This is a genomic window from Pseudomonas sp. 5P_5.1_Bac1 (genome assembly GCF_025466015.1).
GTDB lineage: Bacteria > Pseudomonadota > Gammaproteobacteria > Pseudomonadales > Pseudomonadaceae > Aquipseudomonas.
Map to the genome: position 1 here is coordinate 1 of NZ_JANLNX010000097.1, position 83593 is coordinate 83593.

General features: G+C 63.7%; 83 protein-coding genes and 1 pseudogene. 28 read left to right on the top strand and 56 right to left on the bottom strand.

All coding sequences use genetic code 11. The annotated features are described in order from the left end of the window. From NTD82_RS20965 to NTD82_RS21015, 11 genes are all read right to left on the bottom strand, one after another. Nucleotides 1–798: acetaldehyde dehydrogenase (acetylating) (locus NTD82_RS20965; RefSeq protein ID WP_262130069.1), on the bottom strand; the 798-nt coding region annotated here is incomplete at its 3' end. Then, nucleotides 795–2654 (bottom strand): feruloyl-CoA synthase, encoded by a 1860-nt coding sequence (locus NTD82_RS20970; RefSeq protein ID WP_262130070.1) that lies wholly within the window; start codon nucleotides 2652–2654, stop codon nucleotides 795–797. The genes NTD82_RS20965 and NTD82_RS20970, both read right to left, overlap by 4 nt. 106 nt (nucleotides 2655–2760) lie before the next feature. Then, on the bottom strand, nucleotides 2761–3543 hold the full coding sequence (locus NTD82_RS20975; protein ID WP_262130072.1) for a 2-keto-4-pentenoate hydratase: 783 nt from the start codon (nucleotides 3541–3543) through the stop codon (nucleotides 2761–2763). Nucleotides 3544–3570: 27 nt separating this feature from the next. Further along, nucleotides 3571–4542, bottom strand: coding sequence for an NAD(P)H-dependent flavin oxidoreductase (locus NTD82_RS20980; RefSeq protein WP_262130073.1), 972 nt, complete (start codon nucleotides 4540–4542; stop codon nucleotides 3571–3573). A gap of 43 nt (nucleotides 4543–4585) precedes the next feature. Next, nucleotides 4586–5398, bottom strand: a complete 813-nt coding sequence (gene hcaB, locus NTD82_RS20985; RefSeq protein WP_262130075.1) for a 3-(cis-5,6-dihydroxycyclohexa-1,3-dien-1-yl)propanoate dehydrogenase — start codon at nucleotides 5396–5398, stop codon at nucleotides 4586–4588. Nucleotides 5399–5432: 34 nt separating this feature from the next. Continuing rightward, nucleotides 5433–5954, bottom strand: coding sequence for a 3-phenylpropionate/cinnamic acid dioxygenase subunit beta (locus NTD82_RS20990; protein WP_095159701.1), 522 nt, complete (start codon nucleotides 5952–5954; stop codon nucleotides 5433–5435). 12 nt (nucleotides 5955–5966) lie between these two features. Next, entirely contained in the window at nucleotides 5967–7316 is a 1350-nt protein-coding gene (locus tag NTD82_RS20995) for an SRPBCC family protein (RefSeq protein ID WP_262130076.1), read from the bottom strand. A gap of 41 nt (nucleotides 7317–7357) precedes the next feature. Next, complete coding sequence (locus tag NTD82_RS21000; RefSeq protein ID WP_095159699.1) at nucleotides 7358–7711, bottom strand: non-heme iron oxygenase ferredoxin subunit; 354 nt, start codon at nucleotides 7709–7711, stop codon at nucleotides 7358–7360. Beyond that, the gene (locus NTD82_RS21005; RefSeq protein ID WP_262130077.1) at nucleotides 7708–8556 is read right to left on the bottom strand and encodes a protocatechuate 3,4-dioxygenase; all 849 of its coding nucleotides are present in this window, start codon (nucleotides 8554–8556) and stop codon (nucleotides 7708–7710) included. Before NTD82_RS21005 ends, NTD82_RS21000 begins: the two co-directional genes overlap by 4 nt. 4 nt (nucleotides 8557–8560) lie before the next feature. Next, on the bottom strand, nucleotides 8561–8857 hold the full coding sequence (locus NTD82_RS21010) for an extradiol ring-cleavage dioxygenase (protein ID WP_095159697.1): 297 nt from the start codon (nucleotides 8855–8857) through the stop codon (nucleotides 8561–8563). A gap of 5 nt (nucleotides 8858–8862) precedes the next feature. Continuing rightward, complete coding sequence (locus NTD82_RS21015; protein WP_262130078.1) at nucleotides 8863–9678, bottom strand: alpha/beta fold hydrolase; 816 nt, start codon at nucleotides 9676–9678, stop codon at nucleotides 8863–8865. A gap of 303 nt (nucleotides 9679–9981) precedes the next feature. On the opposite strand from NTD82_RS21015, the gene NTD82_RS21020 reads away from it, so the two are divergent. The 6 genes from NTD82_RS21020 (at nucleotide 9982) to NTD82_RS21045 (ending at nucleotide 17015) form a co-directional block, all read left to right on the top strand. Continuing rightward, entirely contained in the window at nucleotides 9982–10563 is a 582-nt protein-coding gene (locus NTD82_RS21020; protein WP_095159695.1) for a TetR/AcrR family transcriptional regulator, read from the top strand. 395 nt (nucleotides 10564–10958) lie between these two features. Continuing rightward, a complete protein-coding gene (locus NTD82_RS21025) occupies nucleotides 10959–11996 on the top strand; it encodes a branched-chain amino acid ABC transporter permease (protein WP_262130079.1) in 1038 nt (345 codons plus the stop codon). Then, nucleotides 11996–13762, top strand: a complete 1767-nt coding sequence (locus NTD82_RS21030) for an ABC transporter permease subunit (protein ID WP_262130080.1) — start codon at nucleotides 11996–11998, stop codon at nucleotides 13760–13762. The genes NTD82_RS21025 and NTD82_RS21030 overlap by 1 nt, the downstream gene beginning before the upstream one ends. Beyond that, a complete protein-coding gene (locus NTD82_RS21035; protein ID WP_095159692.1) occupies nucleotides 13759–14520 on the top strand; it encodes an ABC transporter ATP-binding protein in 762 nt (253 codons plus the stop codon). The genes NTD82_RS21030 and NTD82_RS21035 overlap by 4 nt, the downstream gene beginning before the upstream one ends. Nucleotides 14521–14574: 54 nt before the next feature. After that, a complete protein-coding gene (locus NTD82_RS21040) occupies nucleotides 14575–15711 on the top strand; it encodes an ABC transporter substrate-binding protein (RefSeq protein WP_095159691.1) in 1137 nt (378 codons plus the stop codon). A gap of 32 nt (nucleotides 15712–15743) precedes the next feature. Beyond that, a complete protein-coding gene (locus NTD82_RS21045; protein ID WP_262130082.1) occupies nucleotides 15744–17015 on the top strand; it encodes an OprD family porin in 1272 nt (423 codons plus the stop codon). 115 nt (nucleotides 17016–17130) lie between these two features. Here the strand turns inward: NTD82_RS21045 and NTD82_RS21050 are convergent. The 3 genes and pseudogenes from NTD82_RS21050 to NTD82_RS21060 all read right to left on the bottom strand — a co-directional run. Next, nucleotides 17131–17469: pseudogene (locus NTD82_RS21050) on the bottom strand (M20/M25/M40 family metallo-hydrolase); the annotation flags it as partial. 52 nt (nucleotides 17470–17521) lie between these two features. Then, nucleotides 17522–18709 (bottom strand): NnrS family protein, encoded by a 1188-nt coding sequence (locus tag NTD82_RS21055; protein WP_262130083.1) that lies wholly within the window; start codon nucleotides 18707–18709, stop codon nucleotides 17522–17524. Between the two features lie 13 nt (nucleotides 18710–18722). Beyond that, the gene (locus NTD82_RS21060) at nucleotides 18723–19166 is read right to left on the bottom strand and encodes a hypothetical protein (protein WP_262130084.1); all 444 of its coding nucleotides are present in this window, start codon (nucleotides 19164–19166) and stop codon (nucleotides 18723–18725) included. A 141-nt stretch (nucleotides 19167–19307) separates the two neighbouring features. Here NTD82_RS21060 and NTD82_RS21065 point away from each other — a divergent pair, with 141 nt between their 5' ends. From NTD82_RS21065 to NTD82_RS21095, 7 genes are all read left to right on the top strand, one after another. Next, a complete protein-coding gene (locus NTD82_RS21065) occupies nucleotides 19308–19919 on the top strand; it encodes an NAD(P)H-binding protein (protein WP_262130085.1) in 612 nt (203 codons plus the stop codon). Between the two features lie 4 nt (nucleotides 19920–19923). Beyond that, nucleotides 19924–20277, top strand: coding sequence for a hypothetical protein (locus NTD82_RS21070; protein ID WP_262130086.1), 354 nt, complete (start codon nucleotides 19924–19926; stop codon nucleotides 20275–20277). A 109-nt stretch (nucleotides 20278–20386) separates the two neighbouring features. Next, nucleotides 20387–20899, top strand: a complete 513-nt coding sequence (locus NTD82_RS21075) for a sigma-70 family RNA polymerase sigma factor (protein WP_262130087.1) — start codon at nucleotides 20387–20389, stop codon at nucleotides 20897–20899. Then, the gene (locus NTD82_RS21080; protein ID WP_095159684.1) at nucleotides 20896–21819 is read left to right on the top strand and encodes a FecR family protein; all 924 of its coding nucleotides are present in this window, start codon (nucleotides 20896–20898) and stop codon (nucleotides 21817–21819) included. Before NTD82_RS21075 ends, NTD82_RS21080 begins: the two co-directional genes overlap by 4 nt. 77 nt (nucleotides 21820–21896) lie before the next feature. Beyond that, nucleotides 21897–24266, top strand: a complete 2370-nt coding sequence (locus NTD82_RS21085; protein ID WP_262130088.1) for a TonB-dependent siderophore receptor — start codon at nucleotides 21897–21899, stop codon at nucleotides 24264–24266. A 305-nt stretch (nucleotides 24267–24571) separates the two neighbouring features. Then, complete coding sequence (locus NTD82_RS21090) at nucleotides 24572–25669, top strand: carboxynorspermidine decarboxylase (RefSeq protein ID WP_095159682.1); 1098 nt, start codon at nucleotides 24572–24574, stop codon at nucleotides 25667–25669. A gap of 26 nt (nucleotides 25670–25695) precedes the next feature. After that, entirely contained in the window at nucleotides 25696–26931 is a 1236-nt protein-coding gene (locus NTD82_RS21095; protein WP_095159681.1) for a saccharopine dehydrogenase family protein, read from the top strand. A gap of 62 nt (nucleotides 26932–26993) precedes the next feature. Here the strand turns inward: NTD82_RS21095 and NTD82_RS21100 are convergent, their stop codons facing one another. Continuing rightward, nucleotides 26994–27704, bottom strand: coding sequence for a metallophosphoesterase (locus tag NTD82_RS21100; RefSeq protein ID WP_262130089.1), 711 nt, complete (start codon nucleotides 27702–27704; stop codon nucleotides 26994–26996). A gap of 202 nt (nucleotides 27705–27906) precedes the next feature. Between NTD82_RS21100 and NTD82_RS21105 the strand changes: the two genes are divergently transcribed. Further along, nucleotides 27907–29073 (top strand): GGDEF domain-containing protein, encoded by a 1167-nt coding sequence (locus NTD82_RS21105; RefSeq protein WP_262130090.1) that lies wholly within the window; start codon nucleotides 27907–27909, stop codon nucleotides 29071–29073. 10 nt (nucleotides 29074–29083) lie between these two features. On the opposite strand, the gene NTD82_RS21110 is transcribed toward NTD82_RS21105, so the two are convergent. The 3 genes from NTD82_RS21110 to NTD82_RS21120 all read right to left on the bottom strand — a co-directional run bounded on the left by NTD82_RS21110 (nucleotide 29084) and on the right by NTD82_RS21120 (nucleotide 33185). Further along, nucleotides 29084–31636: a TonB-dependent siderophore receptor gene (locus NTD82_RS21110; RefSeq protein WP_262130091.1), complete on the bottom strand. Its 2553-nt coding sequence runs from the start codon at nucleotides 31634–31636 to the stop codon at nucleotides 29084–29086. Between the two features lie 98 nt (nucleotides 31637–31734). Next, the gene (locus NTD82_RS21115) at nucleotides 31735–32706 is read right to left on the bottom strand and encodes a FecR domain-containing protein (protein ID WP_262130093.1); all 972 of its coding nucleotides are present in this window, start codon (nucleotides 32704–32706) and stop codon (nucleotides 31735–31737) included. An 11-nt stretch (nucleotides 32707–32717) separates the two neighbouring features. Beyond that, complete coding sequence (locus NTD82_RS21120; RefSeq protein ID WP_262130135.1) at nucleotides 32718–33185, bottom strand: sigma-70 family RNA polymerase sigma factor; 468 nt, start codon at nucleotides 33183–33185, stop codon at nucleotides 32718–32720. Nucleotides 33186–33418: 233 nt separating this feature from the next. Between NTD82_RS21120 and NTD82_RS21125 the strand changes: the two genes are divergently transcribed. Continuing rightward, nucleotides 33419–34834, top strand: coding sequence for a hypothetical protein (locus NTD82_RS21125; protein ID WP_262130095.1), 1416 nt, complete (start codon nucleotides 33419–33421; stop codon nucleotides 34832–34834). Nucleotides 34835–34876: 42 nt separating this feature from the next. Here NTD82_RS21125 and NTD82_RS21130 read toward each other — a convergent pair whose 3' ends face one another. From NTD82_RS21130 to NTD82_RS21155, 6 genes are all read right to left on the bottom strand, one after another. After that, nucleotides 34877–37297 (bottom strand): TonB-dependent siderophore receptor, encoded by a 2421-nt coding sequence (locus NTD82_RS21130; protein ID WP_262130096.1) that lies wholly within the window; start codon nucleotides 37295–37297, stop codon nucleotides 34877–34879. A 100-nt stretch (nucleotides 37298–37397) separates the two neighbouring features. After that, complete coding sequence (locus tag NTD82_RS21135) at nucleotides 37398–38240, bottom strand: FecR family protein (RefSeq protein ID WP_262130097.1); 843 nt, start codon at nucleotides 38238–38240, stop codon at nucleotides 37398–37400. After that, complete coding sequence (locus NTD82_RS21140; protein WP_095159676.1) at nucleotides 38237–38770, bottom strand: RNA polymerase sigma factor; 534 nt, start codon at nucleotides 38768–38770, stop codon at nucleotides 38237–38239. Before NTD82_RS21140 ends, NTD82_RS21135 begins: the two co-directional genes overlap by 4 nt. Before the next feature lie 85 nt (nucleotides 38771–38855). Next, nucleotides 38856–39476: a LysE family translocator gene (locus tag NTD82_RS21145; protein WP_262130099.1), complete on the bottom strand. Its 621-nt coding sequence runs from the start codon at nucleotides 39474–39476 to the stop codon at nucleotides 38856–38858. A 10-nt stretch (nucleotides 39477–39486) separates the two neighbouring features. Continuing rightward, nucleotides 39487–39894 carry a DUF2000 domain-containing protein gene (locus tag NTD82_RS21150; RefSeq protein ID WP_262130100.1) on the bottom strand — a complete coding sequence of 136 codons (408 nt, stop codon included), beginning with the start codon at nucleotides 39892–39894 and terminating at the stop codon, nucleotides 39487–39489. A 51-nt stretch (nucleotides 39895–39945) separates the two neighbouring features. Continuing rightward, nucleotides 39946–40800 carry an AraC family transcriptional regulator gene (locus NTD82_RS21155; protein WP_262130101.1) on the bottom strand — a complete coding sequence of 285 codons (855 nt, stop codon included), beginning with the start codon at nucleotides 40798–40800 and terminating at the stop codon, nucleotides 39946–39948. A gap of 79 nt (nucleotides 40801–40879) precedes the next feature. On the opposite strand from NTD82_RS21155, the gene NTD82_RS21160 reads away from it, so the two are divergent. Then, nucleotides 40880–41335: a MaoC family dehydratase gene (locus NTD82_RS21160; RefSeq protein WP_095159712.1), complete on the top strand. Its 456-nt coding sequence runs from the start codon at nucleotides 40880–40882 to the stop codon at nucleotides 41333–41335. Nucleotides 41336–41416: 81 nt separating this feature from the next. On the opposite strand, the gene NTD82_RS21165 is transcribed toward NTD82_RS21160, so the two are convergent. Beyond that, nucleotides 41417–41863: a multidrug/biocide efflux PACE transporter gene (locus NTD82_RS21165; RefSeq protein ID WP_262130102.1), complete on the bottom strand. Its 447-nt coding sequence runs from the start codon at nucleotides 41861–41863 to the stop codon at nucleotides 41417–41419. Nucleotides 41864–41951: 88 nt separating this feature from the next. Between NTD82_RS21165 and NTD82_RS21170 the strand changes: the two genes are divergently transcribed. Next, complete coding sequence (locus NTD82_RS21170; RefSeq protein WP_262130103.1) at nucleotides 41952–42872, top strand: LysR family transcriptional regulator; 921 nt, start codon at nucleotides 41952–41954, stop codon at nucleotides 42870–42872. 26 nt (nucleotides 42873–42898) lie between these two features. Here NTD82_RS21170 and NTD82_RS21175 read toward each other — a convergent pair whose 3' ends face one another. Beyond that, on the bottom strand, nucleotides 42899–43105 hold the full coding sequence (locus NTD82_RS21175) for a hypothetical protein (protein WP_262130104.1): 207 nt from the start codon (nucleotides 43103–43105) through the stop codon (nucleotides 42899–42901). Between the two features lie 565 nt (nucleotides 43106–43670). Between NTD82_RS21175 and NTD82_RS21180 the strand changes: the two genes are divergently transcribed. After that, nucleotides 43671–44867, top strand: a complete 1197-nt coding sequence (locus tag NTD82_RS21180) for an MFS transporter (RefSeq protein WP_262130105.1) — start codon at nucleotides 43671–43673, stop codon at nucleotides 44865–44867. On the opposite strand, the gene NTD82_RS21185 is transcribed toward NTD82_RS21180, so the two are convergent. Further along, nucleotides 44868–45650, bottom strand: a complete 783-nt coding sequence (locus tag NTD82_RS21185; protein ID WP_095159667.1) for an SDR family NAD(P)-dependent oxidoreductase — start codon at nucleotides 45648–45650, stop codon at nucleotides 44868–44870. It lies immediately after the preceding gene. A gap of 311 nt (nucleotides 45651–45961) precedes the next feature. On the opposite strand from NTD82_RS21185, the gene NTD82_RS21190 reads away from it, so the two are divergent. Beyond that, the gene (locus NTD82_RS21190) at nucleotides 45962–46867 is read left to right on the top strand and encodes an NAD-dependent epimerase/dehydratase family protein (RefSeq protein WP_262130106.1); all 906 of its coding nucleotides are present in this window, start codon (nucleotides 45962–45964) and stop codon (nucleotides 46865–46867) included. 73 nt (nucleotides 46868–46940) lie between these two features. On the opposite strand, the gene NTD82_RS21195 is transcribed toward NTD82_RS21190, so the two are convergent. The 9 genes from NTD82_RS21195 to NTD82_RS21235 form a co-directional block, all read right to left on the bottom strand. Then, nucleotides 46941–48113, bottom strand: coding sequence for a maltoporin (locus tag NTD82_RS21195; RefSeq protein WP_410017075.1), 1173 nt, complete (start codon nucleotides 48111–48113; stop codon nucleotides 46941–46943). A 324-nt stretch (nucleotides 48114–48437) separates the two neighbouring features. Then, nucleotides 48438–49418, bottom strand: a complete 981-nt coding sequence (locus NTD82_RS21200) for a transketolase family protein (protein ID WP_262130109.1) — start codon at nucleotides 49416–49418, stop codon at nucleotides 48438–48440. Nucleotides 49419–49420: 2 nt separating this feature from the next. Then, nucleotides 49421–50299, bottom strand: coding sequence for a transketolase (locus NTD82_RS21205; protein ID WP_095159663.1), 879 nt, complete (start codon nucleotides 50297–50299; stop codon nucleotides 49421–49423). Between the two features lie 38 nt (nucleotides 50300–50337). Continuing rightward, nucleotides 50338–51456, bottom strand: a complete 1119-nt coding sequence (locus NTD82_RS21210; RefSeq protein ID WP_095159662.1) for an LLM class flavin-dependent oxidoreductase — start codon at nucleotides 51454–51456, stop codon at nucleotides 50338–50340. Between the two features lie 80 nt (nucleotides 51457–51536). After that, a complete protein-coding gene (locus NTD82_RS21215; RefSeq protein ID WP_095159661.1) occupies nucleotides 51537–52334 on the bottom strand; it encodes an SDR family NAD(P)-dependent oxidoreductase in 798 nt (265 codons plus the stop codon). 11 nt (nucleotides 52335–52345) lie between these two features. Then, nucleotides 52346–53842 (bottom strand): sugar ABC transporter ATP-binding protein, encoded by a 1497-nt coding sequence (locus tag NTD82_RS21220; protein WP_095159660.1) that lies wholly within the window; start codon nucleotides 53840–53842, stop codon nucleotides 52346–52348. Between the two features lie 10 nt (nucleotides 53843–53852). Continuing rightward, entirely contained in the window at nucleotides 53853–54788 is a 936-nt protein-coding gene (locus tag NTD82_RS21225) for a substrate-binding domain-containing protein (RefSeq protein WP_095159659.1), read from the bottom strand. 44 nt (nucleotides 54789–54832) lie between these two features. Next, nucleotides 54833–55816, bottom strand: a complete 984-nt coding sequence (locus NTD82_RS21230) for an ABC transporter permease (RefSeq protein WP_262130110.1) — start codon at nucleotides 55814–55816, stop codon at nucleotides 54833–54835. A 46-nt stretch (nucleotides 55817–55862) separates the two neighbouring features. Next, entirely contained in the window at nucleotides 55863–56381 is a 519-nt protein-coding gene (locus tag NTD82_RS21235; RefSeq protein ID WP_095159657.1) for a flavin reductase family protein, read from the bottom strand. Between the two features lie 210 nt (nucleotides 56382–56591). Here NTD82_RS21235 and NTD82_RS21240 point away from each other — a divergent pair, with 210 nt between their 5' ends. Beyond that, nucleotides 56592–57524 carry a LysR family transcriptional regulator gene (locus tag NTD82_RS21240; protein WP_262130112.1) on the top strand — a complete coding sequence of 311 codons (933 nt, stop codon included), beginning with the start codon at nucleotides 56592–56594 and terminating at the stop codon, nucleotides 57522–57524. Nucleotides 57525–57526: 2 nt separating this feature from the next. Here the strand turns inward: NTD82_RS21240 and NTD82_RS21245 are convergent, their stop codons facing one another. The 6 genes from NTD82_RS21245 to NTD82_RS21270 all read right to left on the bottom strand — a co-directional run bounded on the left by NTD82_RS21245 (nucleotide 57527) and on the right by NTD82_RS21270 (nucleotide 64335). Continuing rightward, on the bottom strand, nucleotides 57527–59044 hold the full coding sequence (locus NTD82_RS21245; protein ID WP_262130113.1) for a xylulokinase: 1518 nt from the start codon (nucleotides 59042–59044) through the stop codon (nucleotides 57527–57529). A gap of 37 nt (nucleotides 59045–59081) precedes the next feature. Then, the gene (locus NTD82_RS21250) at nucleotides 59082–59987 is read right to left on the bottom strand and encodes a LysR family transcriptional regulator (RefSeq protein WP_262130114.1); all 906 of its coding nucleotides are present in this window, start codon (nucleotides 59985–59987) and stop codon (nucleotides 59082–59084) included. Between the two features lie 171 nt (nucleotides 59988–60158). Further along, nucleotides 60159–61133, bottom strand: coding sequence for a Bug family tripartite tricarboxylate transporter substrate binding protein (locus tag NTD82_RS21255; RefSeq protein WP_095159654.1), 975 nt, complete (start codon nucleotides 61131–61133; stop codon nucleotides 60159–60161). Between the two features lie 35 nt (nucleotides 61134–61168). After that, nucleotides 61169–62671, bottom strand: coding sequence for a tripartite tricarboxylate transporter permease (locus NTD82_RS21260; protein ID WP_262130115.1), 1503 nt, complete (start codon nucleotides 62669–62671; stop codon nucleotides 61169–61171). 9 nt (nucleotides 62672–62680) lie between these two features. Then, nucleotides 62681–63166: a tripartite tricarboxylate transporter TctB family protein gene (locus tag NTD82_RS21265; RefSeq protein ID WP_262130116.1), complete on the bottom strand. Its 486-nt coding sequence runs from the start codon at nucleotides 63164–63166 to the stop codon at nucleotides 62681–62683. A gap of 86 nt (nucleotides 63167–63252) precedes the next feature. Beyond that, nucleotides 63253–64335, bottom strand: a complete 1083-nt coding sequence (locus NTD82_RS21270; protein WP_095159652.1) for an LLM class flavin-dependent oxidoreductase — start codon at nucleotides 64333–64335, stop codon at nucleotides 63253–63255. A 255-nt stretch (nucleotides 64336–64590) separates the two neighbouring features. Between NTD82_RS21270 and NTD82_RS21275 the strand changes: the two genes are divergently transcribed. Continuing rightward, entirely contained in the window at nucleotides 64591–65199 is a 609-nt protein-coding gene (locus NTD82_RS21275) for a cysteine dioxygenase (RefSeq protein WP_262130117.1), read from the top strand. Then, nucleotides 65196–66779 carry a rhodanese-related sulfurtransferase gene (locus NTD82_RS21280; protein WP_262130118.1) on the top strand — a complete coding sequence of 528 codons (1584 nt, stop codon included), beginning with the start codon at nucleotides 65196–65198 and terminating at the stop codon, nucleotides 66777–66779. Before NTD82_RS21275 ends, NTD82_RS21280 begins: the two co-directional genes overlap by 4 nt. Before the next feature lie 111 nt (nucleotides 66780–66890). Here NTD82_RS21280 and NTD82_RS21285 read toward each other — a convergent pair whose 3' ends face one another. Beyond that, the gene (locus NTD82_RS21285; protein WP_175650918.1) at nucleotides 66891–67520 is read right to left on the bottom strand and encodes a LysE family translocator; all 630 of its coding nucleotides are present in this window, start codon (nucleotides 67518–67520) and stop codon (nucleotides 66891–66893) included. A 135-nt stretch (nucleotides 67521–67655) separates the two neighbouring features. Here NTD82_RS21285 and NTD82_RS21290 point away from each other — a divergent pair, with 135 nt between their 5' ends. Together NTD82_RS21290 and NTD82_RS21295 are read left to right on the top strand one after the other, a co-directional pair. Then, nucleotides 67656–68138, top strand: coding sequence for an Lrp/AsnC family transcriptional regulator (locus tag NTD82_RS21290; RefSeq protein WP_175650919.1), 483 nt, complete (start codon nucleotides 67656–67658; stop codon nucleotides 68136–68138). Nucleotides 68139–68255: 117 nt separating this feature from the next. Continuing rightward, nucleotides 68256–68711 carry an HIT family protein gene (locus NTD82_RS21295; protein WP_262130119.1) on the top strand — a complete coding sequence of 152 codons (456 nt, stop codon included), beginning with the start codon at nucleotides 68256–68258 and terminating at the stop codon, nucleotides 68709–68711. A 110-nt stretch (nucleotides 68712–68821) separates the two neighbouring features. Here the strand turns inward: NTD82_RS21295 and NTD82_RS21300 are convergent, their stop codons facing one another. From NTD82_RS21300 to NTD82_RS21310, 3 genes are all read right to left on the bottom strand, one after another. Then, entirely contained in the window at nucleotides 68822–69181 is a 360-nt protein-coding gene (locus NTD82_RS21300; protein WP_262130120.1) for a cupin domain-containing protein, read from the bottom strand. Next, nucleotides 69178–69786: a GNAT family N-acetyltransferase gene (locus tag NTD82_RS21305; protein ID WP_262130121.1), complete on the bottom strand. Its 609-nt coding sequence runs from the start codon at nucleotides 69784–69786 to the stop codon at nucleotides 69178–69180. The genes NTD82_RS21300 and NTD82_RS21305 overlap by 4 nt, the downstream gene beginning before the upstream one ends. A 431-nt stretch (nucleotides 69787–70217) precedes the next feature. Then, entirely contained in the window at nucleotides 70218–70496 is a 279-nt protein-coding gene (locus NTD82_RS21310; RefSeq protein WP_262130122.1) for a hypothetical protein, read from the bottom strand. 319 nt (nucleotides 70497–70815) lie between these two features. Between NTD82_RS21310 and NTD82_RS21315 the strand changes: the two genes are divergently transcribed. Beyond that, a complete protein-coding gene (locus tag NTD82_RS21315) occupies nucleotides 70816–71235 on the top strand; it encodes a GIY-YIG nuclease family protein (protein WP_262130123.1) in 420 nt (139 codons plus the stop codon). A gap of 198 nt (nucleotides 71236–71433) precedes the next feature. On the opposite strand, the gene NTD82_RS21320 is transcribed toward NTD82_RS21315, so the two are convergent. From NTD82_RS21320 to NTD82_RS21350, 7 genes are all read right to left on the bottom strand, one after another. Further along, the gene (locus tag NTD82_RS21320; RefSeq protein ID WP_262130124.1) at nucleotides 71434–72009 is read right to left on the bottom strand and encodes a hypothetical protein; all 576 of its coding nucleotides are present in this window, start codon (nucleotides 72007–72009) and stop codon (nucleotides 71434–71436) included. 358 nt (nucleotides 72010–72367) lie between these two features. Then, a complete protein-coding gene (locus NTD82_RS21325) occupies nucleotides 72368–72919 on the bottom strand; it encodes a YfbU family protein (RefSeq protein ID WP_262130125.1) in 552 nt (183 codons plus the stop codon). Between the two features lie 9 nt (nucleotides 72920–72928). Then, complete coding sequence (locus tag NTD82_RS21330) at nucleotides 72929–73201, bottom strand: hypothetical protein (RefSeq protein WP_262130126.1); 273 nt, start codon at nucleotides 73199–73201, stop codon at nucleotides 72929–72931. Between the two features lie 451 nt (nucleotides 73202–73652). After that, nucleotides 73653–74273, bottom strand: a complete 621-nt coding sequence (locus NTD82_RS21335) for a tyrosine-type recombinase/integrase (RefSeq protein ID WP_262130127.1) — start codon at nucleotides 74271–74273, stop codon at nucleotides 73653–73655. 201 nt (nucleotides 74274–74474) lie between these two features. After that, nucleotides 74475–75476 carry an NAD(P)H-quinone oxidoreductase gene (locus tag NTD82_RS21340; RefSeq protein WP_262130128.1) on the bottom strand — a complete coding sequence of 334 codons (1002 nt, stop codon included), beginning with the start codon at nucleotides 75474–75476 and terminating at the stop codon, nucleotides 74475–74477. Further along, complete coding sequence (locus tag NTD82_RS21345; RefSeq protein WP_145598469.1) at nucleotides 75477–75809, bottom strand: carboxymuconolactone decarboxylase family protein; 333 nt, start codon at nucleotides 75807–75809, stop codon at nucleotides 75477–75479. 11 nt (nucleotides 75810–75820) lie between these two features. Then, the gene (locus tag NTD82_RS21350; RefSeq protein ID WP_262130129.1) at nucleotides 75821–77257 is read right to left on the bottom strand and encodes an NAD-dependent succinate-semialdehyde dehydrogenase; all 1437 of its coding nucleotides are present in this window, start codon (nucleotides 77255–77257) and stop codon (nucleotides 75821–75823) included. A gap of 221 nt (nucleotides 77258–77478) precedes the next feature. On the opposite strand from NTD82_RS21350, the gene NTD82_RS21355 reads away from it, so the two are divergent. Next, on the top strand, nucleotides 77479–78405 hold the full coding sequence (locus tag NTD82_RS21355) for a LysR family transcriptional regulator (protein ID WP_262130130.1): 927 nt from the start codon (nucleotides 77479–77481) through the stop codon (nucleotides 78403–78405). Nucleotides 78406–78481: 76 nt separating this feature from the next. On the opposite strand, the gene NTD82_RS21360 is transcribed toward NTD82_RS21355, so the two are convergent. From NTD82_RS21360 to NTD82_RS21370, 3 genes are all read right to left on the bottom strand, one after another. After that, nucleotides 78482–78733 carry a DUF2790 domain-containing protein gene (locus NTD82_RS21360; protein WP_262130131.1) on the bottom strand — a complete coding sequence of 84 codons (252 nt, stop codon included), beginning with the start codon at nucleotides 78731–78733 and terminating at the stop codon, nucleotides 78482–78484. A 255-nt stretch (nucleotides 78734–78988) separates the two neighbouring features. Beyond that, nucleotides 78989–79396 (bottom strand): DUF3224 domain-containing protein, encoded by a 408-nt coding sequence (locus tag NTD82_RS21365; RefSeq protein WP_262130132.1) that lies wholly within the window; start codon nucleotides 79394–79396, stop codon nucleotides 78989–78991. 129 nt (nucleotides 79397–79525) lie between these two features. Then, nucleotides 79526–80005 carry a GNAT family N-acetyltransferase gene (locus NTD82_RS21370; RefSeq protein WP_262130133.1) on the bottom strand — a complete coding sequence of 160 codons (480 nt, stop codon included), beginning with the start codon at nucleotides 80003–80005 and terminating at the stop codon, nucleotides 79526–79528. Nucleotides 80006–80577: 572 nt separating this feature from the next. Between NTD82_RS21370 and NTD82_RS21375 the strand changes: the two genes are divergently transcribed. Both NTD82_RS21375 and NTD82_RS21380 read left to right on the top strand, forming a co-directional pair. Continuing rightward, on the top strand, nucleotides 80578–81936 hold the full coding sequence (locus NTD82_RS21375) for an 8-oxoguanine deaminase (RefSeq protein ID WP_095159649.1): 1359 nt from the start codon (nucleotides 80578–80580) through the stop codon (nucleotides 81934–81936). A gap of 131 nt (nucleotides 81937–82067) precedes the next feature. Continuing rightward, complete coding sequence (locus NTD82_RS21380) at nucleotides 82068–83582, top strand: nucleobase:cation symporter-2 family protein (RefSeq protein ID WP_262130134.1); 1515 nt, start codon at nucleotides 82068–82070, stop codon at nucleotides 83580–83582. The last annotated feature ends 11 nt before the right edge of the window (nucleotides 83583–83593 follow it).

Below are 83593 nucleotides of genomic sequence, written 5' to 3' on the forward strand. Positions count from 1 at the left end.
GCCGGAGAACACGCCGAGACCGGGGATTTTCAGGTCGCGAACGTCCTCGAATTGGACCTTCTGCTTGAGCCGGTAGCCCGGCACATAGGCCTGCACCGCCTGCGCCATCTCTTCGATGGACGCTTCGACCTGCGTCCGATCGGCCGCTTCGGACAGCACGAAAACGGTGTCGCGCATGATCAGCGGCGGCTCGGCCGGGTTCATGACGATGATCGCTTTACCCTTGGCTGCGCCGCCGATCACTTCGATGGCGCGGGAGGTGGTTTCGGTGAATTCGTCGATATTGGCGCGGGTGCCAGGGCCGGCGGATTTGCTGGCGATGGAGGCGACGATTTCCGCGTAATGCACCTTCGCCACGCGGGACACCGCAGCGACCATCGGAATGGTGGCCTGGCCGCCACAAGTGACCATGTTGACGTTGAGTTGGTCGAGGTTCTGTTCCAGGTTCACCACCGGCACGCAGTACGGACCGATGGCGGCCGGCGTCAGGTCGATCAGGCGGATGCCGGGTTTGATCGAGCGCAGGAAGGCGTCGTTCTTGACGTGGGCGCCGGCGCTGGTGGCATCGAAGACGAAGTCGATATCGGCAAACGCCGGCATGCGGGTCAGGCCGTCAACACCTTCGTGGGTGATGGCGACGCCCATCCGCGCCGCCCGTGCCAGGCCGTCGGAGGCCGGGTCGATGCCGACCATCGCAGCCATCTCCAGGTGCTGGCCGTGGCGCAGGATCTTGATCATCAGGTCGGTGCCGATGTTGCCGGAACCGATGATGGCGACTTTCAGTTTGCGTTGACTCATACCGCTTCTCCGTAGACTTCGGCGAGCAGGATCACGTCCTGGCCGAGGGTATCGGCGTACAGGCGCTGGACCGCGTCGGCGCGCAGCGTCAGGGCGGCGCGCTGGTTGATGTAGCCCTTGTCGGTGATTTCGCCGTCATTCAGGCTCGGTGGGGTGTCGAGGATCATCAGCCGCACCGCGTGCTGCGACGACGCCGGGAAGTCCCTGGCCAGAGCCTTCAAGCCGGCGCACAGGGCCAGGCGCACTTCCGGCTGCAGCGCCAGTTGCGCGCCGCTCATGGACTCGCCGGCCTTGCCGAGCAACTCGCGCAGGGCCGGGGTCGGGTAGACCAGCGCACCGATCACGTCGCGGTCGTGGCCGCAGATCACACAATCGCTGGCATAGGGCGCCAGGGCGCTGACCAGCCGCGGGCGCAGGGTGCCCACCGACACCCAGGTGCCGCTGCTGAGCTTGAAGTCTTCGGTGACCCGGCCATCGAACAGAATCCCCAACTCGGGCCGCTCTGGGTCCACCAGCCGGCCGGCATCGCCGATGCGGTAGAAGCCCAGTTCATCGAACGCGGCCTCGGTGCTCTGCGCGTCGTTGAGGTAACGCGGGAACACCGACGGGCCGCGCACGCGCATTTCCAGCTTGTCGCCACTGGGCACGAAACGGATCTGCGTGCCCGGCACCGGCAGGCCGATATTGCCGGCCTTGTCCAACTGAAAATGCACACTGGTGACCACCGGCGAGGTTTCCGTCGAACCCCATTCGGTGGCGAAGAACAGCGGTGCCTCGCGGACTTCGGCGGCGCGGGCCACCAGGCGCTGCCAGGAACTTTGCGGCAACGCGGCGGCGGCGTAGAACAGCAGTTCCAGCCGGCCGAACAAGGCGCGGGCCAGCGCTTCGTCGCGCTCCAGGTACGGCAGCAGCGACTCGTAGCCGCGCGGCACGTTGAAGAACAGCGTCGGCTTGACCGACTTGATGTTCTCCACCGTGCGGTCGATCTGCCCCGGCAGTGGCCGGCCGTCGTCGATGTACAGGGTGCCGCCGTTGCGCAGCACCAGGTTGAAGTTGTGGTTGGCACCGAACACGTGGCTCCACGGCAGCCAGTCCAGCACCACCACGTCGATCCGCTCAATGAAGGGCCAGCACTGGGCGATGGCCTGCTGGTTGGCGCAGAGCATGCCGTGGGTGTTGATCACCGCCTTAGGCGAACCGGTGGAACCGGAGGTCAGCAGGTAGCGCGCCGGGGTGTCGCCGTCCACGCGGGCGAAGGCGTCCATCACCGCCGGGCTTTCGGGCTTGTACAGCAACGGCAGGGCCAGCCCGTCGGGGATTTCCTGGGCGTTGCGCGCCGCCACCACCGGGCAGCGCGGCGCGACCAGCTCGATGGCGCGGCAGAAGGCATCGCCGTCGTTGACGAAGATCAGCGCCGGGTCCAGCACGTCGATAATCGCCTTGAGCTTGGCGCAGCCGCTGCCGGTGTTGCGGGCATAGGCCACCGACACGGTGGACACCGGAATGCCCACGTGCATGGCCGCCAGGGTCAGCAGCGCCTGGTCGATATCGTTTTCCGACAGCATCAGCACCGGGCGTCCCGGCGCGGTGTCCAGCTCCAGCAGGCCTTGGGCCAGAGCGCCGACACGCTGGCGCACTTCACGGTAGCTCAGGGTGAACCAGCCACCGTTGCGGCGTTCCGCCAGGTAAGCGCGGTCGGGGGTCGCGTGCGCCCAATGCTCCAGCCATTCGCCGATGCAGCGCGCATAAGGTTGCAGGGGCTCGGCCGAGCCGAGAATGAAACTGCCGTCCGCGCCGGGCTCATAGAGCACGCGCGCCGGCGCCAACCGCGTCGGGTCGTTGAAGATGTCGTACATGGCACGCCCTCATGAGTTCGGCGGGTCAGGTGCCCACCGCTCACTGATTTATTGTTGTGACGTTCGCCAGCCTGACGGCCGGCCTCAAGGTGTTGGCTCGTTCGTCTCAGGCGAAGCGGCAGCTCACTTCGCCCAGCCGGGTCAGACGCAGGCGCAGGCTGTCGCCAGCAGCGACCTGGACCATCGGCCCGAGTGCGCCGGACAGCAGCACATCGCCGGCCTGCAACGGACGTCCGGCCTCGGCCATGGTCCGTGCCAGCCACAGGCAGGCGTCCAGCGGGTTGCCCATGCAGGCCGCACCGACGCCGATGGCCACCTGGGCACCGTTCTTCTCCAGCAACATGCCTTCCAGCGCCAGGTCGAGGCCGGCCAGGCTCACCGGCGTTTTGCCCAGGACATAAAGGCCGGAAGAGGCGTTGTCGGCGACGGTGTCGACCAGGGTGATTTTCCAGTCTTCGATCGCCGAATCGACGATCTCCAGCGCCGGCAATACATGGTCCACGGCGCGCAGCAGCTCGGCCAGGGTGGTATCGGCGTGCGGCAGGTCACGGCCGAGGACAAAGGCAATCTCGCCTTCGGCCTTGGGCTGAATCAGCCGCGTGCTGTCGATGGTCTCGCCGTCGCGAACTTCCATGTCGGCGAAGAGCATGCCGAAGTCCGGTTGATCGACACCCAGTTGCTGCTGCACCGCCAGCGAGGTGAGACCGATCTTGCGCCCGCTCAGACGCCGGCCGGCGGCCAGGGCGGCCTGGGTGTTGAGTTCCTGGATGGCGTAGGCGTCGGCCAGGCTGTTGATGTCGAATCGCTCGGAAATCCGCCCGCACGGGGTGCGGGTCTGCCGGGCGCGGGCCAGCGCTTCGGCGGCCGGTTGCAGGGAAGGATGAGTCATCGTGTTTCTCCTGAAGGCAAGTTCGGCTTACAACGCGCGAGCGCGGCTTTCCTGGTAACCCTGGTGCAGTTCATCCACCAGTTCGGCGACGCTGTAGTGGCGGCTGATTTGCCCGACCCCCTGCCCCGCCGACCACACGTGTTTCCAAGCCTTGTTGGCGCTGGCGATGTTGCCGGAGAAATCGATGCTGGCGCGGGCCTCGGTGGCCGGATCGATGCCGGCTTGCTCCAGCGACGGGCGCATCCAGGTGGCCAACACGCCGCTGACCGCCTTGGTGGTGACCACGTCGTCCAGCGAGCACGTCACCAGCATGTCGCGGTAGGCGTCTTCCACCAGGCTTTCCGCGGCGGCCACCAGCCGCGTGCCGACCAGCGAGAAGTCGCAGCCGAGCACTTGCGCGGCGTGGATATCGCGACCGTTGGAGATGGCCCCGGCCAGACCCAGCGGCCCGTCCCAGAACTGCCGCACTTCGCCTGCGAAGGCGAACGGGTTGTAGTTGCCGGTGTGGCCGCCGGCGCCGTTGCAGACCAGCACCAGGCCATCGACGCCGGCGTCCGCCGCCTTGCGCGCCAGGGCCGGGCTGATCACATCGGCGATCACCACGCCGCCGTAGGCGTGCACGGCATCGAGCACGCGCTTGGGACTGCCGAGTGCGGTGGAGACGATTGGCGGCTGGTAGCGTTTGACCAGTTCCAGTTCGGCGTCGAAACGGTCGTAGGTGCTGTGCACGATCATGTTCAGCATCCACGGCGCGCGGGCCTCACCGCGCTGACTGGCGGCCTCGCGCTCGGCGACGATCTCGCCGAGCCACTGGTCCAGTTGCTCGACGGTGCGGGCATTGGGTGCCGGGAAGCTGCCGATGATCCCGGCCTGGCAGCAAGCCGAGACCAGTTTCGGCCCGGAAACCAGGAACATCGGCGCGGCCAGCACCGGCAGGTTGAGGCCGGCGACCAGGTCCAGCAGGTGTTGTTGCGGTGCACTAAGGCTTCTGTTGCTCATCACGCATCTCTCTTGTTTATTTTGTAGAGCACGCTGGCTGGGTTCAGGTCTTGCGATGCTTGGCCGCCCCGCTGCTACGGATTTCCCAGCCGCCATCGCTGTGGATGATGTTGGCGGTGGTCAGCCCGGCGTTCTCCCGCGAGGCCAACAGCACGTAATGGCCGGTGTGGTCCTCGGGTTCGGCGATGCGCTGCAGCGGCACCGCCTGGGCGGCGCCGGCTTCGAAGCCGGGAATCTGGTTCAGCGGCACGCTGCGGCTGTTCAGGCCTTCCAGGCTCTTCATCGGCGTGTTGGTGGCGCCGGGGGCGACACCGTTGACGCGGATGTCCGGCGCCAGCTCGTAGGCCAACTGGCGGATCATCCCCACCAGCGCATGCTTGGCGGTGACGTAGAGAATGCCACCTCCGCCGGCATAAAAGGCGCTGTTGGACAGGGTAAAGATCATGCTGCCGCGGGTTTCGCGCAGCGCCTCGGTCGCCGCCTGGGCGCCGAGCAGGTAACCCTGGACATTGATCGAGAACAGCTTCTGGAACGCGCCTTCGAAATCTTCCGGGGCGATCCGGTCGAGCCGGGTGAAGTAGTCGAACACCGCGGCGTTGCCGACGAAGGTGTCGAGCTTGCCGAAGGCTTCCAGCGTGGCCGCCACGGCGCGCTGGTTGTCCTGCCAGCGCGAGACATCGCCCTGCACGGTGATCACCGCGTCGCCCAGCTCGGCGGTGAGCGCCGCCAGTTGCGCGGCGTCACGGCCCATGACCGCGACCTTCGCCCCTTCGGCGACATAGCGCCGCACGATGGCGCTACCGATGCCGCCAGTGCCGCCGGTGACCAGTGCGACCTGGTTGTTTAGCCAACCCATAAATCAATCCTCGGAAATTCAGCAACACGGGGTGTCACAGGAAGGTATTGATGTTCTTGCACAGCAACATCGCATTGGGGATCAGGATCTTGCGCTTGAGCAGCTTCAACCCGTCCGCCTCGACCCGCAGCACGTCCTCGCGGCGGCCGGTGATCTGCGACTGTTCATCAAGCCCGCGGCTGCGCACGTTGATAAAGCAGGAATAGGCGCGGTACTCGCCCGGCGCCTCGCCGGCATACACCTCGATATTGCTGACCAGATGCACATTGCGCGTCGGCGGGTTCTCGGCCCAGGCCGACGGCTGCTTGAAGCGCGACACCCGGCGTTGCAGCTCGCGGATGCCGTCGTCGAAGAAGGCCATGTGCTCCAGGGTGTAGGGCCCGGACTTGTCCTCGCGGCGACGGTTCTCGATGCCGGGCATCCAGTAGTGGATCGCCTCGCTCAGGGTCTGCAGCCATTCGTCCCAGCACTCGTTGTCCAGCAGGCGCGCTTCGCGCAGCAGGAATTGCTCGACGCGGCGCACGTCTTCGAAGGTCAACTGTTGTTCCAGTGTCATGCGGGCTTCTCCTCAGCGCATCTTGCCGTTGCGGTCCGGGACATCTGCCCAGGTCGGCGCTTGCAGCAGGTCTTTCCAGCGCTGGTAGAACGCCCGCGCATTGCATTCGTTGAGCTGGCCCTTGAACACGTTGCCCGGCAGCTCGCTGTTGTCGATCCGGCTGTCCATGCCCAGGCCGACGTACAGGTCCTGGTAACGGGTGACCACGCCGCGAGCGGTCTTGGTGCAGTACTCCCAGTTCTCGCCGTCGTCCATTTCGAACACGCCAGTGGGCGAGAAGGTCATCATCGCGCCGCGGCGCCATTTGTCCTTGATGTCCTGCGGGGCGTTCTTGTTGACGATCACCCAGGTGAACAACTCGATCTTGTGCGGCCCGCGTGGCTGCCAGATGCGCACGGTGTTCTGCCCCGGCAGGAAGGAGAAGTTGGGGAACACGGTGAACGAGGAAATCGCCCCGATCAGCTTCGAGCGGAACTCGCCCAAACGTTCGGCGACCTTGGGCCGCAACACGTGCAGGTATTTGTTGATATCGCGCTCGCCGAGGGTCGCGGCGTTGCCCACCACATCGGTGGCGAACTCGTAGCCGTGGCCGTTCCAGTTCACCGAGTACGACTCCGGCAATTCGCCGACATTGGTCACCGGCCCGCCGAGCATGGCCTTGGCTGCCGAGTCGTGGGTCCAGCCGCCATGAAGGATGTCACCGACGAAATTTTCCGCGGCGATCTTCCAGTTGCAGTCGATGGTGGAACGGATGCAGCCGCCGAGGAATTCGCTGCCGCCCTCGTCCATGTCGAGCATCACGTCGAGGTACCAGGTCATCGGCCCGAGGTACTCCTCGAGGGTCGGTGCGTCGGCGGCGAAGGTGGCGAACACCAGGCCCTTGTAGGTGCCGACCCGGGCTTCGCGCAGGCCGTGTTTCGACTTGTCGAAGTTGCTCTCTTCGTAGCACTTGGATTCGTGCATGCCCATCAGCCGGCCACCGTCGGCGCCGAACGACCAGCCGTGGTAGTTGCAGATGAAGCCGCGGGCGTTGCCGGCCTCGGCGAAGCAGACCTTGTTGCCGCGGTGCGGGCAGGAATTGAGGAAGACTTTCAGCGAGCCGTCCTTCTGCCGCACCACCAGCACTTCGTCCTCGCCCATGGAGGTGGTCAGGTAGTCGCCGAATTTCGGCAGTTGCGATTCGTGGGCAACGAACAGCCAGCAGCGGGCGAAGATCTTCTCCATCTCCTGCTCGTAGATGGCCTCGTCCCAGAACACCTTGCCCGACAGCCGGCCTTCTTCCATGTCGCAGATGCGATCGAGGTTATCCAGGCTCGGGGTGGATTCGATGGTTCTGAGCGGTATGTATTTATTGTTATCCATGGTTCGGACTCACACAGGAATGCGGTGGGACAGCGACGACGTCAGACCGGGCTCTCGGCCGCAGCCAGTGCCTCGTCGGCTTCAAGGGCGACGTCGGCGTACACCTCGCGGTCGGTGACGATGATCTTGTAGGTGCGCAGGTGCCGTTCGCAGGGGAAGGTCACCGCCTTGCCGCTGGGGATGTGGAACTGGCCCCAGTGCACCGGGCAGGTGATCAGGTCGTCTTCCATATCGCCCTCGGCCAGCGAGGCGGTGGCGTGGGTGCACATGTCGGTGGTGGCGTAGAAGGTGCCGCCCAGGTTGTAGACGCAGATCGCGTCGCCTTCGGCCTGCTCGACCTTCTTCAGTTCGCCCGGCGCCAGCTCGTCGCGCTGGCACAGCAATACACGGCTCATGCCCGGCCCTCCTTCAGTTGTACAAAGCCCAGGCCGGTGACCCAGGCCGGCACCGCTTCATAAGCGATCACCTCGCCGACCGGCTGCTCCAGCGCGGCCATGGCACAGGCGAAATTGCGGATTTCCATGGCGCCGTTGCCGGCGCGGCGGAGGATTTCTTCGTCGCTGTAGGCACACAGGCCTTCCAGGTCGCCCTTGACCCCCAGTTCGAGAATCTCGCGATCGAAGTCTTCGGCGACCTTACCCATCTCGACGGTGCCGACCCAATGGCTGATGCCGCCGCTGCCGATGATGACCACGCGCTCGTCGGCGTCGAAGGCTTCCACCGCCGCGCGCAGTTGCCGGCCGAGGTCGGCCGAGCGCTTCAGCGAGATGTACGGATCGACGCCGCAAGCCAGGTACACCGGGATGCTCGGCAAGGTCTTGCCCAGCAGTTGCTCGGCGGGCTGCACCACCAACTGGTGCGGGATCGAGAACGAATGGTCGACGGTGAAACTGCGCGCCACGCTCCAGTCCACGCCCGTGGCGTCACCGTGGGCGACGATGTGTTCGGCCAGCGCCTGGTGGTTGGCCACCACTCGGCGTTGCAGGCCCGGCAGGCGGTCGATCGGCCCGTCGACATCACCGGTGCCGATCACGTAGCGCGGCAGGCAGTGAGTGCCGAACAGAATGTAATGGTCGCAACCGACGATGATCACCGCGGTCGGCTCCAGCTCGGCGAGGCGCCGGGCGCAGTCGGCGTAGGCTTGCCACACCGCCTCGCGCTGGGCTTCGGGCGGCGCATTGGGCGCCACGAACATGACCGGGTCGTGCGGCATCCAGAAGCCGCCTACTATCTTGCCCATCTCATCACCCCTTGAGCGCGGCGGAGAAACCCGCGCTGAGTTCATCGGTGCAGCCGAGGCGCTGCTTGTAGATCGCCATGTCGCGCTCCACGGAAAGTTCCTGCCAGAAGCCCATGGTCAGCATCGGGTTGACCCCGGCGGCCTGCAGCCCGGCGACATCGAAGCCGAGGATCATCGCGGCCTCGTCTTCGGCCAGCTCGAAGCGGGCCAGAAAGCCCGCGGCGTCCTGGCGAAACCGCTCTTTGGCGGCGCGCTCGACGCACAGTTGCCAGAGCACGCGCTCCATTACATTTCGGCTCATGGCGCTTACTCGCTGAGGAAGTCGCGGACCAGCGCGGCGAAGCGCCGAGGCTGTTCGCTCTGCACCCAGTGGCCGCAATGGCCGAACAGGTGCAGGTCGGCGTTCGGCACGCTGTTGGCGATCAGCAGGCCGCATTCCGGCGGCACCACACGGTCTTCGCGGCCATGCACCACCAGGGTCGGCGCGGTGATTTTCGCCAGCGCCGCAGCGGGGAATGCCTTGACCAGGGTCTGGCCTTCGGCGGCCGGTCGCGGGATCAGTTTGCGCAGGGCGTCCTGGGCGCCAGAACGCGCGCTGGCCTCGAAACGCGACTGCACCAATTCGTCAGTAATCAGGGATTTGTCGTAGGGGAACAGCTCCATCAGGCGGCGCATGTTCTCCAGCGACGGCTCGTATTCCCAGGCGCCACGCAGGCCGGGGGTCTGCACGAACTCGCCGGCAGGAGTGCCGAGCAGCACCAGTTTGTCGACCCGCTCCGGAGCGAACACCGCCAGGCCGATGGCCACGGCGCCGCCGAAGGAGTTGCCGATAAAGGAGGATTTCTGGATATCCAGCGCATCCATGATGCCCAGCAGGTGGTTGACCCACAGCTTGATGTCGTACTTGGCGTCGGCCTGGAATTCGGTGAAACCGAAGCCGGCGATGTCCGGCACGATCACCCGCCAGCGGTCGGCAAACACCGGGATGGACTTGGCCCAGTTGGTGCCGCCGGACACGCCTGGACCCGAACCGTGCAGCAGGAACAGAGCATCGCCCTGACCGGCTTCGTAGTAGTGGGTGTTGTGCCCTGCGGCCAGCAGCGTCTTGGCAATTGCGCTCATCGAGGTCTCCGTTTTTATTCTTAACATACAGATGTGTATTCGAATGCTATGGATGGTTTTGACGTGCGTCAACGAAAAAAACGCGGAACGGTGCAAAAATATGCAGGTCAACCTACAGATGTGTATTTAAACAAATGGGCAAATTCGGCAGACTGCCGGTGCCCCGTAGCGCGCTCTGGCTGCGCCGGCGGCAATAGCCTCGGCATTGCGCCGGGCGCTAGAATGCCCTCCTTAGCGCCCCGGGCCGGGCCACGATCCTGCCGCCCTGGCGCCTTCCAGCTCGATGAACAAGGCCCTTACACAATGTCATCACGCACCAACCTCACCCGCGAAGACTGGATCCACGCCGCCCAACATGTGCTGGTCAGCAGCGGCGTCGATGCGGTCCGGGTCGATACCCTGGCCAAGGAACTGAAAATCACCCGCGGCAGCTTCTACTACCACTTCAAAAGCCGCGGCGAACTGCTCGAAGGCATCCTCGGCAACTGGCGTGCGCGCGCCACCGAAGACGTGATTCTCAACCTGCGCAACGCCCACGCCTCGCCGCTGCAGCAGTTGCAGCGCCTGCTGGAATTGCCGTCCCACGGCCAGACCGCCAAGGAAGCCGCCGCCATCGAACTGGGCATCCGCGCCTGGGCCCGCCGCGACAAACAGGCGCGCCAGGCCATCGACGAAGTGGACAGCCATCGCCTGAACTACATCGAAGGCTTGCTGATCCAGGCCGGCGCGCCCGCCGATGAAGCGCAGGACCGCGCCTACCTGATCTATGCGTACCAGATCAGCCTGTCGCTGCTGCACAGCGACGATACGTCCGAGCAGCGATTGGACCGTAGTCAGCGCATGGCGGGGTTGTTGTTGCCGCAGGGCGCTGCCGTTCCGGCCTGAGACAAAAATGCGAGGCACCCAGTGGGAGTTGGCTTGCCAACTCCCACAAAATGAATGACCCGCAACGCCATCGCAGTACGCCTGAAAACCGCAAAAAGATACATAACTGTATCTTTCGATTTCAAAACCCCCTCTTTCTCCCTCCCCCTATTGACAAACCTCCGTCATGACCCGCTAGTCTATACATACACATTCGCATGTGTATTCCGATAAGGTCACCCACAGCCCACACCGGGGCTGGACCCTAAGACAATAAAAATACAGTTGGGTATCTCACTATGTTCTCGCATGCGCGCACCGGCCGCCCCGCCGATCTACCGCCTCCCCCCGACCTGACCGACAGCCCGTCCGCGCGGCCCGGCCTTCCCTACCCCATCGCTCGCTGAGGGTTGTTCATGGATCTCTCGATACTGGCGTTTCTCGGCCAGGACGGCCTCACTACGGGTGCGATTTATGCGCTGGTGGCCCTGGCGCTGGTCCTGGTGTTCTCGGTCACCCGTACCATCCTGGTGTTCCAGGGCGATTTCGTGACCTACAGCGCCCTGACCCTGGCGACCCTGCAACTGGGCCTGCTGCCCGGCACGTTGTGGCTGCTGATCGGCCTGTCGTTGCTGGCCTGCACGCTGGATGCGGCGATCGCCATGCGTCACGGCCATTACCGGCGCCTGCCGGGCCTGGCGCTGCGTTACCTGAGCGTGCCGGCGCTGCTCTGGCTGGTGCTGGGCAATCTCGATCTCGCCGCCCTGCCCGGCGTGGTGCAGATCGTCGTCACCCTGGCCCTGGTCACGCCGTTGGGCCCACTGCTGTATCGCCTGGTCTACCAGCGCGTGGCGGAAACCTCGGTGCTGTTGCTGCTGATCATCTCGGTGGCGGTGCACATCGCGCTGGTCGGCATCAGCCTGTGGATGTTCGGCGCCGAGGGCGTGCGCACCCAGGCGCTGACCGACGCCAGTTTCATGCTCGGTGACCTGCCGGTAAGCCTGCAAAGCCTGCTGGTGATCGCTTGCGCACTGGCGCTGATCGGCCTGCTCTACGCCTTCTTCGGCCACAGCCTGTACGGCAAGGCCCTGCGCGCCACCGCGCTGAACCGTAACGGCGCGCAACTGGTGGGCATCCCGACGCAACTGGCGGGCCAGAGCGCCTTCGGCCTGGCGGCGTTTATCGGCGCGGTGTCCGGCGTGCTGATCGGGCCGCTGACCACGCTGTATTACGACTCCGGTTTCCTTATCAGTCTCAAGGGCTTCGTCGCCGCGATCTTCGGCGGCCTCGCCAGTTACCCCATCGCCGCCTGCAGCGCGTTCTTCGTCGGCGTGCTGGAAAGCTTCGCCAACTTCGGCGCCTCGGCCTTCAAGGAAGTCATCGTGTTCACCCTGGTGATCCCGGTGCTGCTGTGGCTGTCGCTGAAACACCCTCATCTCGAGGAGCAACACTGATGACCCGTCGCCTGCTTCCCCTGATCCTGCTGCTGGCGGCCATGTGCCTGGCGCCAAGCGTGCTGCCGCCGTTCCACGTCACCCTGCTCAACTACATCGGCCTGTACAGCCTGGTCGCCATGGGCCTGGTGCTGCTCACCGGCATCGGCGGCATGACCTCCTTCGGCCAGGCCGCGTTCGTCGGCATCGGCGCCTACGCCACCGCGGTGCTGTGCACCGAGTACGGCCTGTCGCCCTGGCTCGGCCTGCTGGCCGGGCTGGCGATCACCCTCGCGGTGGCCACCAGCCTCGGCCTGCTGACCCTGCGCCTGGCCGGCCACTACCTGCCGATCGGCACCCTGGCCTGGGGCCTGGCGCTGTTCTACCTGTTCGGCAACCTGCCGGGCCTCGGTGGTTTCGGCGGCATCCAGGACCTGCCGGCCATCGAGCTGTTCGGCTGGCGCATCAGCAGCGCCGCCGACTTCAGCCCGCTGCTCGGCCTGATCCTCGCCGCCAGCCTGTGGCTGCTGCACAACCTGCTCGACAGCCGCCAGGGCCGGGCCATCCGCACCCTCAAGGACGCCGCCGGCATGGCCGAGGCGATGGGCATCCCCACCGCCCGCAGCCGCTTGCAGGTGTTCCTGATCGCGGCGCTACTGGCCTCGCTGTCCGGCTGGCTGTACGCCCACCTGCAACGGGTGGTCAACCCGACACCGTTCTCGGTGGTGATGGGCATCGAATACCTGTTCATGATCGTCCTCGGCGGCGTCGCCAGCCTCTGGGGTGCGCTGCTCGGCGCGGCCCTGCTGACCCTGATCAAGCAGGTGCTGCAGGATGTCCTGCCGCACCTGTTCGGCCAGGCCGGCAACTTCGAAATGATCTTCTTCGGCGTGCTGATCATCCTCGTCCTGCAATACGCCCGCGGCGGCCTGTTGCCGCTGTTGCAGGCGGCACTGCCGAAGCGCCGCCGCAGCACCGCGCTGCCCGCCGAAGCTGCCGCCCTGCCCCGGCGCAGCATGCCCGCCCACGGTCAGCCGCTGCTGGTGGCCGAAGGACTGATCAAACGTTTCGGCGGCCTGGTCGCCAACAAGGACATGGGCCTGGCGATCAACAGCGGCGAAGTCACCGCGCTGATCGGCCCCAACGGCGCCGGCAAATCCACCCTGTTCAACCTGCTCTCCGGGGTGCTGTCGCCCAACGCCGGGCAGATCAGCTTCCTCGGCCAGCGCATCGACGGCCTGGCGCCCCGCGCCATCGCCCGCCTTGGGGTCAGCCGGACCTTCCAGCACGTGCGCCTGCTGCCGGAGATGAGCGTGCTGGAAAACGTCGCTCTCGGCGCCCATATGCGCGGCGAAGCCGGCCTGCTGCGCTCGATGCTGCACCTGGAGCGCGCCGAAGAAGCCAGCCTGCTGGCCGAGGCCGCGCGGCAGATCGAGCGGGTCGGCCTTGGCGAACACCTGCACACCCCGGCGGGCAGCCTGGCGCTGGGTCAGCAACGCATCGTCGAAATCGCCCGGGCGCTGTGCAGCGACCCGATCCTGCTGCTGCTCGACGAACCCGCCGCCGGCCTGCGCTACGGCGAGAAACAGGCCCTGGCGCAACTGCTCGAACAACTGCGCGGCGAAGGCCTCGGCGTGCTGCTGGTGGAGCACGACATGGACTTCGTCATGGGCCTGGCCGACCACATCGTGGTGATGGAATTCGGCCAGCGCCTGGCCTGCGGCACCCCGCTGGAAATCCAGGAAAACCCGGCGGTCCTGGCCGCCTACCTCGGAGGTGTGGAATGAGCCGCCTGCTGGATGTACGCAACCTGTCGATCAACCACGGCAAGGTGGAAGCGGTGCGCAACCTCGACCTGCACCTGGACGAGGGCCAGATCGTCAGCCTGATCGGCCCCAACGGCGCCGGCAAAACCACCTTGATGGCGGCGCTGATCGGCCTGCTGCCGTCCACCGGCGAGGTGAGTTATGCCGGCCAGCCGTTGCAGGCCCACCACGGCGTGGCCCAGCGCATCGACAAGGGCATGGCGCTGGTGCCGGAAAGCCGCGAGCTGTTCGGCCTGATGAGCGTCGAGGACAACCTGCGCCTCGGCGCCTTCAGCCGCCACCGCCAGGGTCATCGCGATCATCAGCAGACCCTCGACGAAGTCTTCGCGCTGTTCCCGCGGATGCGTGAACGCCGCGAACAGGCGGCCTGCACGCTCTCCGGCGGCGAGCGGCAGATGCTCGCCATCGGCCGCGCGCTGATGGCCAAGCCACGCCTGCTGATGCTCGACGAGCCGAGCCTGGGCCTGGCGCCACGGGTGATCGGCGAGATCTTCGACATCTTCAAGACCCTGCGCGAACGCGGCGTTTCCATCCTGCTGGTGGAACAGAACGCCCGCGCCGCACTGAAGATTTCCGACTACGGCTACGTCCTCGAAGTCGGCGACATCGTCCTGCACGGCGACGCCACCGACCTCGCGCAGAACCCCCGGGTGGTCGAGAGCTACCTGGGCCGCAAATCCTCATCCACCGCCACGGAGGCCGCCCGCGCCACCGGCTGACACACGGTTTTTCCGCACCACCCAACGCCATAACAACAATAGTCAGGAGCTTGCATGAAACCCTTCCTCCCCTTGCTGCTGGTCGCCGCGATGTCGGCCGCCGCCCAGGCCGACGTCACCGTCGGCGTGATCCTCTCCACCACCGGCCCCGGCGCTTCGCTGGGTATTCCTGAACGCAACACCATCGCCCTGCTGCCCAAGGAAATCGCCGGCCAGGCGGTGAAATACGTGGTCCTCGACGACGGCAGCGACAGCACCGCCGCGGCGAAGAACGCGCGCAAGCTGGTCAGCGAAAACCAGGTGGATCTGCTGATCGGCTCCACCACCGTGCCCACCTCGGCGGCCGTGGCGCAGATCGCCAAGGAAAGCCACACCGCGCAGATCGCCCTCGCTCCTTACACGCCGCCGAGCGGCGAGCAACAGTGGATCTTCACCATCGCCCAGACCAACACGCTGATGGCCGAAGCCCTGATCGAGCACATGAAAGAAGCCGGAGTGAAGACCCTCGCCTACATCGGCTACAACGACGTCTGGGGCGAGGACTGGCACAAGGTGCTCAGCGAACTGGCGCCGGCTTCCGGCATCACCCTGGTGCGCGACGAGCGCTTCAACCGCACCGATTCCTCGGTCAGCGGTCAGGCCCTGAAAGTCATGAGCGCCAAGCCCGACGCCGTGTTGATCGGCGCCACCGGCACCCCGGCCGCGCTGCCCCACACCGAACTGCGTCGCCTCGGCTACAAGGGCACCATCTACCACACCCACGGCGCCGCCAACTCGGCCTTCCTGCGCATCGGCGACAAGGCCCTGAATGGCGCGATCCTGCCGGTAGGCCCGGTGGTGGTGTGGGACAAATTGCCGGAAACCCACCCGTCCAAAGCCGTCGCCAGCGACTACGCCCAGCGCTATGAAGCGCAATACGGCGCGGGCAGCCTGTCGCCATTCGGCGCCTACCTGTACGACGCCATGCGCCTGGTCGAAGCTGCGGTGCCTGCCGCACTGAAAACCGCCCAGCCGGGTAGCGCCGAATTCCGCCAGAGCCTGCGCGACCAGCTGGAAGGCACCAAGGACGTGGTCGGCACCCATGGCGTCTACAACCTCAGCGCCACCGACCACTTCGGTCACGACCAGCGCGCCCGCGCCCTGGTGACCGTGAAGGACCAACAGTGGGTCCTGCTGCACGCCCCTGAATGAACCCCGAAAACAACAATAAGAAAGGCCACACCATGAACCGACTCAACACCGCTGTCGCCCTCGGCTCGCTTTGCGCCCTCAGCCCGGTCCTCCAGGCCCAGGGCTTCTTCGAAGACAGCAAGGCGACCGTCACCGCCCGCAACTACTACTTCGACCGCGACTACAAAGGCACCTCGGCGCAATCGGCGACCCGCGAATGGGCCCAGGGCTTCATCCTGCGCTTCAACTCCGGCTACACCGAAGGCCCGGTGGGCTTTGGCCTCGATGCCCAGGGCTTGCTCGGCATCAAACTCGATTCCAGCCCCGACCGCACCGGCACCGGCCTGCTGCCATTCGACAGCACCGACCGCCATCCCCGCGACGACTACTCGGAGCTGGGCCTGACCGGCAAGATCAAGGTGTCCAAGACCGAGCTGCAGGGCGGCACGCTGATGCCGATCCTGCCGATCCTGTTCGCCAGCCCGACCCGCCTGCTGCCGCAGACCTTCCGTGGCGTGAACATCAAGTCGCAGGACATCGACAGCCTGACCCTCAGCGCGGGTCGCCTCGACCGCATGAACCAGCGCGACTCCACCAACGACCAGAAGATCTCCATCGCCGCGCCCAACCGCCGCTTCAACGGCGCCGCGCAGTCGGACGCCTTCAACTACATCGGTGGCGACTACCAGTGGTCCGAGCCGCTGACCCTCAAGTACTACCACGCCGAACTGGAGGACATTTACAAGCAGGACTTCGTCGGCTTCATCGACAACCGCGCGCTGGGCGGCGGTCGCCTGAAGACCGACGTGCGCTACCACATCAGCCGCGAAGACGGCCCGGCCAAGGCCGGCGAAGTCGACAACCGCACCTTCGGCATCATGGCCACCTACAGCCAGGCCGGACACAGCCTTGGCCTGGGCTGGATGCAACTCAACGGCAACACCTCCATGCCCTACATCGCCGGTTCCGAGCCGATGGTGGTCAGCGAAGGTGCGCTGAGCAGCGAGTTCCTCAACCCCAAGCAACGCACCTGGCAAGTCCGTTACGACTACGACTTCGTCGCCATGGGCGTTCCCGGCCTGAAAGGCATGCTGCGCTATCTGGACGGCAGCCATATCGAACTGCCAACAGCGTTGGGCGGGTCGGGACTGAACGAAAGCGAGAAGGATATCGAGCTGTCATATGTGGTGCAGAGCGGGCCGCTGAAGAACGTCGCCGTACGCTTGCGACATGCCTGGTACCGCAACGACTTCGCCCCGGCGGCGTCGTTCCGCGATGACAACGAGCTGAGGGTGAACATCGACTACACGCTGGCGTTGTTCTGATGAAATGGGCCCCCGCCTGATGCGGGGGCTTTTGTTTACGGGTGTGGGCGCGAGCTTGCTCGCGAAAGACCGCAAACAGTCTCGGAGCACCCAGCTCAACGGATTTCGAAACAACTCAAGAAAGCCGCCGCACCACTACCTCAAGCAGCACCTCGGCGCCGTCAATCAATGCTGTGTCATCGGTGTGTTCCCGTGGGTTGTGGCTGATGCCACCACGGCTGGGCACGAAGATCATTGCCGTCGGAGCGATGCGGGCGATCATCTGCGCGTCATGGCCGGCGCCGGAGGTCATGCGCCGGTGACTCAGGTCCAGGCGTCGGGCGCTGGCCTCGATGGCGTCGGCCAGCCCCGCGTCGAACACTACCGGCTCGAAGCGCACCAATTGCTCACGACTGACGCTGACACCCTCTTCTTTCGCCAGCCGATCAAGCGCCTCGACAAAGCGCTGCTCGGCCTGATTTCACACGCGCTCGCCTTGCCGGGCATTTCGGAGTTGACCGGCTGTGCTAGCCGGGGTGCCCATCCACCCGCGCCCGCATCAACATTGGTCCATAACCCCGAACGAACAAGCCAAACGCCAGCGCCCAGCACAACGCCGCCAACCCCAGCCCGGCCGGCGTATTCAACGGCACCAGGAACACCCGCGAGACTCCGGCGACATTCAGCAGCACAAACGCCACACTCATCCCCGCCGGCGGCTGCAATGGCCGGCCGGTATGGCCAAGGCTGACCCGGGCGATCATCGCCAGGATCAGCCCGGCCATGGCACCCACCGTCAGGCAGTGCACTGCCAGGCTCGGATTCAGCGTCACGCCGAGATGCCACAGGGTCATGCCCAGGCACGCCAGCACCAGCCAGGCATACGCCAGGTGCAGCGACCACAGCAGCGGCACCCGCCACAATCCGCGATCATGCCAGCGCAGCAGGCGAATGCCGTGGCCCAGGGTCAATCCGGCGAACAGCAGGCCGAGCCACAACGAGGGCGTCAACGCCGGCCCCGCGGCATACAGCAACGCCACCAGCGCCGAAACGCCGAGCAACAGCCAGTCCAGCCATGGCCAGGGTGCGACTGCGGCGGTGCGACCCAGGCCGCGTTGGGTGAAGAAGGGAATCACCCGCCCGCCGATCAGACCCATCATCGCCGCCACCAGCCATAACCCGCCGAGCACGCCCTGGCGCTGCAAGCCGTCGTCGCCGTTGAGCAACCCGGCCACGGCGATGGCGTCCACCAGAGTCAGCAACAACAGCAGCGCCACCAGCGGGTAATTGCGTTGCTGCTTGACCCGCCACAGGCTGCGGCCCATGAGCAGCGCCAGCAACAGCGGAAAGCCCAGTTCCAGCAAGGCCAGCAAGGGCAACGGCAGATTGGCCAGCCAGGCGACCCGCCCCGCCAGCCACAACAACGCCAGCACCCCGAGCGGCTTGCCGCTCACACCCGGCTGGCCGGTCCAGGTCTGCACCGCGGTGAGCAGAAAGCCGGCGACGATTGCCAGGCCAAAACCGAACAGCAATTCATGCCGGTGCCAGGCCAGCCAGCCGCCCGCCGGCTGCCAGTCGAGGCTGCCGCCCAGAGCGATCAGCCACAGCGGCACGGCGATCAACGCCAGCAGGCTGCCACCGAGGAAGAACGGGCGGAATGCCAGGCGCAGCAGTGGCGTGACAGCCAGCGCCTTGTTGCGGTCGATCACTTGCATCGCGGCCTCCGGCTTACCACGTCAGAAAGAACATGCCCTTGGCCAGCAACACAATCACCAGCAAATGGGTGAACACGCTGGCATGAATGAACGTCACCGCCCGCGCCGTCATGCGGCCACTGCGGAACAACCACAGAGCCGTGAGGAAATGCCCGAGCACGCTGACGCCGGCCACGATCTTCAGCGTCAGCAAGGTGCCAAACGACGACTCCCACGGCGCCGCCAGCAACGGCAGATAGCGTTCGCGGACCATCCCCACCCCGGCGCCGAACAGCACCAGCAACACCCAGGGCATCACTTGCCGGGCGCGCTGACCGATGGCGTGTTCGAGCATCATCATCAGCCGGTCGGGCAATTGCCGGCGAATGCTGCCGAGAAACAGCACCTCGAAGAACACCGTGCCGATAAATACCAGCGCGGCGAGCAGGTGCAGGGTCAGTAACAGGGAATAGGTCATGGCGCCCCGGGGGTCAGGCTTCGTGGTCCGCGCAGGCTAACGCGCCGGGGCCGGGCGGCCGTTGACGCCAATCAAGCCGTTGGAACTCGGCGGTCACGCGGCCTTCGATATGTATAACCGCGCCCATTGGAGGGAGCCGCCATGCACAACCTCGAAACCCCGCGCCTGAAACTGGGCGTGTTCCTGCCCCACGACAGCCTCGGCCAGGCGCTGATCGCCGCCGCGCTGCACCGCCAGCACGAAGTCACCGCCGTGCTCGACGACCTCAACCAACTGACCGCCCGCCCCGGCCTGCGCTGCAAGCTCGGCAGCCTCGACTCGGCACCGACGGTGAACCGCGCCATCGCCGGGCTCGACGTGGTGTTCGCCTGCCTCGGCGGCGAGTTGCAGGACGACCTGCCGGTGCAATGCGGCCACCTGATCGACGGCGCCCTGAGCCTGGGTCGCGCCGGCGTGCCAAGGCTGCTACTGATCGGTCATTGGCAATGGCTGGTGGACGCCGACACCGCCGATGACGAAGCCCTCGGCGCCGGCCTGCGCCGCAGCCTGGAGGCCAGCGGCCTGGACTGGACGCTGGTGGAAGCGCCGGCGCTGGTCGACGGTTTGCGGGTCGATGACTTCAGCGGCACGGCGGCCACTGGCAACCCCGACGCCCAGCGCGCCTTCGACTGTGCCGAAGCGCTGATGGACGAAGTACGCCTCGGCCTGCACCGTCATCAATGCCTGCGCCTGCGCGCCCCCAACGGAGGTTAATCCCATGTCCGGACCCGACGCCCTTAGCCAGACCTTCGGCACCGTGCTGCTGGCCATGGCCTTCAGCGCTTTCATCCTGTTCGTGCGCGGCTATCGCCCGGCGGGCGTCAGCGGCCTCTGGTACGACCTGGTGCTGGGCTTCATCGCCTTGTGGCTGGCGCTGTGGCCGGAAGTGATCACCTGGGTTCAGGCCATGACCCTGGTCAGCGGGCTCGGCTTGTTGCTGCAGATCATCGCCACCGCCGCCGGCTGCATTCTCGGCGCGTTGCTGGCCAAGGCCCTGCGGCTGGTGCTGCTGGAACGGCGGCGGCCGCGTCCATCCGCCAGCAAGACGAGCCACCGCCGCCCGCAACGCTGACCGTCAGTCGCGCTTATGATAGTGATTCCTATTTGCGCAAATCCTGTCGGATCATTATCCTCCCGTCACCCGCCGGAGCCCCGGCGGGCTGTGGGGATTGTCGGGCAGCATGAACTGGAATCGAATCGATCTGCGCTGGGCCTATACCGATCTGCTGCTGAGCCTCGGGCGGCGGACCGGTTGCATGCAACTGGCCTATGACGTGCTGCATGACGCGTTCATCCGCTACCTGCTGGCCGACCGCCAGACCCGTATCGACCAACCCAACGCTTACCTGCGCCGCGTCGCGCAGACGGTGTTGATCGACTATTTCCGGGTGAGCGGGCGTTTCTGCTCGCTCGACGAATCCGAGGGCCTGGCTGCGGCCTACGAGTCCGACGGCGAGCACTTTGCCCCGTCCGCCGAACACCTGGCCGACATGCAGCAGCGCCTTGAAGCTCTGCAACGGGTCATCAATTGCCTGCCCGCCCGCTGCCGCGAGGTGTTCTGGCTGGCACGAATCGAAGGCCATCGCCAACCGGACATCGCGCGCATGCTCGGCATCAGCCTCAGCGCCGTCGAACGTCACTTGATCCGCGCCCTGCTTGACCTGCGTGCCGCCCGCGAGAGGCTGATGCCATGAGCAGCGTTCGCGAACAGGCCGCCCGTTGGTTCACCCGGCTGATGCACCTGCCGGACGATCACCCCGAGCGCCAGCGCTTGCGCCAGTGGCTCGACGCCGACCCGCGACATGCCGCCGAGTACCAGGCGTTCTGCGACCTGTGGGGCGACTTTTCTTCCACCGCCAGCACCCAGGCGCTGGCCGGGGAGCTGGAGCGTCAGCACGGTCGGCGCACGGTGCTGCGTCGCGGCGCCTTGGGCCTGCTGGGGTTGCTGGCGGTCGGCCTGACCTGGCGCCTGTTCGGCGGGCGCGGCGAATTCGAGCAGACCTATGTCACGGTAATCGGCGAGCGCCGTCGCGAGCGCCTGCCCGACGGCAGCGAGCTGTACCTGGATGCTGATACCCGCCTGCGCGTGCAGTTCGACCAGGGCCGACGTCAGGTCTGGCTGCTGCAGGGCCAGGCGATTTTCGATGTTGCCCACGAGGCCGCGCGCACCTTCGCAGTGGACGCCGGGCTCGCCCGCGTCAGCGTACTGGGCACGCGCTTCGTGGTGGCGCGGGATGCACGGGAGTTGCGCGTCAGCGTCGAGCGCGGCTCGGTGCGGGTCGACAACGCGCAAGGCGCGCTGGTGCTGAAGGCCGGCCAAGTCGCCAGCACCCTGCTCGACCGCGGGCCGACGCTGCTGCCGATCACCGCCAGCAACGCGTTCGCCTTCGCCCAGGGCCGGCTGGTGCTGGAGCAGGCCAGCGTCGAGGAAATCGCCAGCAGCCTGTCGCGCTATCGCCGCCAACCGGTACGCGTGCGCCCCGGCAAAGGCCGGCCGGCGATCAACGCGGTGGTGCAACTGGACGACATCGAAGGCTTCCTCCAGGCATTGCCGTCCATCGCGCCCATCGAGGTCAGCCACGCCGAGGACGTGACCTGGCTGCGGGCGCTGTGAGTTTTTTTGCAACGGCACATCAGGGATTTCACCCGCCCCTCCGTCAGTGGGTATCCAACACTGACATGAGACCTTCCATGCCCCACGCAACCTTGACAACCCTGGCGCTGGCCGTCGCCCTGAGCATCGCCGGCCAGGCCTGGGCTACACCGATGGATATCGACTTGCCGCGCCAGCCGCTGGCCACGTCGCTGCGCCAACTGGCGGAAACCGCGCAACTGACCCTGGCGGTGGACAACAGCATCATCCCCGACAGCCTGGCCCCCGCCGTGCGCGGCCGGCTCGAACCGCTCGGCGCCCTGGCGCAACTGCTCCAGGGCAGCGGCCTGAACTTCCGCCAGCAAGGCAACACCCTGGTGATCCGCCGCGCCGACGACAGCGCCCTGGAACTGGACGCCACCAACGTCAACGGCCTCGGCGCGACAGAAGCCAGCGAAGGCTCCCACGCCTACGTCAACGGCCCGGCGCGCACCGCCACGAAAATGGCCCTGACGCCCCGCGAGACGCCGCAGTCGGTTTCGGTGATCACCCGTCAGCGCATGGATGACCAGAACCTGCAGAGCCTCGACGACGTGGCGCGCACCACCACCGGCATCACCTACACCAAGCTCGGCACCGACCGTTCGACCTATTACGCCCGCGGCTTCGAGGTCAACGACCTGCAGTTCGACGGCATCCCGAGCAACATCTCGGAAAACTACTCGATGGACGTTATGTCCACCGCCAACATGGCGCTCTACGACCGGGTCGAAGTGGTGCGCGGCGCCAACGGCCTGATGCAGGGCACCGGCAACCCGTCGGCGGCGATCAACCTGGTGCGCAAGCGCCCCACCGCCGACTTTCGCCTGGGCGCCGAACTGGGCGCAGGGTCCTGGGACAACTACCGCGGCCAGGTGGACGTGTCCGGCCCGCTGGACGACGGTGGCCACCTGCGCGGTCGCGCCGTCGCCTACTACAACAGTGCCGACAGCTACCGCGACGGCGCCGGCAAGGACAACCAACTGCTCTACCTGATCGGTGAAATGGACCTGAGCGACAGCACCGTCTGGAGCCTCGGCATGACCCTGCAGCAGGACAACAACAACGGCTACGACTGGGGCGGTTTCAACACCCGCGCCGACGGTTCGTTCTACCCACTCTCGCGCTCGACCTCGCTGGCCGGCAACTGGGCCCACCTGGACCGCAACAACCGGGTGCTGTTCAGCGACCTCAAGCATCACTTCGCCAATGGCTGGGACCTGACCCTGGCCCTCAACGCGGTGTGGTCCGACGCACAGTTCCTGTCCTCGTACCCGGCGCGGGTCAGCGGCAACAACTACCGCCTGGTGGTTTCCCAGGCCGACTACGAAGACCGCCAGCTAGGCGTGGACCTCTACGCCACCGGGCCCTTCAACCTGTTCGGTCGCGAGCATCAACTGATGCTCGGCGCCAACACCCGCAAGGATGATTTCGATGTGGGCATCCATACCGCCCGCAACACACCGACCATCAACATCAATGACTTCGACTACGGCGCCATTCCCGCCCCGGTGCTCAACGCCACCCAGTCCGACTACAACTACGTGCGCCAGGAACGCGGCCTGTACGGCGCCACCCGCTTCAGCCTGAGCGACGACCTGAGCCTGATCGTCGGCACGCGCCTGAGCTGGTCGGACTACAAGGTCAGCAGCCCGGCCACCAACGACCGCTACCGGGAAAACGGCCGCGCCGTGCCGTACGCGGGCCTGGTCTACGACCTCGACCGCCATCACAGCCTCTACGCCAGCTACACCGAGATCTACAAGACCCAGAGTTACTACGGCACCGGCAACCGTCTGCTGGAACCGGTGGAAGGGGAAAACTACGAAGTGGGCATCAAGGGCGAGTACTTCGACGGCGCGCTCAACACCTCGCTGGCGCTGTTCCAGACCGACCTGATGAACATGCCCGAGTCGATCGCCGGGGCGCGGATCTGCGGCGTGACCGGCACCAGCACCTGCTATGAAGAAGGCGGCGAGGTGCGCAACCGCGGGTTCGAGATCGAAGTGTCCGGCCAGCCGCTGGAAGGCTGGAACCTGAGTGCCGGCTACACCTACAGCGACCCGGAATATGTCGCCGGCAACAATAAAGGCAACGACTACTACACGCGCATCCCGCGTCGCCTGCTCAAGGTGTCCAGCGACTACAGCCTGCCGGGTGTGCTCGACCAGTGGCGCGTGGGTGGCGACGTCTATGCCCAGAGCCGCACCTCCACCTCCGCCGCAGCCTACAACATCGAACAAAGCGGCTACGCCCTGCTCAACCTGCACGCCAACTACCAGATCAACCGCCAGTTGAGTGTGCAGTACAACCTGAACAACGCACTGGACAAGACCTACTACCAGTCGCTGCCGACCTCCAATGACTGGGGCGGATTGTTCTATGGGGACCCTCGTAACTTCGCGGTCACACTTCGCTATCAGTATTGATTTGCAGCAACCGGACCCCTCGCGAGCAAGCTCGCTCCTACAGAACGAACGACCCCTGTAGGAGCGAGCTTGCTCGCGAGGCGGCACCAACAAAACCACGCCATGCACAGGGTGGCCTTCATCCGATCCAACACCAGCCACCCCCAACATCGCGTAACATCCAGCAACAGGTTGGCCAGCCAAACGCCAGCACGGCGTGCGCCCAACCCATTGACTCAGCTAAATCCGCGTTCCGCCCTTTCGATATGTATCGAGTACGGGCACAATGCGGATCTTTTTTTGGCCGGCCTTCCCGGAGCCTCGTAGTGATCAAGACACCGTACTACCTCATCGACAAACAAAAGCTGCTGGGCAATATGGAAAAGATTGCCTACGTGCGCGAAAAATCCGGGGCCAAGGCCCTGTTGGCACTCAAGTGCTTCGCCACCTGGTCGGTGTTCGACCTGATGCAGCAATACATGGACGGCACCACCTCGTCCTCGCTCTACGAGCTCAAGCTCGGCCGGCAGAAGTTCGCCGGCGAAACCCACGCCTACAGCGTGGCCTGGGCCGACGACGAGATCGAGGAAATGCTCGATAACTGCGACAAGATCATCTTCAACTCGATCAGCCAGTTGCAGCGTTTCGCCGACGCCTCCGAAGGCAAGGTCCGCGGTCTGCGGGTCAACCCGCAGGTGAGCAGCTCGGACTACCTGCTGGCCGACCCGGCGCGTCCATTCAGCCGCCTCGGCGAATGGGACCCGGTCAAGGTCGAGGCGGTGATCGAGCAGATCTCCGGCTTCATGTTCCACAACAACTGCGAGAACGGCGACTTCAGCCTGTTCGACAAGATGCTCGGCACCATCGAGGAACGCTTCGGCCACCTGCTGCACAAGGTCGAATGGGTCAGCCTCGGCGGCGGCATCCACTTCACCGGTGAAGGCTACGCGCTGGACGCTTTCTGCGAACGCCTCAAGTCGTTCTCGGAAACCTACGGCGTGCAGGTCTACCTCGAGCCGGGCGAAGCAGCCATCACCCAGAGCGCGTCGCTGGAAGTCACCGTCCTCGACACCCTCTACAACGGCAAGCACCTGGCCGTGGTCGACAGCTCAATCGAAGCGCACATGCTCGACCTGCTGATCTACCGCCTCAACGCCAAGCTGGCGCCAAGCCAGGGCGAGCACACCTTCATGGTGTGCGGCAAATCCTGCCTGGCCGGAGACATCTTCGGTGAGTACCAATTTGATCGTCCGCTGGCCATCGGCGATCGGCTGTCGTTCGTCGACGCCGCGGGTTACACCATGGTCAAGAAAAACTGGTTCAACGGCCTGAAAATGCCGTCCATCGTAGTGAAACAACTTGACGGTAGCGTTGAGCTGGTTCGTGAGTTTGGTTTCGAAGACTACCTGTCCAGCCTTTCCTGAGCTGGCAGATAAGGAGAGATAGAGAATTGAAGAAGAACGTTCTTATCATTGGTGCAGGAGGTGTCGCCAAGGTGGTGGCCCACAAGTGCGCGCAGCATAACGATGAACTTGGTCGTATTGCCATCGCGTCGCGCAACATCTCCAAATGCCAGGCCATCATCGATAGCGTCAAGGCCAAGGGCAGCCTGAAACAGCCCGCCGACATCAAGGCCTTCGCCCTGAACGCCCTGGATGTCGAAGCGACCAAGGCACTGATCCGCGAGACCGAATCGCAGATCGTGATCAACGTCGGCTCCGCGTTCCTCAACATGTCGGTGCTGCGTGCCTGCATCGATACCGGCGTGGCCTACCTGGACACCGCCATCCACGAAGAACCGGGCAAGATCTGCGAGACACCGCCGTGGTACGGCAACTACGAGTGGAAACACCTCGAAGAGTGCCAGCAGAAGAACATCACCGCCATTCTCGGCGTGGGCTTCGACCCGGGTGTGGTCAACGCCTATGCGGCACTGGCCAAACAACAGTATTTCGACCGCATTGATTCGATCGACATCCTCGACGTCAATGCCGGTTCCCATGGCAAATATTTCGCCACCAACTTCGACCCGGAAATCAACTTCCGCGAGTTCACCGGACAGGTATGGAGCTGGCAGAACAGCCAGTGGACCAGCAACACCATGTTCGAAGTGAAGCGCACCGACGACCTGCCGGTCGTGGGCTCGCAGAACCTGTACCTGACCGGTCACGACGAAGTGCACTCGCTGTCGAAGAACCTCGACGTGCCCAACGTGCGTTTCTGGATGAGCTTCGGTGAGCACTACATCAATGTCTTCACCGTGCTGCGCAACCTCGGCCTGCTCTCCGAGCAACCGGTGAAAACCGCTGAAGGCCTGGAAGTCGTGCCGCTGAAACTGGTCAAGGCCGTGCTGCCGGATCCGTCCTCGCTGGCGCCGGGCTACACCGGCAAGACCTGCATCGGCGACCTGGTCAAGGGCACCAAGGACGGTCAACCGCGCGAAGTCTTCATCTACAACGTGGCAGACCACGAAGAAGCCTACGCCGAGACCGACAGCCAGGGCATTTCCTACACCGCAGGTGTTCCACCAGTGGCCGCGGCCCTGCTGGTAGCCCGTGGTCAGTGGGACGTGCAACGCATGGTCAACGTCGAGGAACTGCCGGCTGAGCCGTTCCTCCACGCCCTCGACGAAATGGGTCTGCCGACCCGCGTCAAGGACGAGAACGGCGACCGCCCCTGGGCGTGATCCGGTCTGACCGCTGAACACGAAGGGCGCCATTGCGGCGCCCTTTGTCGTTGTTGGGCAGACTAACTGATGACCTTTCCGTTCAGGTCCATCACCGCCCGGAACGCGACACCGTAGGCTGCAAACCCCATCCGGCTCCATTCGGCCCGGTAATCCAGGCTGTCGTGGTGATGACCATGAACGACCTGCTTCGCGCCAAGGGCCAAGGCCAGTTCGTTGATTTCCAGGTAGCCGTAGGGATGGCAGTCTGGCGCCTCGTGACAAACCAGGAGGTCGGCCTTCTCCATCGCCAGGGCAAAATAGTCGTCAGGGTAAATCGCCGAGAGGGCCTGCTGCTGCTTGTTCGACACGATGTCCACATGCTGCGGTCGAAGCGCCAGCCGCTCAAGGTAGTCCTGATAGTTCTGCACGCCCGTTTCCGGATCACCCGGACGCCATACCGCGGACTCGAACGTTCCTCCAAGGCCGGCGATGCGCAGGCCCGCAACCTCGGCGACCCGCCCGTGCAGGTTGCGCTCCGCCAGGCTGTTGCCGTGCAGGTTGTGCCAGAACGCGGGCCTGTCGCTGTCGTGGTTGCCATGGATAAACCAGACCTCCGTCAGATCGAGGATCGGGCGAAGGATCATGTCCAAGGGCAAATCGCACTCGAGGTCCCCGAGGAAAACCACAGCTTCGGGGCGGTGCAGCTTCATAAGCCGGATGACATGCTCGAAGAGGCCGTGCACATCCCCCAGAAACCAGATCGATCCTTCGACGCTTGCTGATCTTTCCATTCACTCACTGCTTCATGTGGGTTGTCGCCCGCGAGTATTCACTAGCCGTGGGTAGACAGCAAAGTGCCAAGATCCCGGCAACCCCGCACAGCAAAGCCCTTGGCTTATACGCATAACGGCAAATACGGGAAATGCTCTGAAAAATCGTTTCAACCCCTTACAATCGCCGTCTTTCAGGCAGAACAACAAGGCCAGTCCATCCATGGCGCTCGACCCACCTACCCTGCTGGTACTCACCACCGTACTCGCCGCCTCGGCCGCACTTTACCTCGCGATCGAATGGCGCAGCGTGCGCGAATCTTCACTGCTGTTCTGGAGCGCGGGATTCGCCACCATCACCGTCGGCTGCACCCTGTCGTTGCTGCGCAGCAACGGCTTTCTGCTGATCGGCATCTGGTTCGCCAACGGGCTGTTGGTGCTTGCCCACTGGTTTTTTCTGCTGGGCGTGTCGCGCTTCACCGACACCCGGCTTTCCCGCGCCTGGTACCTGATCTTCGCCACCTGGCTGGCGCTGTTGGCGCTGCCGGAAAACCAGGCCTGGTCGAAGCTGATGATGCTCGCCAACTCGGCGCTGGTCGGCCTGCTGGCACTACGGGCCAGCCTGCTGCTGCGGCCCCACGGCAAGTCCCTGAGCGTCGGCGCGGTGCAGTTGCGCTACGTGATGCTGATCCATGGCCTGTTCTATTTCATCAAGGCTGGCCTGGCGATCGTGCCCGGCACGCTGATCGACCTTGCCTCCTTTCGCGGCGAGATCATCCAGGTATCGCTGGTCGAGGGCGCAATGGCGATCATGCTGATCGCCCTATCGATGACCGGCAGCGAACGCTACCGCCGCGAACAACGCATCGCCCGCCTGGCCGCCCGCGACCCGCTGACCGCCCTGTACAACCGCCGCGCCCTGGAAATGCGCGCGCCGCGCCTGCTTGATGAAGTGTCCGCCGCCCGCCCCGGCGCCTTGCTGCTGATCGACATCGACAACTTCAAGCTGGTCAACGACCTGTACGGCCATTCCGCCGGCGACCGCCTGCTGGTGGCGCTGAGCGAAATGATCCGCTCGGCCTTGCCACAGGATGCCCTGGCGGCGCGGCTGGGCGGCGACGAGTTCGTCATCCTTCTGGGCAATGCCTCGCGTGAGCGCATCGTCGGGTTGGGCAGCGTGTTGCGCGAGCAATTCCACACCACCGCCAAAGCCTTCGTCACCCCCGAAGCGGTGACCCTGAGCATCGGCGCCAACCTGTTCCAGCACCCACCGGAAAACCTCGCGGCGCTGATCGACCAGAGTGATGCGGCGCTGTATGAATCCAAGCGTGGTGGGCGAGACAGCATCCGCCTGGTGGATTGCACCGAGGGTGAGGCGCAGCTTTGTTGATGTGAGCGCCCTACCAGAACGTCCCGCGTAACGTCAGCATGTGGTTGCGCGGTTCGCCGTAGTAGTTGCCCACCGCCGAAGACCCGACAGTGTTGTAGTAGCGCTTGTCGAAGGCGTTGTTGAGGTTGTACGCCACGGTCCAATGCTCATCCAGCCGATACTCGGCCAAGGCATTCCAGACCGCATAGCCCGCCTGGCTGTACTGATACGGCACCGAGACCTGCTCACCATTCACCACCACGGGCTTGCCCACGCCATCCAGCACCGGCACCCGACCGCTGACGTAGTTGGCGCTCTGCAGCGTGACACCGCCGCCCACTTTCAGATCGTCGAGCACACCCGGCAGGCGGTAGGTCGAGAAGAACTTGAACAGGTGCTTCGGAGTAACGCTGTTGAACGGCGAATCATTGTCGCGACGCTGGTTGTGGTTGTAGGTGTAGCCGGCCAGCACGCTCCAGTCCGGGAGGATCTCGCCGCTGAGCTCCAGATCAACACCCTTGCTGACCACCTTGCCCTGCGCCAGATAGCAGCAGCTACCGCTGAACAGCGCCGCCTCGAACGGATACGACGGGTCTTCCAGGGCTTCGTTTTCGCGCTGGGTGTAATACAGCGAGATCGAGGTGTTGACCGCCCCGCCCCAGAGTTCACCCTTGATCCCGGTTTCGTAGGTCTTGCCGGTCATGGCCTCAACTACCGAGCTGCCCGGTGGCGGGCCGGCCAGTTTGTCCTGCTGCGGCTTGTAGATTTCCGAGTAGCTGGCGAACGCCGACCAGTCGTCGCTGAGGTCGTACACCACGCCGCCGTAAGGCACGACTTTGGTCGGCTCGCGCAGCGGGATATTGGATTGCGTCACCCAAGTGCCGCCGTCGAGTTCGCGGTATTCCTGGTTGAATTTATAGCGATGGGCGCGGGCGCCGACGATCAGGTGCAGCGGGTCGGCCAGGTGCAGGCGCAGCGTCGAATAGAGCCCGTATTGGGTCTGGTCGTTGGGGCTGTAGTCGCGGATCCAGTGCTTGTCGGTCGGCGGGTTCGGCCACGGGGTCGACTCGGGATCGAACACATCGATCGCGCCAAAGGCCCCGGCCAGTTGTGAACTGCCGCGCCATTGGCTGGTGATGCGCTGGTGGTCGGCACCGAGGAGGAATTCCTGCTCGCGGCCAAGCATGTCGAATTTGCCGGAAAGGTTCAGGTCCAGCAGTTGCTGGTCGCTGCGGTAGCGCGCGACGCTGCCGAAGCGGGTCGGGCCTTCGCCGGTGATCGGGTTAAGGCCGCCGACGTTGAACGCACGCTTCTGCAGACCGGCATCCTGGGTGCGGGTGTAGGTCAGGTTGACCTTCCAGGCGTCCGAGAATTCGTGGTCGATCTTGGCGAACAGCTCCTGCGAGCGACCGTCCTGGTAGGCCCAGCTGTCGGTGAGGTTGGTGCTGCGCGAAAGCTTCAGGTCCTCGCCGGTGCTGTAGCGCGGCAGGCCGGCGCTGGCGCCGTTCTCGTTGATGCGGTCATAACGACCGCCGACGGTCAGGCGGGTTTGCGGGAGGATGTCGGCTTCGAGGATGCCGTAGACGCTCGGCAGGCTCGAACTGCGGCCGTCGATAAAGTACTGGCGGTCGTTGTAGGCGGTCACCAGGCGACCGCGCAATTTGCCGTCGAACGCCAGCGGGCCGGTGACATCAAGCTGGGTGCGGTAGTTGTCCCAGGAGCCGGCCGAGGCTTCGACCTTCAACTGGTAGGTGTCCAGCGGGCGCTTGCGCACCAGGTTGATGATCCCGCCCGGATCGCCGGTGCCGCCGAACAGGCCGGACGAGCCACGCAGCACTTCGACGTGGTCGAACTCGGCGAGGTTGTATTCCTTGCTCGAATAGAAACTGCCGGCGGTGGTGCCGAGGGCCATCGGCGCGGCGCCATCGATCTGGATGTTTTCGATCACGAAGCCGCGCGAGGTGTACGCGTAGATCCGCTCGTTGGTGTTGGTGACGGTGATGCCGGGGGTGATTTTCAGGGCATCGGTGAGGTCCACCAGCTTCTGGTCCTCGATCACCTGCTGGGTGATCACCGAGACGGTCTGCGGCGTTTGCCGAAGGCTGGCCGGGGTCTTGGAGCCGGCGCTGATCCGGGTCGGGGTGTAGGACCCGGAGTTCTCGGTCATCTGCCCCATGCCCTGGCCTTCGATCACAGTGGCGCCTACTTCCAGCGCGCCGCCCTGATCGCCTGTCGGGTACATCATCCAGTTGCCGTTGGGGCTGACCAGCGCCACCAGGCCGCTGCCGGCAAGCAAGGCGTCGAGGCCGTCCTTGACCGCGAACGAGCCCTTCAGCGCCGGAGCGCGCTTGCCCTGCACCAGCGCCGGATCGAACGGCAGGGTGATGCCGGCGACCTGGGCAAAGGCGTTGAGGGAATCTTCCAGCGCCCCGGCCGGAAGGTCGTAGTGGCGGGTTTGCGGCTGTTCGGCATGAACCACGCCGACCATGAACGGCAGGCAGGCCGCGCTGCCGAGAATGCCGCGCAGGGCGATGGCCAGGGCGCTGCGGCGCAGCGCGTGAGGATGGGACGACAGGGATGGCATGTACGACAGACTCCATTCGAGTGGGCAGGGTGTTTTCCCTGTCTGTCGAAGGGCGCGACAAAACCCGCAAGACGTTTCGAGAATTTTTCGTATTTCGTTCAGAGCGCGACGACACGGCTCCACAGCGGTGTGAAACGCTGGACACGCACCGGCAGCGAATCGGCAAGGGCCACCAGGGTGCGGTCGATATCATCGAGCTGGAACACGCCTGACACCTGCAAGTCGGCGACTTCCGGATCGCAACTCAGCCAACCCCGGCGATAGCGACCCAGTTCCGCGGTCAGCTCGCCGAGGCGCATGCGCCGCGCCACCAGTTGCCCGCGGGTCCAGGCGCTGGCGTTCATGCTGCTGTGCTCGACACGCTGGCTGCCCGCAGCGGCGATCAGATATTCCTCGCCCGCAACCACACGAATCGGTTCGCCGTCCTGGTGAATCGCGACCACGCCCTCCTCCACTCGCAATCGCGTGCCCTGCGCTTCCTCGCGCACACCAAAGGCGGTGCCGATGGCCTGCAGCCGCGCATGCCGGCTGTGCACCCAGAACTCACGGCGGCCGCCGGGAGCATCGGCGTCCTTGCCGGTGTCGATGAACAGCTCACCCCCGCGCAGCACGATCAGCCGACGCTCGACGCTGAAACGCGCATCCGCCGCGCTGTCGGTGTTGAGCTGCAAGCGGGTGCCATCACTGAGCTGGAAGCGCCGGCGCTCGCCCACTGCAGTGGCGTAGTCGGCGCCCAGTTCGGCCAGCGGTCCCTGGCGCAGCCCCCACCCACCGGCGCTGACGATCACCCCGGCGGCGATCAACTTGAGCACCTGGCGCCGCCCCTGACGGCCCGTGCCCAGGCGCTGCAGCGTGTCCAGCGCCGCGGGCCCCGGCAGGCCCGGCAACGCCGCCAACTGCTGAAACGCCGCCTCGCTGGTTTGCAGCGCGCACCAGGCGGTTTCGTGCAGCGGATCGGCCTGGCGCCAGGCCAGGCAGTCGTGGTGCAGTTGCGCATCAGCGCTGCCCGATTGCAGACGCACCAGCCAGCCGATGGCCTGGTCGAGCACGGTGTCCGGAATGTCCGGCAACGCAGCGGCGTTTATCGTTGCGCCAGGTAGCAATGGCGGATCGCCGTGACCATGTACTTCTCCACCGAACTGACGCTGACGCCCAGGCGCTCGCCGATGTCCTGGTAGCCCAGCCCTTCGAGGCGCGACAACAGGAACGCCGTGCGCACCTTCGGCGCCAGGCCGTCGAGCAAGGCGTCGATGCGTTCGAGGGTTTCCAGCAGGATCAGCCGGGTCTCCGGCGACATCTCTTGCGCCACGGGCAGATGCGCGAGGGTCTCCAGCCAGGCCCGCTCGACCCGCTGTCGACGCACCCGGTCCACCAGCAATCCGCGCGCCACCGTGCTCAACCAGGCGCGAGGCTGGCGCAGTTCCTGAACCTGCTGCGGCCTGCCGAGGATGTGCACAAAGGTGTCGTGGGCCAGGTCGGCGGCGCTGTCGCCATGGCGCAGACGCTTGCGCAACCAGCCCAGCAGCCAGGCATGGTGATCGAGATACATGGCCTGAATGTCGGCCTGCGCGGCGGCGGGAGAAGAAGGAGATGACACGGCGAGCCTCTGCACGACAATCAGATGCATTTGAGAATTCGTCGCATCCTAAGGGAGAGAGGCCAGCCACAGCAACCCCAGAATGCCCTGCAACCCGTCGACTACATGGCCAGAAGCCAGTTGCCCCGCAGCGGCTCGTCTATTATCGGAAAAATCCGTTCGCTCAATTCCTCAGAGTGCCCCGCATGCTCCATCCCCCACGCCTGGCTCGACTTCTCTGCGTATTGAGCCTGGCGATTGCCCTGCCCAGCACGGCAGCCGCCAGTGAAAGCAGCGATGCCCTGGCACTGCTGAGCTGGCCAAGCCATGTCGGCAAGATCGACAACCCGCCAACGGCGATCCTCCTCCCCGAGGCGGTCTACCGGCAAATCCGCGAAATGACCGCGCAGACCCAGAGCGACGGCAGGGAACGCGGCAGTTGCCTGTTCAAGAGCGGCAATGAGGTCAGCCTGAGCCAGATTTTCAAGGGCCAGCAATTCTCCATCGACATGGGCGAGTACCTGAGTTCATGCCCACAGTCCTCCCTGTCCGGGATCATCCATACCCACCCTGAAATCGACCGCAATGCAACCGACATCGGCTATCGCGCCGCGCCCTCGCTGGATGATTTCGTCAACTTCGGTTTCAGCCGCTTCCCGGCCAGCATCATTGCCCACAAGGACTATGTCTGCGCGATGTTCAAGTCGCCGCAGAAGAAAGACTTCGCGCTGACCAAGGCGATCTACGACCAGTACTCGCCGCAACTGGTGAAGAGCTTCGTGCTCAACATGCTCGCCGAGGACGCTCCCGCGCCAGGCCAGTCCACCGTCGCCAACCTGCGGGCGGTCGGCGCGGCCATGGGCATGTGGAATCAGTTGTTCTACTGCGGCCGCAACGGCGGCTCGTTGACCCGCATCCTGCCTCGCGACACCTCGACCAGCATGAACCGCCTGGTGTTGGCGACCCAGGGCCTGGTGCTGGCCGAGTACTTGTCCGGCAACTATCCCTATTCCAAGCCGACCTTCCTCTTCGCCCCCAACGATCAAGCCGAACTGGCCCGATACCTGAACCGGGCGATAGGCCAGAAGACCGGCACTGATTTCAGCAGACTGGATGCCCGCCAGACGTTCGAGAAAGTCCTCGAACTGCACTGGGTCGACAGCTACGCCATCTCCGCCACCGCCAGTTCCTTCTCGGTGCCGAGTCGCAAGGACGACGGACTCGCCTACACCTTCAGTTGCACCCCCGCGCTGTGCACCCTGGTCACCAACCGCAGCTTCTACGCCTTCGACGCCAAGCGCGACCATACGGTGGCGGCCTATGTGCCGAACGACAACGGCTACGACTCGGTGATCAACCTGTCGGCGGACGAGCGCGTGCGGTTCCTCGCCGTGTATTCCAACAAGTCCTCCATGAAATACCTGGAGCACAAACGCGACCGGGACGACTGGGTGCCAGTGGCCGGCAGCGGTCTCTGGCGCTTCGAGGGTGGTCAGGTGGAAGGCGATATCAAGGATGGCCGTATCAACGGCCCGGTGATCGTGCACCTGGATGACGGCCGGGTCTTCAAGGGCACGGTCGGGCGCAATTTCGACCTGACCTTCGGCGAACAGATTCGCTGACGACGTTGTGCAGCCGAGGCCGCACAACGCCGCCAACCCTCCTCAGAAGCGGTACTTCGCCGTCAACAGGTAGTTGCGCGGATCACCGACAAAGTTGCCGCCGGTGGTGGTGATGATGCTGTAGTAGTAATCACGGTCGAACACGTTGTTGGCGTTGACGCTGACCGTGAGGTGGTCATCGACGTCGTAGCTGGCGAACAGGTCGGTGACTGCGTAGCCGCCCTGGTCAATGCCGTCGCTGGTGTAGATGTCGCTCTGCACATGCAACCCACCGCCGACGCGCCAGCGGTTCAGGTCACCGGGCAGGCGGTAGCTGGTGGCCAGCTTGAACAGGTTCAGCGGCAGGTTGGTGGCGTAGCGATCGGCGCTGGAGGTGGTGCCGATCGGCGCGAACTGCGAGGCCTTCATGTGGCGGGCATCGTTATAGGTGTAGCCGGCGGACACCTGCCAGTCCGGCAGCACTTCACCGCTCACTTCGAGCTCGACGCCGCGGCTGCGCACCTCGCCGGAGGCGGCGTAGCAACCGGACGGTTGGTCAGGGCACAGGCCGCTGTCCAGTTGCATCGGCAGGTTCTCCAGGTCGATCTGGAACAGCGCGACGCTGGCGTTCAGGCGGCCATCGAAGTATTCGCCCTTGAGGCCGATCTCGTAGTTGCTGCCGGTCTGCGGATCAAGCAGGCCGCCGCTGGCCAGCGCGTAGTTCTGCGGGTTGAAGATGCGCGTCCAACTGGCATAAGCGGTGTAGGTGTCGTTGAGGTCGTAGGTGAAACCCAGGTACGGGGTGAACTCGCGGGTGGCCTTGTAGCCGTCATTGCCGGTCCAGGTGCCGGAGTGCGTGGTGACCTGGTATTCGTACCAGTCCAGCCGCCCGCCCAATGCCATCTTCAGTTGCTCGGTCAGGCTGAACCGCGCGGTGACGTAGGCGCTGGACTGGTCGATCTGGCCATCGCGGGACCAGGCCCTGACGGTTTGCGGTTTGGGAACCGCCTTGCCATTGAAGGCCAGCGGATCGAATTCGTATTCGAATCCGAGCGGCCAGCCACCAGGGCCGTCATCGATATCCTGCTGGCGGTAACTGCCGCCGACCACCAGTTCGTGGGTGCGGCCGAACAGGCTGAACGGTCCGCTGACATAGCCGTCGAGGCTGGTCTGGGTGTTTTCGTAGTGGTAGGCGCCGACGCCGAAACCCATCACCCGCGACGCTTCATCCGGGCGATAGAGATAGGTGCCGAGCATGTCCATTTCGCTCTTCACTGCGGTGGCGGCCAGCTTGGCGGTCCAGTCGTCGGCGAAGCGGTGGGTGATGTCGGCGAAGACGCTGGTGCTCTCCTTGTCCCAGTACGACCAGCTCGGGCTCATGCGGCTGGAGCGGGAAATGTCGAGAAAGCGGCCGTCCGGCTGGGTGCCGCGACCGTTCCAGTCGGCGCCGGGGTTGTTGTCCTGGCTCCAACTGGCGCCGAGGCTCACCCGGGTGTCCTCGCTCAGGTCGGCTTCGAGCACGCCGTAGACCAGATTGCGCTGGGTTTTGTAGTCGTCGATGAACGAGTGTTTGTCCTGGAACGACACCACGGTGCGCCCGCGCAGGCTGCCGCTGCTGTTCAACGGACCACTCAGGTCCAGCTCGGTGCGGTAGTTGTCCCAACTGCCGGCGCCGGCGGTGATCGAACCCTGGAAGGTATCGGTGGGACGCTTGCGGATCAGGTTGATCGAGCCGCCCGGCGAACCGGCGCCCTCCATCAGGCCCGCCGCGCCGCGCACCACTTCGACCCGGTCGTACATCGACAGCAGACCGGTAGACAGGCTGCCTTCCTCGTACTGCACCGGGATGCCGTCGACCATCAGGTTGTTGAGTTGGAAGCCACGGGAGTTGAAGCGCTCGCGCTCGCCGCCCCACTTGGTGAGGGTCAGGCCCGGGGTGTATTTCACCGCGTCGCCCAAGGTGGTCATGGCCTGGTCGTCCATGCGCTGGCGCGAAACGACGCTGACCGACTGCGGCGTTTCCCGTGCCGATAAATTCAGCTTGGTGCCGCTGCTCATGCTACCGGTGGTGTAGGAACCGGTGTTCTCGCTGGTGGCGCCGAGGCCGCTGGCGTTGACGCTGGTGGCGCCCAGTTCCACCGCGCCGCTGTTGGCGGGCGCCGGAGCGGACACCAGATAACTGCCGTCGCCAGACGTCTGGATCTTCAGCCGGGTGCCGCGCAGCAGCCGTTGCAGCGCCTGTTCCACGCTCAACTCACCGCTCAGGCCGGGCGCCTGCAGGCCCTCGGCGCTGTCGGTGGCGAACAGGATGCGCGCGCCGGTCTGTCCGGCCAGGGCGTTCAGCGCCTGGTCCAGGGGTTGTGGCGGCAGGTTCACGGCATGGCGGACATCCTGGGCGTGCAGCGCGCAAGACAGGGTAATGCCTGCGGTGAGCAGCGACAGACGGCTCAGCCGCGAGCGGCGCGAAGATGGATTGGTGCTCATTTGACTCCCCAATGACACGATCAAAAGTGACGTTCACAGGGAGTGGCGAATGAGCACCGGCACATGTTGAGGTCTGAAATGAAAAATATTCTCTTTTCCGTTAGCGAGCCTTGATCGACACGCTGCCATCGGCCGCGCGGCTGACACTGATCGGCAGGATCGACGGCAGCAGGTCCAACAGCGGTTCCACCGCGTCGCTGTCGAATTCGCCGGAAACCCGCAACTGGCCAAGCCGTGGATCGACCAGGCGAATCGGTGCCTGGCGGTAGCGTTGCAGGTCGGCGATCACCTCGCGCAGCGGCGTGCCATCGAAACGCAGCTTGCCCTGCTGCCAGGCGATGGCCCGGCCCGGGTCGATGGCGCTGAGCGTTCCCGCTTGCGCAGCGCTCGCCAGCCATTGTTGCCCACCGTGTACGCGGCGCGGCGCAGCGCCCTTGGCGGACACTTCCACCTCGCCTTCGATCACCGCGACCGCGACGCCGCGGCTGTCGCTGCGCACGTTGAACACCGTACCGATATCGCGCACCGCAACGCCCTGGCTGCGGACGATGAACGGCTGCGGCCCGTGGGCCACGGTAAAGGTGGCCTCGCCTTCCAGCAGTTCGAACTGGCGGCTGCGCAGGCGGTGCTCGATGCGCAAGTGAGTGGCGCTGTTGAGCCTGATCGCGCTGCCGTCAGCCAGTTGCAGGCTGTCCCGCGTGCCGACCGGGGTGCGGATGTCATCGCGGTACAACGCCGGATCAAGCAGCCACAGGCCGCCGGCCAACAGCAACAGGGACAGGCCGCCGCCCAGCGTTTGCTTGCGTCGGCGCTGACGCGCAGTCTGCGCCTTCGCCTCGGCCAACAGGGCCTCGCGGGACGGCACACGGTTGCGCAGCGCTTGCTCGAAAGGCGCCAGCGGGTCGGCGTCCGGAATCTGTTCGGGGGGGTCGCCGGGCTTCATTTCGTCACCAGCGCCCGGCGTGCCGGTTCCCAGTCACGAACAATGGCTTGCATGGCACGGGCGAAATGCTGGGTGACCATGTTCAGGGAAATGCCCAGCTCGGCGGCGATCTCCCGCTGCGCCATGCCATGGATGCGGTGCAGCAGGAACACCTGCCGCGCCCGTGCCGGCAGCGCGTCGATGATCGCCAGCAGAGCGTGCAGTTGCTGCTCGAAATCCAGGCTGGCGGCGCCGTCCAGGTCGTGGACGTACCAGTCGGGGACGTCCGGGGTGAAGTCGATCCAGGTGTTGCGGGTGCTGTCCGCCCGACGGCGATCGATGGCCTTGTTGAAGGACACCTTGCGCAGAAAGGCGAACGGCAGCTTCACCGGTTGCTGCGGGGGCTTCTCCAGCAATTGCACGCACACCTCATGCACCACCTCGCGGGCGAACTGGGAACCCTGGAAGCGCCGCCGGATGTAAGCCACCAGGTCGTCGTAATGCAGGGCCAGCGCGCCGATCAGTTCGGGATTGGACGAGGATTTGGTCATGGCGGGAGGTGTGCGAATGAAAGTGAGTCGCATTATAAACATGGCGATTTGATTGCCAAGGACTGTTATTGCGACGACGCTGGCCTCACACCCAGAACAACTCCCCCACCAGCACCACCGCCAACACCACCATCACCCCGCCCGACAGCCGCCCCATCATCCGCGCCGCCGCCGGCCGGGTTTTCAGCGCGGCGCTCGCGCCCAACCCGACCATCGAGTACACCACCGCGCAACTGGCGGTGTAGACCAGGCCCAGCGCGGCGATCTGCACCGGCACGCTCCAGCTCGCCTGGGCACTGGTCCAGGGCGGCACGAAGGCGAGGAAAAACAACAAGCCCTTGGGGTTCAATCCGCTCACCAGCGTGCCGCGCAGAAACTGCCCGGTTCTGCTGACACCGTCCGCATCGCTGGCGCCCGCCTGTGGCAACGGCGGGTTCTGCAACAGGCCAATCCCCAGCCAGCCCAGGTACAGGGCGCCGACCACCGTCAGGCCGGTGATGAACGCCGAACTGCTGGCGCCCAGCACGGCAAAGCCAGTGGCCACCGCCAAGGTCAGGGCCAGATAGCCCACCAGCAAACCGAAGACCGCCGCCATCACGCCCCTGCCGCGCACACCGGCGGCAATCGCGTAGGCCCAGTCCGGGCCGGGAATCACCACGAAAATCATCGAAAACGCCCAGAAGGCCCATAACGTCGTACTGCTCATTCGCTCGCCCCTATCCGTGCAGTGAAAGACCCTTGATCGCCTTGTCCACGGCCTTCTTCGGCCCGCGCAGGGCCAGGCCCACGAGATTCAGGTTGGCGGGGTCCTCGGCAAGGAACACTTCGCGGTTGGCGGCGTCATGGCCGGTGGAGAACATCGCGAAGACGTACGGCGACATCGTCAACTGCCGCTCCAGCCCGGCGCGGTGGGTTTTCTGCAGGCCGGCAAGATCGGCCTCGAAGATCATCATCGGTTGGCCGAACAGGTTGCCGTACTGACGGCCGTCGGCATCGACATAGGGCTGGCCCATGACCTCCGGCGCCGCCGCGGCGATGCCGGTGGAGAGGAAGGCGACCACATTCAGGCGCTGCCAGGTGGCGAGGTCATTGCGCACGACAATGACGACTTTCGTATCGAACATCGGAAACTCCAGATCAAAGCTGAGGCGCCATGATCGGAGTGGGAGGCAGGTTCAGTCTGTAAGGTTTGTGCACTGTTTCCGATAAGCCGCCGGGGTCATGCGGAACGCCCGGCGAAACCACACGCCCAGGTGGCTCTGGTCGGCGAAGCCCACTTCGGCCGCCACCTCCACCGGCGCCATGCCCTGCGCCAGCAACGCCCGCGCCGCGCGCAGGCGCAGGCGCACCAGATAGGCGTGGGGCGATTGGCCAAAGGCTTTCTTGAATTGCCGGGTCAGGCGGAAACGGTCGACGCCGGAATAGGTCGCCAGCTCTTCCAGGCTGACGTCCTGGGCCATCTGCGAGTGGAGAAAATCCCGCGCCCGCTGCAGCTCCAGCGGCGAATCGCGGCGCAGCGACGGCGCCTTCAGGTACAGGTGACGGGACAGCCTGGCGAGCAACTGGTCCAGGCCCTGGTCGCGGGCCAGCCGGCCCTCGTTCTGGTGGACGGCGAGAAAGGCCTGCTGGATCGCGCCGATCAACTGCGCATCGTCGGTCAATGTGTGGTGGAACGCCGCCTGCAGCGCCGAGGCATCGCCCAGGCCAAGCCGCTCGGTCATGCCCGACACGTAGGACTGCGGCAGGTAAAGCATGGCGTAGGTGAAGCCTTCCTTCTCCGGCGCATGGCCGTCGTGAACCGCGCCGGGCTCGATCAGCATCGCCCGCCCCGGCGTGCTGACATGCAGCGAACGATTGCAACTGAACTGCTGCACGCCCTGCTGGGTGATGCCCACCAGCATTTCGTCGTGGTCGTGGGGATCGTAGGCGTGACCCTGGAAATGCGCGTGCACACTCTCGATGCCGGTTTCCTGGTCGCGGCGCATGCGAAGCCAGTCGCTGGCGGAGGTAGTGCTTGCATCAACGCTCATAAAGACTCGTCAGGGGTTGAATGTCGGGCCGCGAGTCTGGACGATGAACTTCGACCAGACCCTGTCAGAGGAAAACAAAATGGACGCAGGAAAAATCCAGCCACCAATCTATCTGGATGACCTGGCGGTTGGCGATGTTTTTGTCAGCGACCACTATCCGCTGGACGCCGAAGAGATCATCCGCTTTGCCCGTCAGTACGATCCGCAGCCCTTCCATACCGACCCGGAGGCGGCACGCGACACCTTCTTCCAGGGCCTTGCCGCCAGCGGCTGGCACACCGCGGCGCTGACCATGAAACTGCTGGTCGCCAGCTTCCCGCTGGGCCGCGGCGTGATTGGCGCCGGAGGGGAAATCAGTTGGCCCCAGGCGACCCGGCCGGGGGATGTGCTCAAGGTCACCAGCACCATTCTCGAGATCAATCCATCGCGTTCGAAGCCGGACCGAGGAATGGTGCTGGTGCAATCGATCACCAGCAATCAGCGAGATGAGGTGTTGCAAAAGCTGACGTCAAAGGTGCTGTGCTTCAAAAGCTGATGCCCCACCCACCCACCCACCCACCCCGTAGGAGCGAGCTTGCTCGCGAAAATCGCCAGCACGCACGCTTCCACGGAGCCCTCAGCACTTCACGCCAACATCCACCTGCCGCGCCAGATACCGCTCGCGCAACCTGTCGAACCCGAGGTTGTACAGGTAGGTGTACGGCAGCAGGAACACCAGCAAGCCCACTTCCATCAGGAACGCCTCGACCAGGCCGATGGACAACCACCACGCCGCCATCGGCACCACCGCCAGAATCAGCCCGCCTTCGAAACCGAGGGCGTGAAGCATGCGGATCAGCGGTGTGCGCTGGAAACCGACGCGGTTTTGCAGCCGGTCGAACAGCACGTTGTACAGCATGTTCCACAAGGTCGCGGTCACCGAGATCGCCAGGGTCAACAGACCGGCGCTCATCAGCGGTTTGTCCATCACCAGGGCGATGGTCGGCGCACACAGCAACAAGGCGAAGAATTCGAAGCCGAGCGCGTGGACGATGCGCTCGGTCAGGGTCTTTTTCTGCAGCATTTCTAATCTCCCGACGTTTGAACCTGGCCAGCATATGACCTACATTTATGCACCTCAACCACCAACTTCCTAACGTACGGTTGCATATATGAAACGCCTGGAATGGGACAACCTGCATGTGCTGCTGGCGGTGGTCCGCAGCGGCAACCTGAAACGCGCGGCCCAGCGCCTGCGCTTGAGCACCGCCACGCTGTCGCGGCGCCTCGATGCGCTGGAAGAACAACTCGGCGGACAACTGCTCGAACGCACCTCGACCGGCTGCTTCGCCACCGCCTTTGGCCAGCGCATCGTCGGCTGGGCGGAACAGATGGAGGGCGCGGCCAACGAAGTGCTGCGCGAAGCCGATTCGCCGGAGACCGTGGAAGGCACGGTGCGGGTCAATGCCGATGAATGGCTGTCGTTCCTGGTGACCGCCCTGCTCGCGCCGATCCGCACCCGTTACCCGCTGCTGGGCATGGAAATCCTCACCACGCCGTTCCCGGTCAACCTCACCCGGCGCGAGGCCGACCTGTCGCTGCGCTATGCCCGGCCGGACGCCACCGACCTGATCGCCGAGCCGCTGGGGGAGATCGAATTCGCCCTGTATGCCTCCAGTAGCTACGCCGCGCAGAAGCGCGAAGCACTGGCGGCGCGCGCCTGGGCCGAGCTGGATTTCGTCGGCCTGGATGAATCACGGATGGACCAGACCATGGAAGCCTGGTGGGAACGTCTGGACGGCGCGCCGGCGCCGTGGCTGCGCTGCAATCACACCTTGGGGATCTACGACTGCGTGATTGCCGGTGGCGGCATCGGCATCGTGGAAAAACGCACCGCCCGCCTGACCCCCAGTCTGGAACTGGTGATGGATGTGCCCGAACTGAGCCGCGAAGTCTGGCTGTGCACCCACCGTTCGATGCGCGAAAGTGCGCGGATCAAGTCAGTGCGGGACTTCCTCGTCGAGACCTGGCCGCATCAGGAAGGGGTCGGGCTGTGTGGTAATCCGTTCGCGCCGCCGGCCACTGCGAGCTGAGCAGGTCGTCGATTTGCCGCATGCACTTACGGCGCTCTCGCGGGAGCTGGCGCTGCAACGGTTGTGTCCTCGTTGCGCCCGCCCGCCAACCAGCCACGGGGCCACAGGCCGAAGGCGCGGGGCGGCCTGTATTTGGTGGCGGCGTCGATGTCCTCGAAATCGCGGGTTTTGACCAGGGGCGGATTGCCAAGGTACAAGCGGCCGTAGAGATCCTGCTGCAGTGTCTCGCTCATTCTGAATGCTCCTCTTCCACGGGATGCCTGAAACGAGCCCGCTCGGCTCAGTGCTCTCGCCTCGGCGAAACCGATGACGCAGCGACGCCCCGCCCCACCCGCCACCCAGCAGACGCCTCCGAGTAACAGTCCCAGCAGTCCGTAGAGGCTCCAGCCAAGCGTGAAGCCGACGCTGGAAATCAAGGAGGCGCCCACCCCCACCGAGACCATTCTGGCGAGCGCCAGCAGGACGGGAATGAGCGAAAAGAGGCGTACTTTCCAAGACGTCATAAATAGAGGCTCATTAGGCCGAAGAACGGTAAAAAAGATCTTCCCCGCCGTGATAACGGCCTACCTGTGCCCCGCCATCACCACCCATGACGCCACGGCACAAATGATGTGCCGCCCGCCCGGATACCCCGCCCGCCTCGCGTGCCGCAGAGTAGACGCCACGAACCGCAGCGCCCGAGCGCTGCACCGGGGCCATAACCACAACGTCCAGCCCCTCGCGCCCAACGCCTCCACAAAAACCAGAACCCCGGCGACGGCTTGCTGCACCTCTCGCGATCCAACCCGGAGAACCACTATGCGCACCACCTCGAGCACGGGATTGCACCCCGGCATCCTCACCCTCGCCATCACCGCTTTCGCCATCGGCGTGGCGGAATTCATCATCGTCGGCATCCTGCCGTCGATCTCGGCAGCCTTCGATATTTCCCTGGCCAGCGCCGGCAGCCTGGTGGGGCTCTACGCCCTGGCGCTGGCGATCGGCACGCCATTCATCGTCATCGGCCTTGGCCGCTTCCCCCGCAAGACGGTGCTGTTGAGCCTGATCGCGGTGTTCCTGGCCGGCAACCTGGTGTCGGCCCTGGCGCCCAATTACCCGGTGCTGCTGTTCGGCCGGATCATCACCGCCCTGGCCCACGGCAGCTTCTTCGCCATCGGCGCTACCGTGGCCGCCAGCCTGGCCCGGGAAGGCCAGGCCAGCAAGGCGATCGCGGCGATGTTCGCCGGCCTGACCCTGGCGATGGTGATTGGTGTCCCGCTGGGCAGCTACCTCGGTAACGCCCTGGGCTGGCGCCTGCCGTTCTACGCCGTGGCGCTGCTGGCCTTGCTGGCCCTGCTCGCCACTGCCGCCTGGCTGCCCCGGCAACCGGCCGGCAACGCCGGCAATGCCCTGGGCCAACTGGCCGCGCTGGGCAGTCCGGCGATCTGGGCGATGATGCTGGTCACCGTGCTCGGCTTCGGCGCCAGCTTCTCGGCTTTCACCTTCATCACCCCGATCCTCACCGACATCACCGGCTTCTCGGCCACCGGCGCCAGCGCCCTGTTGCTGGTGTTCGGCGTGGCGACCATGCTCGGCAACCTGCTGGGCGGCCGGATGTCCGACAGCCTCGGCTGGGAACGCAGCCTCCGCCTGTTGTTCGTGGCACTGGCGCTGACCCTGGTGGCGCTGGCCCTGGCGCTGCCGTACAAATCGCTGATGGTGGTGACGGTGTTCATCTGGGGCGTGGTCGCCTTCGGCATGACCCCGGCGTTCCAGACCGGCATGCTTTCCACCGCCCGCCTGCACACACCGGGCGCCGTGGACTTCGCCTCGGGGCTGAACATTTCCGCGTTCAACCTCGGTATCACCCTGGGTGAGCGGGCCGGCAGCCTGCTGGTGGAAAGCGGCCAACTGGCCCTCACGCCCTGGGCCGGGGTCACCGCCGCGCTGCTGGTGCACCTGCCGCTGGCGTGGCTGCTGTGGCGCCGCCGCCAGGTCAGCCTGCAGGCCTGCTGATCAGAGAATGCTGCGAATGGTCCCGCCCTCGACACGCATGGCCATGCCGTTGAGGGCCGGCGACGCGGCCAGGTGCAGCACGCTGCGGGCCACTTCCTCGGGCTCGATCATGCGGCGGATCAGCGAGGTGGGTTCGGTCTGGTCGAAGTAGTCGGCCACCACCTGCTGCGGGCTGATGCCCTTTTCCTCGGCGATTTCCGCGTGATAGTGCTTCACCGCGTCGGTGCTGGTCGGCCCCGGCAGGATGCTGTTGACCCGCACCGCCGTGCCCTTGGTCAGTTCGGCCAAGGCACGGGAGACACCGAGCAGGCAGGATTTCATCGCCCCGTAGTGAACCATCCACGGCTGCGGCTTGACCCCCGACTCGCTGCTGATGAACACGATCGAGCCCTCGCCCGCCGCCAGCATGTCGGCCATCAACAGGCGGCTCATGCGCACCGCAGTCATGACGTTGACGTCGAAATAGCGAAACCACTGGGCATCGTCAGTCTCGAAGAAATCCCGCACCTCGAAGATGCCGACGCAGTTGATCAGGTAGTCCACCCGACCCTGGCGCCGGGCGAAGTCAGCCAGGTCGTCGGCGACACCCGGCTGGGTCAGGTCGCCGGCCATGCCGGCGCAGTTCGGGCCGAGTTCCCGGCAGGCCTGGCCGACCTGATCCTCGGTCAGGCCGCTGATCACCACCCTGGCGCCTTCAGCGAGAAAGCACTGGGCGATCGCCCTGCCGATGCCGGTGGCACCGCCGGTGATCAGGACGTTCTTGCCGGTCAGTTGGTAATCCATGGTGTCGCGCCTCTTGTCGTTGTTATCGGCACGAATCTATTACGGATCGACACACCGGGCGTATTCACTTCCCGCGTAAACAGAATTCGCCAAAAACCGCTACGACTTGACCTCACAACTGTTGTTCCCGGTCAGTGGCTGGTGGGAAAGGTGGCGGATTTCTACCCTAGGCTTCGTACAAAAAGTGCCTGCGCGACGATCATGCTGCGTTGAAAACAGGCTCGCCTGATCGCCGCTCGGCGACTTTTCGTACAAACCCTAGCGTCGCGCTCAACGCGCTTCCTTCCACTCTCAAACAAGAAAGGTCTTCGATGAAAATCTTCATTACCGGCGCCTCCGGCTACATCGGCGGTTCCGTTGCCAAGTACCTGGCCGATGCCGGGCACGAGGTCACCGGCCTGATTCGCGACCCCGCCAAGCGTGATGCCCTGCAGGCACTGGGCATCCGCCCGGTGCTCGGCACCCTGGACGACGCCTTTATCCTCACCCGCGAGGCGCAGGCCGCCGACGCCGTGGTGCACACCGCCGACTCCGACCACCTCGCCAGCGTCGAGACCTTCATCAACGCCCTGCGCGGCAGCGGCAAGGCGTTCATCCACACCTCCGGTTCCAGCGTGGTCGGCGACGATGCCCGTGGCGCCTATGAACGCGAGGCGATCTTCACCGACGAGACGCCATTCGAGCCCATGGACATCCGCCGCGACCGCGTGGCGATCAACCAACAAGTCCGCCGCGCCGGCGTGGAAGACGGCATTCGCGCCGTGGTGTTCTGCCCCACCATGATCTACGGCGACGCCCTCGGCCTGCCGACCGCCAGCGACCAACTGCCGAAACTGCTGGCGAAATCACGCCAGTTCGGCGCGGGTGCGTACCTTGGGGCTGGCGTGCATCGCTGGTCCAACGTGCATATCGAAGACCTCGCCGAGCTGTACCGGTTGGCGGTGGAAAAAGCGCCGTCGGCGTCGTTGTTCTTTGCCGAGAACGGTGAGGCGTCGTTTATCGAGATCGCCACGTCGATCAGCCATGCGCTGGGCTTCGAAGGCCGAATCGAAAGCTGGCCGGCGGATGACGCCATTGCCGAACTGGGCGACTGGGCACGCTTCGCCATTGGCTCCAACAGCCGGGTGCGGGCGGTGAATGCCCGGCAATTGCTGGGCTGGCAGCCGCGGCGGGAGTCGATTCACCAGTGGCTGCGCAGTACCGAGGTGCTTTGGTAGGGTCACCGCGTCCTTGAGATCGAGCGCCGCATGTGCGGCGCTCAATTTCAAGGGCAACGGGGCCACGTCGACCTCACTTCCACCAATACTCCACCTGCACCCCGAAATTCCCGCCATGCAGCGCGCGGCCAAATGCCCCGCTGTCGGACAGCGCCGAGCCCGCCGCGATCTGGCTGGCCGCCCGTTGCGCCGCTTCGTTCCACTGCGCCCAGGTGTAATACAGACGAACCTCCGGCCGCTTCCAGAAGCCCGGGCCCTTGGGTGACCAGGTCGGTGCCACGGTGAATTTGGTCAAGGTGCGGGTGCCGCCCGCGGCGTCGATCTGGTCGCGGCCCAGTTCGGTGATCAGCTTGAACTGCTCGCTCAGGGCATACACCGGACGCACACCCAGCGACAGCCAGTTCTGGTCGTCACCCCGCGGGCGCTTGTCCTGCTGGTAGACCACCTGGAACTGCCCGCCAAAACGCGGCGTCACTTGCCAGTCGAAATACTCCACCACCCGCCAGCTCTGGTTGTCGCGGTCCAGGGTCGGGTCGCCGGTGTAGCCCAGCGCGGTGCCCGGTCCGCGGCCGTATTGCACGGCGAAGGTGTTGAGGCCGCCGAGAAAACCCTTTTGCTTGTGCTGCAGCGCCACCGACCAACCGCTATGGCCGTCGTGGCTGTCGGGGCGTTGCAGGTAGCTCAGGCCCAGTTCGATCTCGCCGCCCGGATTGCTCTGGAAGCCGCCGACATTGACGTCATGCCGGTTGATATAGGGTTCCTGAAACAGGTTGTCCTTGCGCGAGAACACGTAGCTGTATTTCAGGTCGCCGATGGCCACGTCATCGAAGCCGAAGCCGGTGGCGCTCTGGTTCCAGTAGAAGTAGTCGGAGATATGGATGTCGTTGCGTCGGTAGTAGCGGCGCCCGGCCCAGAACGAGCCGCCATTCAGGGCCGGCATGTCGCGCCATTGCGCGTACAACTGGACCATCCGCGAGTAGCCATGCTCGCCACGAAACTGCAGGTCGTGGCCATAGGCGTTGAACAACTGGGCCATGCCTTCGACGCCGAGGGTCGAGCCGTCGCCTGGCTTGATCAGGTCCTGGGCCAGTTGCAGTTCGGCAAGCTGCTCGCATTCGTTGCCCAGGCGGTATTTGGACGGCGCGCCGGGCAATTGGAAGCAGCGTTGCGGGCCACCGCCGTCGGCGCCGCCAATGCCGCTGCGCAGGTAGCCGGTGAACGCCAGGGCGCTGGCCGGCACGGGCATCAGCAGGCTGGCCAGGGTCGTGCCGGCCAGCAGGTTCAGGGAAATACGCTTCATGGTTTTGCTCCGCTCGTTGTTGTCGTTGTTGTGCGGGCGATCGGAAACAGCGGGCGACAGCCATCCCTGGCGAGCGCGCGGGAAACAGGCGCACTCACCCGCCGCCAGAACGCGGCGCGAGTCGTTTGCTGTGGGGTTGTCGCGAGAAGCGTCAGCCGCCGGGGCGGCGGCAATCAGGGTGGGTCAGGTTCATGCTTGCTCTCTGATTATTGTTGTCGGGCAAGAGATCCGGAGGGGGCGGGACAAGCCAGTGGCCTGCCCCGCCGAGGCTCAGTCGATCAGTTCACGGGCCACGCTTTCGATGCCTTCGGCATCCAGGCGGTAATGGCGGTAGAGGTGAGTCGGCGGCGCGATCAGGCTGTACTCGTCGTAGATCCCGTGGCGGCGGACGCGGGTGCCGATGCCGGCTTCGGCGATCACCTCGCAGACCGCGCCCCCCAGGCCGCCGAGGATGTTGTGCTCTTCGACGGTGAGGATCGCCCGGCTTTCCCGCGCCACGCGCAACACCGCCTCGACGTCCAGCGGCTTGACCGTGGTCATGTCCAGCACACCCACCGAGCGGCCCTGGACGTTGAGCGCGCGCGCGGCCTGCAACGCCGGGTGCACGGTGGAACCGGTGGCGATGATGGTCAGTTCCTCGCCCGTCAGCAGCGCGGTGGCCTTGCCGAATTCGAATAGCGGCTCTTGTTCGTAGACCACCGGATCACGCCCGCGCTGGATGCGGAAGTAGATCGGCTGCGGATGATGGGCCGAGGCCTTGATCGCCGCCTTCAACTGGTTGGCATCGGCCGGGGCGACGATGGTGATGTCGGCGATCGCGCGCATGATTGCCAGGTCCTCGGTGGCGTGGTGCGAGGTGCCATAGAAGCCCAGCGAAATGCCGGCGTGATGGCCGATCAGGCGCACCGGCAGCGCCGAATAGGCGACGTCCATGCGGATCTGTTCGCAGCACAGCAGCGGCAGGAACGAAGCGAAGGTCGCGATAAACGGCTTCATGCCCACCGCGGCCATGCCGGCGGCGCAAGACACCATGTTCTGCTCGGAGATGCCGAACTGCACGAAGCGCTCCGGGCAGTGTTCGGCGAATTTCGCCAGGCCGTTGGAGTACTGCAGGTCGGCGGTGCCGGCGACCACCGGCTCGCCCTGCTCGACCAGTTCGAGCAAAGCGTCGGACAGCGCGTCGAGGCCCGGCGTCTGGGTGTTGAGGGCGCGGTACTGCCAGGAGTTCGCGGACAGGGGTGCAGTGTTCATGTTCAGATCACCTTGCTCTTGATTTCATCGATGGCGCGCTGGGCGTCTTCCGGGTCGAGGTAGCCCAGGTGCCAGCCCGGCTCGGTCTCCATATACGAGACGCCCTTGCCCTTGAGCGTCTGGGCGATGATGCACACCGGCCGCTCGCGGTTGCGCTCGGCCTTGATCCGCCGCAGCAGCGGCGTCAGCTCGGCGAGGTTGTGGCCGTCGACGTCGTACACGTCCCAGCCGAAGGCGCGCCATTTGTCCGCCAGCGGCTCGATGCCGATCACGTCGTCGACGCTGCCATCGAGCTGGAAGCCGTTGCGGTCGACGATCGCCACCAGGCTGCCGACCTTGTGGTGGGACGCCGCCATCGCCGCCTCCCACACCTGGCCTTCCTGCATCTCGCCGTCACCGAGCATGACGAAGGTGGTGAAGTCCTGGCCGAGCATGCGCCCGGCCATGGCCATGCCCAGCCCGCCCGACAGGGCGTGGCCGATGGAGCCGGAGGAGAAGTCCACGCCCGGCACTTTGCGCATGTCCGGGTGATCGCCCAGCGGATTGCCCAGGCGGGTGTAGCCGTCGAGGATCTCCCGGGCGAAGAAGCCCCACTCCACCAGCACCGGGAACAGGCCCACGGCGGCGTGGCCCTTGCCCATCATGAAGCGGTCGCGCCCGGCCCATTTCGGCTCGCCATGCCGCAGCGACATCACGTCGTAATACAGCGCGGCAAACAGCTCGGCCGCGGAAAACACCGAGGTGTAGTGGCCGACCTTGGCGATCTCGATGAGGCGTATGGTTTCCAGCCGGATGAACTGCGCCTTGTCGCGAAGCCGCGCCAGTTCGGCGGGCGTCAGGGCGAAGTCAGCGGCGTGCTTTGAATCGACTGTCAGGGTCATTTTCCACCTGTGGATCAGTAGTCTTTCGGGGACAGCATTCAGGCGCCGACGGCCAGCGCAGCGTCGAGCCGGGGCTGCATGAAGCGGCTCAGTTGCGGCATCACATCGCGGGCGGTGAGTTCCATGGAGCGGCGCCACAGGGCCTCGTTGTCCCACTCGTGGAAGGTGGTCATCAGGGTGCCGAACGGGCCGGTCTGCTCGCTGAAGGCGACCAGTTGCTGGACCACGCTGTCGGCATTGCCGTAGATCACCATTTCGCGGATGCAGTGATCGACGGTGACTTCGGCGTCGGTCATGTCCGGGCGGGTCTTGAAGATCTGCATGTAGTTGTTGCTGGCGAGGTTGTCGATCATGTAATCGAAGTAGCGCCGCAGGGTGCAGTTCGGGTCGGCCAGGTAGTCCTCGGCCTGGGCCTGGGAGTCAGCGACGAACACCGAGCGCGCCACCCGCCAGTTGCGCGGGTCGGCCTGGTGCCCGGCGGCCTCGGCGCCCTGGCGGTAGGCCTGCCAGTGCGAGGCGACGGTGGCCGTCGGGTTGAAGTTGGCCGACATCAGGTCCCAGTCGCGGCTGCCGGCCAGCTTGGCGGTGCCGGAGAACGGGCTCATGGCGGTAGTCGCCACCCGCGGGAACGGCTGCTGGAACGGCTTGGGCATGTAGCCGATTTCCAGTTCGTGGTTGACCGTGTTGACCAGCGAGACGTCGAAGAACTCACCGGCGAACTGGTACGGCGCGTCGCTGCCCCAGATGCGCTGGATCATCTCGTAGCACTCGACCATCATCCGCCCGCGGTCCTTGCCGTTGCTGCCGTAGACCTCGAAGTCCGAGGCCAGGCCGCCAGGGCCGATGCCCATGAGGAAACGGCCACGGCTCATGTGGTCGAACATCGCCGCGTCGGCGGCAATCCGCGCCGGGTGGTGGTGCGGCAGGTTGAGCACGCCGGTGCACAGCTTGATGCGCTGGGTCAGCGGGATCAGCGCGGAGAGGAATTGCAGCGCGTTGGTGATCGGCTCGGTGCGCTGGGAGGTGTGCTCGCCAACCCAGACTTCGTCGTAACCGACCTTGTCCGCATGCACGACGCAGGCGATGTCCTGGTCGTACATCTCATGGTAGTCCCAGCCCTTGTGGTGCAAGGGCTGCATGAACATTGCGAGTTTCATCGTGGTTCTCCTTACAAGTGGCTATCAGGCGATAGCGGGCCACGGTGCCCACGCGGGCACCCTGGCGATAGGTCGGGCGATCAACTGCCGTGAAGCAGCCAGCCGCCGTCGACCGTGATGTCGGTGCCGGTGATGTAGGACGCCAGCGGCGAGGCCAGGAACAGCGCCACGTTGGCGATCTCGAACGGCTCGCCGGGGCGGCCCAGCGGGATGTTTTCCAGCACCCGGTTCTGCTGGTGCTGGCGGAACAGCTCAGGTTCGAGGTTGCCCGGCGTCGCGGTCAGCCCCGGCGAAATCGAGTTGACCCGGATGCCGTCGCGGCTGAGGTCCTTGGCCAGGCTGCGGGTCATCGCCAGGATCGCGCCCTTGCTGGTGTCGTAGGTGACGTGGTTGGCCATCGGCCGGTGGCCGCACACCGAGGACAGGTTGACGATGCTGCCGCCACGGCCGTGGCGGAGCATCTGCGCGCGGGCGCACTGGGCGCCGAAGAAGGCCGCGCGGGTGTTGATCGCCTGCATGCGGTCCCAGAAATCCTCGTCCACCGCCGCGACCGGCCTGAGCGGATAGATCCCGGCGTTGTTCACCCAGATATCCAGGCCGCCCTGCCCTCCCGCCTCGGCCGCCAACCGTTCGATCTGCTCGCGGCGCGACACGTCGGTGGCGACGAAACTCACCGCCAGGCCTTCGTCGAGCAATTCGTCGGTGCGCTCGCGGGCCAGGCTGCCAATCACCACGCGGGCGCCGGCCTGGGCCAGCCGGCGGCTGATGTCCAAGCCGATGCCGGAGCTGCCGCCGGTGACCACCGCGACCTTGCCGCGCAAGTCCAACAGGGCCTCGAACGGTGTTTCGTCCAGGTGCCGGTATTCGATGGTTTGCATGGAAAACCTCCTCAGGCCGTGGCCAGTGCCATGATCGATTCCGGCGCCACCTGCTCGCCGTCGAGAATTCCCTGGCAAGCGCCGCGGGCCATGACCATCACCCGGTGCGACAGGCCGATCACTTCGTCCAGGTCGGAGCTGACCACCACCACCGCCGCGCCCGTGGCGGCGAGGTCGGCGATCAACTGGTAGATCGCCGCGCGGGCGCCCATGTCGATGCCGCGGGTGGGCTCGTCGAGGATGATTACCCTCGGCTCGCGGGCGATCCATTTGGCGATCACCACCTTTTGCTGGTTGCCGCCGGAGAGCTTGTCGAGGTGCTTGCCGGGGTCGCCCTTGACCCCGAGGCTGGCGATCCGCTCACTGGCGAAGGCGTCGATGCGCCGCCGCGACAGCAGGCCGCGCGCACCGAGGCGGTCGAGGTTGCAGTAGGCCAGGTTCTCGGCGATCGAATGATCGAGCACCACGCCCTCGCCCTTGCGGTCCTCGGGCACCAGCACCACCCCGGCGGCAATCGAGGCGCGCACGCCGTCCAGGCGCAACGGCTTGCCGTCCACCCGCACCTCGCCGCCGGCCACCGGATCGACCCCGGCAATGGCGCGAATCACTTCGCTGCGGCCGGCGCCGACCATGCCGGCGATACCGAACACCTCGCCCCCGCGCACCGAGAAGGAAATATCGCGGAAGCGCTGGTTCCGGCACGACAGCCCGCGCACCTGCAGCACCTCATGCGACTGCGGCGCGGCAATGGCCGGGAACAGCCGCTCGATGGAACGCCCGACCATCTGCGCCACCAGGGTGTCCACCGCCACATCGGCGCGCTCATGACGGGCCACCAGATGGCCGTCGCGCATCACCAGCACGCGGTCGGCGATGCGCCCGATCTCTTCCATGCGGTGACTGATGTAGATGAACGACACGCCTTCGCGCTTGAGCACCTCGATCTGGCGGAACAGCAGTTCGGTCTCTTCCGAACCCAGCGCGGCGGTGGGCTCGTCGAGAATCAGCAGGCGCGATTCGAGCGTCAGCGCCTTGGCGATTTCCACCAGTTGCTGGGCGGCGATGCGCAGGTCGCGCACCAGGGTGTCCGGCGAAATATCCAGGCCCAGCCGTTCGAGCTGCACCCGCGCCTCGCGGCGCATGCGCTCGCGGTCCAGCACGCCATGGCGGGTCGGCAGGTGGCCGAGGAAGATGTTCTCGGCCACGCTCAGCTCGGGCAGCAACTGGATCTCTTGGTGGATCATGTTCACGCCAAGGGCGATGGCGTCCTTCGGGCAGGTCGGCGCGTAGGCCTGGCCATCGAGCTGCATGCTGCCGCGGGTCGGGCACAGCGAGCCGGCGATGATCGACGACAGGGTCGATTTGCCGGCGCCGTTCTCGCCCAGCAACGCCACCACTTCACCGCGGCCGATCTCCAGGCTGATGCTCTCCAGCACACTGACGGTGTTGAAGGACATGCCCAGTTGCTCGGCGCGAAACAACGGCGCGTCAACGGTTGTCGGGTTCATGGTCAGACTCCTACGGGTGCCGGGCGATAAAGGCATCGACGTTGTCTCGGGTGGTGACGAAGGCCGGCAGCAACTGGCGCTTCTCCACCGTCTGACCGGCTTTCAGCGCCACCGCGGTGCGCAGCGCGGTGCGGCCCATTTCCACGGCCTGCTGGGTGATGGTCATGTCCATCTTGCCGTCGCGAACCGCTTCCAGCGCCGCCGGCAAGCCGTCGTAGCCGAAGATCCACACCTTGTGCTCGACGTTGGCGACCCGCACGGCCTGGGCCGCACCGAGGGCCGGAGCGTCCGAACGACCGACGAAAACGTTGATGCCGGGGTGCTTTTGCAGCATGTCCTGGGCGACCTTGAAACCGTTGTCCTGCAGCCAGTCGGTGGGCTTGCGATCGACCACCTGGATGCTCGGTGTCTTCGCCAGCTCGACGTCGAAACCTTCGGCGCGGGTCAGCTCGGTGGTGTCGCCGAGGGTGCCCTGGAGCAGGCCGACCTGCGCCTGCGGACCGGTCAGGCGCACCACCTGGCGGGCCAGTTCGGCGGCGGCGCCGGTGTTGTCGGTGGAGATGTAGGCATCGCATTCGACGTTCTTCGGGAAGTTGTCGACGCACACCACCGGCACGCCCTGCTGCTTGGCCAGGCGCACCGGCACCGCGGACGCCGCCGAGCCGGTGGCGGTGTACAGCAACACATCGATGCCTTTGCTGAGCATGTCCTGAATCTGACTGACCTGGCGCGCCGGATCGGCTTGCGCGTCGGCCACCAGTACCTGGTCGATGCCCAGGCCCTCGGCCTGCTCCATCACGCCGTCACGCACCATCAGGTAGAACACCCATTGCAGGCTGGGGATCGACATACCGACCTTGAGCGGTTTGCTCTCGGCATGGGCCAGGGCCGGCAAGAGCAGCAACAGGGCAAAAAACGCGCGCACGGGCGCAGAGAAAACGTGCATGGACGCCTCCGGGATTTATTGTGGTTGTGAGGAGCTTGTGGGGGTCAGGCGTTCTTGCGTTTCATCGCATCGAGCATCACCGCGGCGGCGATCACCGCGCCGATGATTACCTGCTGGACGAAGGGTGAAATCCCGGCGAGGTTCAGGCCGTTGCGCAGCACGCCGATGATCAGCACGCCGACCAGGGTCCCGGCCACGCTGCCGACGCCGCCTTTGAGGCTGCCGCCGCCGATCACCACGGCGGCGATCACGTCCAGCTCATAACCGACCCCGGCACCGGCGCCGGCGGTGTCCAGCCGCGAGGTGAGGATCACCCCGCCGAGCGCCGCGGTGATGCCGCAAATCACATAGACGATGGCGGTGTGGGTCTTGACCCGGATGCCGGACAGCTTGGCGACCTTGGCGCTGCCGCCGATGGCGTAGAGGCTGCGTCCGGCCACGGTAAAACGCATGACGAACCAGAACAGCACGGCGAGCACCACGAAACAGGCCACGGTCAGCGAGATGAAGCCGGCGTAGCGGATGATCGACAAGTTGCCGAACCATTCGGGAAAGCCGCTGATCTGGGTGCCGTCGGTGACCATATAGGCGACCCCGCGGGCCATCGACATCATCGCCAGGGTGGCAATGAACGACGGCAATCCGGCTCGCACCACCAGGCCGGCGGTGATGCCGCCACAGGCGGCGCCGGTGAGCAAGGCGGCGCCGATCGCCAGGCCCATCGGCAGGCCGAGCACTCGTTCGGCCCAGCTCATGACCATGATCGACACGGCCAGCACCGCGCCCACCGACAAGTCGATGCCGCCGATCAGGATCACCAGCGTCATGCCCAGCGCCATGATGCCGAGCACGGTCACCTGGTCGAGGATATTCAGGAGGTTGCCGAGGGTCAGGAAAGCGTCGGTGGCAAGGCTGAGCACCAGACACAACAGCAGCAGGCCGAGCAGCGGGCCGGTGATGCCGGACGCCTGCGCGGAAAGCTTGAGGGAGGGCAGCAGCACGCGCGCCCTGGAACTGAAGCCATACATGTGAACACCACTTCTTGTATTTATTGGAGGGGTACGGTTATTGCAATCAGGCTGCCAGTTCGCGGAAACGCCCACCCATATAAACCAGGGGTGATTCCAGCGACTGGGTTATTACGTTCATGACATTGCCGATAAAGATGGTGTGCGAGCCGTAATCCACTTCCTGGACAACTTCGCAGAAGATCGACGCCTGGGCGTCGAGCAAATAACGCAGGCCGTTTTCACCCACCGCCCAATCGCCATCGACGAAGCGCCGGTCACGCAATTCCGGCTTGCTGAAGATGGCGCACAGCGCCTCGTGCTCGCGTTGCAGCATGTTCACGCAAAACAGCCCGGAGCGCTTGATGATGGGCGAAGCGCTGCTGCTGCGGTTGACGCAGACCAGCGCCGACGCCGGGTCCATGGATACCGAGGAGAACGCGGTAGCGGCCAGGCCGTGGGGGCAGCAGTGCTCGTCGATGGTGGTGACCAGGGTCACGGACGCGGCAAAGCGGCCCATGGCGCTGCGAAACAGATCGGCGACTTCCTGAGTGCCGTTGATTGCTTGACTCGATAGTGCGGACATCTTTCAACTCCTCTTAGCGTTGAGCCTGTCGCCATCTTAGGAGCACGCTGAACAAGCAGGTATTCGAGTTTCCCGGAATGACTTTTCAGCCAGACTGAAAGCTGCGCTTATTTATTCAGGCTTCTTCCATACGGTGATTGCCAGGCTTTAACCAGGCATGAAGAATGGCGTCCGCCATACTTGATGAAACAACCACGAGGAGCACACTTCATGGCCGATAGACTCCAGGACCTGCGCTTGTTCCGGCTGGTGGTACAAGCCGGTTCGCTGTCGATGGCCGGGCGCCAGTTGGGCCTGTCGCCGGCCGCGATGAGCGGCCGCCTCAAGGCCATGGAAGAGTTCTATGGTTTGCGTCTGGTCAAGCGCAACACCCGCGGCCTGAGCCCCACCGCCGAGGGCCTTTATCTGTTCGAGGCGGCGCTGAAGATCCTCGAGGACGTCGAGGCGCTGGACAGCGTGATCCGCGGCGGCAACGCCCAGTTGCGCGGCACCATCGGCGTCACCTGCCCCACCGACCTGGGCCGCCAGTGGGTCAGCCAGTTGGTGGACGCCTTCGTCGAGGAACACCCCCACGTCACCGTGCGCCTGTTTTTCACCGACCGCCTGCTGGACTTCGTCGAGTCGGGCTCGGACATCGCCATCCGCTACGGCAACTTGCCCGACAGCACCCTGGTCGCCCGCTCCCTCGGCGGCGACCGGCGCATCGTCTGCTGCTCCCCCGATTACCTGGCCCGTCACGGCGCACCGCAATCCCCCGAAGACCTGGCGGCGCACAACTGCCTGATCCACCTGCAGGCGGACTTCCCCCAGGACAAATGGCGCTTCACCCGCGACGGCGAAACCTTCTCGGTGCAGGTCAAGGGCAATCGCCTGGTCAACGACGGTTTCACCCTGCGCCAGTGGACGCTGCAAGGGCTGGGCATCGCCTGGAAATCCGTCTGGGAAGTGGCCGAGGACATCCAGGAGAACCGCCTGGTGCCGCTGCTGGAAGACTTCAGTTGTCCGGCCGCAGGTTTTCACCTGCTGACCGAAGGCGGCAAGAAACTGCCCCGGCGGGTCAAGGCCTTCGTCGACTTCGCGGTGCGCTATTTCAACGAACTGGACACCCCGGCGCGGCGGCTGCTGACGCCGGTCGGAGCATGACGCTACATTCGCGGTAACTGCGCCAGCTCGGCAAACACCGGCGCCAGCGCCACCAGCATCCGCGCCTGCACCTGCCGGCGCTGTCGGTAAAGGCCGTGTCGCGCCGGGTCCGGCCGGACCCTGCCGCCCGGCGCCCCCGCCGCCCGCAACGCCGCCTCGCGCAGATCGCTGAACGTGCCCGCGCCATACCCCGCCAGCAACGCCGCACCCAGCGCCGCCGCCTCGAACACGCCATGCCGGCGATAGGGCAAACCCAGAACGTCGGCCTTGATCTGGCTGCACGCCTCGCTCGCGGCACCGCCGCCGACCACCAGCACCGCGCCCTCGCCCGAGCACACGCCGGTCGCGAGCATGGCGTCGAGAAAACCGGCGTATTCGTAGGCGGTGGCCTCAATCACCGCCCGCTGCAAATCCGCCAGACTGTGCTGCCAGGACAGCCCGACGAAGGCTCCGCGCCAGTCCGCCGCCAACGGCAAATGGCGCCCGCCCATGTGCGGCGCGAACAACAAGGGCGGCACCGCGCCGTGCTCGCGCAACGCCGCGCTGACTTCATGAGGCGGGCGCACCTGCTCGCGCAGTGACGCCAGCCAGTCGAGATTGAGCCCGCCGCCGCCGACATAAGCGGCGCTGTAGTAAAGGTCCGGCAAGCAGTGGCGCAGGGTCAGCAGGGTCTTGTGCGAGTGGTCGACGGTAAAATCGCGGCGCACCGCGCAGAGCACCGAACCGGTGCCGGCGATGTCCACCAACTGGCCGTCCTCGACCGCGCCGCTGCCCAGCAGGGTCGCCGCGATGTCACCGCAACCGGCATGGACCGGCGTGCCTGCCAGCAGGCCGAGACGCTCGGCGCATGCGCGCGACAATCCGCCGATCCGTTCCCAGGGTTCGACGATTCGCGGCAGATGATCGGCATCGAGGCCAAGCGCCCGCACCAGCGCCAGGTTCCAACCCGCAGTAGGTGTGTCGGCGAAGTTGTTGAAGCCCAGGTGAGTGGTGTCGAAAAATGCCTCGCTGCCGTCCAGCCCGGCCAGTTGCAAGGCGACCAGGGCCGAGGGCGTCGTCAGCTTGCACACCTGGCGATAGCGCGCCGGTTGCTGGTCACGCATCTGCAGCCATTTCGCCCCGTGGCCGGCGATCAACTGGCTGCCGGAGCGCTGGATAATCCCGTGTTCGTGGGGGCGTAGCAGGTCAAGGGTGCTGGCGCAGTCCAGGTCCAGCCAGGAATCGCTGGGCCCCAGCGCCTGGCCCCGGGCATCCACCGCGCACAACCCCGCCATTTGTCCGCACACGGCGATCCCGGCCACCTGCCCCGGCGTGCTGCCCGCCTCGGCGAGCGCCTGGGCAATGGCCGTCAGCGCCGACTCGAACAGTGCGTCGAACCCGATGCCCGGCCCGGCCCGCAGCCCCGGCGGAACACCGCCCACCCGCGCCGCGCCGCGCAAATTGCCCTGGGCATCGAGCGCCACCGCGCGGGTGCTGGACGTACCGAGATCGACGCCGATGGAAATGGCCTGACTGCTCACGAACCGCACCTCGACGCCAAGGATGGGAGCACGGCGCTTATTCGACGTGAACGTGCTCGACAAGAAAATCCAGCACCGCGCGCACCCGCAGCGGTACATGGCCATCCTGGCCGACGAACACCGCGTGGATCTCTTCCAGGTCCCCGGGGTTGAACGCTTCCATCACCGGCACCAGCCGCCCGGCGGCGATGTCCTCGCGCACCCGGAACAACGCCAGCCGCGCCAGCCCGCTGCCATTCAGCGCCAACAGGCGCAGCGCCTCGCCATCGCTGGCCTGGACACTGCCGTGGGTAACGATCTTCACCACCTCGCCGCCGTCCAGCAACGGCCAGCCGTTATAGGCCCGCCGGTAATTGGCCGTCAGCAGGTTGTGACGCTGCAGCGCGGTCGGGCTGTCCGGCATGCCATGGCGTTGCAGATAGTCCGGCGAGCCGACGATCACCATGGGCGTCTGCCCCAGCTTGCGCGCCACCAGGCTGGAATCCTTCATCGGCCCCGCGCGCACGGCGATATCGGTGCGCTGACCGAGCACATCGACCACTTCATCGGTGAGCACCAGATCCAGCATCACCTGCGGCAGCCGCTCGGTCATCAACGGCACCAGCGGCAGCAAAAAATGCCAGGCGAACGCCAGGTTGGCGTTGATCCGTACCCGGCCACGGGGCGCGTCCTGCGACGCGACGTTGCGCTCCAGCTCATCCAGATCGGCGAGCAGGCACACGCCGCGCTCGTAATAGGCGCGGCCTTCCTGAGTCAGGCTCAATTGCCGGGTGGAACGGTTGAACAGCCGCGAACCCAGACGGGTTTCCAGGCGCGCGACCAGCTTGCTCACGGCGGAAGGCGTCATACGCAGATCCCGCGCCGCCGCCGAGAAACTGCCCGTCTCCACCACCCGAACCAACACCTCCAGCTCGCCAGAGCGATTGATATCCAGGCGCGCCATGCGTGCTTCACCCTGTCGCAAAAGGGCAAGCGTAGCCGGGCGATGGGGGTGCGGGCAGAGGGGGCTTACTGAAAAGTGTTTTCAGAAAAGCTGAAATCTGCCTCGCAGGGCCTGAACAGTAGGAGCGAGCTTGCTCGCGATATCAGGCACCTCGCCGCCCCCTGTTGAACCTCACTCCAACGTGATTTTCCCCGCCTCGATCACCTCACCCCAACGGGTGTTGTCCTGCGCAATCAGTTCGGCAAAGCCTTCAGGCGAGCTGTGTTCGACGCTGATGCCGTTCTGGCCGAAGCGCTCCGCGGTCTGCGGCGCTTTGGCGATGACCTCGATGGCGCCGCTCAATTTCTGCACCAGTTCCGGCGCCGCGCCCTTGGGCAGGACGATGCCGAACCAGCCGGAAGCGACGAATCCTGGCAACCCGGCTTCGGTGGCGCTGGGCACATTCGGCAGCAACGGCGAGCGCTCGGCGCTGCTCAGGACCAGGCCCTTGAGCTTGCCGGCCTGGATCTGCGGCGCGAGCACGGTCAGGGTGTCCACAGCGACGTCGATTTCGCCGCCGAGCAAGCCGGTCACCGCCGGCGCGCTGCCTTTGTACGGCACGTGCAGCAGGTCGGCGCCGGACAGGTGCTTGAGCAGTTCGCCGGACAAATGGCACAGCGTGCCGTTACCGCACGACGAGTAGCTCAGCGCGCCCGGATGGGCCTTGGCCTCGGCGATCAGGCCCGCCAGCGAGTCGATCTTGCTGCTGGCCTGGACCGCGACCACGTTGGGCACCGAGGCGACGACGGCGACCGGCACGAAGTCTTTCTTCCAGTCGTAGCGCAGGTCTTTTTGCAGGTTGGGCAGGATCGCCAGTTGCCCGGCGGTGGCCAGCGACAGGGTGTAGCCGTCCGGCTTGGCCTTGGCCACGGCCTCGGCGGCGATGGCGGTGCCGGCGCCCGGTTTGTTGTCCACCACCACCGGCTGGCCGAGGGAGGCCGACAGTTGCTCGGCATAGTAGCGGCCGACAGTGTCCGCCGCGCCACCCGGCGGGAACGGCACGATCAGGGTCACGGCGCGGCTCGGGTAGTTGTCGGCCTGGGCCAGGCCGGTGATGCCCAGGGCCAGGGCGGCCAGGGCGAATTTCAGGGGTTTGGCGAGTTTCATGGGCGGTTCCTGGAACAGAGGGATCGGAGAAGGATTCAGTCTTCGCTGAAGGCCACCTGGCGGGTGGCGCGAACCCGTGGCGAGAGCATCAGCACCACCACCAGGACGCAGATGATCAACAGGGTCAGGCTCAGCGGACGGGTGACGAACACCGTCGGGTCGCCCCGCGAGAGCAGCATTGCCCGGCGCAGGTTTTCTTCCATCAGCGGGCCGAGCAGGTAGCCCAGCAGCAGCGGCGCCGGCTCGCAGCGCAGCTTGATGAACAAGTAGCCGAGCAGGCCGAAAGCAACGGTGAGCAGCACGTCGAACAGGCTGTTGTTGACGCTGTACACGCCGATGCAGCAGAACAGCAGGATCGACGGGTACAGCAGGCGGTACGGCACCGCCAGCAGGCGCACCCAGATGCCTACCAGTGGCAGGTTGAGCACCAGCAGCAACAGGTTGCCGATCCACATGCTGACGATCAGGCCCCAGAACAGCTCGGGCCGGTCGTCGATCACCTGCGGGCCGGGGACGATGCCGTGAATCATCATGGCCCCGGCCATCAGCGCCATGACCGCGTTGGACGGCAGGCCCAGCACCAGCATCGGAATGAACGAGGTCTGCGCGCCGGCGTTGTTCGCCGACTCGGGGCCGGCAACGCCTTCGATGGCGCCCTGGCCGAAGCGCTCGGGCTGTTTCGCCAGGCGCTTTTCCACCATGTACGAGGCGAACGAGCCGAGCATCGCCCCGCCGCCGGGCAGCACGCCCAGCAGCGCGCCGAGGCCGGTGCCGCGCAGGATCGGTTTCCAGCTCCGGCGGTAGTCGTCTTTCGACGGCAACAGACTGCCGACCCGCGCCACCCGCGGCACGCCGCCGTGATCGCGTTCGAGGTTGGCGATGATTTCGGCGATGCCGAAGATGCCCATGGAAATCACCACGAAACTGATGCCGTCGCTCAACGCCGGAATGCCGAAGGTGAAGCGCTCGACGCCGGAATTGACGTCGGTGCCCACCAGCCCGAGCAACAGCCCGAGCAGGGTCATGGCCACGGCCTTGAGCACATCGCCCTGGGCCAGCACGATCGCCGCCACCAGGCCGAGCAGCATCAGCGAGAAATATTCCGCGGGGCCGAATTTCAGCGCGACTTCCGCCAGCGGCGTGGCTGCGGCGGCCAGCAGCAGGATCGCCAGGCTGCCGGCGATGAACGAGCCGATGGCGGCGATCGCCAGCGCCGCTCCCGCCCTGCCCTTGCGGGCCATGGCGTGGCCGTCGAGGCAGGTGACCACCGAGGACGACTCACCCGGCAGGTTGACCAGGATCGCCGTGGTCGAGCCGCCGTACTGCGCGCCGTAATAGATACCCGAGAGCATGATCAGCGCGGCGGCCGGGGTCAGGCCGTAGGTGATCGGCAAGAGCATGGCGATGGTCGCCACCGGCCCCAGGCCCGGCAGTACGCCGACCAGGGTGCCGAGGGTGACGCCGAGCAGGCAGTACAGCAGGTTGTTCAGGGTGAAGGCGGCTTCGAGGCCGATGCCCAGGTGGTCGAGCAATTCCATGATCCGTCCTCAGACCGGCCAGGCCGGCAGGTTCAGGCCGAGCCCGTAGGCGAACACCAGCACACTGAACAGTCCCAGCACACAGCCGAGCACGGTCAGTTCGGCGAGGTTGGCGCGGCGCCGGGCCAGGCCACTGAGCAGGGTCATCAACAGCGTCGAAAGTCCGAGGCCAAGGCTCGGCAGGAGCAAGGCGAACGCCACCACGCTGCCGCCGATGGACAGGCCCACCCGCGCCTGAAACAGCTCGCCGAGCGCCACCCGCTCGCGGGGCAGCGCCAGCCCGCGCACCAGCAGGGCAACGCCCAGCCCGCACAGGGCCAGGCTCACCAGCCAGGGAAAATAGCCGGCGCCCATGCGCATGGCGGTGCCGGTGGCGTAGTCGCCGCCGATCACCAGGCCGGCGCTGCCGAAGCCGAGAAACAGCAGGCCGGCGAGGACCTCGCGGGCATCGAGAAGCAGGGATCGCGCTTGAGTGGTGCGCAGAGCATCGGACACGGAGCATCTCCAGGTGCCTTGGCAAGGCACGGTGGCGGACGATCCGCGCGTGCGGTCTCGTGGGTTTCAGCGTGAAAGAAAGACCATCAGGCGCCGCGTTGTGCCTCGCGGGCGGCGACTTTGGCGCGGGTCAGCGGCAGCAGTTCGCGGCCGTAATCCTCGGCGTCATTGACCGGGTCGAAGCCACGAATCAGGAAGGTGGTCACGCCAAGGTCGTAGTAGGCCAGCAAGGCGTCGGCCACCTGCTCCGCGGTGCCCACCAGCGCGGTGGAGTTATGCCCGCCGCCAACCAGCGCGGCGATGCCGGTCCACAAGCGTTCGTCGACCCGCTCGCCCTGGGCGACGGTGTCCAGCAGGCGCTGGGCGCCGACGCTCTGCGGCTTGTTGGCGATCACCGGGCCGGAGCGCTCAAGGCGCTGGCGGGCCGTGGTGAGGATGGCGTCGGCCTTGGCCCAGGCGGCGTCTTCGGTCTCGGCGATGATCGGCCGGAACGACACGCTGAACTGGATTTCACGCCCGTGCCGGGCCGCCTCGGCGCGCACGGCGGCGATGGTTTCGCGGGTCTGCGCCAGCGACTCGCCCCACAGCGCGAAGACATCGGCGTGCTTGCCGGCCACTTCCAGCGCCGCCTGCGACGACCCGCCGAAGTACACCGGCAGGTGCGGTTTCTGCAGCGGCTTGATCGCCGAGAAGGCGTTCTGCGCCTGGTAGTGCGTACCGTGGTGGTCGAACGGCTGCTCCGCGGTCCAGACCTTGCGCACCACGTCGAGGAATTCATCGGTGCGGGCGTAACGCTGGTCGTGCTCCAGGTAGTCGCCGTCCTTGCGCTGCTCGCCGTCATTGCCGCCGCTGATTACGTGCACCGCCAGGCGGCCATCCAGCAGGTGTTCCAGCGTCGCCAGCTTGCGCGCGGCCAGAGTCGGGGCGACGAAGCCGGGGCGGTGGGCCAGCAGAAAGTTGATGCGCGAAGTCGACAGCCCGGCCAGTGCGGTGACCAGAAAACCGTCCGGCTGATCCGACCAGTAGCCCACCAGCAGACGGTCGAAACCGGCGTCCTCGTGCACCTGGGCAAAGCGGGTGATGTACGCCTTGTCGAAGATCGGGCCGCTGGCATCGAGGGTTTCCGAAGACAGGCGATGGCCGATCATGCCGATGAATTGAACGCTCATGCTGGGGGCTCCTTGAGGCGGATGAGAAAGCTTGATGGTTATAGAAGGCGCTTTCTTCAAAACGAACGCTTATAAGCTAACGATCAGCTCCTCCGTTGTGAAATTCTTTTCCGGCATAAGCTAATATAAAAAATAAAGAATAATATTTGATCTTTAAAATTCTCTTTACGCATATTAGCTTATGCAGAATTTGAATTTTGAGAATCATCTGGCGGTTGCTAGGGTTCTCGAAAACCGCAGCCTGAGCCCTGAATCATGACCGAACCGCTACGCCTGGACCGCCTTCGCCAGTTCATCGGTAACCTCGCCGAATTGCTCGACCAGGAAACCTACGAAGCCGCCATTCTCGACCGTGGCCAGAACCTGTTGCAGCAACTGGTCGCTCACGACGACTGGCTGCCGGAGGAGCTGGCGCAACCCGATCCGACCCGTTACCAGCAGTTCCTGTTGCATGCCGATTCGCGCCAGCGCTTTTCCGTGGTCAGCTTCGTCTGGGGCCCGGGCCAGAGCACGCCGATCCACGACCATCGGGTCTGGGGCCTGATCGGCATGCTGCGCGGCGCCGAATATTCGCAAGGCTTCGCCCGCACCGACAGCGGCGCCCTGATCCCGGCCGGCGACCCCGTGCGCCTGGCGCCGGGCCAGGTGGAAGCGGTATCGCCACGCATCGGCGACATCCACCAGGTCAGCAACGCCCATGACGATCAGGTCTCCATCAGCATCCACGTTTATGGCGCCAACATCGGCGCGGTAAAACGGGCGGTCTACCTCGCCGACGGTAGCGAAAAGCCCTTTATCTCCGGCTACTCAAACACCCGCTTGCCCAATATCTGGGACCTGTCCAAAGAGAACCCCGCCCCATGAGCACCGCGACCACCCGCTCCTACGCCGAGCTGCGCCAGCACTTGCTGGCCAAGCATGAACTCGCCCTGATCGATGTGCGCGAAGAAGCGCCCTTCGCCTTGGAGCACCCGCTTTTCGCGGCCAATATTCCGTTGTCGAAACTGGAAATCGAGGTCTACGCCCGGGTGCCCCGGCGCGACACGTCGGTGACCGTGTATGACGACGGCGAAGGCCTTGCCGCCCTCGCCGCCGAACGCCTGCTGGCCCTCGGTTACACCGACGTCGCCGTGCTCGACGGCGGCCTGGCCGGTTGGCGCGAGGCTGGCGGCGAACTGTTCCGTGACGTCAACGTGCCGAGCAAGGCCTTTGGCGAACTGGTTGAAAGCCAGCGCCACACGCCGTCGCTGGCGGCCGAGGAAGTCCAGCAATTGCTGGATGACAAGGCCGACGTGGTGGTGCTGGACGCCCGCCGCTTCGACGAATACCAGACCATGAGCATCCCTGGCGGCATCAGCGTGCCGGGCGCTGAGCTGGTATTGCGTGTCGCCGAACTGGCGCCGGATCCGGCGACCCGGGTCATCGTCAACTGCGCCGGCCGCACCCGCAGCATCATCGGTACCCAGTCGCTGGTGAACGCCGGCATCCCCAACCCGGTGTCAGCCCTGCGCAACGGCACCATCGGCTGGACCCTGGCCGGGCAGAAACTGGCTCACGGCCAGTCGCAGCGCTTCGCTTCCGTCAGCGCCGATACCCGCGCCAGCGCGGCCAGCCGTGCCCGCGCCGTGGCCGATAAAGCCGGCGTGGCGCGTCTGTCCAAAGGCGGCCTGCAAGCCTGGCAGGCCGAGACCAACCGCACCACCTACCTGTTCGACGTACGCACACCGGAGGAATACACCAAGGCCCACCTGCCGGGCAGCCGCTCGGTGCCGGGCGGGCAACTGGTGCAGGAAACCGACCACAGCGCCAGCGTGCGCGGCGCACGGATCGTGCTACTGGACGATGACGGCGTACGCGCCAACATGAGCGCCTCGTGGCTGGCGCAGATGGGCTGGCAGGTCGCGGTGCTCGACGGTCTGGAAGCGGCCGACTTCAGCGAAACCGGCGAGTGGCAAGTGCCGCTGCCGGCCCTGCCCCAGCCGCCGTCGATCCAGTCCGCGCAACTGCAGACCTGGCTGGACGAAGGCAACACCGTGCTGCTGGACTTCACCACCAGTGCCAACTACGTGCAGCGGCATATTCCCGGCGCGCACTGGGCGATTCGCGCGCAACTGGCGCAGGCGCTGGAAAATCTGCCGGTGGCTGAGCGGTATGTGGTCACCTGCGGCAGCAGCCTGCTGGCGCGCTTTGCCGCCGTGGACTTGCAGGCGCTGACGCGCAAGCCGGTGTTCTTGCTGGAAGGCGGCACGGGTCGCTGGATCGCCGAAGAACGTCCGCTGGAACATGGCGAAACGCGCCTGGCGGTACCGCGCAGTGACCGTTATCGCCGGCCGTATGAAGGCACCGATAACCCGCGTGAAGCAATGCAAGGGTATCTGGATTGGGAGTTTGGTCTGGTCGAGCAGTTGGGGCGGGATGGGACTCACGGGTTTTATGTGATTTGAGTGGAGGGAAAGGCGTTTCGCCAAGGCCATCAGGTGCATGACGGAAGTCTTCTGCACCAATGAAATCGAGCGCCGCACCAACGGCGCTCGATTTTTGGGAATCACGACCAGTCAAGCCTGCTGCATGAACGCCAGACGCGCCGCAAAACCAATCAGCAATCCCCCAAACAGCCAGCGCTGCATGCGCTGCGCTGTCGGGTTCCGCTCAAGCCAACCGCCGATCCAGGTTCCAGCTAGCGCGTAACTGCTATCGAATACGAAGCCAACCCCCACCAGCACCAAGCCGAGCAGCGCAAACTGCGTCGTCACCGGCTCCGCGTCAGGAGTGATGAATTGAGGCAACAGCACTGAGCAGAACAACAGCGCTTTGGGATTGAGCAGGTTGGTCAGCACACCCCGTTGAATCGCCGATCGCAAGGGCGCTGCCTGAAGCTGTTTGCCGGTGCCGGCCAATGAGGCGAACGCGCCCGGTTTGAAAAGGTGCACTCCCATCCACAGCAAATAGGCCGCTCCTGCGATACGCACCACATCGAATGTCCAGGGCGCCACCTTGAACAGCGTCGCCAGGCCCATCGCCGCCAACGCCACATGACAGCCACGGGCGATGGCTAGACCCACTGCCGTCGCCAGTGCCGCCGCTCGCCCCTGACTTGCGCCGGTCTGTAGCAGCAAGATCATGTCGGGGCCGGGCATCAGGAAAATCATGGCTAATGCCAGCAAATACAACCCTGGGTTTTCCATTGCTTGGTACTCCGTCTGATTGAGCGCTGGACGGAAGTCTAACGCTCAATCCCGGGGCAAGTGCTTGCGTGTTCAGCCCCATAGATGGCTAGAATTGGCATGTTCTGCCAATCCTGATTTTCAAATAGGCCTGATATGCCAAAAACCAAACTCGACGCCTACGACCGCCGTATTCTGGCGGCCCTTCAGCGCGACGGCCGCCTGACCAATGTGCAGTTGGCGGACGAAATCGGCCTGTCGGCCTCACCTTGCCTGCGCCGCGTGCGTCACCTGGAGCAGGCGGGAGTGATCCGGGGTTATCAGGCGAGCCTCGATCCAGATGAAGTTGGGCTGGGGTTGACGGTGTTTGTCGGCATCAAGGTCGAGCGCCATCACGAAAAAGAAGCGGAGAACTTCCGCGAAGCGGTGTTGGCGCTACCGGAAGTGATTTCCGCGTTTCTTGTGTCAGGTGAGTCTGATTTTCTGCTGCACGTGGTAGTGCCTGACTTGCGTGGGTATGAACGTTTTCTTACGGGGACCTTGCTCAAGTTGCCGGGGGTGAGTGATATCCGCAGTAACTTCGCCATACAGACGGTCAAGGCGCAAAGTCCGCTGCCGCTTGGTCATTTGCCTGATTGAGGGGCGTACATTGAAGATCGACGTCGCAAAGTTCGTGGATACTTGAGGGTCCACACGTTCACAGACATCATAGAACTCGACTGCCAGATCTCGCTTACACATCATTAAGGACAATGCATGCCCCTGATTTCGCAACGCGTAGAGCAAGCTCGTAACGGCACTAACGATAAGGTAATTTGCCGAATGGCCTCAGGGTGGGCAGTCATGGGGGACGTCCAATTTTTACAGGGTTACTGCCTGTTGCTACCCGACCCCGTTGTCCCTAGCCTCAACGATCTGAGTACCGAGGCCAGAGTAACCTACCTGCTGGATATGGCCCGCCTTGGAGACGCCGTCCTGGAGGCGACCGCGGCACTTCGCGTGAACTACGAAATCCTGGGAAATACTGAGCCAGAATTGCACTGCCACATTTTTCCTCGTTTCGCCTCGGAGCCGGAGCACCGTCGCAAAATGCCCGTATGGTTTTATGACTGGAAAACAGCGACGCCCTACGATGAGCAGGCGCATGGTGAACTGCGCAAGAGAATTGCTCAGTTATTGAGTTCACCAAGCCACAGCGTGGAACGTGCCTGATTTATAAGAGTAAATAACCTGCAGCTTCTGGCCGATTGCAGCCCTTCGCATGAGGCCGCCATGGGTCGATAGCTGCAGTTAGCGAGCGCGCCCCTTTCGCGACCCCGTACCTAGTTCGCGGGCAAGAGGATCACGAAGTTCTTTTTCATGTCTTCCAGCACGGTCCATTTGCCCTTGGCGCCCGGTTCGATAATGAACGTGTCGCCAGCGGCCAGTGTGATGGGGGCACAACCCTCAAGCTCGATGACGCAGCATCCACTCAGGACATGGCAGAACTCCCAAACTTTGTAGTCGATCCGCCACGCTCCGGTGCTGGCTTGCCATTCTCCGGAAATGCGACCTTGCTGTTCATCGTGATAGTACTTGGACGTCAGCGTATGAGGGGTACCTTCCACGACCTCTTCAAAAAAGGGAAGGTCGCGCACCGGTTGGATATCCAGTTCGCGGAACACGGTCAATGTCTTGTTCATGGCTTTTTCTCCAGCACGTTGTGGGTAGGGCGATACATCAAATAGGCTTCACCGGTTACGCCCAGCATTGGGTGCGGAACGATTTGGCAGGTTTTAACAATTTGAAAACCGTGACGTTCGTAGAAGCGGCGTGCACCGTGGTTTTCTGCATAATCGATCAGGCATAGCCCATCCAGGCCAGAGTCCTCAGCACGCTGCTGGGCGTGGCGAAGAAACTCGACGCCCAGCCCCCGGCTACGCCAGGCCTCATCCAGAGCCAAGCTGGATATGTACAAGGTGTCGGGTATTTCCATATCGGAATAAGGCGCGAGGACCGGGTCTGTCTCAACAGGCCTGTCAGGGGTCTCGCGCAAGGCATAGCTATGCATCATGCCGATGACGCGCCCTTCGAAAGTGGCCATCAAGCAGTTCTTGTAGGAAAAGTCGCCCTGCTCCCTGGCATAGCGAGACGCACCGACACTCAGCAGTGCTTCTCCCGGTGCGGCAAGCTTGCTCCATATGTAATCGGCCATCCCCTCCGATGTCAGTTGAAAGAAGCGCGCAATATCGTGCGCGTCCGAGGCTTGAGCGGGTCTGAAATCGATAGGCACGTACAGTGCTCCCATGGAATCGGGTGGTTAGTTCTCAAGGATTGCGCCTTTGACAGGGTGGCAGGGTAGGCGGTTTGAACGGTTCCCATTATTCTCTGGGCGAACACCGTCAGCACGGCGTGCGACGCTGCCTCATGCTTAAAGGCACGGCTCAGGCCTGGGGAATCGATCGTGTAGTTGTCGGAGGTGGTGAGGCGAGAGGCGGGGCGATGTGCAATTTCATGGAGGGATGGCCGGAAGCAAAGCAGGGTTGCTTCCAGATGGGGTCGTATTTCACGAAAGGCGGCTACCGACCCAGAGCGGTCTGTCGTCAAGGGCAGCAATCGACCCAGAGCAGTCAGTCAGATTCTGAGCGATAGCCAGATGGCTTGTACCTTTTGCTTTTTTCTAACGTGGATGCTCTCCAAAGAAGCGCCTTCAACAGAACGGTGCTAGTCGCCACTTTGCTACATTTCTGCGTCGTAGACGGGCCGCTGGAGCGACAAACTCAGTTTGGCGCACAGCTTGGTCACCCAGGCTCGAAATAGACCTGCGTCCGTGTATCCCATCACCAGCAACCCGCTGGGCTCAATCGAGACGCCTACGTGCCCCTTGCTGTCTGGTGAGGCAAACCAACAGCCTTGAGCTTCGATCCAGCCATCCATCTCGCGATAGACTGATAAAACCTTATTCCAATCATCGGCTGAGAGGTCGTACGGTAGGTTCAAGGTGATGGTTTGCTGCATTGGTTATGTGTCCTAGTGGGAGTGCCCAGAGGAAAGGCGGGCCAAGTAGCCTGCCGGCATCGGCTAGTACCCGACGGGGTGGAAAGGTTGCTTCTGGCCGGTTGCTGCATATCGCGGGCTGCAATCGAATGCTGTCCTCCGAGAAGGACCGCTATGGGGCGATAGCGGCCTCAATGACCGGCTGCTATGGCCCCAAAGCTGACGCTCATGCAAAGGCTTAATTGGTTATATCATTACACCTTTAAAGCTTCCACGAGTCGTGAGATGATTAATCTCTCAGTTAGATTTAATTTTTTAAATAATTAAGGAGCTTGCTGAAATGAGAAAAAATCCTGACCCGCAACCAGGTTTTATATACATCTTTCGAGATCACTTAAATAACAATCTGATTAAAGTTGGATTTAGTAAAGATCCACTCGCTAGGAGAAAACAACTTCACACTACCGGAACCGCGTTACCAATGACGATTTACCATGTTTGGCGCGTTAGTGATAAATATTTAGCCGAGCAAGCTGCTCACGAAATCTTAAGAGGCCACAGAGTAAATGGGAGGCGAGAGTTTTTTGAGATTGCTCCTTTGCCACATTTCAGCAGCTTCGAGCGAACTGATTATGATATCACCAGTGATTTTTTATATACCCTGACAGGACTCATAGAAGAGGGGTGGAATTTTCTGGAGATAACATATCAAGATGCTTCTCTGGAGGATATATACGAAGCCCATCAGAAACTTACGTAAAAGTTCAAGGATCAACCGGTTATCACGACTGGCAGAGTTGGAAAGAACTGGATAAATATCATCACCTACCATGCGCCTTTCATGAAAATCAGTTATTGACCGTTGGCTGCCACTCGCGGAAGGCAGCTATCGGCTAATAGCTGACACTCCGCTTGCCTGCAAAACCAGGGGCACTCCACAGACATTAGTAGGACGGATTCAAGAATAGAAAGATGAGACGAGCTTCTCTGCAATATTCACAGGGACTTTTGGCGAGACTGCCAGTATGTCAGAAATCTTTGCGTCACTAAAGTGTCCGCACCTGCTTCTGATTTCCATTGCCGCGTGGAATAGATTTCCTCCAAGTCTGCTGAAGAGTTGATTCGCTATTTTATATTTTTGAACGCTAACTTTTGTTGACGGGTCACCAATCGCCTTAGAAACCGCTAACGAGAAATTCACGGCTAATCCCTCTTCAAGCCAAGTAGCCCCTTTACCATGGGGGTGGCCTGGTCGAGGGTCAAGCAAGTGGATTGTTTCATGTGCCAATTCATAGATCGCTGTAGGCCAGTAGCCAGCAGCGTTGAGGCTCAGTTCTGCGAATCCACCGTCAAGACGGACAGTATTCCTGACGTGAGGGCCGTCTGCGACAAAGGCTGGGCGTAGAAGCGATTTATTCGGGTTCCTCTTGCCAAACAATTGCTGAGCACATGAATCAAGTTTAACTTGCAACTCCCACATTAGATCAGGACATTGGTCTGGGCGATCATTAGGGCAAATGAAATTAATTTGCATCTTAAGAAATTCCTCCTCTGGAAGGATACTTTTATATCAGGCATACTTCATGCCCGCAATTTCAAGTCGCCAACACCTAGATGCAAAAGCCCAATAAAAATTTGGCTGAAGTTTTCAGGCCATTAGGGTGGAGTTAGAGCATGAGATGCTATTCTAGATTTACAAACCTTCGTCGAGGCCCACAAGTCTCAATAGTCGGGGGCCGTTGAATGTGTGTTTTTTTGTAAGAGTACGCCGGCATCCCACTGGATACTATTGGCCGATTACACTCTGGTAAAGAGCGTAATCGACCGGAAGCAGAACCACGCCAACTCGGCACTGATGGATGCTAAAACCTGCCAATTGATGCTGCGATTTCTCAATTTCGATTTTCAGGGTGCACTCTTTCAAGCAAAACACTCTCAAGCTCATCGACGTCTAGGAGATCCCAATTCCCCTCTCTGACCTCTCTAAATTTTTCGAGCATTCTGCGATGCAAGTCCAGCGTTGGCATATGTGCGTTGAGGTTTCGCCCACTGAAATCTTGGAATCGGTCAAGCTGATCGATTAGTATCGAGCTGATGCTGATGTATTCAGCCTCATTATTTCCATCGAAGCCCGGAAATTGTGGTGCTGTTGTAAAAGGATGTGTTTTGGCTAGCAAGGAAATTTTGTCGTTCTCGTTTAACTCAGCGTACGACGTTTCGATAAAACTCCACATCTCTAGGATATCAAGCACCTCTCGCAGCTCGGGAGGCTCTTCCCCCGACTCGAAAGGAACGCCCGGATATTTCCATGCAAGGCTCCATTCGTTCTCGGTATAAATAGCTGTACGTAAGAAATCCGGATCGACCTCGCCCGCAACGTCCAGCTTGTCGTACAACTCGCATAGCATCAGCGTTATCAACCGTTCGCCATTAGTCAGTTTCATTGAGCCCCCTCAAAAATTTTCCCGTCGATCATCCGATATTTGCTTTATCTTGGGTAAAAATAAATTTATACCTGCAAAAGCCTGCCGGCCCGCGAGCGTTACGTCTTCTAACGACTGGGCGGCAGCAATGACCCCCGCCTTTCGCAAAAGCTCGTCGGAAAGCTCCATTGCAGGATTGTCGGTGCCCCTAAAGAGATAGCTACTTTCATTCAACGTAGTGCAGTAAGTTACAAGTTGTGCAGATATATTTCTGAGATCAAGACCACGAAGATCACGTTGCATGCACGATGGGCCTATCGCAGAAACCGTCTGAAGCATCGCTCGTGTGGACTGGAGGAGTTGGTGTGATTCGGCCACGTATCGGTGGTTAACCATTCGATCACGCACGAGTTCGGCTTGGGAGGCCGACTTGGCTGAAGCCCGTGCCTCGACTGCTGCCCAGATGGCGCTACCTATTGAAGCTAACGCAGATATTAGCCCTAGCCACCATATGAATGTATCCACAATGCCTCCTGCACTGAGCTTCTCTAAACCGCTGTAAACAGCGGCCAACACTTTTATACATCAGATCGCTAAAAATCAAATGGTACCTGTGCCGTCCCTACCTCGAGCGCCTTACGCCGTCGGCGGAAAATCTAGATTGATTGAATTGCCCCTGAGTTGCTAGGAATCTGACTGGCAGCTTTTGGCCGGTTAGCGACGGCCTGGCAGTGAGCCGTCGCTATGTGCCGAGTCAAACCTCTGTCTGCTCAGCCATCTCCAGGGCGTCATCTACCTCGATCCCGAGATATCGAACGGTGCTTTCAAGCTTGGTATGGCCGAGCAGCAGTTGAACCGCCCCCAGGTTCTTCGTCCTGCGATAAATCAGTGATGCTTTCGTACGCCTCATTGTGTGAGTGCCATACATGGCCGGGTCAAGGCCTATGACATGCACCCATGCTTTGACGATACGGGCATATTGCCGAGTGGAAAGGTGATCGGAGGCATGCAGCCGGCTCGGAAAAAGGCAGTCCTCACTGCGGAGTTGTGCCTGGTGTATCCAGGTTTCGAGAGCCATCCGTGTTTGCTCCGTGATCTCAAACTGAACTGGTCGATGAGTTTTCTGCTGCATCACGATGGCTCGCGATGACACGTGCTCGCCATGAGCAACGTCGCGCACACGGAGCTTGGTCAAATCGCAGGCTCGCAGTTTGCTGTCGATGGCTAAATCGAAGAGCGCCAGATCTCGAGTTCTCTCGGCGATTTGCAGTCTCACTCGAATCGCCCAGATATCTCTCAGGCGGAGCGGTGCCTTCTGTCCGACTAGTTTTCCTTTGTTCCAGGGCTGATGGCTGTAGGTAGCAATGGTGTTCATGGAAGTGTCCTCCGCATACAGGAGGACAAGGATGGTTAGCTCGGGCAAGGGACGCTAACCGGCCAATAGCTGCCTGTCACGATTAGCCCGGTTGTCGCGATCAGCCGATTTAGAACGCACTGCTCAGAGGTGTTCCCCACACCCGTTGAAGGTACCCACTAAGGGCACCTTTTTTCAGCTCTATCCCCAACGTGGCCAGACTTAAAGCAAGTCTTCAAGCTGCATCGTCAAAATGATTTTCCCGACGTTTTCGGAAGACTCCATCCGGCGATGCGCATCGGCAGCCCGTGCTAGCGCAAAGATGCTATCGACAACCGGCTCAAGGCTTCCGGCACCCTCGAAGCGATCAAGCCAGTGCTCGCGGAAGCGCTTGATCATGGCGTGTTTCTCCGGTTGCGTGCGCGACTTCATGACCGTACCGATGATTTGCAAGTGGCGATAAAGAATGTCCTCCAGCGCCACCGTGACGTTGCCGCCACCGCCGAGAATCCCCACCTGAATGAGGCGGCCGCCGCGTGCAAGGGACGCGACGTTGCGGGCGAAGTAGGGCTCACCGATAAAGTCGATGATCACATCGACGCCGCGGCCCTGGGTTTTGTCGGCGATCACTTCAGCGAAGTCCTGCGTCTTATAATCGATCGCCACGTCAGCGCCCAAATGCTCGACACGCGCCAACTTGCTGCCTTCGGTCGTCGCATACACCGTGGCGCCGGTGGCGTAAGCCAATTGCACAGCGGCAGACCCGACGCCGCCGGCGGCCGCGTGAATCAGCACCGAATCGCCGGCTTTGAGCCGAGCCAGGTGCATCATCGCTTCATGGGCCGTGACGAAGACCTCGGGAATGGCTGCCGCGTGTACATAGTCAAGCTGCGCGGGGATGTGCATGGCCATGCGGTAATCGATGCGTGCCAGCTCGGCGTAGGCACCGCCGCCGACCACGCCCATGACTCGATCTCCGACCTCGAACCCTGTCACCGCGTTACCTTTGCCAATCACTTCGCCGGCGATTTCCAGGCCGATGATCAGCGAGTCACCGAAATTCGGATGGCCGTACCCGCCGGTCCGGTGAGTCAGATCCGCACGGTTCACTCCGGCGGCATAGACACGCACCAGCAGGTCGTCAGGACGCACTTCAGGATTGGCGAACTCTACGAGTTCCAGAACGTCTGGTGCACCAAATTCTGTGATGTTGATGGCTTTCATTCAGTTGTTCTCCGTTTCATTGAACGTGGCGTTGGCGATAGCAGATGCGGTAATGGCGCCAGGGAAGCCCACATAAAAAGCCAAGTGCGTGATCGCTGCCGCCAGTTCATCGTGGGTCACACCGTTGTCAGCCGCCCGGCGCAAGTGAGCAGGCAACTCTTCCGAATGACCAGCGGCTATCAATGCCGCCACGGTGATCAGGCTACGGTCGCGCGGGGACAGTGCCGGATCGCTCCAGATGAGTGGATAAAGCGTTGAGTCGACGAATTGCGCCAGCTTCGGCGTGAATGCGCGCGCCGCTTCGCGAGGACTATTGAAGTTGAGCTTGGACATGGGCGAGTTCCTTAAACCTGGCTGATGAATTTGTGGGTGAGATAGTGTTCGATGCCTTCAATGCCGCCTTCGGAGCCGTGACCGCTTTCTTTCATGCCGCCGAACGGGAGCTCGGTAGCGACGATGCGGTATTGGTTGATGCCGATCATCCCGGCCTCCAATCCGTCAGCGACATCAATGGCCGTGCGCGCGCTGGAGGTGAAGGCGTAAGCCGACAGTCCGTAGGGCAGGCGGTTGGCTTCTTGCAGTCCATCGGCCAGTTCATCGAACGGCATCAGCACGGCGATGGGGCCAAAGGGTTCTTCGTGCATGACGCGGGCGTTCATCGGCACATCCGCCAGCACCGTGGGTTGAAAGAAGTAGCCTTCACCTGGCAAGGCTTCGCCACCTACCAATACCCGTGCACCTTTTTCGACGGCATCGGCGACCAGTTCTTCCATCTTTGCCAATTGCCTTGGGTTGGCCAAGGGGCCGACCTGGATGTCCGGATGCAGGCCTTCACCGATCCTCAGGGCTTGGGTCGCCGCGACAAAATGATCGACAAAGGCTTGATAGGCGCCACGCTGGATCAGAAACCGAGTGGATGAAATGCACACCTGCCCGGTGCCGCGAAAGCGGTTGGCGACACCTTCGATGGCGGCTTTTTCAATGTCGGCATCCTCGAACACCAGCACCGGTCCGTGCCCACCGAGTTCAAGGGTGATGGGCTTCACGCCTTCGGCAGCTCGTGCAGACAGCAGGCGCCCGATGGGCACCGAACCGGTGAAGGTCACTTTGCGAATGATCGGCGAGGCGATCAGATGGCTGGACACTTGATCCGGTACGCCGAAGACCACTTGCAAAACCCCCTTGGGCAATCCTGCATCGTCGAGTGCACGCGCCAGGGCCAACGCTGTGGAGGGACTTTCTTCACCGGGTTTGAGAATGACGCTGCAACCCACGGCCAGCGCTGCCGAGAGCTTGCGTGCCGGGGTGATGGCCGGGAAATTCCACGGTGTAAAGGCGGCCACTGGGCCGATGGCCTGGCGCTTGACCAGTTGCAACACTCCTGGACGGTTGGCCGGGACCACGCGGCCATCGATACGCCGGGCGCTTTCGGCAAACCATTCGAAATACTCCGCCGCGCGGGTCACTTCATCGAGGCTTTCACTCAGCGGCTTACCTTCCTCCAGGGTCATCTGCGCGGCGATTTGCGGTGCGCGTTCGAGGATCAGGTCGGCGGCACGCTTGAGGATCTTGGCGCGTTTGTCAGGCACGGTCTGGCGCCATTGCTCGAAGCTCAGGCGAGTTACTTCCAAGGCGTGATCAAGGTCGCCTGCGGTGGCGAGTGGGACGCGGCCTATTTCCCGGCCGGTTGCCGGGTTGACGACGGCGGCAGTATCGCGCCCTTCGGCACTGATCCATTCACCACCGATGAAAAGATAAAGTGGGTCGTAGGAGGTTTTCATGATGCGCCCTTCAGTTGGTTGTCAGAGATTCGGATGAAACCCGGCGCCTGTTCAGGCGGCCTGTGCAACCAAGTTTATGGAAGGAGTGCCCATTGATTTAGACGGGCCAAAGGGAATCATTGTTGTCGCCAGAGGTAATATCGAGCCGCGGGCTGAACGTGTAGCATCCGGAAAAAATGCGCGTTATCACGGGTGAGCGTCAGATCTACAGGAAGGTCGCGATGGATAAGCTTTCGAACATGTCGGTGTACATAAAGGTTGTCGAGATGGGCAGTTTCACGGCCGTGGCCAATCATCTGGACTCCACGGTCGGTAACGTCTCGCGTGCTGTCTCTGCGCTGGAAAACGTGCTCGATGCGCGCCTCTTGCAACGCTCGACCCGACGCCTGTCGGTCACCGATGCGGGGCGACGGTTCTATGAGCGCTGCACGAAAATTCTGGCTGATCTGGAGAGTGCCGAAGCCGAAGCCAGCAATGCCGCGCTGGAGCCTCGGGGAACACTGAGGGTGCATTGCGTTCCCGGACTAGCCCGGCATCTGGTCACCGGGGCCGTGCTGGAATACCGCCAACAATTCCCGGAAGTGACCGTGGATTTATTGCTCTCGCAACGCATGCCTAACCTGTTGGAAGACCAACTGGATGTCTCGATTCTGATCGCCCGTGCACTCCCCGATTCGGCGTATGTCAGCCAAAAGATCGGTGTCAGCCATTGTGTGCTGGTGGCGTCGCCAGACTACCTGGCCCGGCATGCGGCCCCGGAGACGCCTGAAGATCTGCGCGATCACCAGTGTCTGTTGTTGGGTACCGTGGACTATGTGCGGGATGAGTGGCAGCTAAAGAGCAAAGCCGGGGACGCGACATTTGTCCCGACAGGTCCAAGTTTCAGCGTCAACGATATGGATGCGATGGCGCTTGCCATTCGAGAGGGCGCGGGGATTGGCTTGCTGGCCGGATTCACGGCCATCGACGATTTGCGTTCCGGCAAGCTAGTGCGGGTTTTGCCTGACTACCATACCTATGAGCGCAACGTGTACGCCGTCTATACCTCTCGGCAGTTTGTCGATGCAAAAATCACCCGATTTATTGAAGCGATGAAAGATCGGGTTGGCAGTCAGCTGGCAGCCACGGCCCAAGCACTGATCGATTGAAACACTGCGTGGCAAAAAGGTATTTGCGCCTCGATGAGACCACTCTCCGAGGCGCAATGATGGGCGAACATCTGACTTAGCCCTGGCTGCAACGGCCCATGACGCTATAGGCCAGTACGTGCTGTTTGCCTTTTGAATCCTGATAGGTCATGTGCGTCGGCACTACAGCGCAAATATCTGGCACCGGGTCTTCAGAGATGACCTTTGCGACATCAAGGTGGGTGCCATAACCGTATTGCTCGACAGGTTGAGTATTTGCAGCGCCGTCCTGTGCCGCTACCACAGAGCTGAAGCCCAAGAGTGCGACGATGATCATTGCCGTTTTCATAATGAGATTTCCTAAAGTAAGTGTGATGTTGCTGGCAGGACGTACTTTAGGTTCGAGGGCTTTCTGGAAACAGGAGCGAATCAGGGAAAGACTTTTCTAAATTCCGAACACAATGTGGGGATGTCTGACGTGAAGGCAATTCGTCTGTGACCGTCCGCTATTGGCCGAAAGTACCCAGCGGCGCACGTCTAGCAAGAGCACTATCTCTACTGAATATTGTGAAAACGTACCGATTCCCTAACAACATTCGCAGCACTATCCCAACTGATAATCCAGCCAAATACGATGCGTACCATCAGCATCGACCTTAATCCCGCCCGTCCCCGATATCCCTTGCAAATCCCCTGTTCCACTACCAGCAACTATGCTGAAAAACTCATCTGCGCGATTGGTGCCCGTAGTGGACGCGGAATGAATGAAATTGAACGTCCCCTGCCGACCATTCACAGTTCCATCGAAACTTTCCAGCGCCATGTAGCTGCCCGTTCTGGTCATTGGATCGAAGGCCGCAGTAAAGACCGTGGAGGACGTCCCGCTTATGTCGCCCGAATAGATTTTCTCCATGGTGCTGACGGACACGGGCAACGCGGTGGTGATTTCCGGCACCGGCGAAACGCCTGTCGGGGTGAAATCTCGGGTGGAAAACGTGGCTGATGCTTCCATGCGGGTTTGCCTCTGTCCTGATGAGTTAGGGGTTCACTTTACTCGCGGCACAACAGCATCCTCAACTCGTTCGGAATGCTCTGACCAGCCGCGATACAGCGAATCGCCCACGCTGCTGACCAGTTCTGTTCAATCACCCGCCCAAACCATCGTCTGCACCACGATATGCGGATGACTGTGCAAAGGCTCCCACTCATCAATAAACGAAAAACCCTGCTTCAAATACAAATTCGCAGCCCTGGCGTTTTCCGGCGAGACGTCCAGATAGACCCGCTCAAACCCACGCTCCAGAGCCCGAGACTTTACCGCCTCTACCAATAGCGCCGCCGCTCCTGAACCCCGGCCCACGGGCACGACCCACATGCCAATCAGGTTAAAGCGCCCCCCGTCACTAATCGCAGCGCCAATCATGCCAATGGGTTCGTCGCCGTCAAACGCCAACCAGAATTGTGTTCCCTGCGAAGACGCACGCTCTTGCCACTGTTCATCGGTGTAGGCGACTGCCGTCTGGTGACTCACGCCAAATGCGGTGGGTGCATCAAGAAGCGCGGCGAGACGGACGTACTTCAGAAGCCTCCAGTCTTTTGTTTCGGTGAGTCGGATGTGCACGAGCGGTCGTTCTCCATAACATTTCAATTCACTGGGTTACCCGAACCAGGGGCCTGATGCGGGCAACGATCTGAACGGCCCACTGTAGCCGAACCCGCTCTGCACCCGTTACACCCGTCGGGTAGCAGCGCCCCTCGGAAAGCCCGCCACCCGATTTCCTGTATACAAAATAAAAAAATCCTGTTTACACTAATCCACGCCTACGACATCGGTAATCGCCGATGCGTATTGCGACGGTCTTAGCCATGCAACACCGACACTTGCTCGCCCCCCTCGAGCGTCATCTCCGAATGTCGTTCATGCCAGTCCCCCTCCTCGTCCCCTTGGCTAAGGCCAATCGCGACTCGCAGGACGGCCCGGACCTGTTACCCAATACCTTTCGTCACCGCCTGAGCCCGCCAAGGACATCCCCTTGCGCCGAGCCCAAGCGTGCGTTCGCGCACTGATCGAGCCCGCCGGCAACGCCGTATTCCCATACAGCGCCGGGCGGCACGGGCTTTGCTCGGGTCGCTGACCGGGTGCCGGTACACATTCCAGCTGAAAACAAGACTCCCAAGAGGAGAGGAACACCCATGCCCAAGACATTACTGGTCAAGAACGCCGAACTTCTGGTGACGATGGACGGCGAACGCCGCGAGATCAAACGCGGCGGCCTGTACATTGAGGACAACGTGATCAAGCAGGTCGGCCCCAGCGATGAGCTGCCGCAGCACGCCGATGTGATCCTGGACATGACCGGCAAGGTGGTCATCCCCGGTCTGGTCAACACCCACCACCACATGTACCAGAGCCTCACCCGCGTGGTGCCGGCGGCGCAGGACGGCGAGCTGTTCAACTGGCTGACCAACCTGTATCCGATCTGGGCACGCCTGACGCCGGAAATGATCGCGGTGTCGACTCAAACCGCGATGGCCGAACTGATCCTGTCGGGCTGCACCACCTCCAGCGACCACCTGTACATCTACCCCAACGGTTGCAAGCTGGACGACAGCATCCACGCCGCCGGGGAAATCGGCATGCGCTTCCACGCCGCGCGCGGCAGCATGAGCGTCGGCCGCAGCCAGGGCGGCCTGCCGCCTGACTCGGTGGTGGAGAAGGAAAGCGACATCCTCAAGGAGTCCCAGCGCCTGATCGAGGATTACCACGACGCCAGCCATGGCTCGATGCTGCGCGTGGTGGTAGCGCCCTGCTCGCCGTTCTCGGTCAGCCGCGACCTGATGCGCGAAGCAGCGGTGCTGGCGCGCCAGTACGGGGTGTCGCTGCACACGCACCTCGCGGAGAACGTCAACGACATCGCCTACAGCCGCGAGAAATTCGGCATGACCCCGGCCGAGTACGCCGAAGACCTCGGCTGGGTCGGCCATGACGTCTGGCACGCCCACTGCGTGCAGCTCGACCAGCATGGCATCGAGCTGTTCGCCCGCACCGGCACCGGCGTCGCCCACTGCCCGTGCTCGAACATGCGCCTGGCCTCGGGCATCGCGCCGATCCGCAAGATGCGCGACCACGGCGTGCCGGTCGGCCTGGGGGTCGACGGTTCGGCGTCCAACGACGGCGCCAGCATGATCGGCGAAGTGCGCCAGGCCCTGCTGCTGCAGCGCGTCGGTTTCGGCCCGGATGCGATGACCGCTCGCGAGGCGCTGGAAATCGCCACGCTGGGTGGCGCCAAGGTGCTCAACCGCAATGACATCGGCGCCCTGGCGCCGGGCATGATCGCCGACTTCGTGGCCTTCGACCTGGGCCATGTGTCCTACGCCGGCGCCCATCACGACCCGCTGGCGGCGCTGGTGTTCTGCACGCCGACCCAGGTTCACACCAGCGTCATCAACGGCCGCGTGGTGGTCAAGGATGGTCGCATCACCACCATCGACCTGCCGCTGGTACTCGAACGCCACAACCAACTGGCCCGCCAGTTGGTCATCGGCGAATAACCCACCCCGGTCGCTGCGCCCGCAACGGCGCAGCAGCCGGATCACTGCTGCCTTGCCTTCACCGTATTCATCCCGTGCGACTGAGACCGTGCTGTTAGACGCATCAAAAAAACAAAAGCGAGCTATTCACCATGACTTCTCCTGCTTCATCCCTCCCGGAAGACGAGAACCTCGGCGTCGGCGCCAACCTGGCCTACGGTCTTCAGCATGTGCTGACGATGTATGGCGGCATGATCGCCGTGCCGCTGATCATCGGCCAGGCGGCCGGCCTGAGCGCCACCGACGTGGGCCTGCTGATTGCCGCGTCGCTGTTCGCCGGTGGCCTGGCCACCCTGCTGCAGACCCTCGGCATCCCCTTCTTCGGCTGTCGCCTGCCGCTGGTGCAAGGGGTGTCGTTCGCCAGCGTCGCGACCATGGTCGCCATCATCGGCAATAACGGTACTGGCGGTCTGTCAGTGGTGTTCGGCGCGGTGATGGTGTCGTCGTTCGTCGGCCTGCTGATCACGCCGGTGTTCTCGCGAATCATCAAGTTCTTCCCGCCGCTGGTCACCGGGATCGTGATCACCACGATCGGCCTGACCCTGATGCCGGTCACGGCGCGCTGGGCCATGGGTGGCAACAGTCAGGCCGCCGACTTCGGCAGCACGGCCAACATCTCCCTGGCGGCGTTCACCCTGGCCACGGTGTTGCTGCTGAGCAAGCTGGGCAGCGCCAGCCTCTCGCGCCTGTCGATTCTGCTGGCGATCCTTATCGGCACCCTGGTGGCGATGGCCTTTGGCATGGCTGATTTCTCCAAGGCCTTCGACGGTCCGCTGGTGGCGTTGCCCGGCATCCTGCCGATGGGCGCTCCGGAATTTCAGCTCGCGGCCATCCTGTCGATGCTGATCGTGATCGTCGTGACCATGGTCGAAACGTCGGCGGACATTCTCGCCGTCGGCGAAATCATAGACACCAAGGTCGACTCCAGACGCCTCGGCAACGGTCTGCGTGCCGACATGATTTCCAGCGCCCTGGCGCCGCTGTTCGGCTCGTTCACCCAGAGCGCCTTTGCGCAGAACGTCGGTCTGGTGGCGGTGACTGGCGTCAAGAGTCGCTACGTGGTGGCCTATGCGGGGATGATTCTGGTGGTGCTGGGGTTGCTGCCGGTGATGGGGCGACTGGTTGCCGCCGTGCCTACCGCGGTTCTCGGTGGTGCCGGCGTGGTGCTGTTCGGCACCGTCGCGGCCAGCGGCATTCGCACCTTGGCGCAGGTCGACTATCGCAACAACATGAACCTGATCATCGTGGCCACCTCGATCGGCTTCGGCATGATCCCGATCGCCGCGCCGAGCTTCTATCACCACTTCCCGGCCTGGGTCGAAACCATCTTCCACTCCGGCATCAGCTCGTCAGCGATCATGGCGATCCTGCTCAACCTGCTGTTCAACCACCTGCGGGCTGGCAATTCGGACAATCAATCAGTGTTTGCCGCTGCCAGCGAGCGCACCTTGCGCTACACGGACATCTCCGGCCTGAACGATGGCGATTTCTTCCGCGACGGCAAGCTGTTTGACTGCGACGGCAAGGAAGTGCCGATCGTGGAAAGCGACGAGGCGCATGAGCAAGGTCATGCGCCGCGTAAAAGGAGTGTCGAGCAGGTGCACTGAGCCAGCCTGTT

Coding starts and splice junctions, on each gene's coding strand:
- NTD82_RS21000 (WP_095159699.1), bottom strand. CDS start 7,711: ATGAGCCGTGTATTGCTGTGCCAGCGCGACGAGCTGGCGCCGGGCGAA.
- NTD82_RS21195 (WP_410017075.1), bottom strand. CDS start 48,113: ATGCCCGTGCCGGCCAGCGCCCTGGCGTTCACCGGCTACCTGCGCAGC.
- hcaB (WP_262130075.1), bottom strand. CDS start 5,398: ATGGGTTGGCTAAACAACCAGGTCGCACTGGTCACCGGCGGCACTGGC.
- NTD82_RS21180 (WP_262130105.1), top strand. CDS start 43,671: ATGCGCACCACCTCGAGCACGGGATTGCACCCCGGCATCCTCACCCTC.
- NTD82_RS21240 (WP_262130112.1), top strand. CDS start 56,592: ATGGCCGATAGACTCCAGGACCTGCGCTTGTTCCGGCTGGTGGTACAA.
- NTD82_RS21300 (WP_262130120.1), bottom strand. CDS start 69,181: ATGAACAAGACATTGACCGTGTTCCGCGAACTGGATATCCAACCGGTG.
- NTD82_RS21225 (WP_095159659.1), bottom strand. CDS start 54,788: ATGCACGTTTTCTCTGCGCCCGTGCGCGCGTTTTTTGCCCTGTTGCTG.
- NTD82_RS20995 (WP_262130076.1), bottom strand. CDS start 7,316: ATGGATAACAATAAATACATACCGCTCAGAACCATCGAATCCACCCCG.
- NTD82_RS21135 (WP_262130097.1), bottom strand. CDS start 38,240: ATGAAGCCCGGCGACCCCCCCGAACAGATTCCGGACGCCGACCCGCTG.
- NTD82_RS21250 (WP_262130114.1), bottom strand. CDS start 59,987: ATGGCGCGCCTGGATATCAATCGCTCTGGCGAGCTGGAGGTGTTGGTT.
- NTD82_RS21380 (WP_262130134.1), top strand. CDS start 82,068: ATGACTTCTCCTGCTTCATCCCTCCCGGAAGACGAGAACCTCGGCGTC.
- NTD82_RS21350 (WP_262130129.1), bottom strand. CDS start 77,257: ATGAAAACCTCCTACGACCCACTTTATCTTTTCATCGGTGGTGAATGG.
- NTD82_RS21230 (WP_262130110.1), bottom strand. CDS start 55,816: ATGTATGGCTTCAGTTCCAGGGCGCGCGTGCTGCTGCCCTCCCTCAAG.
- NTD82_RS21065 (WP_262130085.1), top strand. CDS start 19,308: ATGCACAACCTCGAAACCCCGCGCCTGAAACTGGGCGTGTTCCTGCCC.
- NTD82_RS21270 (WP_095159652.1), bottom strand. CDS start 64,335: ATGAGCGTTCAATTCATCGGCATGATCGGCCATCGCCTGTCTTCGGAA.
- NTD82_RS21200 (WP_262130109.1), bottom strand. CDS start 49,418: ATGAACACTGCACCCCTGTCCGCGAACTCCTGGCAGTACCGCGCCCTC.
- NTD82_RS21325 (WP_262130125.1), bottom strand. CDS start 72,919: ATGAAACTGACTAATGGCGAACGGTTGATAACGCTGATGCTATGCGAG.
- NTD82_RS21335 (WP_262130127.1), bottom strand. CDS start 74,273: ATGAACACCATTGCTACCTACAGCCATCAGCCCTGGAACAAAGGAAAA.
- NTD82_RS21280 (WP_262130118.1), top strand. CDS start 65,196: ATGAGCACCGCGACCACCCGCTCCTACGCCGAGCTGCGCCAGCACTTG.
- NTD82_RS21030 (WP_262130080.1), top strand. CDS start 11,996: ATGACCCGTCGCCTGCTTCCCCTGATCCTGCTGCTGGCGGCCATGTGC.
- NTD82_RS21185 (WP_095159667.1), bottom strand. CDS start 45,650: ATGGATTACCAACTGACCGGCAAGAACGTCCTGATCACCGGCGGTGCC.
- NTD82_RS21220 (WP_095159660.1), bottom strand. CDS start 53,842: ATGAACCCGACAACCGTTGACGCGCCGTTGTTTCGCGCCGAGCAACTG.
- NTD82_RS21315 (WP_262130123.1), top strand. CDS start 70,816: ATGAGAAAAAATCCTGACCCGCAACCAGGTTTTATATACATCTTTCGA.
- NTD82_RS21080 (WP_095159684.1), top strand. CDS start 20,896: ATGAGCAGCGTTCGCGAACAGGCCGCCCGTTGGTTCACCCGGCTGATG.
- NTD82_RS21055 (WP_262130083.1), bottom strand. CDS start 18,709: ATGCAAGTGATCGACCGCAACAAGGCGCTGGCTGTCACGCCACTGCTG.
- NTD82_RS21175 (WP_262130104.1), bottom strand. CDS start 43,105: ATGAGCGAGACACTGCAGCAGGATCTCTACGGCCGCTTGTACCTTGGC.
- NTD82_RS21035 (WP_095159692.1), top strand. CDS start 13,759: ATGAGCCGCCTGCTGGATGTACGCAACCTGTCGATCAACCACGGCAAG.
- NTD82_RS21375 (WP_095159649.1), top strand. CDS start 80,578: ATGCCCAAGACATTACTGGTCAAGAACGCCGAACTTCTGGTGACGATG.
- NTD82_RS21100 (WP_262130089.1), bottom strand. CDS start 27,704: ATGGAAAGATCAGCAAGCGTCGAAGGATCGATCTGGTTTCTGGGGGAT.
- NTD82_RS21275 (WP_262130117.1), top strand. CDS start 64,591: ATGACCGAACCGCTACGCCTGGACCGCCTTCGCCAGTTCATCGGTAAC.
- NTD82_RS21205 (WP_095159663.1), bottom strand. CDS start 50,299: ATGACCCTGACAGTCGATTCAAAGCACGCCGCTGACTTCGCCCTGACG.
- NTD82_RS21010 (WP_095159697.1), bottom strand. CDS start 8,857: ATGAGCCGAAATGTAATGGAGCGCGTGCTCTGGCAACTGTGCGTCGAG.
- NTD82_RS21285 (WP_175650918.1), bottom strand. CDS start 67,520: ATGGAAAACCCAGGGTTGTATTTGCTGGCATTAGCCATGATTTTCCTG.
- NTD82_RS21130 (WP_262130096.1), bottom strand. CDS start 37,297: ATGAGCACCAATCCATCTTCGCGCCGCTCGCGGCTGAGCCGTCTGTCG.
- NTD82_RS21355 (WP_262130130.1), top strand. CDS start 77,479: ATGGATAAGCTTTCGAACATGTCGGTGTACATAAAGGTTGTCGAGATG.
- NTD82_RS21345 (WP_145598469.1), bottom strand. CDS start 75,809: ATGTCCAAGCTCAACTTCAATAGTCCTCGCGAAGCGGCGCGCGCATTC.
- NTD82_RS21105 (WP_262130090.1), top strand. CDS start 27,907: ATGGCGCTCGACCCACCTACCCTGCTGGTACTCACCACCGTACTCGCC.
- NTD82_RS21025 (WP_262130079.1), top strand. CDS start 10,959: ATGGATCTCTCGATACTGGCGTTTCTCGGCCAGGACGGCCTCACTACG.
- NTD82_RS21255 (WP_095159654.1), bottom strand. CDS start 61,133: ATGAAACTCGCCAAACCCCTGAAATTCGCCCTGGCCGCCCTGGCCCTG.
- NTD82_RS21040 (WP_095159691.1), top strand. CDS start 14,575: ATGAAACCCTTCCTCCCCTTGCTGCTGGTCGCCGCGATGTCGGCCGCC.
- NTD82_RS21215 (WP_095159661.1), bottom strand. CDS start 52,334: ATGCAAACCATCGAATACCGGCACCTGGACGAAACACCGTTCGAGGCC.
- NTD82_RS21120 (WP_262130135.1), bottom strand. CDS start 33,185: ATGTATCTCGATCACCATGCCTGGCTGCTGGGCTGGTTGCGCAAGCGT.
- NTD82_RS21145 (WP_262130099.1), bottom strand. CDS start 39,476: ATGAGCAGTACGACGTTATGGGCCTTCTGGGCGTTTTCGATGATTTTC.
- NTD82_RS21015 (WP_262130078.1), bottom strand. CDS start 9,678: ATGAGCGCAATTGCCAAGACGCTGCTGGCCGCAGGGCACAACACCCAC.
- NTD82_RS21020 (WP_095159695.1), top strand. CDS start 9,982: ATGTCATCACGCACCAACCTCACCCGCGAAGACTGGATCCACGCCGCC.
- NTD82_RS21340 (WP_262130128.1), bottom strand. CDS start 75,476: ATGAAAGCCATCAACATCACAGAATTTGGTGCACCAGACGTTCTGGAA.
- NTD82_RS21290 (WP_175650919.1), top strand. CDS start 67,656: ATGCCAAAAACCAAACTCGACGCCTACGACCGCCGTATTCTGGCGGCC.
- NTD82_RS21320 (WP_262130124.1), bottom strand. CDS start 72,009: ATGCAAATTAATTTCATTTGCCCTAATGATCGCCCAGACCAATGTCCT.
- NTD82_RS21075 (WP_262130087.1), top strand. CDS start 20,387: ATGAACTGGAATCGAATCGATCTGCGCTGGGCCTATACCGATCTGCTG.
- NTD82_RS21260 (WP_262130115.1), bottom strand. CDS start 62,671: ATGGAATTGCTCGACCACCTGGGCATCGGCCTCGAAGCCGCCTTCACC.
- NTD82_RS21005 (WP_262130077.1), bottom strand. CDS start 8,556: ATGGGCAAGATAGTAGGCGGCTTCTGGATGCCGCACGACCCGGTCATG.
- NTD82_RS21085 (WP_262130088.1), top strand. CDS start 21,897: ATGCCCCACGCAACCTTGACAACCCTGGCGCTGGCCGTCGCCCTGAGC.
- NTD82_RS20970 (WP_262130070.1), bottom strand. CDS start 2,654: ATGTACGACATCTTCAACGACCCGACGCGGTTGGCGCCGGCGCGCGTG.
- NTD82_RS21160 (WP_095159712.1), top strand. CDS start 40,880: ATGGACGCAGGAAAAATCCAGCCACCAATCTATCTGGATGACCTGGCG.
- NTD82_RS21190 (WP_262130106.1), top strand. CDS start 45,962: ATGAAAATCTTCATTACCGGCGCCTCCGGCTACATCGGCGGTTCCGTT.
- NTD82_RS20975 (WP_262130072.1), bottom strand. CDS start 3,543: ATGACTCATCCTTCCCTGCAACCGGCCGCCGAAGCGCTGGCCCGCGCC.
- NTD82_RS21170 (WP_262130103.1), top strand. CDS start 41,952: ATGAAACGCCTGGAATGGGACAACCTGCATGTGCTGCTGGCGGTGGTC.
- NTD82_RS21060 (WP_262130084.1), bottom strand. CDS start 19,166: ATGACCTATTCCCTGTTACTGACCCTGCACCTGCTCGCCGCGCTGGTA.
- NTD82_RS21305 (WP_262130121.1), bottom strand. CDS start 69,786: ATGGGAGCACTGTACGTGCCTATCGATTTCAGACCCGCTCAAGCCTCG.
- NTD82_RS21165 (WP_262130102.1), bottom strand. CDS start 41,863: ATGCTGCAGAAAAAGACCCTGACCGAGCGCATCGTCCACGCGCTCGGC.
- NTD82_RS21365 (WP_262130132.1), bottom strand. CDS start 79,396: ATGGAAGCATCAGCCACGTTTTCCACCCGAGATTTCACCCCGACAGGC.
- NTD82_RS20980 (WP_262130073.1), bottom strand. CDS start 4,542: ATGAGCAACAGAAGCCTTAGTGCACCGCAACAACACCTGCTGGACCTG.
- NTD82_RS21150 (WP_262130100.1), bottom strand. CDS start 39,894: ATGTTCGATACGAAAGTCGTCATTGTCGTGCGCAATGACCTCGCCACC.
- NTD82_RS20990 (WP_095159701.1), bottom strand. CDS start 5,954: ATGACACTGGAACAACAGTTGACCTTCGAAGACGTGCGCCGCGTCGAG.
- NTD82_RS21070 (WP_262130086.1), top strand. CDS start 19,924: ATGTCCGGACCCGACGCCCTTAGCCAGACCTTCGGCACCGTGCTGCTG.
- NTD82_RS21140 (WP_095159676.1), bottom strand. CDS start 38,770: ATGACCAAATCCTCGTCCAATCCCGAACTGATCGGCGCGCTGGCCCTG.
- NTD82_RS21045 (WP_262130082.1), top strand. CDS start 15,744: ATGAACCGACTCAACACCGCTGTCGCCCTCGGCTCGCTTTGCGCCCTC.
- NTD82_RS21295 (WP_262130119.1), top strand. CDS start 68,256: ATGCCCCTGATTTCGCAACGCGTAGAGCAAGCTCGTAACGGCACTAAC.
- NTD82_RS21210 (WP_095159662.1), bottom strand. CDS start 51,456: ATGAAACTCGCAATGTTCATGCAGCCCTTGCACCACAAGGGCTGGGAC.
- NTD82_RS21125 (WP_262130095.1), top strand. CDS start 33,419: ATGCTCCATCCCCCACGCCTGGCTCGACTTCTCTGCGTATTGAGCCTG.
- NTD82_RS21330 (WP_262130126.1), bottom strand. CDS start 73,201: ATGCAACGTGATCTTCGTGGTCTTGATCTCAGAAATATATCTGCACAA.
- NTD82_RS21110 (WP_262130091.1), bottom strand. CDS start 31,636: ATGCCATCCCTGTCGTCCCATCCTCACGCGCTGCGCCGCAGCGCCCTG.
- NTD82_RS21360 (WP_262130131.1), bottom strand. CDS start 78,733: ATGAAAACGGCAATGATCATCGTCGCACTCTTGGGCTTCAGCTCTGTG.
- NTD82_RS21310 (WP_262130122.1), bottom strand. CDS start 70,496: ATGCAGCAAACCATCACCTTGAACCTACCGTACGACCTCTCAGCCGAT.
- NTD82_RS21155 (WP_262130101.1), bottom strand. CDS start 40,800: ATGAGCGTTGATGCAAGCACTACCTCCGCCAGCGACTGGCTTCGCATG.
- NTD82_RS21235 (WP_095159657.1), bottom strand. CDS start 56,381: ATGTCCGCACTATCGAGTCAAGCAATCAACGGCACTCAGGAAGTCGCC.